The 112853-nt window shown below is 53.6% G+C and carries 130 protein-coding genes, 1 tRNA gene, 3 pseudogenes and 1 riboswitch (1 of these 135 cut by a window edge); of the genes and pseudogenes, 26 read left to right on the top strand and 108 right to left on the bottom strand.

From position 1 onward, the window contains the following. Positions 1 to 114: 114 nt before the first annotated feature. A complete protein-coding gene (locus KW808_RS09695) occupies positions 115 to 1329 on the bottom strand; it encodes a M50 family metallopeptidase (protein WP_003861729.1) in 1215 nt (404 codons plus the stop codon). A gap of 19 nt (positions 1330 to 1348) precedes the next feature. Beyond that, on the bottom strand, positions 1349 to 2527 hold the full coding sequence (gene dxr, locus KW808_RS09700) for a 1-deoxy-D-xylulose-5-phosphate reductoisomerase (RefSeq protein ID WP_034983794.1): 1179 nt from the start codon (positions 2525 to 2527) through the stop codon (positions 1349 to 1351). Between the two features lie 243 nt (positions 2528 to 2770). Here dxr and KW808_RS09705 point away from each other — a divergent pair, with 243 nt between their 5' ends. Beyond that, positions 2771 to 3214, top strand: a complete 444-nt coding sequence (locus KW808_RS09705; RefSeq protein ID WP_003857542.1) for a DUF2631 domain-containing protein — start codon at positions 2771 to 2773, stop codon at positions 3212 to 3214. Between the two features lie 56 nt (positions 3215 to 3270). Here the strand turns inward: KW808_RS09705 and KW808_RS09710 are convergent, their stop codons facing one another. From KW808_RS09710 to rlmN, 3 genes are all read right to left on the bottom strand, one after another. Continuing rightward, on the bottom strand, positions 3271 to 4851 hold the full coding sequence (locus KW808_RS09710; RefSeq protein ID WP_034983796.1) for a hypothetical protein: 1581 nt from the start codon (positions 4849 to 4851) through the stop codon (positions 3271 to 3273). Beyond that, a complete protein-coding gene (locus KW808_RS09715) occupies positions 4852 to 5709 on the bottom strand; it encodes an ABC transporter ATP-binding protein (protein WP_003861735.1) in 858 nt (285 codons plus the stop codon). Between the two features lie 190 nt (positions 5710 to 5899). After that, positions 5900 to 7000 (bottom strand): dual-specificity RNA methyltransferase RlmN, encoded by a 1101-nt coding sequence (rlmN, locus tag KW808_RS09720; RefSeq protein ID WP_003861738.1) that lies wholly within the window; start codon positions 6998 to 7000, stop codon positions 5900 to 5902. Between the two features lie 92 nt (positions 7001 to 7092). On the opposite strand from rlmN, the gene KW808_RS09725 reads away from it, so the two are divergent. Next, positions 7093 to 7593: a LapA family protein gene (locus KW808_RS09725; RefSeq protein ID WP_003861739.1), complete on the top strand. Its 501-nt coding sequence runs from the start codon at positions 7093 to 7095 to the stop codon at positions 7591 to 7593. Between the two features lie 87 nt (positions 7594 to 7680). Here KW808_RS09725 and KW808_RS09730 read toward each other — a convergent pair whose 3' ends face one another. From KW808_RS09730 to rpsB, 5 genes are all read right to left on the bottom strand, one after another. Then, a complete protein-coding gene (locus tag KW808_RS09730) occupies positions 7681 to 8574 on the bottom strand; it encodes a phosphatidate cytidylyltransferase (protein ID WP_003857552.1) in 894 nt (297 codons plus the stop codon). Positions 8575 to 8731: 157 nt separating this feature from the next. Beyond that, complete coding sequence (gene frr, locus KW808_RS09735; protein WP_040072797.1) at positions 8732 to 9289, bottom strand: ribosome recycling factor; 558 nt, start codon at positions 9287 to 9289, stop codon at positions 8732 to 8734. Between the two features lie 92 nt (positions 9290 to 9381). Further along, a complete protein-coding gene (pyrH, locus tag KW808_RS09740; RefSeq protein ID WP_006284182.1) occupies positions 9382 to 10113 on the bottom strand; it encodes a UMP kinase in 732 nt (243 codons plus the stop codon). A gap of 335 nt (positions 10114 to 10448) precedes the next feature. After that, positions 10449 to 11276, bottom strand: a complete 828-nt coding sequence (tsf, locus tag KW808_RS09745; protein ID WP_003861743.1) for a translation elongation factor Ts — start codon at positions 11274 to 11276, stop codon at positions 10449 to 10451. Between the two features lie 240 nt (positions 11277 to 11516). Next, positions 11517 to 12311 (bottom strand): 30S ribosomal protein S2, encoded by a 795-nt coding sequence (rpsB, locus tag KW808_RS09750; RefSeq protein WP_003861745.1) that lies wholly within the window; start codon positions 12309 to 12311, stop codon positions 11517 to 11519. Between the two features lie 382 nt (positions 12312 to 12693). On the opposite strand from rpsB, the gene KW808_RS09755 reads away from it, so the two are divergent. Then, positions 12694 to 13188 (top strand): M23 family metallopeptidase, encoded by a 495-nt coding sequence (locus KW808_RS09755; protein ID WP_499652011.1) that lies wholly within the window; start codon positions 12694 to 12696, stop codon positions 13186 to 13188. On the opposite strand, the gene KW808_RS09760 is transcribed toward KW808_RS09755, so the two are convergent. The 4 genes from KW808_RS09760 to KW808_RS09775 form a co-directional block, all read right to left on the bottom strand. Continuing rightward, positions 13185 to 14132: a tyrosine recombinase XerC gene (locus KW808_RS09760; protein WP_003861750.1), complete on the bottom strand. Its 948-nt coding sequence runs from the start codon at positions 14130 to 14132 to the stop codon at positions 13185 to 13187. The two genes, KW808_RS09755 and KW808_RS09760, sit on opposite strands and share 4 nt — an antisense overlap. A gap of 172 nt (positions 14133 to 14304) precedes the next feature. Further along, the gene (dprA, locus tag KW808_RS09765) at positions 14305 to 15489 is read right to left on the bottom strand and encodes a DNA-processing protein DprA (protein WP_003861752.1); all 1185 of its coding nucleotides are present in this window, start codon (positions 15487 to 15489) and stop codon (positions 14305 to 14307) included. After that, positions 15486 to 17009 (bottom strand): YifB family Mg chelatase-like AAA ATPase, encoded by a 1524-nt coding sequence (locus tag KW808_RS09770; protein ID WP_003861753.1) that lies wholly within the window; start codon positions 17007 to 17009, stop codon positions 15486 to 15488. The genes dprA and KW808_RS09770 overlap by 4 nt, the downstream gene beginning before the upstream one ends. Beyond that, positions 16996 to 17364, bottom strand: coding sequence for a YraN family protein (locus KW808_RS09775; protein WP_003861755.1), 369 nt, complete (start codon positions 17362 to 17364; stop codon positions 16996 to 16998). Before KW808_RS09775 ends, KW808_RS09770 begins: the two co-directional genes overlap by 14 nt. 517 nt (positions 17365 to 17881) lie before the next feature. On the opposite strand from KW808_RS09775, the gene KW808_RS09780 reads away from it, so the two are divergent. After that, complete coding sequence (locus KW808_RS09780) at positions 17882 to 18055, top strand: hypothetical protein (protein ID WP_003861757.1); 174 nt, start codon at positions 17882 to 17884, stop codon at positions 18053 to 18055. A 437-nt stretch (positions 18056 to 18492) separates the two neighbouring features. Here the strand turns inward: KW808_RS09780 and KW808_RS09785 are convergent, their stop codons facing one another. Further along, positions 18493 to 18696 (bottom strand): hypothetical protein, encoded by a 204-nt coding sequence (locus KW808_RS09785; protein WP_231640526.1) that lies wholly within the window; start codon positions 18694 to 18696, stop codon positions 18493 to 18495. Here KW808_RS09785 and KW808_RS09790 point away from each other — a divergent pair. The 3 genes and pseudogenes from KW808_RS09790 to KW808_RS09800 all read left to right on the top strand — a co-directional run. Beyond that, positions 18613 to 18951 (top strand): annotated as a pseudogene (locus KW808_RS09790) (hypothetical protein); the annotation flags it as partial. The gene KW808_RS09785 and the pseudogene KW808_RS09790 overlap by 84 nt on opposite strands. Before the next feature lie 42 nt (positions 18952 to 18993). Then, positions 18994 to 19188, top strand: coding sequence for a hypothetical protein (locus tag KW808_RS09795; protein WP_230622952.1), 195 nt, complete (start codon positions 18994 to 18996; stop codon positions 19186 to 19188). Between the two features lie 151 nt (positions 19189 to 19339). After that, a complete protein-coding gene (locus tag KW808_RS09800; RefSeq protein WP_144290590.1) occupies positions 19340 to 19576 on the top strand; it encodes a hypothetical protein in 237 nt (78 codons plus the stop codon). A 216-nt stretch (positions 19577 to 19792) separates the two neighbouring features. On the opposite strand, the gene KW808_RS09805 is transcribed toward KW808_RS09800, so the two are convergent. Genes KW808_RS09805 through KW808_RS09820 form a run of 4 tightly spaced genes read right to left on the bottom strand, consistent with a single transcriptional unit; the run spans position 19793 to position 21969 of the window. Beyond that, positions 19793 to 20197, bottom strand: a complete 405-nt coding sequence (locus KW808_RS09805) for a hypothetical protein (protein WP_230622953.1) — start codon at positions 20195 to 20197, stop codon at positions 19793 to 19795. After that, positions 20181 to 20627, bottom strand: coding sequence for a hypothetical protein (locus KW808_RS09810; protein ID WP_003861761.1), 447 nt, complete (start codon positions 20625 to 20627; stop codon positions 20181 to 20183). Before KW808_RS09810 ends, KW808_RS09805 begins: the two co-directional genes overlap by 17 nt. A gap of 5 nt (positions 20628 to 20632) precedes the next feature. Continuing rightward, entirely contained in the window at positions 20633 to 21163 is a 531-nt protein-coding gene (locus tag KW808_RS09815) for a hypothetical protein (RefSeq protein WP_003861763.1), read from the bottom strand. Positions 21164 to 21168: 5 nt separating this feature from the next. Continuing rightward, positions 21169 to 21969 carry a peptidoglycan recognition protein family protein gene (locus KW808_RS09820; RefSeq protein WP_003861765.1) on the bottom strand — a complete coding sequence of 267 codons (801 nt, stop codon included), beginning with the start codon at positions 21967 to 21969 and terminating at the stop codon, positions 21169 to 21171. Positions 21970 to 22131: 162 nt separating this feature from the next. Here KW808_RS09820 and KW808_RS09825 point away from each other — a divergent pair, with 162 nt between their 5' ends. Next, positions 22132 to 22962, top strand: a complete 831-nt coding sequence (locus tag KW808_RS09825) for a Rib/alpha-like domain-containing protein (protein WP_003861767.1) — start codon at positions 22132 to 22134, stop codon at positions 22960 to 22962. Here the strand turns inward: KW808_RS09825 and KW808_RS09830 are convergent. The 29 genes from KW808_RS09830 to KW808_RS09970 form a co-directional block, all read right to left on the bottom strand. Further along, positions 22959 to 23357: a hypothetical protein gene (locus tag KW808_RS09830; RefSeq protein WP_003861770.1), complete on the bottom strand. Its 399-nt coding sequence runs from the start codon at positions 23355 to 23357 to the stop codon at positions 22959 to 22961. The two genes, KW808_RS09825 and KW808_RS09830, sit on opposite strands and share 4 nt — an antisense overlap. Positions 23358 to 23379: 22 nt before the next feature. Beyond that, positions 23380 to 23745 (bottom strand): hypothetical protein, encoded by a 366-nt coding sequence (locus KW808_RS09835; protein WP_144290591.1) that lies wholly within the window; start codon positions 23743 to 23745, stop codon positions 23380 to 23382. A 440-nt stretch (positions 23746 to 24185) separates the two neighbouring features. Then, complete coding sequence (locus KW808_RS09840; protein ID WP_144290592.1) at positions 24186 to 24551, bottom strand: hypothetical protein; 366 nt, start codon at positions 24549 to 24551, stop codon at positions 24186 to 24188. A gap of 408 nt (positions 24552 to 24959) precedes the next feature. Next, on the bottom strand, positions 24960 to 25124 hold the full coding sequence (locus KW808_RS09845) for a hypothetical protein (protein WP_003861781.1): 165 nt from the start codon (positions 25122 to 25124) through the stop codon (positions 24960 to 24962). Next, complete coding sequence (locus tag KW808_RS09850; protein WP_040072804.1) at positions 25117 to 25476, bottom strand: hypothetical protein; 360 nt, start codon at positions 25474 to 25476, stop codon at positions 25117 to 25119. The genes KW808_RS09845 and KW808_RS09850 overlap by 8 nt, the downstream gene beginning before the upstream one ends. A gap of 11 nt (positions 25477 to 25487) precedes the next feature. Further along, positions 25488 to 27485: a hypothetical protein gene (locus KW808_RS09855; protein ID WP_003861784.1), complete on the bottom strand. Its 1998-nt coding sequence runs from the start codon at positions 27483 to 27485 to the stop codon at positions 25488 to 25490. Next, a complete protein-coding gene (locus tag KW808_RS09860) occupies positions 27475 to 27894 on the bottom strand; it encodes a phage gene 29 protein family protein (RefSeq protein WP_003861785.1) in 420 nt (139 codons plus the stop codon). The genes KW808_RS09855 and KW808_RS09860 overlap by 11 nt, the downstream gene beginning before the upstream one ends. Next, positions 27895 to 29577: a Gp37-like protein gene (locus tag KW808_RS09865; protein ID WP_003861787.1), complete on the bottom strand. Its 1683-nt coding sequence runs from the start codon at positions 29575 to 29577 to the stop codon at positions 27895 to 27897. Positions 29578 to 29589: 12 nt separating this feature from the next. Then, positions 29590 to 30447 carry a hypothetical protein gene (locus tag KW808_RS09870; protein WP_003861788.1) on the bottom strand — a complete coding sequence of 286 codons (858 nt, stop codon included), beginning with the start codon at positions 30445 to 30447 and terminating at the stop codon, positions 29590 to 29592. Position 30448: 1 nt separating this feature from the next. Then, complete coding sequence (locus KW808_RS09875; RefSeq protein ID WP_003861790.1) at positions 30449 to 35305, bottom strand: tape measure protein; 4857 nt, start codon at positions 35303 to 35305, stop codon at positions 30449 to 30451. A gap of 73 nt (positions 35306 to 35378) precedes the next feature. Then, on the bottom strand, positions 35379 to 35735 hold the full coding sequence (locus tag KW808_RS09880; RefSeq protein ID WP_003861792.1) for a hypothetical protein: 357 nt from the start codon (positions 35733 to 35735) through the stop codon (positions 35379 to 35381). Between the two features lie 23 nt (positions 35736 to 35758). Further along, positions 35759 to 36244: a hypothetical protein gene (locus tag KW808_RS09885; protein WP_499652019.1), complete on the bottom strand. Its 486-nt coding sequence runs from the start codon at positions 36242 to 36244 to the stop codon at positions 35759 to 35761. Between the two features lie 205 nt (positions 36245 to 36449). Next, entirely contained in the window at positions 36450 to 37058 is a 609-nt protein-coding gene (locus KW808_RS09890) for a hypothetical protein (RefSeq protein WP_003861795.1), read from the bottom strand. A 48-nt stretch (positions 37059 to 37106) separates the two neighbouring features. Further along, the gene (locus KW808_RS09895) at positions 37107 to 37475 is read right to left on the bottom strand and encodes a hypothetical protein (protein WP_230622954.1); all 369 of its coding nucleotides are present in this window, start codon (positions 37473 to 37475) and stop codon (positions 37107 to 37109) included. Next, a complete protein-coding gene (locus tag KW808_RS09900; RefSeq protein WP_144290593.1) occupies positions 37472 to 37702 on the bottom strand; it encodes a hypothetical protein in 231 nt (76 codons plus the stop codon). Before KW808_RS09900 ends, KW808_RS09895 begins: the two co-directional genes overlap by 4 nt. Further along, entirely contained in the window at positions 37683 to 37898 is a 216-nt protein-coding gene (locus tag KW808_RS09905; protein ID WP_003861802.1) for a hypothetical protein, read from the bottom strand. The genes KW808_RS09900 and KW808_RS09905 overlap by 20 nt, the downstream gene beginning before the upstream one ends. Continuing rightward, positions 37895 to 38272, bottom strand: a complete 378-nt coding sequence (locus KW808_RS09910) for a hypothetical protein (protein ID WP_003861805.1) — start codon at positions 38270 to 38272, stop codon at positions 37895 to 37897. The genes KW808_RS09905 and KW808_RS09910 overlap by 4 nt, the downstream gene beginning before the upstream one ends. A 311-nt stretch (positions 38273 to 38583) precedes the next feature. After that, complete coding sequence (locus KW808_RS09915) at positions 38584 to 38793, bottom strand: hypothetical protein (RefSeq protein ID WP_003861808.1); 210 nt, start codon at positions 38791 to 38793, stop codon at positions 38584 to 38586. Beyond that, complete coding sequence (locus tag KW808_RS09920) at positions 38793 to 39815, bottom strand: major capsid protein (protein ID WP_003861809.1); 1023 nt, start codon at positions 39813 to 39815, stop codon at positions 38793 to 38795. Before KW808_RS09920 ends, KW808_RS09915 begins: the two co-directional genes overlap by 1 nt. A 2-nt stretch (positions 39816 to 39817) precedes the next feature. Further along, positions 39818 to 40189 carry a hypothetical protein gene (locus KW808_RS09925; RefSeq protein WP_003861811.1) on the bottom strand — a complete coding sequence of 124 codons (372 nt, stop codon included), beginning with the start codon at positions 40187 to 40189 and terminating at the stop codon, positions 39818 to 39820. Positions 40190 to 40206: 17 nt separating this feature from the next. Continuing rightward, a complete protein-coding gene (locus KW808_RS09930; protein WP_144290594.1) occupies positions 40207 to 40785 on the bottom strand; it encodes a hypothetical protein in 579 nt (192 codons plus the stop codon). 105 nt (positions 40786 to 40890) lie between these two features. Continuing rightward, positions 40891 to 41685: a VG15 protein gene (locus KW808_RS09935; protein ID WP_003861816.1), complete on the bottom strand. Its 795-nt coding sequence runs from the start codon at positions 41683 to 41685 to the stop codon at positions 40891 to 40893. Beyond that, a complete protein-coding gene (locus KW808_RS09940) occupies positions 41686 to 43263 on the bottom strand; it encodes a phage portal protein (protein ID WP_003861818.1) in 1578 nt (525 codons plus the stop codon). Continuing rightward, complete coding sequence (locus KW808_RS09945) at positions 43260 to 44825, bottom strand: terminase large subunit domain-containing protein (protein WP_231640527.1); 1566 nt, start codon at positions 44823 to 44825, stop codon at positions 43260 to 43262. Before KW808_RS09945 ends, KW808_RS09940 begins: the two co-directional genes overlap by 4 nt. Positions 44826 to 44894: 69 nt before the next feature. Further along, positions 44895 to 45380, bottom strand: coding sequence for a phage terminase small subunit (locus tag KW808_RS09950; protein WP_034983800.1), 486 nt, complete (start codon positions 45378 to 45380; stop codon positions 44895 to 44897). 249 nt (positions 45381 to 45629) lie between these two features. Beyond that, a complete protein-coding gene (locus KW808_RS09955; RefSeq protein WP_003861824.1) occupies positions 45630 to 45920 on the bottom strand; it encodes an HNH endonuclease in 291 nt (96 codons plus the stop codon). Positions 45921 to 45922: 2 nt separating this feature from the next. Further along, positions 45923 to 46168, bottom strand: coding sequence for a hypothetical protein (locus tag KW808_RS09960; protein WP_003861825.1), 246 nt, complete (start codon positions 46166 to 46168; stop codon positions 45923 to 45925). A 1183-nt stretch (positions 46169 to 47351) separates the two neighbouring features. Beyond that, positions 47352 to 47831: a hypothetical protein gene (locus KW808_RS09965; RefSeq protein WP_051665814.1), complete on the bottom strand. Its 480-nt coding sequence runs from the start codon at positions 47829 to 47831 to the stop codon at positions 47352 to 47354. Positions 47832 to 47861: 30 nt separating this feature from the next. Continuing rightward, positions 47862 to 48839, bottom strand: coding sequence for a hypothetical protein (locus KW808_RS09970; RefSeq protein ID WP_003861828.1), 978 nt, complete (start codon positions 48837 to 48839; stop codon positions 47862 to 47864). 216 nt (positions 48840 to 49055) lie between these two features. On the opposite strand from KW808_RS09970, the gene KW808_RS09975 reads away from it, so the two are divergent. Beyond that, positions 49056 to 49436 carry a hypothetical protein gene (locus KW808_RS09975; protein WP_003861829.1) on the top strand — a complete coding sequence of 127 codons (381 nt, stop codon included), beginning with the start codon at positions 49056 to 49058 and terminating at the stop codon, positions 49434 to 49436. 68 nt (positions 49437 to 49504) lie between these two features. Here the strand turns inward: KW808_RS09975 and KW808_RS09980 are convergent, their stop codons facing one another. The 27 genes and pseudogenes from KW808_RS09980 to KW808_RS10110 all read right to left on the bottom strand — a co-directional run bounded on the left by KW808_RS09980 (position 49505) and on the right by KW808_RS10110 (position 60450). Continuing rightward, positions 49505 to 50107: a hypothetical protein gene (locus tag KW808_RS09980; RefSeq protein WP_003861830.1), complete on the bottom strand. Its 603-nt coding sequence runs from the start codon at positions 50105 to 50107 to the stop codon at positions 49505 to 49507. 190 nt (positions 50108 to 50297) lie between these two features. Next, positions 50298 to 50696, bottom strand: a complete 399-nt coding sequence (locus KW808_RS09985; RefSeq protein WP_003861834.1) for a putative PDDEXK endonuclease — start codon at positions 50694 to 50696, stop codon at positions 50298 to 50300. Next, positions 50689 to 50985 (bottom strand): hypothetical protein, encoded by a 297-nt coding sequence (locus KW808_RS09990; RefSeq protein WP_040072814.1) that lies wholly within the window; start codon positions 50983 to 50985, stop codon positions 50689 to 50691. Before KW808_RS09990 ends, KW808_RS09985 begins: the two co-directional genes overlap by 8 nt. After that, the gene (locus KW808_RS09995; protein WP_003861838.1) at positions 50982 to 51293 is read right to left on the bottom strand and encodes a hypothetical protein; all 312 of its coding nucleotides are present in this window, start codon (positions 51291 to 51293) and stop codon (positions 50982 to 50984) included. The genes KW808_RS09990 and KW808_RS09995 overlap by 4 nt, the downstream gene beginning before the upstream one ends. A gap of 2 nt (positions 51294 to 51295) precedes the next feature. Further along, a complete protein-coding gene (locus KW808_RS10000; RefSeq protein WP_003861839.1) occupies positions 51296 to 51628 on the bottom strand; it encodes a hypothetical protein in 333 nt (110 codons plus the stop codon). Beyond that, positions 51621 to 52070 (bottom strand): hypothetical protein, encoded by a 450-nt coding sequence (locus KW808_RS10005; protein WP_003861841.1) that lies wholly within the window; start codon positions 52068 to 52070, stop codon positions 51621 to 51623. Before KW808_RS10005 ends, KW808_RS10000 begins: the two co-directional genes overlap by 8 nt. Next, positions 52067 to 52306 carry a hypothetical protein gene (locus tag KW808_RS10010; protein WP_003861842.1) on the bottom strand — a complete coding sequence of 80 codons (240 nt, stop codon included), beginning with the start codon at positions 52304 to 52306 and terminating at the stop codon, positions 52067 to 52069. The genes KW808_RS10005 and KW808_RS10010 overlap by 4 nt, the downstream gene beginning before the upstream one ends. Beyond that, positions 52303 to 52962, bottom strand: coding sequence for an exonuclease domain-containing protein (locus tag KW808_RS10015; protein ID WP_003861844.1), 660 nt, complete (start codon positions 52960 to 52962; stop codon positions 52303 to 52305). The genes KW808_RS10010 and KW808_RS10015 overlap by 4 nt, the downstream gene beginning before the upstream one ends. Continuing rightward, entirely contained in the window at positions 52959 to 53210 is a 252-nt protein-coding gene (locus tag KW808_RS10020) for a hypothetical protein (RefSeq protein ID WP_003861846.1), read from the bottom strand. Before KW808_RS10020 ends, KW808_RS10015 begins: the two co-directional genes overlap by 4 nt. Positions 53211 to 53466: 256 nt before the next feature. Then, entirely contained in the window at positions 53467 to 53688 is a 222-nt protein-coding gene (locus tag KW808_RS10025; protein ID WP_044394284.1) for a thioredoxin domain-containing protein, read from the bottom strand. Positions 53689 to 53786: 98 nt separating this feature from the next. After that, complete coding sequence (locus tag KW808_RS10030) at positions 53787 to 54305, bottom strand: single-stranded DNA-binding protein (RefSeq protein ID WP_003861851.1); 519 nt, start codon at positions 54303 to 54305, stop codon at positions 53787 to 53789. After that, a complete protein-coding gene (locus tag KW808_RS10035; RefSeq protein ID WP_003861854.1) occupies positions 54292 to 54789 on the bottom strand; it encodes a hypothetical protein in 498 nt (165 codons plus the stop codon). Before KW808_RS10035 ends, KW808_RS10030 begins: the two co-directional genes overlap by 14 nt. Further along, positions 54786 to 55073 (bottom strand): hypothetical protein, encoded by a 288-nt coding sequence (locus KW808_RS10040; protein ID WP_230622956.1) that lies wholly within the window; start codon positions 55071 to 55073, stop codon positions 54786 to 54788. The genes KW808_RS10035 and KW808_RS10040 overlap by 4 nt, the downstream gene beginning before the upstream one ends. A 393-nt stretch (positions 55074 to 55466) precedes the next feature. Further along, positions 55467 to 55613: pseudogene (locus KW808_RS10045) on the bottom strand (hypothetical protein); the annotation flags it as partial. Beyond that, positions 55610 to 55750, bottom strand: a complete 141-nt coding sequence (locus KW808_RS10050) for a hypothetical protein (RefSeq protein WP_003861857.1) — start codon at positions 55748 to 55750, stop codon at positions 55610 to 55612. The gene KW808_RS10050 and the pseudogene KW808_RS10045, both read right to left, overlap by 4 nt. 430 nt (positions 55751 to 56180) lie before the next feature. After that, on the bottom strand, positions 56181 to 56516 hold the full coding sequence (locus tag KW808_RS10055; RefSeq protein ID WP_003861861.1) for a hypothetical protein: 336 nt from the start codon (positions 56514 to 56516) through the stop codon (positions 56181 to 56183). After that, positions 56513 to 56905, bottom strand: a complete 393-nt coding sequence (locus KW808_RS10060) for a hypothetical protein (protein ID WP_003861863.1) — start codon at positions 56903 to 56905, stop codon at positions 56513 to 56515. The genes KW808_RS10055 and KW808_RS10060 overlap by 4 nt, the downstream gene beginning before the upstream one ends. 6 nt (positions 56906 to 56911) lie before the next feature. Further along, complete coding sequence (locus KW808_RS10065; protein ID WP_003861865.1) at positions 56912 to 57121, bottom strand: hypothetical protein; 210 nt, start codon at positions 57119 to 57121, stop codon at positions 56912 to 56914. Further along, positions 57118 to 57258: a hypothetical protein gene (locus tag KW808_RS10070; RefSeq protein ID WP_003861867.1), complete on the bottom strand. Its 141-nt coding sequence runs from the start codon at positions 57256 to 57258 to the stop codon at positions 57118 to 57120. Before KW808_RS10070 ends, KW808_RS10065 begins: the two co-directional genes overlap by 4 nt. Further along, positions 57255 to 57473 (bottom strand): hypothetical protein, encoded by a 219-nt coding sequence (locus KW808_RS10075; protein WP_034983802.1) that lies wholly within the window; start codon positions 57471 to 57473, stop codon positions 57255 to 57257. Before KW808_RS10075 ends, KW808_RS10070 begins: the two co-directional genes overlap by 4 nt. 85 nt (positions 57474 to 57558) lie before the next feature. After that, positions 57559 to 57759, bottom strand: a complete 201-nt coding sequence (locus KW808_RS10080) for a hypothetical protein (protein WP_003861871.1) — start codon at positions 57757 to 57759, stop codon at positions 57559 to 57561. 306 nt (positions 57760 to 58065) lie between these two features. Then, positions 58066 to 58233: a hypothetical protein gene (locus KW808_RS10085; RefSeq protein ID WP_003861873.1), complete on the bottom strand. Its 168-nt coding sequence runs from the start codon at positions 58231 to 58233 to the stop codon at positions 58066 to 58068. Between the two features lie 183 nt (positions 58234 to 58416). Beyond that, complete coding sequence (locus tag KW808_RS10090; RefSeq protein ID WP_003861875.1) at positions 58417 to 58635, bottom strand: hypothetical protein; 219 nt, start codon at positions 58633 to 58635, stop codon at positions 58417 to 58419. Between the two features lie 204 nt (positions 58636 to 58839). Next, positions 58840 to 58913: transfer RNA gene (locus KW808_RS10095), tRNA-Leu, on the bottom strand. A 245-nt stretch (positions 58914 to 59158) separates the two neighbouring features. Next, on the bottom strand, positions 59159 to 59956 hold the full coding sequence (locus KW808_RS10100; RefSeq protein ID WP_034983804.1) for a phage antirepressor: 798 nt from the start codon (positions 59954 to 59956) through the stop codon (positions 59159 to 59161). Beyond that, positions 59953 to 60186 (bottom strand): hypothetical protein, encoded by a 234-nt coding sequence (locus tag KW808_RS10105; protein WP_003861878.1) that lies wholly within the window; start codon positions 60184 to 60186, stop codon positions 59953 to 59955. Before KW808_RS10105 ends, KW808_RS10100 begins: the two co-directional genes overlap by 4 nt. Before the next feature lie 27 nt (positions 60187 to 60213). After that, a complete protein-coding gene (locus KW808_RS10110; RefSeq protein WP_003861879.1) occupies positions 60214 to 60450 on the bottom strand; it encodes a hypothetical protein in 237 nt (78 codons plus the stop codon). A gap of 151 nt (positions 60451 to 60601) precedes the next feature. Between KW808_RS10110 and KW808_RS10115 the strand changes: the two genes are divergently transcribed. The 4 genes from KW808_RS10115 to KW808_RS10130 all read left to right on the top strand — a co-directional run bounded on the left by KW808_RS10115 (position 60602) and on the right by KW808_RS10130 (position 63468). After that, positions 60602 to 61072, top strand: coding sequence for a hypothetical protein (locus KW808_RS10115; RefSeq protein ID WP_003861880.1), 471 nt, complete (start codon positions 60602 to 60604; stop codon positions 61070 to 61072). 8 nt (positions 61073 to 61080) lie between these two features. Then, entirely contained in the window at positions 61081 to 61458 is a 378-nt protein-coding gene (locus tag KW808_RS10120; RefSeq protein WP_003861883.1) for an ImmA/IrrE family metallo-endopeptidase, read from the top strand. A 201-nt stretch (positions 61459 to 61659) separates the two neighbouring features. Further along, positions 61660 to 62163: a hypothetical protein gene (locus KW808_RS10125; protein ID WP_034983805.1), complete on the top strand. Its 504-nt coding sequence runs from the start codon at positions 61660 to 61662 to the stop codon at positions 62161 to 62163. A 117-nt stretch (positions 62164 to 62280) separates the two neighbouring features. Next, positions 62281 to 63468: a tyrosine-type recombinase/integrase gene (locus tag KW808_RS10130; protein ID WP_003861888.1), complete on the top strand. Its 1188-nt coding sequence runs from the start codon at positions 62281 to 62283 to the stop codon at positions 63466 to 63468. Positions 63469 to 63490: 22 nt separating this feature from the next. Here KW808_RS10130 and KW808_RS10135 read toward each other — a convergent pair whose 3' ends face one another. Genes KW808_RS10135 through lepB form a run of 3 tightly spaced genes read right to left on the bottom strand, consistent with a single transcriptional unit; the run spans position 63491 to position 65276 of the window. After that, positions 63491 to 63796 (bottom strand): DUF2469 domain-containing protein, encoded by a 306-nt coding sequence (locus KW808_RS10135; RefSeq protein WP_003857573.1) that lies wholly within the window; start codon positions 63794 to 63796, stop codon positions 63491 to 63493. Next, a complete protein-coding gene (locus tag KW808_RS10140; protein ID WP_003861890.1) occupies positions 63793 to 64461 on the bottom strand; it encodes a ribonuclease HII in 669 nt (222 codons plus the stop codon). Before KW808_RS10140 ends, KW808_RS10135 begins: the two co-directional genes overlap by 4 nt. 26 nt (positions 64462 to 64487) lie before the next feature. Then, positions 64488 to 65276 (bottom strand): signal peptidase I, encoded by a 789-nt coding sequence (gene lepB, locus KW808_RS10145; RefSeq protein WP_003861891.1) that lies wholly within the window; start codon positions 65274 to 65276, stop codon positions 64488 to 64490. A 178-nt stretch (positions 65277 to 65454) separates the two neighbouring features. Here lepB and KW808_RS10150 point away from each other — a divergent pair, with 178 nt between their 5' ends. After that, positions 65455 to 66384, top strand: a complete 930-nt coding sequence (locus tag KW808_RS10150) for an iron-siderophore ABC transporter substrate-binding protein (protein ID WP_170844373.1) — start codon at positions 65455 to 65457, stop codon at positions 66382 to 66384. Between the two features lie 450 nt (positions 66385 to 66834). Here the strand turns inward: KW808_RS10150 and rplS are convergent, their stop codons facing one another. Next, entirely contained in the window at positions 66835 to 67176 is a 342-nt protein-coding gene (gene rplS, locus KW808_RS10155) for a 50S ribosomal protein L19 (RefSeq protein ID WP_003857579.1), read from the bottom strand. A gap of 248 nt (positions 67177 to 67424) precedes the next feature. Beyond that, a riboswitch (TPP riboswitch) is annotated at positions 67425 to 67537 on the top strand. Position 67538: 1 nt separating this feature from the next. Here rplS and KW808_RS10160 point away from each other — a divergent pair. The 5 genes from KW808_RS10160 to KW808_RS10180 are packed head-to-tail and all read left to right on the top strand — an operon-like array spanning position 67539 to position 71398. After that, complete coding sequence (locus KW808_RS10160; RefSeq protein WP_003861893.1) at positions 67539 to 68204, top strand: thiamine phosphate synthase; 666 nt, start codon at positions 67539 to 67541, stop codon at positions 68202 to 68204. After that, positions 68201 to 69325: a glycine oxidase ThiO gene (gene thiO, locus KW808_RS10165; RefSeq protein ID WP_003861894.1), complete on the top strand. Its 1125-nt coding sequence runs from the start codon at positions 68201 to 68203 to the stop codon at positions 69323 to 69325. Before KW808_RS10160 ends, thiO begins: the two co-directional genes overlap by 4 nt. Before the next feature lie 13 nt (positions 69326 to 69338). Then, on the top strand, positions 69339 to 69536 hold the full coding sequence (thiS, locus tag KW808_RS10170) for a sulfur carrier protein ThiS (RefSeq protein WP_003857586.1): 198 nt from the start codon (positions 69339 to 69341) through the stop codon (positions 69534 to 69536). Between the two features lies 1 nt (position 69537). Next, positions 69538 to 70320 carry a thiazole synthase gene (locus tag KW808_RS10175; RefSeq protein WP_003861895.1) on the top strand — a complete coding sequence of 261 codons (783 nt, stop codon included), beginning with the start codon at positions 69538 to 69540 and terminating at the stop codon, positions 70318 to 70320. Between the two features lies 1 nt (position 70321). Further along, on the top strand, positions 70322 to 71398 hold the full coding sequence (locus tag KW808_RS10180) for a ThiF family adenylyltransferase (RefSeq protein WP_003861896.1): 1077 nt from the start codon (positions 70322 to 70324) through the stop codon (positions 71396 to 71398). 262 nt (positions 71399 to 71660) lie between these two features. On the opposite strand, the gene KW808_RS10185 is transcribed toward KW808_RS10180, so the two are convergent. From KW808_RS10185 to trmD, 7 genes and pseudogenes are all read right to left on the bottom strand, one after another. Then, positions 71661 to 73937 (bottom strand): Tex family protein, encoded by a 2277-nt coding sequence (locus KW808_RS10185; protein ID WP_003861897.1) that lies wholly within the window; start codon positions 73935 to 73937, stop codon positions 71661 to 71663. Between the two features lie 10 nt (positions 73938 to 73947). Beyond that, positions 73948 to 74925: a LacI family DNA-binding transcriptional regulator gene (locus KW808_RS10190; protein WP_034983811.1), complete on the bottom strand. Its 978-nt coding sequence runs from the start codon at positions 74923 to 74925 to the stop codon at positions 73948 to 73950. Between the two features lie 35 nt (positions 74926 to 74960). After that, positions 74961 to 76448 (bottom strand): annotated as a pseudogene (locus tag KW808_RS10195) (anion permease). Positions 76449 to 76494: 46 nt separating this feature from the next. Then, the gene (locus KW808_RS10200; protein WP_003861900.1) at positions 76495 to 77748 is read right to left on the bottom strand and encodes a class-II fumarase/aspartase family protein; all 1254 of its coding nucleotides are present in this window, start codon (positions 77746 to 77748) and stop codon (positions 76495 to 76497) included. A 593-nt stretch (positions 77749 to 78341) separates the two neighbouring features. Further along, the gene (locus tag KW808_RS10205) at positions 78342 to 78722 is read right to left on the bottom strand and encodes a hypothetical protein (protein ID WP_034983812.1); all 381 of its coding nucleotides are present in this window, start codon (positions 78720 to 78722) and stop codon (positions 78342 to 78344) included. Positions 78723 to 78737: 15 nt separating this feature from the next. Continuing rightward, complete coding sequence (locus KW808_RS10210) at positions 78738 to 79430, bottom strand: SNARE-associated domain-containing protein (RefSeq protein WP_003861903.1); 693 nt, start codon at positions 79428 to 79430, stop codon at positions 78738 to 78740. Continuing rightward, entirely contained in the window at positions 79427 to 80305 is an 879-nt protein-coding gene (gene trmD / locus KW808_RS10215) for a tRNA (guanosine(37)-N1)-methyltransferase TrmD (RefSeq protein WP_044394231.1), read from the bottom strand. The genes KW808_RS10210 and trmD overlap by 4 nt, the downstream gene beginning before the upstream one ends. 26 nt (positions 80306 to 80331) lie before the next feature. Here trmD and KW808_RS10220 point away from each other — a divergent pair, with 26 nt between their 5' ends. Next, entirely contained in the window at positions 80332 to 80982 is a 651-nt protein-coding gene (locus KW808_RS10220) for a DUF4232 domain-containing protein (protein WP_003861907.1), read from the top strand. Here the strand turns inward: KW808_RS10220 and rimM are convergent. Further along, positions 80979 to 81494, bottom strand: a complete 516-nt coding sequence (rimM, locus tag KW808_RS10225) for a ribosome maturation factor RimM (RefSeq protein ID WP_003861909.1) — start codon at positions 81492 to 81494, stop codon at positions 80979 to 80981. The two genes, KW808_RS10220 and rimM, sit on opposite strands and share 4 nt — an antisense overlap. Before the next feature lie 129 nt (positions 81495 to 81623). Here rimM and KW808_RS10230 point away from each other — a divergent pair, with 129 nt between their 5' ends. Then, a complete protein-coding gene (locus KW808_RS10230; RefSeq protein ID WP_003861911.1) occupies positions 81624 to 81974 on the top strand; it encodes a cupin domain-containing protein in 351 nt (116 codons plus the stop codon). 71 nt (positions 81975 to 82045) lie between these two features. On the opposite strand, the gene rpsP is transcribed toward KW808_RS10230, so the two are convergent. Further along, positions 82046 to 82555 (bottom strand): 30S ribosomal protein S16, encoded by a 510-nt coding sequence (gene rpsP / locus KW808_RS10235; RefSeq protein WP_003856343.1) that lies wholly within the window; start codon positions 82553 to 82555, stop codon positions 82046 to 82048. A gap of 315 nt (positions 82556 to 82870) precedes the next feature. Between rpsP and KW808_RS10240 the strand changes: the two genes are divergently transcribed. Continuing rightward, positions 82871 to 83347 (top strand): ankyrin repeat domain-containing protein, encoded by a 477-nt coding sequence (locus tag KW808_RS10240; protein WP_003856346.1) that lies wholly within the window; start codon positions 82871 to 82873, stop codon positions 83345 to 83347. Positions 83348 to 83366: 19 nt separating this feature from the next. Here the strand turns inward: KW808_RS10240 and KW808_RS10245 are convergent, their stop codons facing one another. The 8 genes from KW808_RS10245 to KW808_RS10280 form a co-directional block, all read right to left on the bottom strand. Further along, positions 83367 to 84236, bottom strand: a complete 870-nt coding sequence (locus KW808_RS10245; RefSeq protein ID WP_003861914.1) for an ABC transporter permease — start codon at positions 84234 to 84236, stop codon at positions 83367 to 83369. Continuing rightward, entirely contained in the window at positions 84233 to 85111 is an 879-nt protein-coding gene (locus KW808_RS10250) for an ABC transporter ATP-binding protein (RefSeq protein ID WP_003861916.1), read from the bottom strand. Before KW808_RS10250 ends, KW808_RS10245 begins: the two co-directional genes overlap by 4 nt. A gap of 75 nt (positions 85112 to 85186) precedes the next feature. Further along, entirely contained in the window at positions 85187 to 86830 is a 1644-nt protein-coding gene (gene ffh / locus KW808_RS10255) for a signal recognition particle protein (RefSeq protein ID WP_003861918.1), read from the bottom strand. A gap of 110 nt (positions 86831 to 86940) precedes the next feature. Then, a complete protein-coding gene (locus KW808_RS10260; protein WP_003861920.1) occupies positions 86941 to 89019 on the bottom strand; it encodes a [protein-PII] uridylyltransferase in 2079 nt (692 codons plus the stop codon). 21 nt (positions 89020 to 89040) lie between these two features. Continuing rightward, positions 89041 to 89379 carry a P-II family nitrogen regulator GlnK gene (gene glnK, locus KW808_RS10265; RefSeq protein WP_003856355.1) on the bottom strand — a complete coding sequence of 113 codons (339 nt, stop codon included), beginning with the start codon at positions 89377 to 89379 and terminating at the stop codon, positions 89041 to 89043. A gap of 55 nt (positions 89380 to 89434) precedes the next feature. Beyond that, entirely contained in the window at positions 89435 to 90751 is a 1317-nt protein-coding gene (locus tag KW808_RS10270; protein ID WP_003856357.1) for an ammonium transporter, read from the bottom strand. Positions 90752 to 91083: 332 nt separating this feature from the next. Further along, positions 91084 to 91749 (bottom strand): choice-of-anchor L domain-containing protein, encoded by a 666-nt coding sequence (locus tag KW808_RS10275; protein WP_231107826.1) that lies wholly within the window; start codon positions 91747 to 91749, stop codon positions 91084 to 91086. 99 nt (positions 91750 to 91848) lie between these two features. Continuing rightward, positions 91849 to 92811, bottom strand: a complete 963-nt coding sequence (locus KW808_RS10280) for a hypothetical protein (protein ID WP_034983814.1) — start codon at positions 92809 to 92811, stop codon at positions 91849 to 91851. Here KW808_RS10280 and KW808_RS10285 point away from each other — a divergent pair. Further along, complete coding sequence (locus KW808_RS10285; RefSeq protein ID WP_170844374.1) at positions 92806 to 93096, top strand: hypothetical protein; 291 nt, start codon at positions 92806 to 92808, stop codon at positions 93094 to 93096. The two genes, KW808_RS10280 and KW808_RS10285, sit on opposite strands and share 6 nt — an antisense overlap. Positions 93097 to 93315: 219 nt before the next feature. Here the strand turns inward: KW808_RS10285 and ftsY are convergent, their stop codons facing one another. The 6 genes from ftsY to KW808_RS10315 all read right to left on the bottom strand — a co-directional run bounded on the left by ftsY (position 93316) and on the right by KW808_RS10315 (position 105347). After that, complete coding sequence (gene ftsY, locus KW808_RS10290) at positions 93316 to 95076, bottom strand: signal recognition particle-docking protein FtsY (protein WP_003861921.1); 1761 nt, start codon at positions 95074 to 95076, stop codon at positions 93316 to 93318. 169 nt (positions 95077 to 95245) lie between these two features. Continuing rightward, positions 95246 to 98620, bottom strand: a complete 3375-nt coding sequence (locus tag KW808_RS10295; RefSeq protein WP_003861922.1) for a hypothetical protein — start codon at positions 98618 to 98620, stop codon at positions 95246 to 95248. Between the two features lie 143 nt (positions 98621 to 98763). Further along, a complete protein-coding gene (smc, locus tag KW808_RS10300) occupies positions 98764 to 102231 on the bottom strand; it encodes a chromosome segregation protein SMC (protein ID WP_003861924.1) in 3468 nt (1155 codons plus the stop codon). 14 nt (positions 102232 to 102245) lie between these two features. After that, complete coding sequence (locus KW808_RS10305) at positions 102246 to 102530, bottom strand: acylphosphatase (RefSeq protein ID WP_003856367.1); 285 nt, start codon at positions 102528 to 102530, stop codon at positions 102246 to 102248. 10 nt (positions 102531 to 102540) lie between these two features. Beyond that, the gene (locus tag KW808_RS10310; protein WP_034984000.1) at positions 102541 to 104049 is read right to left on the bottom strand and encodes a lipase family protein; all 1509 of its coding nucleotides are present in this window, start codon (positions 104047 to 104049) and stop codon (positions 102541 to 102543) included. Between the two features lie 437 nt (positions 104050 to 104486). Next, positions 104487 to 105347: a LysR family transcriptional regulator gene (locus KW808_RS10315; RefSeq protein WP_003861928.1), complete on the bottom strand. Its 861-nt coding sequence runs from the start codon at positions 105345 to 105347 to the stop codon at positions 104487 to 104489. A gap of 114 nt (positions 105348 to 105461) precedes the next feature. On the opposite strand from KW808_RS10315, the gene KW808_RS10320 reads away from it, so the two are divergent. Continuing rightward, positions 105462 to 106271 (top strand): sulfite exporter TauE/SafE family protein, encoded by an 810-nt coding sequence (locus KW808_RS10320; protein WP_003861930.1) that lies wholly within the window; start codon positions 105462 to 105464, stop codon positions 106269 to 106271. A gap of 97 nt (positions 106272 to 106368) precedes the next feature. On the opposite strand, the gene KW808_RS10325 is transcribed toward KW808_RS10320, so the two are convergent. The 6 genes from KW808_RS10325 to KW808_RS10350 form a co-directional block, all read right to left on the bottom strand. Beyond that, complete coding sequence (locus KW808_RS10325) at positions 106369 to 106818, bottom strand: MepB family protein (RefSeq protein WP_003861933.1); 450 nt, start codon at positions 106816 to 106818, stop codon at positions 106369 to 106371. Positions 106819 to 106827: 9 nt separating this feature from the next. Next, positions 106828 to 107445, bottom strand: a complete 618-nt coding sequence (locus KW808_RS10330; protein ID WP_003861935.1) for a cation efflux transmembrane domain-containing protein — start codon at positions 107443 to 107445, stop codon at positions 106828 to 106830. Between the two features lie 3 nt (positions 107446 to 107448). Further along, the gene (gene mutM, locus KW808_RS10335) at positions 107449 to 108309 is read right to left on the bottom strand and encodes a bifunctional DNA-formamidopyrimidine glycosylase/DNA-(apurinic or apyrimidinic site) lyase (protein ID WP_003861937.1); all 861 of its coding nucleotides are present in this window, start codon (positions 108307 to 108309) and stop codon (positions 107449 to 107451) included. Beyond that, complete coding sequence (gene rnc / locus KW808_RS10340; RefSeq protein WP_003861938.1) at positions 108302 to 109045, bottom strand: ribonuclease III; 744 nt, start codon at positions 109043 to 109045, stop codon at positions 108302 to 108304. Before rnc ends, mutM begins: the two co-directional genes overlap by 8 nt. Next, complete coding sequence (locus tag KW808_RS10345) at positions 109042 to 109578, bottom strand: YceD family protein (protein ID WP_003861940.1); 537 nt, start codon at positions 109576 to 109578, stop codon at positions 109042 to 109044. Before KW808_RS10345 ends, rnc begins: the two co-directional genes overlap by 4 nt. A gap of 97 nt (positions 109579 to 109675) precedes the next feature. Next, positions 109676 to 110467: an ATP synthase subunit B family protein gene (locus KW808_RS10350; RefSeq protein ID WP_003861943.1), complete on the bottom strand. Its 792-nt coding sequence runs from the start codon at positions 110465 to 110467 to the stop codon at positions 109676 to 109678. A 214-nt stretch (positions 110468 to 110681) separates the two neighbouring features. Here KW808_RS10350 and KW808_RS10355 point away from each other — a divergent pair, with 214 nt between their 5' ends. Then, entirely contained in the window at positions 110682 to 112307 is a 1626-nt protein-coding gene (locus KW808_RS10355; protein WP_003861945.1) for an ATP-binding cassette domain-containing protein, read from the top strand. Next, positions 112304 to 112853: the beginning of an amino acid ABC transporter ATP-binding/permease protein gene (locus KW808_RS10360; protein ID WP_003861946.1), read on the top strand. It continues 983 nt past the right edge of the window; only the first 550 of its 1533 coding nucleotides appear in the window; its start codon is at positions 112304 to 112306; its stop codon lies beyond the right edge, outside the window. The genes KW808_RS10355 and KW808_RS10360 overlap by 4 nt, the downstream gene beginning before the upstream one ends.

Here is a 112853-nt window from a genome sequence, read left to right on the forward strand (position 1 = left end):
GCCTCACAAAGGTCTGTGTGCTTCCGGACAACGTTCTGGGTTAAGTCAGTTATGGCAAAATTGTATCACCGTCACCTCTTTTAACATCGGCGCCGGCAGTTCAATTCCGTATCGTTAGCCAAAGAGTCTGACAGGGTTGACCACATCGGCCACAATGACCAGGCCTCCCACTGTCATCAGCAAGGCTGCGACAGCTACGGTGACGGGCATTAGTTTGGTGTAATCCGCTGGGCCGCCCGCTGGTTTTCCGCGCAGTTTGCGGAAGAAGTCGCGGATTTTTTCATAGATCACCACGGCAATGTGTCCGCCATCAAGTGGTGGCAGCGGCACGAGGTTAAATAGCGCGAGGAAGAAGTTCAGGCTGGCCAGCATCATCATGAACATGTCCCACATGGAACGTTCGACAAACTCGCCGCCGATGCGTGACGCGCCCACCACACTCATGGGGCTTTCTACATCTCGTTCTGCACCGAAGATGGATGCGACGACTCCTGGGATTTTCGCCGGGAAGGCTTTGAGTCCGTCCCACGTGGCGCTGATCATGTCGCCGGTGAAACGTGCAGTTGCTCCCACACCTTCGATTGGGCCGTATTTTTTGTACACATCGGTCGGTGGAAGGCTCGACATGCCCACCGCGCCGACGGTAATTTCTGAACCGTCAGAGGCGAGACGGGTGACAGAGGCAACCTGGAGGTCGACGTCGAAAAGCGTTCCCTCCCGCTCAATCGTCAGCGTTGCCGTTTCGCCTGGGAGCTCGAGGATCGCATCGCGGATGGCGGTGAAGTTTGCCATCTCTTGGCCGTTGACGGCCAAAATCTTATCGCCGTGCTCAATGCCGGCGTCGCCCGCCGGGCCTGAACCTACGCAGCTAGACAGTTCTGTTGCGGAAATTTGGGTTTCCGGCACGCACTGAACGGTGTCAACTGTCGCGGTGGTATCCACATCTGGATTAGGGATGCCGGAGCTCACCGCCACGCCGTAAAGCACCAAAAAGCCGACGATCAGATTCATGATCACGCCGCCGGAAAGCACAATTATGCGCTGCCACCAGGGCTTTAGGTACATGGCGCGCGGGAGGTCTGCCGGATCAAGTTCATCTTGAGCGGTCATTCCCGCGATGTCACAAAAGCCTCCAACCGGAATCGCTTTAAGGCCGTACACGGTTTCGCCGCGTCTTTTGGCAAACACGGTCGGGCCGAAACCGATGAAGAAACGCCGCACTTTCATTCCGAAAATGCGCGCTGTGATGAAGTGCCCCCACTCGTGAAGCGCGATGGTTACAGCGATGCCGAGGAAAAATAATACGACACCAAGAAGATAGGCTGCCACGAGGCGGAAGCTCCTTAGCTTACAAGTTGGTTGCCAACCGGTTGATCAAAGCATTCGCACGCGCGCGTGCCTCAGATTCGGTTGCCAAAATATCGTCGACGTGTGATGCTACACCAGCAAACTGAGAAGCTCCTTGGAGGACCTCGTCCACCACGTCCACGATCTGCGGAAACTTGATTCGCCCGCGCAAAAACGCCTCAGCCGCCTCCTCGTTGGCGGCGTTATACACCGCGGGGTACGTGCCTTTTTGCTTTGCGACGTGCCTAGCCAGCTGCACCGCAGGGAATGCGGCATCATCCACCGGCTCAAAAGTCCAGGTATGGGCAGCGGTGAAATCCAGCGCCGGCTGAGCCTTCGGCACCCGATGTGGCCAATCAAGCGCCAACGCGATCGGCAGTTTCATCGATGGTGGCGACGCCTGCGCGATGGTCGCACCATCCGTAAACGTGATCATGGAGTGGATGATCGACTGCGGATGCACCGTCACATCAATTAGATCCGCATCCGTTTCAAACAGCAGGGTCGCCTCGATGAGTTCGAGGCCTTTATTAATAAGGGTGGCGGAGTTCAACGTGTTCATCTGCCCCATCGCCCACGTTGGGTGCGCTGCTGCCTGCTCGGGAGTCACCTCCCACATCTTCTCCCTGGTCCAGCCCCTGAAAGGTCCGCCCGAAGCTGTCAGCACAATCCGCGCAACCTCATCACGAGTACCCGAACGCAAACACTGCGCCATGGCAGAGTGCTCCGAATCGACCGGAATGATCTGCCCCAGCTTCGCCTTTGAGGTAACAAACTCACCACCGGCAACCAGCGATTCTTTGTTAGCCAAGGCAAGATGCGCACCAGATTCCAGAGTGGCCAGCGTTGCCGCAAGCCCCAAAGAACCAACCAGAGCATTAAGCACAGTGTCGGCCTTTGTGGTTTCCACCAGAATCTTCGCAGCATCGGTTCCAGAGATGATCTCGCCGCCGAGAGCCTTCGAAATTACTGCGGCAGCCTGTGCATCAGCAACCGCAACCTTGTCTGCAGCCAGCCCCAACTGCTGCGCCTGCGAAATAACGAGGTCTGGCTGAGAACCGCCCGCAGCGATACCCACCACTTCAAACTTGTCTGAATTATCAGCAATAACGTCCAGCGCCTGAGTTCCAATCGAACCAGTGCTTCCCAAAATAAGGATCTTTTTAGTCACGACTCCCATTCTTGCACTTGTTGGGTAAACGCACCCACTACACCCATTTGGGGCAATCCAAACGGATGGGTTTCAGGTTATGCCTGCATGATGACTGCGAAAGCGCAGTTGGAAACCTCACAACACCACTGGTTTTTTCGCTTGACCGCGCAAAATATGAGAACATAGTGAGAGTTAAACCAAGTTCTGTAGGTGCTTGTTGCAGCGGGCGCGAAGGCGTACCACTGCAACTTGCGAATAAAGGAGTAAAACGTGGCTGGTTCCTCCCACACGATTGAGCCTGAGATCTACCGCGGTGTATCCACCCTTGATGAGCCTTCGGCTGCATGGGGATGGCACGGTCTCAAGCGCAACACCATCCAACTCGCCGGCTGGATTTCCGTTCTGTTCATGCTTGGATACAACTTCGGTAACCACAAGGGCCACGTTGAAACCATCTGGCTTCTCGTCATCACCGCCCTTCTGGTCATCGGCCTGCTGATCCACCTGTTCGAGCCAAAGCTCTCCCAGGTTCGCACCATCACTTCCCGCAACAAGCCTGTCGGCCACGTCGAGCCAGACTGGACCTACGATCAGGCAACCCTCACCGGCACCTGGGGTAACCTCACTGACTCCCAGCTTCGCTCCGTCAACATCGAGCCAAGCCGTGTCGCTCACCTGCGTGCTGCAGATTCTGCGAAAGAACTAGACAACTAGTTTTTCAAAAAGAAAATGCGGGTTCTTCGAGATTTTCTCGAAGCACCCGCATTTTTCTATTTCACGTGAGTTTTCACCTTGTCGAAGATCTCCGGAAGATCCTTCTCCACCTTGCGAATACACACCTTAGCAACGCCGATGTACACAGCTACTGGGAGAATAATGGCCAGCACCTCCGAGAGGATGATCATCCACATCTGATCGGTAACCAGACCAAAGATACCCAATGCGATAGTAGGAATCGTTGGGATCCATCCCAGTAACAGTGCGGCAAATGCTCCCACAAACGCAGCACCGGAATAGCCACTTCGATCGCCCCAAGGACTCGTGCCTGGCTTAGAAGTCGGATACGGATTAAATGTGGTGACCAACAACGCTACAGCCGCACTGGAGATAAAGATCCCCAGGCCAATAAAACAGATCAGCACAGCGGTGGTCTTATTCTCCGCGAGCACAATGGTGATGATCATAAACACCACAATTGACACACTTCCCGGCAGCATTGATGCCCAGTGCCTGGGCATCAACAACGTTCGGGCTTTGACACCAGCAACGATATTTAGCCACAACGAAGGGCCGTCATAGCCAAAATCATTGGTAGCAACGGATCCTGCGAACACTGCCATCATGATCAACCCAACATAGATCATGAAAAACTCAACGGTGAAGCTCTGGAAAATAAACAGCACGCCAAGAAGCGGGAACACAATCATTGATCCCAACAACCTGGAGTCCCTGAACATATAACGCAGCGACCTCGAGAAAATGGCACCTCCAACTGACCAAGGAATACCTGGCAGAAAGAGAACCTTCTTGCCTTCACCGGCGCTGTCTTTAGCGCTTTGCCCTTGCCCACCTTGGTCCAGCGGCGCAGTGAGCGCGCGATTAATCAGCTGTGACCATAACCAGAAACCAGCAGCAACATAAACAAAAGCCAGCAATGTTAACAGGCCTGCCTCACCCCACAAACCAACAGCAAAAGCCTCAATAGCACCTGCACCCGCCCCAAATGGTGTCCACTTTGTATAAGCCCCAATGGCATCGATTCGACTCATTCCATCCGCGCCAATCAGCATGTTATAGCCAACAACAAACACCATGAAGACAACGGAAGTAAGAACTGTACGGCGATCATTACTCACCCTAGAAGAAGAACCCGAGGTCAACGCCCCAAGCAACTCACCCAAAAGCAACGTAGTAACCAGCGATACCGCCATCATGAACACGATCATCGGCCACGAACCAACAGGTAAAAACACCGCAGCGATAATGGATGTCGCCACCGTACAAATCACCGCAATAATCCCCCGTGACTGCAGGAGCGTACTGATAGCGAATCCAGGCAATAATTGCTTCGCCGATAGCGGCATGGTGGAAAATGCAGTCGGATCCAGCTGCCCCTCACCTGACGGCCACATAAACGCAGCAATGCAATAAGCCACCATGCCGACCGAGACAACACCAGCAAGGATGCCCATGTGGTCTTGCCCAAGCCCAAGAGCCAAAAAGATGCCGAAACCAAACAAACCCATCAAGGCGTAAAAAGATAGCAGCGACATCATCACTATTGCCGCTTTATTTCCTTTAATAGTTCTTCCCCACAACGTCAGCTGTAGTTTCAGAAGTGTTTTAGTCATTTACTCAGCCCGATCCTCGTTCTGATTTTGGCCTTCGCTATGGCCTTCGGACGCACCCAACCAAGATAGTGACCCCTCTTGAAGAGCAGCGCCTCCAACCGCATCAACGAAGACATCCGTCAAAGATCTGCCCCGACGAACCTCATCCACATGTCCGGCAATCTCCACCACTCCCCTGTTGATGATGGCAACGTGATCGCACAACCCCTCAACCAATTCCATGACATGCGAACTCAAAACGACGGTTCCACCCGTTTGCGCAAAGTTCTTCAAAATCTGCTGAATCAAACGACCAGACACCGGATCAACCGCTTCCAAAGGTTCATCAAGGATGAGCACTTTCGGATTGTGAATGAGGGCCTGGGCCAAAAGAATCTTCTTCGTCATGCCGGCGGAATAGTCGACGACTCTCTTGCCCGCTGCTTCTTTAAGCCCGAGGGCCTCCAGCAATTCCTCACTACGTTGATCAACAATGCCTTCATCCAACTCACGCAATGCCCCGACATATGTGAGCAGTTCTTTGCCAGTCAAGCGATCAAAGATGGGCAAGCCATCTGCCAACAATCCCATGCTTCGTTTTGCATCGTTTGGCTCTTCCCACACATTGAAACCCGAAATCCACGCGGTGCCTTTATTCGGCCTCAGTAAACCCGTTGCCATGGACAGCATGGTGGTTTTACCTGCACCATTAGGTCCAACGATGCCGTAAATGGCTCCTTTGGGGATGTCCAGATTGATATTGTTCACTACTGTTGCATCACCATAGGACTTGGTTAAGCCCCGAACTGCTAATGCTTGCGTAGTCGGATCAGTCGGACAAATCTGTGGGGTTCCTTGCGAGTTTTCAGGATCAGTCATCGGAGATGAACTTCTTTCGATTCACGTGTCGGCGGCTATGTGCGTTAGTGCATTGCTATTAGTGAAAAGCACCAATAATACATGCGACGCTACCAGCTGAAGCACAGATGTTCAGGAGCACCTCACCAACGACAAAAGCCCGTTGTTTTCGCATTTTTGCAAAAACAACGGGCTTTTGAGCTTTGAGGGCTTAAGCAGATTCCTCCGCAGCAAGCTGTCCACAAGCCGCAGCGATTTCTTGTCCCTTGGTATCACGCACAGTGCATGGAACACCCTTGGCGATCACACGACGTACAAACTCATCCTGACGAGCCTTAGGTGCAGCATCCCACTTAGAACCAGGAGTTGGGTTCAATGGAATCAAGTTGACGTGCACACGGGAGCCCAAAGCCTTATGCAGCTTCTCGCCCAGCATATCTGCGCGCCAATCCTGGTCATTCACATCGCGAATGAGCGCATACTCGATGGAGACGCGACGGCCAGACTTATCTGCGTAGTAACGAGCAGCGTCCAGTACCTCAGCGACAGGCCAACGATTGTTGACTGGCACGAGAGTGTCACGCAACTCATCGTCTGGAGTGTGCAAGGAAACTGCCAAAGTTACGGACATCTCTTCGTCGGCAAGCTTCCTGATAGCTGGAGCGAGGCCCACGGTGGAGACAGTCACACTGCGCTGGGAAATGCCGAAGCCCGCAGGGCTTGGCTGCGTGATCTGACGAACAGCCGACACCACGCGCTTGTAGTTAGCGAGCGGCTCGCCCATTCCCATGAACACAATGTTGGACAGACGACCGCCCTCTGACTGCATCGTTGCAGCAGCATTACGAACCTGATCCACGATCTCACCGATTGAAAGGTTACGGTCTAAACCGCCCTGACCAGTTGCACAGAATGGGCACGCCATGCCGCAACCAGCCTGCGAAGAAATACACAGCGTGGAGCGATCTGAATAGCGCATGAGAACAGACTCAAGCAAAGTGCCATCATGGAGCTTCCATAACGTCTTCTGAGTTGTATCGTCATCGGTTTCGACGACGCGCAGAGGAGACATCAACGTTGGAAAAAGAGCATCCTTGACTTCTTGACGAGCACCTTCAGGCAGGTCCGTCATAGTGAGTGGGTCAGCCTCGAGGCGACCATAGTAGTGTCGAGCGATCTGATTGAGTCGGAATTTGGGCAAGCCGAGCTCTTTAAGAGCCTCAATGCGAGCCTCATCATTAAGATCCGCAAAGTGGGTTGGGGGCATGCCACGCTTAGGTGCGTTAAAAACCAGTGGTACAGGTGTAGCCATAATGTCCCTATTCTTTCAGATGTTATGTAATTGTTGAACTTATTGGGCTGATTTGGGTGGCGGAACGGTGATTCTACGAGTTCAATGGCTGTATGAGCAACAAACCTGTGGATCCATTTGAGACCAACCCAAACGACCTTCCCACCGGTTTAGACCCAGCATACGAAGGTAACAGTGAGTTAAACCCGCTTGGAGGAAAAAATATTCCCGACGAGCCTGAGGTGACTGCAAACACACCTGCAGTTCAAGAAGAACCTGCTTACTCGGAGCCAGAAACTGCCGTTGAGTCGAAGCGTCAGGCGAAGCAGAACACAAAGAAGTCCGAACCTGTTGTGGCTCCAAAACAAACACTTGCCGGTGGCACGTGGGTAGCTCTCATCGTAGGCGCACTTTTGCTAATCCTACTGTTGGTCTTCATCATGCAGAACCAAACCACCGTAGAGCTTAACCTTTTTGCGTGGACCTTCCAATTCCCAGCCGGAATCGGTTTCCTACTAGCAGCCATTACCGGTGCATTGATTATGGCGCTTGTTGGTGGCGTGCGCATGTTTGAGTACCGTCGCCAGTTAAGAAAAATCCGTAAAGCCCTTTAAACTTTGACAGCCAAAAAGGCGCTGAGGTGCACACGTTATGCACCTCAGCGCCTTTCAAGTTTTTTGAACTTAAAGCTGGCCCAAGCTTTACGACGGATACGAGCTGCTGATCACACTCAGGATCAACCACGTCACCATCGCGGCCGGGAGCATGCCATCCAAACGGTCCATCAATCCGCCGTGGCCTGGAAGAAGGTTCGACATATCCTTGATGCCCAAATCGCGTTTGAACTGCGACTCAACCAAGTCACCCAACGTGGCGCACACAACTAGGGCACAACCCAAGATCACACCCATCCACCAGTGGTGATCGAGCAGGAAGTGAACACTGAGTGCACCAGTGACCGATCCTAAGACAATGGAGCCGGCAAAGCCTTCCCAAGACTTCTTCGGACTCACCAACGGCGCCATTGGGTGCGATCCAAAGAACACACCCGCGATATACCCGCCCACATCCGATGCGATCACACACAGCATGAACGTCAAAATGAAGTATGTACCCGGGATGGAATTGTTTTGCATCAGCGACAGCATCGCAGCGAAGCTTCCGAACAATGGAATCCAGGTGAGCACGAAGATGCCCACAGAGGTGTCCCTCAAATAGTTGCGGGCTTCTTTTTCCGTGCCATTGTAGAAAATTCGGAAATACATCAGCACCAACACAGTGGCCACAAAAGACGCCAAAATGCCCATCGTGCCAAATGGCCATGACAGCCAGATGATTGCCTGACCGCCGATGATCATAATCGGCAGTGGCAAATGATAGCCGCCTTCTTTAAGTCTGCTACCAACTTCCCATGTTGCTGCAGCCATAAAACCTGCAACGAGGATGTACCAACCCCATGGGCTTAGGACAATCCCCAAAAGAACCAGGACCCCCAGTCCGATACCCACAGCAATGGCAGCTTTGAGATCTCGACCCGCATTATTTTTGGGTTTGGGCATCCTCATGGACCGGTGATGTTGCTCCGGTTCATTCATGGGTTCTCCTTGAAGTTTCTAACAATGTCACTGTTGATGGTGCCAGCATTCTCGAAAAAATTCTTCCAAACACTCTTGCAAGCAAAAGAAAGCGTCGTTTCCCCGCCCAATCGACGTTGAAACGACGTAATTCTTAAGCCATTGCGATAAAGGTCTTCTAGACCTCCATCAGTTCCTTTTCCTTGCGAGCAACGACTTCATCGACCTGCGCAACAAAACCAGCGGTGACTTTATCTAGTTCTTTTTCTGCTGCCTGTACTTCATCTTCGCCAGCGTCGCCATCTTTTTGCAGCTTCTTTAGCTGGTCCATGCCCTTGCGGCGGATGTTACGAATGGCAATCTTGCCGTCTTCGCCCTTACCCTTAGCAAGCTTGACCATGTCCTTACGACGCTCTTCAGTGAGCTGTGGGATGGTCACACGCAGCACCTGGCCATCGTTGGTGGGGTTAACACCAAGGTCAGAGTTACGGATAGCATTCTCAATGACCTGCATAGAAGACATCTCATAAGGCTTGATCAGCAGCATGCGAGGCTCTGGAACAGAGATGCCTGACATCTGAGTAATAGGAGTAGGCACGCCGTAGTATTCAGCCATGACACCGTTGAACATAGCCGGGTTTGCGCGACCGGTACGAATGGTGGTCAAATCTTCGCGGGTGTGCTCGACCGTTGCTGTCATGCGCTCTTCTGCTTCGAACAGAATTTCATCAATCATTTATTCACTCCTGTGTTTTTCTAACAGCGTGGATTCTGATGGATCCTAGAATCGAACCTAGATAAGCCACGCTGTTTATAAGACTAAATGTATCAGGACTCGACCAGAGTACCGATACGTTCACCGCTGATGGCGCGAGCAATGTTGCCTTCAGTAAGCAGGTTAAACACCAAGATAGGCATCTTGTTGTCCATGCAGAGGCTGAATGCAGTTGCATCGGCAACCTTCAGGCCCTTCTCAATTACTTCCTTTGGAGTAATTTCGGTGAAGAGCTCAGCATCTGGGTTGGTACGAGGATCATCGCTGTACACACCGTCAACAGCCTTAGCCATCAGCAGGACGTCACAGCCGATTTCCAACGCACGCTGTGCAGCAGTGGTGTCTGTGGAAAAGTACGGCATACCCATGCCAGCACCGAAGATGACAACGCGGCCCTTTTCCAGGTGGCGTTCTGCGCGCAGTGGCAGATATGGTTCTGCGACCTGTGCCATGTTGATGGCGGTCTGGACACGGCATTCAACGCCATGCTGACCGAGGAAGTCCTGCAAGGCGAGGCAGTTCATGACTGTGCCGAGCATACCCATGTAATCGGACCGTGCGCGGTCCATGCCACGCTGCTGAAGCTCAGCTCCGCGGAAGAAGTTTCCGCCACCGATAACAACGGCAATCTCTGCTCCAGTTTTAGCAACTTCAGCGATCTGACGTGCAACATTGTCTACTACATCAGGATCGACGCCGACTTTGCCACCACCAAACATTTCACCTCCGAGCTTTAACATCACTCGTTTGTATCCTGTACGGGGTTGTTCACTCGAGGTGGTCACAGTGGTGTTCTCCTTCAGTAGGGGTTGTGCCAACCGCTTTTAACATCGGCCACGGGGTACGCCTTGAAAAAATCACAGCAACCAAGAAGCCACTGAGACCCAAATTCAGGGCACCCCTATTCCTGGGATTCGATCTTACATCGACCCTTGTATTCAATGCGGAAAGACTAGGGGTTTAGGTTAAGAAGTTATAGAAAAATAACTCCACGCAGAATGAAGCCCCACGCACCTGAATCGATGCGCGGGGCAACCTTCTAAAGTGTTTAAGTCTTTTTCAAAACTTAAAAAGGCGAGGTGGGGATCAACAGACACCCACCCACAACCTTCAAGTGGCCTTAAGCCTGGCCGACCTCGAAGCGAGCGAAGGAGGTGACGGTAACGCCAGCCTCGTCCAGAAGAGACTTAACGGTCTTCTTGCTGTCAGCTACCGAGGACTGCTCAAGAAGTACGTTCTCCTTGTAGAAGCCATTCAGACGACCCTCAACGATCTTAGGGATAGCCTGCTCTGGCTTGCCCTCTTCGCGAGTGATCTGCTCAGCGATGGAGCGCTCCTTCTCGATGATCTCTGCAGGAACGTCCTCACGGGTGAGGTAAGAAGCCTTCAGAGCAGCAATCTGCATTGCAGCCTGACGTGCAGCTGCCTCAGCTGCTTCACCTTCACCGGTGAAAGCAACCAAAACGCCAACTGCTGGTGGCAGATCAGCGGAACGCTGGTGGAGGTAAACAGCGGTCTTGTCGCCCTCGAGGGTTACTGCGCGACGAAGCTCAAGCTTCTCGCCGATCTTTGCGGAGAACTCCTGCAGAGCTGCGTCTGCGGTCTGTCCGTCCACGTCAACTGCTGCGAGCTCTTCCTGGGAGTTAGCCTTTGCAGCTGCTGCTGCGTCTGCAACCTTTGCAGCGAATTCCTTGAAGTCAGAGTTCTTTGCAACGAAGTCGGTCTCAGAGTTGACCTCGACCATGGTGTTGCCAGAAACTGCAACGAGACCTTCGGTAGCGTTACGCTCTGCACGCTTTCCGACGTCCTTTGCGCCCTTGACGCGCAGGATCTCAACAGCCTTGTCGAAGTCGCCAGCGGACTCCTCCAGAGCCTTCTTGCAATCGAGCATGCCGGAACCGGTGAGTTCGCGGAGCTTCTTAACATCCGCAGCGGTGTAGTTCGCCATTACGGGGCGATCCTCCTTATGTATGGATAATTAATGCTTTACAAGCTTAGGTTAGGGCACAGTAGCCCTACCCGCCCGTCTAAAAAGTGATCGTACAGGTATTCAGTCGATTACGTTGCGACACGGCGGGCTGGCTGCCCAAAAAGCCCCCACGGCGATGAAATTTTAAAAGTCAAAGTTCCATTGTCGTGGGGGCTTTAAATTGGTCAGCTAACTGCAGAAACTGCAGTTAAGAGCAGCTTACTCAGCTGCAGGTGCCTCTTCAGCCTCAGCTGCTGCTGGTGCTTCCTCTGCCTCAGGCTTTGCGTCGCCTGCTGCATCCTTAGCAGCTGCCAGCTGACGCTCCTCGCGTGCCTTCTTACCCTCTTCCACAGCGGTGGAGATAACGCGGGAAAGCAGTGCGGTGGAGCGGATTGCGTCGTCGTTACCAGGAACTGGGAAGTCAACAACGTCTGGGTCACAGTTGGTGTCCAGGATGGCAACAACTGGGATGTTCAGCTTGTGAGCCTCAGCGACAGCGATGTGCTCCTTGTTGGTGTCAATGATCCACAGTGCGGAAGGCACGCGGGTCATCTCTGCGATACCACCGAGGACGCGCTCCAGCTTGGTGCGCTCACGGGTCAGCATGAGAACTTCGCGCTTGGTGCGACCCTCGTAGCCGTTTTCTGCAGCATCCATTGCCTGCAGTTCCTTCATGCGGTTCAGACGCTTGGAAACGGTCTGGAAGTTGGTCAGCATGCCGCCGAGCCAACGGTGGTTCACGTAAGGCATACCAACGCGGTCTGCCTCAACCTGAACAGCTTCCTGAGCCTGCTTCTTGGTACCAACGAAAAGAACGGTGCCACCGTGAGCAACGGTTTCCTTGACGAACTCGAAAGCCTGATCGATGTAGGTCAGGGTCTGCTGAAGGTCAATGATGTAGATGCCGTTACGCTCGGTGAAGATGAAACGACGCATCTTTGGGTTCCAGCGGCGGGTCTGGTGGCCAAAGTGCACACCAGCATCGAGAAGCTCTCGCATGGTTACGACTGCCATGTTAAGCCCCTTTCTAAGTCTTAGGGTTTCGGTTTTGAAAATTTGTGCAGGTTTTTATCCTGCACCCTAGCGATGGTTTCCCAGGTCAACACCCTAAAACTCGAATGAGCTGTTTGGGACCTCGTTGCTCCGGAGTTGAATGTGTATTCAACGCCACCGCGCGTAGTCAGTAGTTAAAATTATCCCTCACCATGCTTTCAGGCATGATGAAACACAATTCGGACACACTGCTGCCGACAAGTTTACATACTTTGACCTGCAATCCCAAACCCTCCCGCAGGTGCTGTGGATTGTTTCAGGACATGTCTTTTACTACTACCCCAATTGCCCCACTTTCCACAGGGGTCAGATTGTTTGGTGGACGGAGCGCTTGAGTCCAGCAATGCTGAATTTCATGCCCTTTCGACTGATGTGGATTCTGGCCCTTACGTTCATCCTCACCCTGCTCACATCCCCAGCGTTGGCCCACGCTTACGTAAATCCTGCGACAGACAGTGACCGTGCAGGCCCTGTTCTTCGGGGCTTTGATAAGCCCGAGAAGAATTGGCTTCCAGGTCACCGCGGCGTGGATCTACCCCTAAACATTGGAGAGACAGTGTTGGCCAGTGGCTCGGGCACTGTCGCTTTTGCCGGCATCGTTGTTGGAACTCCGACCATTTCCATTGATCACGCCGATGGCGTTCGAACCACATACCAACCAGTTCACGCCCACGTGTCAGTTGGCGAACACGTGGAAGAAGGCGATGCCATAGGCACCCTTGGCCATCCAACCACTAAGTTCCCTGGACTTCAGTGGGGCGCAAAAATAGGTGAAGAGTATATCAATCCCCTATCGCTACTTCCCCGGCCAACCATTCGCCTTAAACCTCTTAACTAGGCACGTGGATGCGCTTTATTAAACGCTTCAAGCAGTCTCTTATTACTGACGTGGGTATAGATCTGCGTCGTTTGCATTGACGAGTGCCCTAATAGTTCTTGAACCTGGCGAAGGTCCGCCCCACCGTCCAGCAAGTGAGTTGCCGCAGTATGCCGCAGCGAGTGTGGTGACAAATGGTCAACGCCAGTGACTTTTGCCGCTCGATCAACAATCCTTCGAACTTGGCGCGCATTAATTCGCTGACCCCGCACCCCAACAAAGAGCGCTTTGGGATCTTCCGTCATCTCATCGCGCACATCTAGCCAATTTCTTAACGCCTTGTGTGCCGATTCCCCGAATGGGACAACGCGCTCTTTATTTCCTTTACCCAGCACTCGTACCATTTTGCGGTCGTAGTCAATGTCTGGAAGATCGATTCCACAGAGTTCAGCAACACGCATTCCCGTGGCATAAAGAAGCTCCAGAATCGCGGAATCACGCAGGAACTCTTCTTCATTTGTGGAAGCTGCATTTTCTACAAAGTCTCCTGCCTGCTGTTCCCCGAGAACCTTAGGAAGATCCCTCGTGATCTTCGGTGAAATGAGTCGGGCTGCTTCATCAGCTTTGAGGTGGCCGTTTTTCTGAGCCCATGAAGAAAACGCCTTGACAGATGCAGTTCTTCTGGCGAGTGTTGCCCTGGACCTTCCCTCATCTACCGCTATACCAAGCCATTGGCGCAGAGTCGGCAGGGAGAAATTGTCGATATCTTCGATTGTGTCGGCCATGGCATAAAGGTCTGATCGATATCCTCGAATTGTTGCAGCTGAACGACCCACCACAAGGTCTAGATGCTCACAGAAATCGTCGATAAGCGTATGCAGCTTGGACGGCGCGTCGGCGCCGGAAATACTAGAAGGTGGCGCGTTCCGCCCGGAACGCGCCACCTTCTTTTTTGACTCACCCATAGTGCTAACCCTAGCGCGATGTCCCCCACAGTTGTGGAGCCACATTGCGGAACCGTCTTCAAGGAACCAGCCCGAACCTTGAAGAAGTTTACTTAGGCTTGCCTCACACACACTATCTTTCGGTTGATGCGGATGCAACTTTTTGTGAAGTTTTTTATATAACCCCCAGGTTTTATGGCATTTCCGCATTTCTCGACCAAGCAGTTCCGTCGCGTTTCACGATTCCGCGCTTGTTCAATGCAATGAGAAGGAAAATTGTTAACTGCAAGGTCAACCCGGCTTCGGTAGCGATACTCGCCGCTTCCCTCCCCTCTCCTCGGTCGTCTAACGCATCAAAAACTCGCAGCTCATTTCTGGTTAAACCCTGTACTGGAGTGGCCGCGAAGTTTAATTCATACTGAGTTTGGCTATCCATTGCACCCACTGCACCCAGAAGTGACCGAACGTCATCTGCACTGGTGACCATTTGTGCGCTGCCGTTTCGAATCCTTTCGTGGCACCCAAGTGATCCAGCAGTATTTACCGGCCCAGGGACCGCCATAGCAATCCTACCTAAACCAGCACACCAGCTCAAAGTGTTTAGCGCGCCTGACCTCCAGGCTGCCTCCACCACGACAGTTCCTTGAGATAGAGCAGCAACGAGACGATTGCGAGTGAGAAAGCGGTGGCGTTGAGGTGGAGTTCCCGGTGGATATTCACTCACCAACGCCCCCTTTCCGGATTTGGCAATCTGGTTGAACAGATCTCGATTGTGGCTGGGGTACGAGCGATCCAATCCGCATGCTGCGATCGCGATGGTGGAGCCTTGTGCACGTACGGCTTCACTATGGGCGACGCTATCAACTCCCAAGGCACCACCTGAGATGATTGTCCACTGATGTGACACAAGGTTTTGGGTGAATTCCCGAGTTACTTCCGTGCCATATTGGCTTATTGCCCTGGTGCCCACGAGTGTGACGGACTGTGCACTGAGTGTTCTGAGATTTCCTCCCCTAATCCACAACGCATGCGGTGGCAGCGCATCATCTTGATAGGTACGCACATGATCACTCATGCCAGAAGCGGCAAATCCAAAGGCATGGTCTAATTCTTCCATCGGCCATTCGTCGTCTTCAGGTGTGATGAGCCGCCCACCGAGTTTGGCGATAGTTTCCAGATCAGTTTGCGCGGTATCAATCGAGTACCGGGAATCGGTGTTTTTCAGCAGACCTTCGCCAATCCACTCTTCGCGGTGTTTAATACCAAATGCGATCCGCTCTACATCATGACCTTCTTTCAGGAGCTTTTGCAGGTGTGCATTGGGCCCCTCCACCACTTTTGAGAGATACGCCCATGCCAGCAAGCGGGAGTCAATCATGCTGCTACCTCACTGTATGTAGTGCCCCGAAGCTCCATGGCTCGCGCAATATGGTCAAGATTGGGCTGCTGTTCCCCATCCAAATCGCACAAGGTCCAACCCAGTTTTATGGCCCGATCGCAGCCACGTTGGGAGATTGCTCCTTCCGCCAGGAACGCGCCGAGGTACACCATGGCGTCTTCTGTTGCGGCAAAATTCCTCCGCAAGAAGTGTGGATCTACGTGTGCATTAACAAGATTTCCCAGTCCAGAACGGCGCCATCGGAAAGCTGCCCTCTCACGAGCTTGTGCCACCCGATCAGCAATGGGAGCAGACGCCTCAACGTCATCACTACGCAGCACTGCACCTTTAGAGTGGGTGGCAACAACCATGTCCAAGCGATCCCTCAACGGACCCGAAAGATTATTAAGGTACGTCGCGCGAGCTGAGCCAGAACAGACACATTCTTGAGGCTGTTCTGCACCGCATCTACACGGATTGGCCGCGAGGATGAGCTGGAACTGTGCGGGGAAGGTGACATCATGGCGGGATCTGATGATGCGGATCGAGCCGTATTCCAATGGAGTCCTCAAAGAATCAAGGATTGACGCTGGAATCTCACTAACCTCATCCAGGAACAACACACCATGATGCGCCAGGCTGATAGCACCCGGAAGAGGAGATCCCGAGCCACCTCCGAGCAGAGCAGCCTTGCTGACATTGTGGTGTGGGGAAATAAACGGAGCCCTCGACACCGGCCCTGAAAAGGTTCGCCCCACAACGGAATGCACTGCCGTCGCCTCGATCATTTGTTGGGGCGACAGTTCGGGAAGCAAGCTGGGAATCCGCTCGGCGATCATGGATTTTCCAGAACCGGGAGGGCCAATCATCAGCATGTGGTGACCACCGGCAGCAGCTACTTCTGCAGCAAACCTAGCTTCTGGTTGTCCCACCACATCACGCATATCAGGCAGTTTGAGGCTATTTTCATCATTGAATAGTCCAGGCTGAGGCAACGCCTCTTCCCCATCAAGCCATCGCATGACCTGGTCGATGGAATGTGCCAAAAAGACTGAAGGATCCTCAACCAGTCCTGCTTCTTGGGCATTTCCCTCCGGGATCACAATCTTGCCAATACCTTCCTCCTTCGCGGCCAACAGCGCTGGAAGAACTCCAGTAACAGGGAGCAAGGTTCCATCAAGCGCCACCTCACCCAGAAATAACGTGTTCTGCGCATGAAACATCGCTTTGGGGTTAGAGCCATGGGCAATGAGAACTGCAACGGTCATCGCGAGATCACACTGCGAACCTTGTTTACGCATGGAAGCCGGCGAGAGGTTAATGATCACTTTGGTCTTTGGCCACATCAAGCCACTGTTTTGCACCGCAGTTTTAATACGATCCCGAGATTCTGAAATGGCAGTATCTGCTAATCCAACAATGTAGGTACCAGGCAATCCTGGGCCAACATTAGCCTCCACACGAACGATTTTTGCCTGCACACCTAATTGCGCAGTGGATATAGTTCTACCGAGCGCCATGTTCCACATCCTCATAAACAGTGATCTCTGGGCGCCCCGTGTGCGGATCCAAAACGATTGCCACCACATCAAAACGAATCGGAGTATAAGGTTTACCCTCCAGCCACAGTGCAGCTGCACGCCTCATCCGCAACATTTTCTGATTGTTCACAGCCGCTGCTGAATCAAAAGCCGACCCCCGCCGAGTCTTCACTTCTACAAAAACAACAACTCCGCTTGCCAAGCGAACAATGAGGTCAAGTTCGCCACATGAATAGCGAACATTTCGATCTAGCAGCGTTGCTTGATCATCTAAATATTGTTGTAGCGCAACATCTTCCCCGAACGCGCCCAGATATTGTTTTTGTGTTTTCATCTGTCCCCCACGATTGTTTAAAAGTCTGATTAAGCTGTGCTTTCAGATTCAACGTGGTTTTATCGCGGGCTTCAAACATCTCCAGTCCTCACCTGTGGATAACCAGTCCCCATCCAGGGTTGTCCACAGGCTGAGCCCACTAAGGGTTGACAAAAGACGCATTCGATCAATCTCGAATACGTCTTTTCAATAAGCAATCCCGCCCAATCAAAGCAAGATCAAAGCAAGATCAAAGCAAGATTGAGACGGGATTAATGTGGGATTCCCTAGTGCATAAGCTCGAGCCAAACAATTGAATATCCCATTGTCCAGCGATTTTAAACCTAAGAACTACTCAGGCATGATGATGTCTGGCGTCTTCGTGCCGGGTTTTTACACGCTGGGAAAAGGCAAACATGCAGGTCACAGGCGTTCACTACGTTCGCCATGTTCGCCATATATGGCGAGTTTTGAAACTCCTGCGGGATTATTGCGGGATCGCGGGAACCTTTTCCGGCGTCCCGCAGTCTAACCATTCATGACCATTTTTCTAGACGCTGACGACCGACACTGGATCGTCGCCCGCACACGAGCGGAGCTGGCCGAGACGCTGCTCTCTATGCTCAACATCGACAATGACGCACACTTACTCCGGCTTGCTGCCGCCTGTCTGGATTGCGAAGAAGAAGCGGTCATGTGGGTAGAGACATAAAAAATTGCCCCAGCAGGCAACTGGGGCAATTTTTACTTAGATTTCGACTGAGTGGTCGGCTTTCGAGTTTATCTAAAGCCAAACTCTGGTTTTGGATATTCCCGAAAGTACCGGTCTGGGTCGGTACGCAGCAGCCTAATTCGATCGGAATAAAGAGCATTCGTTGACTTTCGCCTAGCGTTCATGGAATCTCCTCTCTTGACATTGATGACTATCTAACTTCATTATTTCACTAATAAGGCAATTTAGGTTCTCAAAATATAAAGGGGGTTTGTCAACCGCAATCCCCCCTCTTCGAGATTGTTGTTCGCTCTTCCAAGAGATCACAATACAATTATGTTCATCGCCTGACGATAGCTTTTTATCCATCGCAAATTTCCCCCTGCCCGCCTATGAAGGAACCCCCAATGGAAAATACATACCAGCAGTTTCACCAATCAGACGCTATAAGAGACCACGTATTCCCTATCGTCGACACGAGTCGAGGCAAAGTAGAATTCCTGGGAACCGGCTTCATAATCGGGCAGCGAAACTTCGCCCTTACCGCGGGACATGTAATCGAACACGCGCTCGAACCAGCCGCCCTCTTCATCGTCGAAGGCGGATGGTTGCTCTTTAGTATTTGCGCACAGGAATCCCACCCCCATGAAGACCTAGCCCTGATTGAGCTCACTCCTCCAACCGCGGAAACCAACTGGACAACGTTTTTCTCCTTTAATCACAGAGACACCAGATCGTCCCTCACATATCACTTATGGGGTTACCCAGAAGACGCAGCGATAGAGTTACTGAGCCTTGGGCAAGGGATACGCCCAGATTTGGTTTATAGCACAGGGCATGTACGGCGCAGATTAAGCGGGGTTCCACTTCCTGCCATACGAGGCTCACAATTCATAGAAGTTAGTGAAGTTGCCGGGGCTGGATGCTCCGGTAGTCCCTTGTTCAACTCTTTCGGAAACAGCAACTGGGATTTGTGCGCCGTCTACGTAGGAGAACGCATCAATGATCGATCCACAAGTGTGGGGTACGCCATCGTGTTGGATCAGATCGCAGAATGGGTTCCCGAACTCCTGGGCCACCCATTGGAGAAAGAACTCAACAATCCGCATCCTCGATGGTCAACACCCCTGTAGGAAAGTCCCCAACACGTAAATGTGAGAGGCGCTAATCGTCATGAAAAACAGGTTAATCTTTGGGTTTGACCTGTGGTTCAATGCTGTTTTCCAAGCGTAAATAGACTGAGAACCACTCCAATGAATTTAAGCTCCCACTACTATCGAGGTAATGGAAGCAATCATTAATCGTCTAGCGCTTCTAAATCAGTGCGATGTTGCTGAGTCCATTCAACATCAATCAAGTGTGGCGGTGGATCAGAAACCCACGGGGTTAATGTCCTATCAGGATCATGCATATCCCTCCCAACAATCCGAACTTGCAAATAGCTCACGTGATCATCAACCCGGTCAAGCGCTTTATGGGCAATCCTCTCAGCTCAATCACCACGATGATCAGCACGCGTGACTTTCTCCTCCATCTCGGAAAGTCTGGTCTGGATCGCTGCTTGCTGCTCCATTAGAGTTTTTACCTGTGTGACCAACGTCGAGATCTGATTTCGATATGCAGTCGCAATCGACGTGACATGGTTACTCTGGTTGCGTACCTATTTCTGGATCACAGCCACTTCCACCAAAACGAGAAGAAGTCCCCACCCGGCGCATGGCCAAGTGGGGACAGATTTCAATCATCTACAACAGGGGGTGGACGACGAGGCCGTGGGGACTCCAACAGCTTGTGGAACTTCCCCCAATCAAGATCCTGAGGAGCCTGATTCGAGAGGTCACCACGCTTCCACTCAGAGACCGACTCCCCCCAATCGACAACCTGGACCAGAGCATGCCGCAACTCCGTGTTGACACCACGCTCGGCCCACAGCTCATCTTCCAACCAATCAATGCGCCGGCGGTCATGCAACTGCGCTTGTTCAAGCCGGTCCAGGTGCTCACCAAGCCGTTTCACGTGAGCATCATCAGAGGTGGCATCGACCTCCATTTTCCTACCTGAACGGTTTAGAAGGTTTTGGAGGATCCCGAGTAGCCCCGCTGCCAAAGCAAGTAGCAGAGCATTTTCAGTCCATGGGGGCATAAGCATCACCACCCTGGACCGCACGAACGCTCGCCACCTCACGGCTCATGATCCACCCAGATAGCACAGCAAACGCTGTCAACATGAAATAATTCACGGCACTTACCCAACCACGAGAAGCATCAGCCAGAAGAAAAGCCACCGCCCAGATCCCCAATGTCATCGTCGAGATCACCGACCCCCACTGCCTCATCCCACGAGCAAGAGCCTTTGATCGAAGCCCGGCGCGCGGTGGCACTAGACCACCAAGAACGAGAAGTGTGGCCACCACAGTCCAGGGGATCCACAGTGGCAGAATCTCATGGACCTGTTGAAGCTGAGGAGGTGACGTGGAAGCATAGGCCGCCACTCTCGTGACCGCGTAAGCCGCCCACGTCAATGCTGCAACGCGTGGCGCAGCCCGCGATAGTGCCGATTGCCAGCCAGCCATGACGATTACTCCGCAACCCGGTGATCGCCTACATACTCATCTGCGTAGGCATGATCCAAGCCCTGTCCAGTCAGGCCGGCAGTCGCAGCGGCTGCCTCCACCCGTGCCTGCTCCACGATGTCTGACCCGTCCAAATCAACCGACACGCCAGTCGCCCCTTGGATCCACTGCTCAACACGAGAAGTCGACTCCGAACGCACCTGCTCAACACGATCCTGGACAGTCTCAGGAAGCTGCTCCAAAAGCTCCTGCACCTTATTCAACACCTTGGAAGAGTTCGTAGGCGTCACACTGTTCGGAGTCTTACTGATCTTCAACGCCGTCAACACATAGCCAATAAAGGCAACAGCACTAACCACATAGCCTGAGTAATCAGACGGGATGAGCAAGTGATCCAACCCGTAAGTAAGACCAGCAGCCACAACAGTCAGCACACCACCGACAATCACCACCCACGTGTTCGCCTTCGTCTCACGAGGAGTCTGCTCAGCCTGGATCTCCTCCAGGGCTCGGCTCACAATGCTTCGAGTATCCATGGTCTTTACTTCCCCTCCCGATCAGCCTTGATCGCTTCATCCCGGATCTCATCTGGATCCTTACCCTGCGAACGCAGAAGCTCACGCAGATACACCCGGTTCTCCCACGACGTTGCATCAATGAACCGCACAAGGTCGGTGAGTAAAAACGAGCGCGCAGGATTAATGACCGATTGCAGAGGCGTCACTAAAGTCGTGACACCTCGCCGGACAATGTCCAATGCGGTTGCGGATACTCCAGTAAGTTCAGCCATGATTGTTCCCTCCTCGGCGGGTGCAGTTGCAGTGCCGCCATTGATTTCTTCATTGACATACCGCAGGAAAACGTCCCACGGGAAGTTAGGGCCAGGGTCAGTGTGATCCGTTGATCCCCAAGCTCTAGTGGCGTCGTGCGTCGTGATTCCAGGAAGCCCAGCGACACCGACATGTCGAACAGGCCACCCAAATTTCTTGCACCACTGCGCAACCTCCCACGCACCATTGCGAAGCATGGCGTCCTCTGCCAACCACTGCGCACGAGTCATCGACGCACGTGCCACAAAAGACAAGTGCATGAGTAGAGTGTTGCCCTTATTTCCGGTCGACCACGTGATCCAGTCAGCGGTGTTCTCTCGGAGGATTCCCTTTCGGTCAGCCAAGGTGTTGTAGCTACCTGACTGAGTATTCAGCTGGTAGTTTGCGACGTTCTCAGCGGGCGTACTCGGGTCATTTTCGGTGGTGTGAATACACACACCAATGAGATTTGCTGTGCTTCGTGGGCCACCGAAGAGGAACTTCGATGTCCAGTCTCTGATCGTAGGTGCCATCGTGGCACCTCCTTCCTTATTGTTTGTTGCATGAGAAAACCCCGCACCAAGTGGGTACGGGGTTGATGTATTGGGGTAGCAGACACAAAACTTACTACCCGAGGAAACTAATCTGATTAAATAGTCACAGCTTTATACCTCATTCCTGAAAGGAACCTCGTCATGAAAAAGACGACCCGGGCACTCACCCTCCTCGCCGCAGTGAGCCTTACCTTCGGCAGCGCTATGACAATCGCTCCGTCAATGGCAATTGCTGTTGAAGCCCAAACGATGGCCGATCAATACGAGCCCTACGCACAAGACTTAACCTTTAATCGGACAGATGAAAGTTATGGACACACTTACTTCTACAATGACGACGAAATGCCTGAAGGAACGACATTTCATCTCCTCGATGCCAATATCAAAGACAACTTAAGAGATCATAACGGAGTCCTATTCTCATTACACTATTCTCAAAGCTGGAATACAAATACGAGCAAGTGGGAATACCATCACAATTTGGCAGCGCAACAATCTAACTCAGTCAGCTACAAGGATGGTGGAAACACCACAACTGCTCGAGTCCTCGTACAGTACCCTGACGGCTCACAAGACATTGCCGAAGTCCAAATCACCATTTTCCCGACCCTGGCTCAAGTCAAAGCATCTACTTACAGCGATACCCAGCTGATCCTTGGAGAAACCAAAACTATCTCACCAACGATCAACAGCACCCGCGCAAAGGGAACTACATACACGTTCATCCAGTCAGAAAACCTCACGAACTTACGTGAACAGGGATGGGAATTCTCCATTGATAATTCAACTGGACAGATCACCACTACAGCGCCAGATGATTGGGCATACGCTGCACTCGAAGTCCTGGCCCTTTACCCAGACGGCACTTCACAAGCAGTGACAGCAAAATTCAACGCCGCACCATACGAAGAGCCATATGTCCCAGAAGAACCAGCTCCTTCTGACCGTTCCTTCGGTTCCTCTTCCTCCTAACCTCCTGCGGTTTTGCTTGGTGTAGGGATGCACATCACCGAGCCAGTGACATGCGGCTCGGTGATATTTCCTACCCTCCATAGGCGGATTACGAGATCATCGCCAGGGCTAACAGAGATACGTCCCATCGTTTGCTTCGTTTCCCCATCAGGTGGTGTGCCTTGAGGAATGTTTTTGATCGGAATCGACTGCCACCCTGTCGACGAAAGGTAATGGCCGGCGAGAGTGACGCCCTCAAATCCTGGCCAATCCACAATGATTTGCCAAAGGCCAGGACTTAATTGGACTCCGTATCGCGGGTATCTGCCTGAGCGTTGCTCCTCTGGGATAGTGAACGTCGACCCTTCACCATCGTTGAAGAACTGGACTGCGAATGGATCCACAAACTCACTCACGACGCCACCGCCACTCTTGGAGCTACTCCTGGAAGTCGAACGGCACCACTATGAAGCTCGCATACAGTCCTGCGTCTATTTCCGCTTGGGTGAATCCATAACCCGTGACCTGTAGCGCTGCTCCTTCGTGAGCAAGCATTAGTTTCGGCATGGCTAGGTTGTCTGTGCTTGAGTCCCACAGCACAGTTGAGGTTGCGCCTTCTTGGTGGATAGCTGCCACTAGAATGCGTTTTTGGCTGGGCCATTCCCCGCTGATCATCAGCCTTCCTTGGGGTAGTGCTGCCCGGTTCCATTGGCCTTGGGTGGGGCTTCTGAACGGGGTGAGGAAAGCTACTGATGATGTTGAATTGGCTTTGAACGCGACCACGATAGGCTCTGACAAGGTCATGCTGCCACCACCCAAATGAGGTGAAGCTGTGAAGGCTTACCCCCCCCCCCGCTCCTACGGGTGGGCCAGGAATCACAGTGACAGCAAGATGATACTGATTGTCAGATTCCTCAGAATTGCCAGAAGCCCATATCACATAACCTTCTGCTCTCGTTGGGACAGTCATAAATGCGGACTCCCCAGCATTCAAAATACGTATAATATTTGAATTCACAGAATCTGGGGCACGTAGTCGAATGTATATGGTCTTTACACCTTGCCATTCAAACATCACACGATTAACCCCTTCTGGCAGAAGGAACTCTCGGCTGTAATTGCCCGTTGTCATATTCCTCTGATTCGGCGGGATAACGAGGGCATTATCAGACCGTGATGAATCAGGGTGCATGGTGAAGTTCATTGGCTCAAAAACACTCATGCTGCCACCACCTTTGCGGTGTTTACTCGCTGAATGGTGTGGGCACTACTGTGATGACCAGCTCGGCTTCCTCGCCAGCTCCGATTGTCGATGGTAGTGCGCGGATTACCTCGCCTTGCTGCGGGACAATATTCATCACGGTGGCTTGGCCGGATTTCGTGGCTAAAATAGATAGCACCTGACGGCGAACGCCGTGTAGATCTTCCAGGCTGATCATAATAGTTTTTTCCACTGAGCATCGCCACGTAATCATAAGAGTCAATGATGCCTCTGGCACCCACGCTCTTGTGCCTGATCCGCGACCATTGGTGAGCAAAAGCCAATGCTGCGAGGCATTGGCCGAATTGTTTGTCATGCGGATAGCGAACGGCTCTAGAAACTCGCTCACAACGCCCACCACCAAACAATGAGGGAAGGCTGTAGAGGCTTACCCCCCCCCCGCTCATTGGTATGACGGTTACGGTTATGCGGGTGTTGGCCTGGTCGTTCGTGTTTGGTATGCCAGAAAGATTAATCCACATTTCCGCTCCACCTTCTGAACCGATAGTGAAAAGCAGCTGCCCGGACGGGGGAAGGGTGCCAACAATTTTGTCCGCTGATGCCCACGTGCGCCGAAACACTACCTCACCAGAAAAGCGGGATTCAGAAGTGAGTCGAACCATCATGACCCCTGGGTTTAGCCACACGCGGTGCACTGGGTCGGATACGCCTGTTACTTGCCAGTCTGGAAGAACCATGGCTACCGTATCGTTCCACTGGGGGCGCATAACCACCGAATAGGGTTCCACAAAGTCAGTCACGGTGTCCTCCCCTCAAGCACTGCGATACGTTCACTGAGTGCGCTGACAGCTTCTGCCAGGATTTTGTTCTGGCGCGCCACTTCCCCCACCGCTTCGCAGGTCTTGGTCACCGCTTGAGAAAGCGCGGGAATATCGCCGGTGCGGATTATCGGCTCACTCACTTGGCACCTCCTCCGGCTCGATCTCCTGCCAAGCTTCATCGACGCCTGGCTCACCCGTGGCCACATCCTGAGAGATGTTCGCCCACCGCTTGCCCAGGTGCGTGACCTCAAAACCCGTAGGGTATGCCGCAAAGTCTGCGATAGGGTCCACCCACACGATCACGCCATCGTGTTCCTCATGCGGTGCAGCACTGTGATAGATCTTCGCGGCTTCATTGCGTTGCGCGAACACTTGCGGTTCCAAGTCGATCGCCTTCTTGCGGTCGACCACCGCGTTCAAAGCCGCAGCGATATATTCCCTCGGAATCTTCTTGGTGGCCTCAGCCCACGCATCAAAATCAAAAACAGCCATTATTTCCCCTTTTATGTAATGTCGGAAGTGTCACTAGGAGCGTCAACCCAACCAACGGAAATTTCAGAATTGCGCATACGTCGCTGATCAGCACCTGACGCGCCAGCCCACGCCTGGAAAGTAACTTTCTCATCAACCGCCAAAGTGAGATTTACGCGGATTGACTGCGTACGATACCCGTCCTGACCTGAGAAAAGCGGGCCAATACCGACCTGCTTAATTTCCTGCACAGTTTGAACCGTGCCACCAACCTTCTGCCGGATAATCTTCACACCATAAGAGTCATTACGTGTCGTCGCATCCCAACCAGCGCGGAAGTAAATTTCATGCTCACCAGCGGTCTTAGCGGTAAACACGCCGCTAGTAAGATTGTCGGGCGTGTCAGATACTGGCATATTGATCCACGTATCCCGAGTAGACGGCACCCACCCAGACACTGACGGCGGATTGGCGAGACGTGGGACGCCCGGCCTAATCGTGTATTGCAGCGTAGCTGAGGATGTAGCCGTATCCAGCAGGAACTCTCGGGACGCAGCACTCACAGTGCCACCCTCGATAACCGGCCCGAAATCACCAGAACGGTGAACGGCGGAATGGTAAATCCATTCACCCACCCAGCCTGGCTTAGCTTTCAGTTTTCGCTTACCAGATTCAAAGGTGACTAGCCAGTGAGGATTATTCACCGACGCGACTTTCGTAGAGTCAGCTAAAAACATCACGCGAGTAACATACTGTTGCAAGCTTTTCAGCGCGTCCGTATTCGCACGAGTCGCAGCGTCCTGAGCTTCGTTACGCGCCGCTTCGGCAGCTACAGCTTCGGCGTTAGCCTGCTGTGCTTTCTCATTCGCAGTTGTCGCAGCAGCCAACGCACTAGCATTCTCACTAGCTGCATCCAGCGCTTTCTGAGTCGCAAGCGAAACCTGTTCAATCGCCTGGCTATTCATCATCGTGGCAACACTGGCCTGCGCAGCAGCACTACCAGCAGCACGCACACCACGAGACAAGCTGGCATTAATGTCAACCTGAATAGCTTGCGCAGCAGCCAGCTCAGCAGCAGCATCAAGCGCCGACTGAGCAGCACCAGAAGCAGCTGTAATCGCCTGCCCCTGGGCAGTCAGCACTTCACCGTGGTAGCCCACGATCTGGACAAGCTTGGTTTGTACTTCTTGTGCATCGGCTTCAACGTCGATCTGCACACCCTGCGCAGCAGCCAAAGCAGCAGCAGCATCAGAAGCATGCCCCTGCGCTTTCGTGACCTCCGCTTGCCCATCAACCACAGCTTGATCAACAAGAAGCTTCGCGGCCTGCACATCTTGATTGAGCTGGTCAGCCTGATCAGCAGCAGCCAGCGCGTCAGCGGCGTGCCCTAGCGCGCTCGACGCATACCCCTGAGCGGACTCAGCATAGTCCCTAGCCTGGTCAACATACTGCTGACCCTCAAGAACAATCCCCTGAATCGCCTCATTCGCTGCTTGCGCGTCCTGAGCAGCAGCCTCCGCAATCGAAAGAGCATTCTGAGAATGCGACAGGGCGGTCTCACCCAAAGCCTGCGAATTCGCCAAAGCGGTGTCCACAATGTCGAAACCCGGTTGCATGGCCGCTTCAAGATCAGCTTCAATCGGTGACCAAATATCCGGCAATGGTTCCGGCGGTGGAGGAGACTCCTTACCCCAAAACTTGTTCCAAACGTTGCTCACAATGTTGACCGCACCCGTGATCAACCCAGTCACACCATTGATAGCCGTCTCAATAATCGTCGAGCCGATCTCAATGACCCCACCGATGATGACGGAACCTAATTCGACGGCGCCCTCAAGAATCTTGCCAACAAGATTAACCGCCCCACCAAGCAGCCCACCGAGCAGATCAAGAAAGTTAATCTTCAATCCGCCAAAAGAATTATCAATACCGCCCCGCATCGCGAGCTTCGCAGACTCCTCAGTCATAGACTGCAAAGAGGAAATGCTTGCCACATCCTCCGGAGTCGACTTACCCGGATCAATCGCCATGACTACTCACCTCCGCAACATCCTGCTCAGGGCCAGTCACCGCCGCCGGAATGTAGCCTTCCTCCTGAAGCTGCTTAACAACCTCACGCTTCTCAGCAATCGAAAGCCCAGAGATAGACGGTGCAGTTTCCTCCGGAGTAGGAGACTCACCCATCTTCACCCACCGACCAGACCCCGCGTAAAGAGCACTCGACTTCTGTGGCGGTGGAATATATTTGACGGTCTGCTCCTCCGGATGAAAACGAGCACCCGCATCATACAGACGCTTCGACCACTTCCTCGCCCACGCAGGAGGAACCAACATCGGTGCTTGCTCTTCCATGCCGGGCAGCGCGGTCAACATCCAGAGGAACATCTCCTCCGGATCTTCAAGGTTGCATTCATGTTGTAGCGGAATTCCACCTGCCATTTATGTCAGTCCTAACGCAGTTGTCGCTGAAGTCAGCTTTGTAATTTCACGAATAATCCGATCCAAACCAGACTCACCAGAGCGTGGATCACCGAGCTCAATATCCCAGCCCATAGAGTCCCGATCCCAAGCAAAAGTCAGACTAGAGACCTGCTCAACCACCATCTCCCCTTCAGGTAAACCGATGATGGTTGAAGCGATTCGGTCACCTAAGAAGAAGTGGCCCTCGCCGTTGTCCCCGATGAACCACGGCGCACCATCACGCACACTGAGCTGATGAGATACCCGCTCACGTGTATCCCAAAAACCCGCGCGCATCGCAATGATCGACGACAGCGTATAGGCACGATCAGATCCACGAGCAAAATACTCGTCATAATGCGACCAACCAGATTCCATCGACCTGCTCGTCGATTTAATCGACATGAACGCCGCGATCGTATCCTCATAAATTGGCCTAAGCAGAGTGTCTGCGATTGTGCCGGCAGATGGTACGAAGGCGAACGTTCCGATGATGTTGCCGACCAGCTGCACCGCCGCCGAGATACCTTCATTGACACCTGGTGCTGAGTGTCCGCCTCCCACAACCTGTACGGCCTGGGAGGGTTCCCACACAAACTCGGCGGCTTCAACACCTGTAATAGAACCATCACGGTAGGTGACATACGGGCGTTGTGGGACGGTTCCTAGCCAGCCTGCGATGCCGTACTCAGGCACTGTCTCAGGGACAGCGATCATGGAGTCAACGTTGTCGACGCCATTTCCTGCGATCGTGGTAATCGTGTTCCAGATACCAGAGAAGATATTTCCTCCAGCTCCGTGACCGTCTTCTGACCAGCGTCCGGATTTATCGACGATGTCAATCACTAGCGTGCCGTTACGGAGATTCGCAGTTGGATATGGTGGCGGGTCACCGGTCAGCCAGCGCCGAGTCGTGACCATAAGCTCTGCATCTGACAGTGTGTCTTCGGCCATATCATGCCACGTTTTAAATCGCGATGAAGCGATCGTCCACGGCGTTGAATCCAGCAAAAGCGACGACGGCTTGATAACTTTCGACCACGAATTCATATCCCATGAACCAAACCACTGGCTAATGTCCAACGGATCATCCGGCAACGCCCACAAAGAGTTTTCCGTACGGATAAGGTTCATCATCAGCATTGCTTTGAGAACCCACCTTGATGGTCCGGCAAGCATCGACACGCGAGGAAACTGCACAATTGCTGGTAGGAAAGGATTCGACCACATGAGGATACGTTTAACTTCCTCGTAATCCTCCAAGAACGGCATCACCAAAAGGCGCTTACCGTCTTTATCCTTGGTTAGGCGTGCGCGACGAAGGCGACCACCCCACCGCGCACCATCTTTATCCACCGTGACGTGCACATTTTTCTTCCGGCTCTTGTAGTCAAGAACCCACCGAGAAATATGATGATCGGCCGGCAGTACAAGTTCCCCAGCACCGGTGTCGTTCATCTTCCATGAGAAGCTACCGGAAATCTCGCCATGCACTGTGCCAATGAATTTCCAGTCGCCATCCCAGATACGGACTTTAGGTTTTTCCCTGCGCTTCGCAATCCGTTGATCACGTTGGCCTTGAGCTTCCTGCCAAATCTCCTCAAGCCGTTGGTGTGTCTCAGCGTCCAGGCCAAGCGTTGGATCATCAATGAGTACAGACAATTTTATACCTCCCTAGCTTGAATCTCCGCCACGTGGTCGACGCCAATTCCTCGTCATACGAACCATCACTGAGGCACCTGCCTGCCCACCGGACACTTTCACCGGAACTTGAGTTGGCGGGGTATGCGGCGGAATTGGGAAAAGGAATTCGACGCCACCGAAACGGCCAGCAATATTTGAGCCATTCGCAGACACATAGGACTCATTCGCCGGGTAAGTATCAATAGTGAGTGCTTCCCCACTGCCCAAAGTCGGCGTGGTGATAACGCGGTCGTGCCACTGATCATCCCGCCACGAAAAATCAGGCAAAGACCACTTTCCCGGCGCGTCACACACCCAAAGTGGGTATAGCCAAGTATCAGTCGGATTCGTCACTGTGACAAAACCAGAGCTATTACCGTTCGTGGATGTGAAGCCTGATGCTTCCGCTTCACCAACCCAGCGTGGCCACCCAGCACGAGCCTGCACAACCAAACGTGTGTAGTGATCCTCACCGGGGTCAGTAGTGCGAACATTCACCGGAGTGTCAGTCAACCTGAGCTTCAGCTCGCGCTGACCAGACTCACTGATTGCCACGAGTGAAAACTCACTATCAGGATCACCTAGATCATTTCTGAAAAGGGAATCTGCGTGCGCCCACTCTGCATAGGTTTCACCACGAATACCGATCGGCAGGATCACATCCAGCGGCTCAGTGCGGAACCCCACATAGGTGGCACCCTCCTGGAAAGCCCCTTGCATCCATACGGATTTGATTGGCGCTTCCCATAAACCATCGGCACCTTCTAACAGGGCTACGCCTTCAGCCCCGGCGCTTGCACCGTGGATGTGCCACACCCTGCCGGTGGAAGAATGCAACTGCAAATCCACGCTATCCTCCCATCATTTGTAGGGTTTTCACCATCATGTCAGCCTTAATTCGGCGACTTACTTCACCAGCATCGACACCATGAATGTTGAACGTCGTACCACCATCAACAGCACGTGCAACCTGCTGGCCTGCGTTGATGCGCTCAAGGAGCCCACGGTTGCGTTGAGCGGCTTCCGCGTTGACCACGAACTCCTGATCAGAAACACGAATCAAGCCAAGGTCATCACGAGGGCCACCAGGGGCAGACACCGAGCCACCGTCTTTAAACGCTGGAATGTTTTTCAGCATCTCAGTCACCGCAGCGGGTAACACTGAAGGTGCTGGTCGGTTTCCTACTACCGCCAGCAGGATGTCATCGAGTGCGCCCTGCATACCCGCCACTGTTGAAGCGCGCTTCGGGCCGTCAGCGACTACCTTTTCCTTAACTTCAGAACCTAAGGTTCCATCTTCTCGGACTTCATAGCGCTTGCCCTCCTTCACCTCAGCTAGATCCTTTTCAAGATCCGTGATCTTGCGTTCAGCTTTTTGGACGGCAAGGTTTGCGGACTCCCGAGATGACGCCGACGCGGTGGATTTCAGCTCCGACACTTTCATCTTTTTGATCCTCAGGTCGTCTTCTGCGTCCTTGAGGTCTTGTTCGAGTTTCGCAACTTTTTCTTCGTCCACCTTGGTGATGGTGCGCTCTTCCTCCAAGGTTGTCGCATCGACCCACTCACCAAAGGCGTTTAGGAACCCTGGGGAGTCGGATAGTCCAAATACTCCGAGTGCGTCAGAAACCTGTCCGGAGACCGCTTCTTGAGCAGTCAGACCAGCCAGCTCCGACCACGTCTTAGGTGATTTAGCTGCAGACCCACCGGAGGATGAAGAATACCCACTACTACCTGACCACTGGGCGCCTGGATCGTATTCTAAAGATTCATAATCAGAATCAGAATCAGCCCCGCCAGATAACTTTAAGTGGGCGTGATCTGTGTACTGCGGGTGATCAGCAGGGGCTGCACCGCCACCAATCTGACCATTACCACGACCACCACCCATCTCAACGTTTACTCCATCGATGGTGCCAGATGTGTGTCCACCCCATGGCCCACCATTGAACCAGCCCAGATTAAAATCACCTGGGCCGCCCAGGCCTGGCGAAAAGCCCATAGAAGCCAGAGCTTCACGCTGATTTCCAGTAGCAAAACGAGCAGCAAATGGAGCTAGCCCAACCGCAAAACGAGCCAGCGCAGCCATAGCGCCAGAACAGTCTCCCCAGTTAATCCCAGCCCACTGGTACAGCGCCCCTTCAAGGGAACGGGAGGCAACGTAACCATCGACGGTCTCGCCACGAGCAAACCGCAGGATAGAATTAGCCGGTTTGCCTAACTGTCCACCGTCTTCCAACTTCTGCAGATGATGAACACTCGGATCGTTGCGGTTAATTAGCTGCAATGCACGGTCGTATTTGGCAGACGATCGACCGTTAATAACCCACTCGTTTCTATCCAGTCGGGCGATTGGTGCCCCACCGGAATCCACTGCGAGAAAACCGTCGGTGATTTCAGTACCGGGACCAGACGACGGCAGACGATAACCTTGATGTCGAGCGCCACCGGCATAGGCTGGAATCCTGCCACCGGTATGCCATGAACTGCCGCCACCCCGGCCAGAAAAACCAGAAGTGAACACAGTGGTGGCCGTGATCGTGACCGTCTTATCTTTCAGCTCATTCATCTTTAGTTTGGACTGGTCAACAGCGTTAAACAGTGGTTGACCGTTTGCGTCCAAAGTAGGTTTACCTGACGTATCAGCCCCAAGAGCTGCAAGCATTCCATGTGAAGTGCTGATGCCAGCATTGAAAAGATCACGCTGCAGATCGGCAGTAGGCACCGCAGATAGCCCAGTCAGATAATCCAACTGTCCCTGCGACAAATCCACACCAGCTAGCAGGTCATCAATAATTAGCTTGGCCTGCGGTGTTGGCTCCTGAATGTTCAAAGCGTCAAGAATCGCCTGTGCATTAGCAGCCGATCCCTCAAGCACATCAGTGTTGAGCAACACCTCAGGAGATACCTCAAGGCCATCAAGATCAGACATCATCAGAATAAGATCAGCGAGCTTACCCTGAGCATCCTCAGCCTCCGCAGAAACTAGAACGTTCTTAGACCCTGGGATGTTTTCAACCTCAAAGCCAGCATCCTGCAGCGCAGCCTTGGCATCGTCTGTCAGAGCGGATAGCTTCACTTCCTGCCCCGGAGGAATCCCCTCCATAGCAGCCCATACTTCACCAAGCTCTGTAACAGCTTCGTCCGCACCGCTCAGTGCAAGCGCCACCTCCATCTCGCGAGGCAGCAGGCCATAAGTGCGAACAAGCTCCTGCATCTTCTCATCGGTCAAGCCGAACTCAGACTGCAGAGCAGACAGGGCAGGTGCCATGTCATTAAACGCCTGCTGAGTGTCACCACCGTTGACTGCAACATTCTGCAGCTCACCACGCAGATTAGTCAGCGTGCTAGAAAGATCACGCGCCCCCTCATTAGTGGGGTCGAGCTTGCCCTCCATATTAAAGAGAGCGTCACCCATCTGCTCAAAAGGACGCTCCGCACCAGTAGCAGCTTTCACGATTTCATCGACCGCTTCGGCTGCATCCATCATGGCCTGCTCGGCATCCTTTGGAGCCAGTCCCATAGCTTGCATGAGGGATTCAAGCGCACCGAGTTTATCGTTCGCGTTGCTTGAAGAATCTGCCAAAACATCAATCGCAGACGCAGCCTGCGCCACAGCGGGATCTAGCTCACGAGCGTCCTTGGTGGTCTGCTCAATAACTGAGCGCGCACCCTCAAGCTGGTCTGCTGCAATATCACTCGAACCGCCAGTCTCCCGAAGATGGCTAATCAATGCGTTATATTCGGGGCCACCTTCAGCAACTACCTTATTGAGATCATCGACAGGAATGCCTAAATCTTTCATGGCAGTCTCAAGCTCGCTAGATGCCGATTTCACATCCGCCATTTGCTGGCGATGATCCTGCCACGCGCTGGTATTAAACAGGCGGTCATACCATGCGGTATCGCCTGTGCCGATCTGTCCAATCCAGTTGTCTAGCGCTTTGCCTTGCTCGGTGAAAGCCGCAAGCTCATTTCCTGCGACACGAGCAGCAGCAGCTAAAGCCTGCTCATTCAATACGCCAGTAGTGCCAGCTACTGCAGACCGCAACTCAGCTTGTGCGGAAGCGGAATCACGAGCAGCTGCAGCCATAGCCTCTTGAGCTACCTCAGCTTTTTGGTTCGCCTGAACAATGCCAGTAACCACCACGCCAGCAGCAGCCAGCCCAGCGCCCCACGGGCCACCAAACAGGTTAAGAACGCCACTAGCAGCACCTTTTAGTCCACTGAACCCAGCAGAAAGGAACGACGTAGTGCGGTTGAGCTTCCCGCCCTCCACAGAAGCATTATTAAGCGCTGTTCCCATCTCGGAGAATGTCTTATTGCTCGACATTCCCATCGCCTGAGTGACAGCTTCAAATGTGGAAATCTCACGACCTGTCGACGCGTAGTACGCCTTCAAGTCTTTCACTGTGGCACCCCATTCAGAGGTGGTTTTCTGCATTGGCGATGTTAGACCGGAAATCTTTTCCAACACATTAGGGATAGTTTTAAAGCCTGCGTATGCAGCGACCGCAGCCATCACAATCGACGGATGATCATTCATCAGGCCCGTGATCATCTCAAGCGGTGGTGTAGCCAGCTTCGCAGCCGCACCAATCCCCTCAAGACCTACCAAAGCGAGCTGCCACGACCCGACACCCAGCGCAGCAGATGCCTTCGCAATAGCACTACCGGCAGACATCATGACCGGGGCAAGCTCACGTCCCGCACCCACAACGTCTTTGATGACAACGCCAGTCTGAGCAAGTAATGATTGCACCTGATCAGAGCCACGGAACGCATTAAACGCTTCAACCGAAGAGTTCTTGAAAGCAATCAGGCCAGGAACCGCTGTGCCCTGCAACCACTCAGAGGTAGATGCAGCCAAAGGCTTCAGACGAGCATTTACATCGTCCAATAGCCCGGTGACACTACCAAACCCCTGCTTAGACAGATCAAAGAAAGGTTCAAGGGCAGTCGCACCAACACGTCCAAGCGCAGCACCCATATTGGCAAGCGCACCTTGGAAGGTGTTACCTGCTTCCAGCGCTGCACCACCAACCCCCTTTTCAAGGGCGTTTTGGAAAGTCTCAAAGCTGATCTTGCCTTCAGATGCCATTTTGGATGCTTCTTCAGCGGTGACGCCCATCTCCGAAGCAACCATCTGCAAAATAGGGATACCAGCGTCCATCAACTGGTTCGCAACATCCATTTGCATTTTGTTTGACGTAGCAACTTTATTGATAATGGAACCCATATCGGACATCTCCATGCCCGCAATGGTGGCAGCGTCACCCGTCAGCTTCAGTGTGCGCTCAAGTTCCTGACCAGGCTTAATACCAGCGGCCACGGCAGAAGCCGCAACACCCGCTGCAGCGTCCAAACCAAACGCAGTACCAGACACTGAAGCAAGCGCGTTGTCCATAATGGACTGGACCGACTGTGCATCATGCCCCAAGCCTTTAAGACTTGCCTGGGCATTCTCGATGCCCGTCAAGCGTCCCATGCCCTTACCAATGGCAGTGGCGATCACGCCACCAGCAGCAAGACCAGCACCAGCAACCGTGGCCTTAAGCGTTGTCCCTAAAGCGGAAGAAAGTTTTCCGCCCATAGATTTGCCAGAGCGTTCAGCAACCGGATCAAGACCATCCAACGCCTTAGACACGCCAGGGGTAATCTTGCTCACTTCTGGCAAAATGCTGATATATCCCACGCCTAATTCAGCCACGGCAACCCCCTTTTAAACACGGAAAACCCCGACTGGATTCCTCTCCAATCGGGGCACTACAACCTCTTGAGACCTACTGGTCTCCCCTCTCACGCCTCATCGACGCAGCAACATCACGCGATTCAGCCTCACTAACACGCCTCGGACTATCCCCACCACCTGCGCCATCAATAAGCGTCGACAGTAAACGAGGCAGACGATCCTCAGACCCAGCCTGTGCATACGCGATATCCCACAAAGCATCATGCAGAGACATTAGAAGCTGATTCTCAACTCGCATCAGCTCTTTCTTACGGGTAGCTTTCTCCGCAGCTTCCGGCGCAACCTTCCGCCAAAAATTCGACTCCGAACCCAACGACCCCATAAAAGCCCGCAGGTCAGTCCACATCAACGAACGCCCAACCTCAGACAGCGACCTCCCCACCGCCATAAGGTCAGCCCTGAGAGCGTCAGCTACTCCTGGGTCTCCGAAGACGACGTGGTGGAGCCTTCGGATTCCCCCGGCTTCACCCCAGACAGCTTCTCCCACTCCTTAACGATCTCACTGATATAGCGAGGCAACAGCTTGTCAATCGCATCAGTCTTCGCCTTGGTGTCATTGAAAAACTTCAGAAAGTAGCGATTCAGCTCAACCGGATTGTTATTCGGGCTGACATTGATCAGGTGACTAAACTTATTGATCCGTGCCAGTGCCTCATCCACAGCACCTTCATCTAGGGCACCCTGCTTCTGAAGCTCTGCAAGCTCACGCTCAGCAACCTGAAGAGACGCCGCGTTCAGCACGTCAGTCGTGCGCAGCTTCGCCAAACCCTCATTCATCGCCTGCACCTGATTAGGCGACCAGCAATCCATAGGAGGCAAAGAAATTGTCACAAACTTATCTTTCCCAGTAGGGATTTCAAACTCAATATCTTCAAACGCATCAATGCGAATAGCCATGTGGACCAGGCCCCTTTCAAAAAATTTATTGTGCAGACCGGGCAAACGTTTATGGCCCTCCCGGCAAAAGCGGGCGGCCCGGTCCAATGGAAAACAAAAATCCCGAAATCTTGCCGGGAGAGAAATGGTGGCAGCATTTATATCCCCCGCTGCCAGGCCCCGGGGTTTAGTACTCAGGCCACCACGTAGGCAGACCAGAGGCTTTTCAGCCTTCACCGCCAGAAACCAGTGGGGCACCGTCGTCGCGGTACTCCACAACGTTTCCACCGCGTAGCTCCGTCGAAACTGGAGGGAAGGTTTTAATAGTCACTGTGCGCTTAGTGGTCGCACCGTGCGCATCAGGCGTAGTAGTCACGCTGGTTACACGACCACGCTCAACCACATAAGTTTTCTTCTTCGACCCATACGCAGTACGCGCAACGAAAGAAGAAATAGGAAGCTGCTCATCAGTGTGATAAATAACGCGCTTAGTGCCATCAGAGCTGGTTGCTTCAGTTTTTACAACATTCGCGTCACCAAATGACGTCTTCAGTACTGCGTCATTGTCATCCTCAAGCAGAGTGATTTCGATCGTCTCGTCATACTCAGTCTGAAGGTCGATGAAGGTGCCACCACCGAACATCTTCTCGTCAGTAGACGTACGATTTTGAGTGATGTTCACGCCATCAGGTCCGACCGCACCATGGTCCTCAAACTCAGATCCTGGAAGAGCAGTGGCATCAGTAGGGAGTGTGGCACCAATTGGGCCACGATAGAAAACGCCACCATCAATAGGTGGACGACCAACAAAAGCATTCATGACATTAACGGCCATGGGTTTTTCCTTTCAGAATTTCGTGGACCGAGCCTGAAAGAACGCGGACTACAAGAAGATCTGTAGACCGCCAGTAAATTGGAACCGAACATGATTCGGGTCAGGGGAATCAAACGGCTGAAGATTCCAATCCGACGCCGTTAAATTAATTCCATGACTCACAAGGCTCAGCCAAGCGGAATGCACCTGCTCAGCCAACCTCTCCCCCGCTACCTCAGACCCCGCATAAACCTCCACGAGGAAACGCGGCATCGAGGTTCCGAATTCTGGGCGAGCAGAACCAATCCGTGACACAACGACATGCTCAAGGGGGCGCGGGTCAGGAATCTTCGTAGACACCCGCACCCCAGGAAGTGCCTCAGATAATGCTTGAACTGCAATGACTTGGGATGCAGGAGCCGCTGGAAACATCGTCATCCCAACACCCGAATCAGCGTGTTATCGCGACGATTCCGGCCAATTGCAGACCACGTATCCGGATACACAATCCCGCGATAGCGAGACCTGCCCTGCTGATAGGACGCGACAAACCCATCACCCGCTGCAGCAGCAAGGTGTTCGGTATGACGATTCACCAAGTCCTGAGCAATGGGTCCTCGGGCAACTTCTTCCAACCCAGGACGATTAGGTACATACTTCGCCATTCGTGTCCCACCTCGCCCTCAACCAGCCACCGGGGCTAAATGCGGCTTTCACTCGCGTCATGGCCTCATCCTCGAAGCAAATCAACGAGCCACCATCAAACGACAGCGCCGAGCATTCAACTGCGTCCTCAATATTGGAAATGTTCCCAAGGCCGTCATCTTCAATATGGGGACGCTCCACCAAGAGCCAGCTCATGGTTTCACCTCCGACAAATTGACGACCTCAAGTCCTGGATCCCAGCCGAAAGGGTTGAAAGAGTAATTTTCAGGCTTACCGACAACCTCCATGAGGCTGTCACGATCCGGTAACCGCACCGCGTCACGAGCAGAGAAAGCGCCAACCGGGGCTAGGAGTTCGACATCAACCGTGAGACGATCATGGCCAGCGAGCTTCGGCTCATCCGACGAAGGTGATGACCAACCAGCAACCTTTACCGGCGCACTGACCTCAACATCCACCCACACGTCGTTATTAAGCTCGTCGACTTCATGCTGACGCTCACGCCGCACATGCTCCACCTCAAAGCGAAGCAGTCCCTCTCTACCGGATAGGAACAGAGAACGCGCCATGTCGCCACCTCCGCAAAAGCTTCCGGTCAGCACGCGTCAACCACGTCCCCCCATCAGTCGAACCAGACGTCAATTGCACAGTCTGAGAGAAGGGGCCAGCAGAGTTTTGCACACTGTCTAACCCCGTAGGAACATCCCCAGCATTCAGCGCACGAAGCACCATCCGGCGACATACCAACTTCACTCGATCAGGAACCGGATCCGGGATGCCCTTAGTGCAAAACGCCTCAATATGGGCTGTTGCATCCTCGATCAAGTCTTCAGCTTCCAAGGCTTGCACCTCACCAAGCCCCCCGACTCGTTCCTCAATGTCACTTAGAGGAATCAACTGCCTCATCAGTACCTGCCTCCTTACTAGAGTCTGGCACCTCCTTGGACGGTGCAATGGCAGACTCCTCAGCAGTGAGGTGCTTCCCCACCTTCACCCCACGAGGAATAACATCACCCGCTTGAAGCGCTACAGTGCCGGACTTTCCATGCACATGCACCACACCGAAAAGATCACCACGAATCTTCGCCATTAGAGAACCTTCGCAACCATAGAAGCATCAGGGTTCTCAAGGATCGGAAGGACGACCGCGTTAGCACGACCCCAAATGCCGTAAGGGTCATCCTGCTTCAACGTAGCTGCCAAAATTCCCGGAGCCTCAGAAATCGCATATTCCGGTGCAGTCGCCTCGGCGGTACGACCCCACACAGTACGACCAAGCTCAGAAGTACCCGCAGCAGGCAACAGCAACACACTGTCCTGATCGACAAAGTGGCGAGTGGTGCCACCAACATTCAGACGACGATCATAAGTCTGAATGTTACGAAGACCAGCCTCCTGCAAAATGCTGATCACCATCGAATCAGTAACGATCGACGGAGTGGCGAGAGTGCCGACGAGAGCGCTTCGTACCTCTTCAGAACGCTTCAACGCTGCCATTGCAGTACGAGAAATGATCGCATTCTCAGGTGGGACACCGTTGACTGCAATGTAGTCAGTAACCCATGCCTCAATATCCTGCAGAGGAGTAGCTGCTGCAGCATCGGACCACAGGTTAGCGACAGTCTTAGAGTTTCCTGCACGACGCCCCATATCGGCGTTGACCTTGAACCCAAGGTCATTGATCTGAATTCGCCCAGTCTGAATAAGGCTCGCACGAGCCAGCTCCACGCGATCAGAGACCGCACGAGTGACACGCTCAATCACCTTCAGGATGCTCTTCTTCTGAGCAAGCTCGCCGGAGTTAGAGGCAGCCAGAATTGAATCAAGCTCACCGATACGTTCCTTACGGGAAACCGGCGGAAGATCAATAGTGACACGCTCTACATTGTCAGAACCTCCAATTGAAGATTCAGCATCCCACGCACGGTAAGTCGCTGCCTCAGGCAGACCATTATCAGTGCGGTAGAAGCGTACTGAGGTGTCATCCACAGTCTCGTCCGGGAGGAACGCCGCGAGGCTTCCCTTCGCTTCTTGGGATTCCTTTTCCATAAGGGACTTACGCGCAAACGCGGACAGCTCCTCCGGATCAAAAATTTCAGTCCACAGCTGCATTCTTACTCATCACCTTTCACAAGATTAAAAAGACCATTGACGCCAGCAGTCAAAGTTGGCGCCTGATCAGGGAGACGATCCACCAGCACACGACCGTGATCCAGCATCGCTGCCACCACATCTTCACCAGTGTTTGGCTGGTCGGTGAGCAAGAACCCAGCAAGGGTGTCACTCGCCGGGTCAGTCAAAGGCTCATACAGCCCCGCAGTTCCCGCTTTCAGTGGTAGACCTGCCTGCAAGAAACCATCAAACTTCTCAGCAGTGATGGACGTTGCAGCAATAGTGACGGTGCGGGCATTCCCCACACCATGTCGAGACCCAAGCCACGCTTGATCTCCCGATCCAAAAGTTTCAACACGACGGTTGAGATTCATTTCCTTGTTCCTAACTTTTATTCGTTCGGTTTGCCATGCAACAGCTGGTAGAGCTCACTACCCCGATCCGCTGAATGGCTTTGATTGAAGGTCTCGACGGTGGGCTGGAAATTCTTCAGCACCTGCACCGACGCCGCTTTCAGCGCATCTCGGAATCCCTCATCTTCAGGATCAAGTTCCGACACGCTCTGCTCAAACGACTTCGAGTCCAGGAGAGCACCGATCTCTCGGGCATCAGCGTCAAGACCAATCAGTCCACGAAATACCGCGTTCTCCTTACGCTCCGCCGCGGCTTCAGCTTTGGCCTGCGCAACATCATCGCTGGTTGGGCGTGCAGCAAGCTCAGACTGCACAGCTTCAAGGTCTTTCAGGTTCTTCCGTGCGCGGTCTTCCCACTTACGAGCATGAGACTTCCACGCATCTTCGCCCTTCGGAGAATCGCCAGAACCGGACTCTTCCTCTTCTGACCCCTTGCCAGCGTCATCTGACTTTCCGCCATCAGAATCACCAGAATCGGAGCTACCGACCCCACCTGCCTGACCACCATCAGCACCTTCAATGAAGCGGAGCCATGGACGATGATTTTTCGTAAACATAAATTGCACTTCTTCCTCATGCATTTCCGCATGGACTCTTCGCCCACACTTTGCAGCGCGGGCATGAAAAAACCACCCAAGAACCCCCTGGGTGGATAACCGTTTCTACTTCTTTAACTGCCTCATCGCGGCAGTAACCTTCGCCATCGTGATCGGCCCCTCAATAAGCCGAACCGCAGCATCGTATTCCTCCTGGTACTGCGATGTCCGGTCAGGCAAACTCAACGACAAGCCACCACCAGAGGGAGCGACAACGCACCTGCAATGGTCGTGATATTTCTCAGCATGTTTTTGCTCACCACGGATACGCCCAGCTTTCAATCGACGTCCACGGAACTTACCCGTCGTGCCCACATAATGATTCTCCCGCCCTGACATACCGACACCGCTTGCGCGGGCTGCACTGCCATAAACCGCGCCACGGGAGGCCAGCACCTTACAGAATTCACACACGTCACCATCACCGCGTGTCACACGAGCCCACCGCATGCTATTCGCCTCAGCGAACGCTTTCACAGTGTCACGTTCAGCACCAAACACGTGCTGTTGGACAACGCTTGACAACCGCAACAACGTATTCCCAGTGCCAGTAAAAAGTGGTGCTGTACCCCAACTAACCTGCTTGGTGAGCTGTTCAATGGACGGTGTGCCACTGGCAACCTGTGGGACACGCTCCGGCATTAGTTCATCGAGCCAACCTTCAGTCAACAGTGCAGCATCACCGCCGAACGTGGCGACAATATCGGCAACAGCTTCCTCAAGATAGCGTTGCGCCATCCGAGGATCCATCTCCAACGACCGTTGAAACACCGCCGACAAATCCCGCATCGCAAGATCATTGACCCAGTTAAGTTGATTCCTCAGCGTTCCCCAATCCACCGTCCGAATCGCCGTCGTCATTTAAGCCTCCTCCAACGAAGAAGCCCTACTCTCAACAGGAACCGCACCAGTGAACTCAATACCCGACAAGCCCACACGATCAGCAGCACCTTCAGGATCGACACCAGCACGAATCAACGCACCAAGCGCATCGGCCTGCGCCTTCACCTGACTGTAATCCGTCTCAGGCGCCCCCGAGGAGATCTCTGCAGGTTGCCCAGCGGCAGCTTGCGCCACCATTGTCCGATACGATGCCCTACGCTCGTCAGCCTCCAAGCGCCGGATCTCAGAAGGCGACAACCCAGCACGCTCACGGGCCACACGAGATGACCCCGGCAACACACCAGCACCAATCATCTTCGTCGACGCATCAGCATCAGCCGCCTTCGTTGGCGACGACGCATCCCGCCACTGAGGATCCACCCCTAGGAACGCACGCCGGTCAATCTCAGACGACAGACCCCCACCTGATTCAAACATTGAATACAAAAGCATCCCAATGTTCGTCAAATCCGGGTTGGCAAGCTCCTGCATATTCTCCACCGAACGCACCAACCGCTCCTGCCACGCACGCAACGAATCACCAGACGGCAAGTTAGCAGTCTCGAAACCCAAATACGCAGCAGGAATACCCGTAGCCCCAGACAACTTCTGCGAATAAACCTTCAGCTGCTCCATAAACGGAGTAGGAGGCGCAGTCGCAAACTCCCCCACCTTAACCTCAGGGTCCCCCGGCTCCGGAGGTGGGAACATCAACATCTGATCCGCAGCAGCTCTCATCCGAGCTTCTTTTTTCTCTTCAGCTGTGGAATCCTCATCCAGACCGAAAAGCTCCATGTCCGCGTTCAACGCCCACCGCTTCGGCATAATGTAATACTCGCGGTTGATTTCCATCCCCAACATCGTACGAACCGCAGCATGAGTGTAATAAGTAACCGCAGGAGTAATCTCCGAACGCCCCTGCCACTTATTAGGCGACAAACGGTTACGCATCCTAGACATCGCAATCATATGACCAGGAATCTTCAACCGGCCAATAACCCGAGACCTACTCCAACGATGCTCATACACCACAGTCTCACCAGGAAGATACAAAAACTCCCAGTAAGTACCCTCATTCCAAGACGTTTCAGTACGCCGATAACCGGCAACCGGACGACCCCGCAAAGGATCCCACAACACAGTCGCATTCGACGGATGAGCCGCAGACATAACCGGCGACTCATCCCTATCAAGCTGATCAACAGACAGAAACGCAACTCCGCAAGTCATCGCATCTAACGTTGATTCAGAAACCGCCAATGCCGCTTTCGATTCCGTGAAAACATCATCCATCCCCAGACGACCGTCATCAGCCCAACCCTGAAACTGCAGGCGCTCATGACGGATATCCACGACCGTCTTAGGCCAATCCGAAACGACACCAATATTCGCCAAGCTAGGAGGAACCGCAATCTCCAAATTCCGCACTTTAGCGGTGCCGTCATACAACGCTGATTTCAGCCTATTCCGATACCGATTTCTCGAAACCTGAGCACGAGCCGCCTCAAGCAAGCTTTTCTCAGCAAGCAAATTCTGTGCCGAATTAACCAAACTCAAAAGAACGACCCCCTCTTCCTCTTCGCTCGACGCGAACCAATACCAGCCGCAATCGCATCCAAACACGCCTTATACGCCAACATCGACGCATACGTCGCATCAATCTTGTCCGGAGACTTCGGAAACTCCTTGTACAACAAATACCCAGACCTAGTGGCACGACGACGAGCATTCATGAAATGCCGAAGCAACGCCGACGACTGAGACATCGAAATCTCCCCCGCCACAATCGCCTGCCTCAACAACTCCACCATCTCCGACACCCGTGAATCCTTGCCACGAGGCCATGCAGCAATAGGCTCAGAACGAGAAGCTCTTACACGCAAACGCCTGTGATACTTCGCTTCCCAATTGGCGACCTGGCCAGACCATCCAGACGGATCCGCATAAAACCCGACCACGTTAAAACGTTGAAAACAGTCCTCCACACGACTATCAACGTCGAGAACGTTCGGCTGCCAATCCTGACTGTCATTCGGGCCGGCCTCCCACACCCCAACCTCAAAAAGGTGCTTATCCGATACCCTCATCCCCACAAGGGCAGTCGCATCAGCTTTACCACGCACACGACCACGCGAACCATCAAAACCAAGCACAATCGTGTCACCATCATCAATCCGCTTAGCAGGGTCAATGATGGCGCGCATCTCAGGCTGAGAAACATAAGCATCAGCAGCCTGCGTAATCTGATTCAAAAAATACTGACGGGCATGCTGGGGGTTCATCCGAGGATTCAAAATGTCATCGATGATTGGCTCCAAATCACGCCAACCACCATTCTCCATCGCAGAATCCCCATAGGTATAAAGCAAGCCCTCACGCAAAGACTGCCGATCAGCCAGATCAGTTTCCGCCGGGGCTTCACGATGATCCACAAGAATATTAGACACTTTCGTCTTGCCCTCCGCCATCATCTCCGCAATCTTGAACGACTCTTCAGCCACAGAGTTCGACCCAGGAACATAACTATTCGGCGTCTCCAACGAACGTCCACCAGTACCTGAAAGGTTCCTGCGTACAACCTCAGCCAAATGCCGAGACTGTGCATTATCCCAGGATTCAGTCTGATCCAACGCCACAAACACAGGACGCTGCCCCTCTTTAGATCGACCAGCGGAAGTAATGTACTCCATCCGACCGCGAGGCAAAGCCACGAAACTATCCAAAGGATCAACATCGTAATAATCCATCACTGGACCCAAACGAATCATTTCCAGCATCGGGTTAAAAGCATTCAAAGCCTGGTTCTCTTCGGTCGCCGCGAACTGCACGAGCGGTGTCATCACCTCAAGCCACGGCTTCCCCACTGGGCGCCCGTTAGCATCCCAACCATCGAACAACGCAGGCCCAAGACCCTCCCCGATACCAATCGCACCAGTGATCGGCGACTTACCCCATTTCTTCGCCCTCGATAAAATCGCCGAGCGATAAACAAACCTGCCAGTACGAGGATCCAGGCGGTAAAAGTCCAAGATGAACTGTGCTTGCTCATTCGTGAGCACCAGGGGCTCATACTCGCCACGATCAGGTCGAGCCAGCATCTCCGAGTACCACGAAAGCATTTCCCAACCCAAGGTCGGAAATTCTCCGGGATACTCAGGCTTCCAAGGCAACCAAAATCACCCCTTCAACTAATCCACGGCCTTCAACCCCTCATACGGGCCACGCCTATCCGCGCCAGCCGTAGACGACCTACGACGAGTCTCAGCTTCATCAGCCTGAGCAAACACAATCTTCAGGCGGGCACGATCCTCCGGAGTCGCACCAAACTTCGCAGCACGAATCCGCAACTCAGCCGCAGCCTTCGTATCTCCGCTCCAATGACGCGCATGCACCAGGGCCGTATCTAAAAGCTCTGACCAATCATTGTCCGTAAAATCACGAGCCAACGGCGACTGCGCCCACATCTCCCACCAACGCTTAGTAGCAGCCGGCCACACGAATCTGCGTTTTTTCTGATTACCTTCCTCATCAGTTTCAGTGACGTAAAAGGTTGGCAACGCAGGCTGGTCAGTGGGATTGATTTGAATAACCTTCTGGCTATCCTGACGCTTCTTACGGTTACTTGCCCTGCTTAATCGTGCGGGGTCTTTAGGAGGTGGGCCTACTCCTGCCATGTAAATCCCCCCTTCCCTCATGTTCCACTTTCAAGATTGAAAAGGGGATACCAATAATACTATTGAGCTGGGCTGTTAATGATTCGGAATTTATAGTTCTCAAAATCGCCAGACTATTGCAGACATTTAGCGCCATTGCCTTCCGCGAAATCTTTTGCCTGGTCGGAGGGGTCTCCCCCTGGGTCTATAAGTAAAGCCCGATCAATTGGAGAACTTTCACACACCTTTACCTATTGATTGGGTTTTGGTTCAAACGAGTCCCGGATGACGCTCCACAGGGAACAGTCCTCGTGCTTTGCGGACTGCTCGTGCTTCTGCGGCTTCGCGTTGTGTTTCTGCCTTGTGACATGCTGAGCACACTGCGCGTTTGTTTGCGTCCCGCCAGTAGTTCGAATTCCTTGAGTTGTCAATATGGTCCACTTCGGTGGCGACACCTGTGCATCGTGGGCCACTGATCTGGCATCGGTAATCATCACGGCTGAGGATTCGTTCGCGTTCTTTGCTGGTTGTGTGTGGCTTATTGCCGTTCTCCCACGCCATGACTATTCACCACCAAGATTGTCTAACACGGACTGCACGACCAGGCCTTGCTGCGCGAACGCAAGGTCAGCAACTTTATCCCATGCGCTGATCGGATTGTCAGGGTCATTGAGGTTGATCCACACCTCACTGAACACCTGATCGCCTTCATCATTCAACCCTGAAACCATGCAGAACATTCGGTCAGGTGCATGTACTCCCGAGTGCTGCACTGCCGCATCGACCAGTGATTGCGTCTGATTATCCATCAAGTACCTCCCCTCTTTCCCCAATGAAAAACTCCCAGCATCCAAAGAGTGCTGGGAGTTTAAATATTTTATTGTCACTACCCATAAAGATGGTATTCAAAAGTGGTTACGTTTGCCGGATTTACATATACAGTGATTCGGTCATCTCCGAACCTGAACCAATTTCCGGAAACTAGTGCCTCTGTCACACCTTTAATGCCAGCCCCACTAACCTGTTGACTAATGGAACGCCCGTCAACTAAGTGAACTGTTGCTGCATACACTTCAGCCATTATTGGAACTCCGTTTCTACCCAAGGGCGCACTGTTGTGAACCTATAGGAAGTATAAGTGAAGCCCTACATGGAGGGTGCCTCAATTGGTTTCCTTTGTGCGAGGAGTGCTTTTCGACGTCGCTGGTGCGCGTACCCGTATCCACGTTTGGTGGAGCTTGCCTTTTGGCCCATCGGCTTCGCCTCCCCGATTATTCAGTTTTTAAAGTTTGAGCAACGTTAGCTTCAGAAAACTGCACCCAATGTATAACAATCAGATAACGAAATGAACTTAACCAGCTCCATAAATTATGTAGATTGCGCAGATTATGTCGGTTACAGATTTAATTTAACTCCACATGCATCAATATCACTACATGTAGTCAATCAAACTTCTTTACATGCAGTTATTTAAATTAACCCACTACATATAGTGGGTTACCGCCGATGTCCGGGGTGTTCGCTAAAGTATTACTCGCAGCACTTAGTTGTTGTATCCGCTAAGGTCCCCAGGCCTAATTAACGGGCCGCCTTGTCGGGGCCACATAGTGGAGAAAGGCTAGCCTTTGTATAAGGAAAAAGAACACGATCCCCATCAGAACACCAAGATAACCAAAGTGATTCTAATAGGGACCGTAACAACGCTTCTAGGCTTGTTAACTGAAAAGGGTTTTGATTATGTGTGGCAGCACGTAATCACCTTGCTTCACTAACCGCTAGAGGTCTGATGCAGGGATCTTGATTTACAGTCGGGGTCCCTGCATCTTTTTGCTTTATCAGCTGATAAACACAGTATCGCGAAATGTTGCATGACAGCAACCCCATAGAAATGGATCAAACCGTATGGGACTGCATCAAACTGTATAGGACTGTTTCTTCGAATTTAGTTTTTAAAGTTTGAGCGCCGTTGGATCAGGTGGCGCAGAACCTGAGCTATTTTTGTCCACCTTGTTGCAAGAACTCTGGGTCTATTCCTGGATCTGTAGGTTCCGGTAATGATTCCCACTCATATGCCGAGAATACGATTCTAAATGTTAAAAAGAAGCACTCCAGTATTACGAAAACTGCAATCGCAAAAGTAATGCGAACCCATTGATGCTCAACCCAAATAACTGCAATCGCACACCAAAGAGCTGCAACCATCACTGAATACAGCAAGTAAAAGAGCATGTTTCTTGCTATATGCCCATATTCTTTAAGTACCATTTCTTTGTACTTTCCGTTGAGTGAAAGCACAGAAAGACCAGCAAATGACAATCCGCTGGCTACCCCACCTACTGCAGCCACATTCGTCAGCGCCGTACTAATTAGCGTCGATTTTGCATCCCAAGAAAAGAAACCTATAGCGACAGAGAGGCTGAAGAATACGATTACCGATAAAGTTATCTGTGTAACAAATTTTTGCATTTTCACTCCGGCGTCTTGCTAAGTTAGGTTAACCACTCACCTAAGTGTGTACAGTTCCTGCATATCCTGGTTTGCTGCAGCCACCAAAGCAAGAAAAGCGTTATTTTCTTCAATGACTTTCACATTATCCGATGTTTGCTCTAAGGGGAGCGTTCTCTTTCGGGTCATTCTGTGCTTTATAAGATCAACCTCAGTAGTTGCTCCAGCTCCATCTACCATTTTAACTTTGGCAGTAGTCGGTTGTCCGTCTGTCGGTGCAGCAAGTTGACCAAATACAGTATCAAACCACTGCAATAGCTCACCTTCATCGGCAACACTACCCTTGTTAGAAACCACTTTGGCCTCAATTTTGATCCTAATCGCATCATAGTTCTTAGGCCCCGCAACTACAGAATCAATTCCAGTGGCATTTGCGACGTTTTTCCCAAAGTCACCACCAAAGGTGAATGCCTTTAGTCCCTTAGCGTTTTTCAACTTCTTCGCTCGCGCAGAATCAATTACAGGAGCTGCAATGAAATGAAAGTCTGGATTCTTTATAACGCCATTGCTTTTTAAGAACGCGGTAATCCATGATGCATATCGCCCTGCGCGACTCGAAGATTGGGACTCTGCAAGAACCGCGATCATATCGCCAAATGGCAAGTGCCAAACAAAGAGATTATCAACAGGGGCCCATCCCTTAGCTACCCCGACAGGCTGTTGCGCCCCAGAGGATTGATTGTGCTGGTTTGGGATGTAGTCTTTATCGGCTGCCAAGACGACTCCATATGAGGCACTTCCTGGAGCTGGAATTTGTGTAAGTGGAAAATTTTGCTGAAGCTCATCAATTACAGGTTGGCTTAGGAGTCGAACTGTTCCTGTGTGAGCGCGCCCTTCAATTGTCAACGGGAATGGTTTAAAACTATTCGCGTTGAAAACTGCATGCCAATTAATTGTTTGGCTTGCTGGCAGCCCAGTTTGCGAATCCACCAAGCGCCAGAACTGAACCGTCCTGGTGATTTTTTTCTTTGCCATGCGTTCTCCATTCTGTGTTTGATACAGAATATGAGAATTAGCTGGCATTTTTCGCAGTATCGGCAGTAACGCTACTCACGTTCATTACGTGAGCCTCGAAACCGACATGATTTTGAGGGGACAATCGATAAAACCCTGTTTACCGCTGGATTACCAGTTAGGATCAAGCCACTCAATGGATTTCGTTGAGTACTCATACACAGAAGGAAAATCGTAATGACTCGCTATTCAGGCACTGCAGATCAGCTATCCAGCTTAAGATCTAGCTTTTGGGGAAGAAATGAAGTTGAAATTCCTAAACAGGTGCCAAACAACACAGTCCAATGGGGCATTCTCACCAAAAGAGCAGTTGAAGGTTTCATCTCACTCCGCCAATTAACAATCAAGGAGGATGGAACAATCTTTCTCCGAAGGGACTCTCAGATCTATTCTGCGGCAGAAGAACTTACTGAATACCAATCTGAATACTCGTTCAACCCCGAACAAGGAATTTCTTTATCCATCAGTCTTAAGGAGATCGGTCGCATCCCCCTTCAGCAGCGAACTCCTCGAAGCGAAGAAGTTGTGGCCGTCGATGAAATAGTTCTAGTGGATTAGAGTGAAAAACCGCACGTTTCCATCTTTCGATGAGCGTGCGGTGTCGTCGCGTCGATCATAACAAATCATCACGCGGACTGTCGAGCAATGAGGTATTCCAGCACCTCAGTGAGTAGATAGCCGTTGGTTCCGTCGTGTCGTGGGTAGGCGCGGATGTTGCCTCGTGCTGTCCAGTCGTGGAGTTGTCGTGGTGAGATTCCGGTGAAGCCGCGGGTGTTGAGTTTCGCGATGATTGCTTTGCTGGATTGTTGGACTTCTGGTCGTGCTGCGATGTCTTTGATCTCGGGGCCTTGTCCGACGATCTTCTCAATGGTTTTGATCCATCGTCGGATTTCTTCATGGAATGAGTCGGCGTCGATCTGCTCTGCGATGTAGAAAGCATGGGTTGCTACCCACCTCGCGAGAGGCCGGCCTCCTTCCTCTTTGCCTGGAAGTGGGGATGCGGTTGTTCGGAGAACGTCACGATAAGCGCGGCACCAGGAGCGCAGCTCTACCGTGATCTCCGCATCAACGCTAATAGCTTTCACATTGGCTGGATCACGTGGTCCTGCTTGTGACCTGATCTTGCTTTCAGTGTTCCCTCCCCCACTAGGTACCTTCGCCTGATCCAACTCGAGGAAGAGGTAGCTGAGGTGGTAGGCGTCTTTCCGAAGTGCGAACTCATCAATCATGTGTCTCTTTCATTATCGACATAGACGGGTGTGCGCCCTGATGCAGCTTGGTGTGCGTAGGTAATCGCTGCTGAATGGTTTGTGAAGCCACGTGATCTCATTGGGTAGTCAATTGGGTTAGCAACCCAGAGCAAGCCATCAGGTCCCCAGAACACGTTGTCTGGGTCTTTCTTCTTTACTTCCCACCGATTCATTGTTTTCCTGCTTCCCGGCGCGGTGGTGCCTTTTGGTTTGGTGTGGTGAGTAGCTTGATGAGGTCGTCGACGGTCATGGTGACCCATTGACTGCCCGGCGCGGTTGTGCCGTGTCTTTTGTGGATGGTGATGCCGGTGTGGGCTTGGTAGTTGGTGGCTTCTGTGTGGGCTTGAGTGGTCCAGGCTGGGAGGCTCATTTTGGTGGTGTTTTTGCATTCGATGGCGATGAGACGGCCGTGGCTGTCTCTGACGTTGGATACGTCGCCTTTGTCGAGAGCGCCGGTTTTTGGCATGCGGTCGATCTCCTGAATGCCCAGTTCCCGTTTCAGGTGGTCCGAAATAAGACGCTCAAACGCAGTGCCAGCCTTCTTAGCGCTTGCCCGTGACCTAGCCATCAACAACCACCGGACTCACACGACGCTTCACCACACGCGCCGGGGTATCCGGCTCCCACAAGCTGGCAAAGTACTCAGCCCTCTCTTTCGTTGGAAACCACTTCGCGGCCTCCTCCAATGAGTTACCCGTATTCAGAGTGACCATGAAAATCCACCTACCGCTCATGAACACCTGGACGCTCCACACGTACTTCTCTTCCGAAATGGCGTGTACTGACTTCCAGGCGAGGCCACTGTCCCAGTCCGGACCTTTCAATATCTGCTTAGCCTGGGCGATAACGTCAGTCATCGTGTTTCTCCTTCGTCGTAGACAGCTTCACTCGGTGGGCCAGAGACTTGGATGACCGTGCCATAGCTAGGTGGCATTGGTGGCTTAGTCTCCATCCACTCAGTCACCCCATTGATTGATCCATCACTGGGTGATCGGAAAACAATTCGGTAAAGGGTGATTTCTTCCTTCTTGGCTTCCTGCACAATGTTTTCAAGGTGCTTGATCGTTTCTCGGTGCCCTACCGCGGCAACGTGTTGGCAGCTCTTTTGGCATCTGTCAGCACGATCTTGAAGAAACTCAATGAGCTCTTCAATGGATTCACGCATGGCTACTCACCCTTCTCGTACATGCGGTTTCGTGCTGTCATCAGGGAGGCGATCATGTGGTCAATTTGGTCGGCGCGGATAGCCACAAGGTCGTCGCTGTCTGACGCTGCTTGGGCGTGTGGTGTGATCTGGGGGTTGCCGAAAATCACGACATGAGGGATTGAATGCACGGTTTTTGGGAATCGTGCCCCAACCCCTCCCCCTTCCACTATGGATCCGTTACTCTCTACATCAGGTAGGTCTGGCATGAGTAAACCAGCTTCAGCGAGGGCCTGGGCAGCGTCTGTGGCAGTGCGCCCCAGAATGATCTCCGCTGCGCGTTCTTGATTAGTCATTGGTTTCCTCCAGGATTTTGATGATGGCACTAGCCGTTTCACGAAAAGCGACCGCAGAGCTGAAAGCACCATTCGTTTGCGCGTTGGTTGCTCTCACCCCAACTTTCGATGCCAGAAGTGCCATTTCTTCTCGCAGTTTTTGTAGCTCCGCTTCCCTAGTGATCAGCTGGTCAAGTAACGCAGGAGCGGATGCAACCAGCTCCATATCCGCACGGTTGTCCGTGAGTGGTTTGTAATCAGGCTCCGGGTTGGATAGGACAAACTCATTGTCTGATGCCATGTAAGCAATTTCTTCCTCCCATTCATCCTCTGCGTACCAGGGGCACTCTTCAAGTAAGCGACCTCTCCACCCTGCCCTGAGAATGTCATGCTTAGTTGCTTCCCACGGGCCTGGGGTGGTGCCCTCTTTCAGGGCTTCTAACTGCTCAATGGTGAATGTCATTGCTGGTTTCCTTCTTCGTCGTATAGAGGTAGGCCGTCTAGTTCGTCTCCCCAACTCTCGGTAGCGTCCATGCCTGCGCCTTCGGGGTAGTCCCAGAAGGTTCCGCATATATCGCACGTCCAGCCATCACCGTCGTGCTCAAGGCGTTGCATGTCGCACTTGGGTCCGTCACACCACACATCGACGTGGTAGGTCATTGATGGTGGTTTGGTGTATCTGAGCTTTGGGGTGGTCATCTGCTTTCACTTTCTGGGGTTTTGAGGATCCCTCCGGGTGCAGGGAATCTTTCAGGGAGAGGTGTAAGTGGTGGTCTTGCGACTGCGTTGAGGGTTGCTTTTACGAGTGCCGCTGATTGGCATAGGTCGTAGAGTGCTCTGTGGGGTTTGAGGTCCCAGCGTCCTAGGTACTCGAGCATGTCCAAGACCAAAAGTGTTTGCTGGTCGTTGATGTTGGTGAAGTCGTACAGGCTGGTGGATGCCAGCAACACTGAGGTGGCGTCGAGGCTGCGGTAGTGGAACAATCTGTGCAAATTCGGCATGTGGTGGTCTAACCACATGCGATCAAACGTGATTGATGATCCCAGCATTGGGAGCTTGTTTGCTCCTGCTTCGAGGATCCACGCAGACGCCTCAGCTTCTACTTGCCTAAGCGGTTGAGTGTGACCTGTCTTCAAGTTTTCCCAGAGGCCTGATTCTTCATGCATCACCTCCACCACAGGAGCTGACACAATCGCTTCCTTTTCGACCAGCTCATTGGTGAGCCACGACCGTGCTTTTATCGGCATGAGGTCTGCGTCGAAAATGATGATGCCCACTTCAAGGATCACTCCTGAGTGGGCATCAAGTCCGGTGGTCTCTAAATCGAGGCCAATGAATGCGGGTTTAGGTTTCATGGTGTTCTCCTTCGGTACATGCGTTTGCCGTGTGGCGGTTTACTTGATGTGTGGGTGACGTGGGCGTGGGTGTGATCAACGGGTCTTGTGACGAGCCTGCGATCTGTTCGCGATGATTCGGGGGCTTCTGTCTCCTCCAGGAGCTCTTCGATCTTCGCCAGCGCCTCGGCCGCTTCACGCATGGACTTGCGCAATGCCGGCATGATTTCCTCGTTGAACCACTTAGCCAACAGAGCCGAGAGACTCATCGGTCTTCACTTCCTTGAAAAACGTCAAAGCCCGGCGCGCTGGTTTGTTGTCGCGCCGGGCATTGGTGAGTGGTGTGGAGCGGTATTCGGTCGATGTGGGCGAGTTCTAGGCGCACTCCGACCAGGTATGCGAAATGTCTGCGTTGTCGCTTCCAGCGCCCTTCTGGGCGGGGTTTAGGATCCACTGGGATCCACTTGCTCCTTCGTTTGCCCCACTTGATTGGTTGCCCGCAATGAATACAGGTGCTCTCTTTCCTCATGAGCGCTCAGACACGAGGTACTTCAGAGCGTTGAGGTTCTCGGTAGCCATACCAGCCCACCTAACAACACCATCAGGAGTCGACACCTCCACAAGCGGCAACTCCAACCACCCCTCGCTACGCATCAACTCGACCTTCTCCGGGTGCTCATCAATCTGAGGAGACATGACCTCAACACCCATCTTGGTCAACGCTTTACATGTCGCCCGGCACTTCATACACCCAGGCCTCGAATACACAACAGCCGAAAAAGACACTTCAAACTCCTCTCAAAAGCCCGGCGCGCACAACGATCGGCGCGCCGGGAACGTTGTTTTTAAAACGGTGGCTCATCATCGCCTGCTCCGAACCCACCTGAGCCTGCTGGTGGGGCGGAATTCCACGGATCATTCGCAGGTGCAGCCTGACCAAACCCACCGTGAGACTGAACAGGCTCTTGCGCTGGTGGACGCTGACTCGACTGCTTGCCGGTCTGCCGATGCACATTCGCATACGCAAACGTCAACGACGGCCCCACCTCATCAGCTTCAACCTCGAAGACACTCCGCTTCTCACCCTCCCGGGTCTCATAAGAGCGCTGCTTAAGTCGACCAGTGACGATCACTCGCATGCCCTTAGACAACGACTCAGCTACGTTCTCCGCAGCCTGACGCCACACATTCACTGTCAGGAACAGCGCTTCACCGTCCTCCCACTGATTCGTCTGACGATTAAACGAACGAGGCGTCGACGCCATCCTGAAATTGCACACCGCCGCTCCCGAAGGCGTAAACCGCAACTCCGGGTCCGCAACCATATTCCCCACAACCGTGATGTTCGTATCACCTATCGCCATTGAGCTTCTCTCTTCCCGCCTGGATCTTCTCCAAAGCTAATTTCCTTAAATCCGCAATTGCTTCCACATTGGGCTTCGCCTCAATCTCACGAGGCTGAAAACCCCGAAGCTGAGCAAAAGTCCCATCCTTAAGCTGTTGATCACGCAGGTCTTCCATCCGGCGTCGATAAGCCCTCAACTGAGCGCGACCTTGAGGCGTGTTCTCCCACGCCTTGCGCTCCTCCCTCAACGCATCACGAATGTCCTTTGGCGACACCATGCGATTAGTAACGCCGCTGTTCGACCACCGAGCCAACGCAGCCATGACATTGTGCTGAGAAATCGATGACAGTTCCGGCAACGCACGACACCACGCTTCAACGTTCTCTTGCGAGATCACAGGGAACCGATCACCCACCAACGCCTTACCCTGCTGAAAAAACTCGGTCATGAACTTCAACTGCTCAGCAGGCACAGGAGGCAAATCCCACTTTGAGCCACTCATAGAAGCTCACCGTCAATCACTTCACCCTCAAGCCAATCCTGCGAATCATCCTCAATTCCCCACTCAGCTAGATAATCCTCAGCAGACTTAGCCACCGGATCAGCACTCGGCATTTGCGCATCCTCCCACCCATCACGATTAAGCCACGTAGTCGGATGAGGAATGAACTGCTCCTGAGGAAGATTCGGATCCTTTGCTAGTGCCTGAGCACCAACCAGAATCTCTTCCTCCCCGGCGCGTTTGATTGCCCTCTCCCACGCTTTGAATGCTGTGCGCTTCCCCACCCGGCGCGGGTAGGTCTTCCAAAACTCCTCGAATGAAGCGGGATAAGTTGCTCGTCCCCCGTGGGGGACTATAGGGGGATGGTTTAAGGACGGTTTAGGGATGGTTAAGGACGGTTTGGGTGACAGAGCTGTGTCACCCCGTTCTGCACTGGGTGTCACCCCGTTGGCGTCATTTTGACACCCCGTTGCGTCACCAGTGTCACCCCGTTCATCGTTTGGCGGGGTGTCAGGTTGGCACCCCGTGTTCTCTTGGGTCAGTGATAAATCCAAGTCCCAAACAGTTGGTCGGCGATCAGATCTAAAGTGCCCAACAATGCGTTGGTCCCCTTTTCGGATCAGCCCTTTTCGCTCAAGGTTCTTCAAGTGCCGCTGTACTGTTCTCGTTGAGCAGCGTGCCCGCTCAGCGATCCAGGAAACAGCGGGATAGGCTGCCTGCCCATTATCAGAAGCTCGATCAGCTAGTGCGTACAGCACAACTAATTCCGCATGATTATCAACAGGTGCTTCTTCCATCACCCAGATCATTGCTTTGAGGCTCATTGTTCCTCCTCTCGTGTTAGTGAAATAAAAAGTGCAAGAAGGGCATCAAGAAACGCCGTTGAGACGTTCGTGATGCCCTGTTGTGGTTCAGCCAGCCACTCCTGTAAATCGGTGCGCTGCTGATGAGAAAAGCCCACTTGGACGCTCCTTTAAATGGGCAACAAAAATTGGTCGCCAGTCTCTGTCCTGACTGTCGAAAACTCAGTCGAACCCGAATGTTTCTTCAAGCTCACATGAGGCTCTGGATGCCACCGCCAATGAGACATGTACGGGCCACACGGGAAATAGCGAACTGACCTCCATTCCTCCGAAGTCACCTGAACCAAGACCGATGCGACTGTGCTTAGTTGCCTGCGCTGCTCCTGGCCCCCACCGTCCTCATCACAGAAGACGACCTCCACCATTTCGCCGTCGTATCCGTTAGGATTCACAGTCTTAATGAGATAAGCGTCAAGTAGCGTTGACCAGTGAACTTCCGAATGCATAGGCATGTAATTAAAGAACACTCGACGCCCTATAAGGCCCGCCAGCTGACTAGCGCCAACCTCAGCGGCCATATACGGACGATCAACTATCGACAATCTGAACACCTCCATCCTCAGTCAGCGTGACCTCTTGCCCTTGCCGAATGACAGTGACCTCACCCGGTGAATAATTCATCTTCACGAGCCAGCCCATCGCATACGACAACGCAGGATGAGCGTGAATATGCGCGTGGCATACGTGACACACATCAAGAAGGTTTTCGATGGTGTGTTCGCGACCCGAAATCTTCCTGTGATGACGATGCTCACCACGACCAGTACAACCAATCGCCGTGCTCATCACCTCGCAATGACCACCAGAACGCTCAACAACCAGATCAAGAACCTTCTTCGGGATCTGCTTCGTCTTTTGCTTCACAGTCCCCTCCCCGCCATCGGATAAGCAGCACGGAGACCAGCAGCCTGAGTCTGCAACGCACTCAACTTGTTTTGCAGCTGAACAAGAAGATCACGGGCATACCAATACGCAACCTCAGCATCATCCCTCTCAGCACGAGCCGGATCCGTATCAACTACCGTCTGAGCGTCAGAGTCCTTAATCGACATGCCGGCCGAACGATGCTGAATGTAAACCAACGCCTTCTCCCTCTTGAGAAGACGCTCAGCCTCTTTCAACATCCGATTCCGATTACGGACGACCTCCACGCCCTGCTCCAGGCGCTCAGTCGTCTCCCTGATCTGACGCTCCACCTCCACAGGTGTCAGCGGCTGATCACCGAGAATCACCTCACCAAATTCATGCGCCATCAGCCATCACTCTTCAAGCACGTTCGCCAGAGCAATGTCAGTCAGCGCTATAGCCGTCGTTGAGTCATGCCCAAGATCAGTGAAGAAATCAAACGCCGCCTTCGTCTCAGACAACGACCGACGAAGAGCACTCCTCTGCTTCTCTTCCTGAGCATTCAACTCACTCTGGATCTTCTGATGCAGATCAAACACATCACCAGGCGTCTTTTTCTTCATGACAAAATCCATCCAATCGGAAAGCCCAACAACGCAATCGCAAATAGGATCACGCCAAACGGGAGAACAACATACAAAAACGCCTCGATGCTGTCATCGAGGCGTTCATCATCAGTGCGATTCTTAAATTCCTTCACATTCCACTCCTGACGTGGTTAAGGACTGCAGAACCAAAGTCACCAATCACTAGCGAGTCATACTTATCACGCTCCAAAATCCCCTGACGCTCAAAGGTTTCGAGCGATTCAGTGCTGACCTTCGGGACCTTCGTCTGTCGACGACCCGCTAAGCTCAGCAGCTCCTTGCGCTCAGTCGGTGACAAACTACTTGCTGCATCCTTTGAATCAATCATGAAATCCCCTGCCAATAGAAAAACCACATCAGTAAACCAACACCAGCCAGCTGCAGCACCAACCGGAGAAGAAACAACCCCGGCCTCATAAGAGACCAGCCACCGAACACCACACCAAGCCGGTGCCAACAACCAGACCAAAGGACAACGCCATCAATCTTTCACCCGCGCGGTTATATCGCTCACGAGCAGCTACAACGCTTGGATCTTCGGCAGGCTCCTGGGCTATCTCATCGGGAGCCATCACACCGACAAGCTGAGCAAGATCATCAAGTGGGAAACTCATCGTGGGTTCTTCCTTCCCCTATGAGTTGCAAGGCTTTTCACGGCACCCTCATCACATGATGAACACATGCCCCACTGAGAAGCCGGATCTTGGATTTTCTTACAAGGTCCATACATGCATCGTTTTGTCACAGTGCCCCGACGACTCACCCGAACAGAGGCGCGCTCGGAAATCCCCAAAGCTTTTCTCCGAAACCTGCGAATCACCGCCAGCGACTCCGCAGCCTCACGCCACGACGCATGCCACTGCCAGACCCCGCCAACATCACACGCCCACAATCCACCAACATTGCGAATCATCACCTGACTACCCACGGTCATTCACCACCGGCGAACGTACCTCATAGATACGAATCAGATCATCAATATTGCGAACAATCAGAACGATCTGCTGAACCTCACGGTCCTTCCAGCCTCTCCAAGAACGCGTCTTAAGAAGTGCTGTCTTAGCTGTTTTCAAAAGAGTGGAAATCATGCCGCCTCAATTCCTAAATGTTCATCAATATCTCTTGCTACGAAACGAACCGCTCCACCAACACCACCGACGCGATGCCATCGAAATGGGGGCACTAAGCTCCCTGCATACGCATGCTTCAACAGCGTCGACTTCGCAATTCCCAACAACTCCGCAGTCTCACCCGCGCTATACGTCAACTTCCTAGACACTGAGATTCACTCCCCTAATGTCTTCGATGGCCACCTGATCAATCACTTCACGACGAATCTCAGGACTCCACACCTTCACCAGCGCACACCCCTCAGACCGCGGCCCCACGCCTACGAGCTTTGCCATCTCCGACTGACCCCACAGCTCAAGATCCACAGATCCAACAGCCAGCAGATCCAACAGCAATCTCGGAGTAATAGTTTTCTTCATTTCCTGACCTCCTAAATTTGGAGAACTGATAACATTCACAATGATTTCCTTTCCTGGAATCACAAAGCCCGCCACCTGGACAAGAGGTGGCGGGCAACTTATTTCTTTGTTGGTTGGCGCAGCCGTACCGGCGGGCAAGCTGGAAACCAATCCCGCCTGATGGGTACAGCTTGGACAGCTATGCGAACTGTCTTTAACGCCTCGTGCCGGTGGCGAGATTCGAACTCACTCTGAACGGGTTTTAAATCCGTTGCCTCTGCCAATTGGGCTACACCGGCTCCTGTCGTAGACTCTCCGCATCAACGTCACAGTGACGTCATCCCTAAATGAAGGGTGCGATGCGGGGCTCCACTGCCGGGCTCGCCACCCGGTGGTCCTCCACTACGAAAAACGTTTCAATATCGAGTTCTCATACATCACGTACCCGGCGCGACCCCACACCCTGTGTTGGGTGGTCGCTAGTCCCAGGGACTGAGTGCCCGTGAGGAGGCTTGCACTCCTCTGCCTGCTAAGTCGGGCTGTTTTATGCGGCGGTGTTGATGTTGAATCGTCCGTCTAGGAATCGTTCAACGAAGTAGCGTTGGCCTTTTCCTGTGACTTTTGGGGTTTTGTTAATGGAGGTGTGGCCGTCGCTGTGGGTGATGACGGTTTCCTTCACGCGAAGCAGCTCCAGGTCCATAGACTTTTGGGTTGGCATGTTCCAGTCGGTGCCTTTTCGACGGATGAGGTAGCCGTTCTCACGCAGCCAGCCAAATAGTCGGTTGGCTCCAACGTTGATTCCGTTGCCTTTGAGTAGCTTTGCGAGGTCACCGACGAGGATTGCGGTGTTTGATACCGCTACTGCGTCAGCGAAGATCACCTTCGGGGCGTCGATCTTTTGCTGAGTCTCTAGTGCTGCCCGGCGCGCGCGTTCCTCTTTTAGTGAGGTTGCGAGTCGGATGATGGTGTCTGGGTCGTCGAGAGCTTCCGCGATCTTCTGCTCAGTGAGGTACCCACCGTGTTTCCGGATAGCTGGAAGAACCTCACCAGTAACCCACCGCTTGAACTCTTTTGCCTCAGGTTTACGGCTTCTCAGGATTGCTGAGTAAAGACCAGACTCGGTGATGACTGTCATTTCCCGCTGCTGCTCAACGCCGCTCTCAGACCTGACCCGCAAATTGTGCGGGGCAGATTCATCAACATCGAGATTCCGGGTCATGTCCCGTGTTTCTCGATACCCAAGAATTTTCGCTACATCAATAGCTATCCAAAGCGGTTGACCGTCTACCCCTTGGACCACGCGTACTTGATGCCCCTGGAAGTTAAATGGCTGAATGTTCATCGTTGGGTCGCTTCCTCAATAACTTCACGGATTTGGCGGGTAACGCGGCTAATGACTGCATTGATCTGCTTAAGCTGATCTTCTTCAACGTCAGTCAGTCGGTCATGCCACTTGCCCTGCTCATCAAGAGCAATGGAGTCAAAGCACTCACCTAGGCGTTTAGCTAGAGAAACCAGTTCATCGAGCTGTTGAGCAGTGGTAGACTTCTGTGTGTTGGCATCGAGGGACATTCTCGGTGCCTCCTTTCATTTGTGGGGTTAGGCTGCTGTGGGGAATTGAGTGTCAATCTCGACGCTGACCAGCAACTTTGATGGCCTTGCTCCTAGGTCATGGAGAGCTTCCATCACTGGAGTCGAGAGTTCTCGAGTGCGAAGTACCTTTGACCAGGTCTTACGAGTAATTCCGGTCTTGTCCTCTAGCGCGGTATAAGACTGGAGGCCATTAATTCGCCGAACGCGGTCCACCTCATCTAGGGAGAGTAGTAATTTACTCACTTTCCTATCCTTTCTCGGTGCGGTGTAACTATTATTACTCACACTTTCCTGGATTGCAACCTTATTTACCCAGTCTTAATTACTTTTAGTTACATCAGTGCATGTAGTTACCCACTTGACGGGTATTAAACTACCCACTACTGTTTTTCTCATGGATGTAAAAAGATGGTTTTCAGAGACCACCCGTAGTCAAATCACTGACGCAAGGATTGCCGAAATCCTGGGAGTCACCCGCAAGACTGCAAACAAGCGTGTCAATGAAGGGATTAGCGCTGATGACCTGATTGCTATTTCGAAAGCCCTCAAAATCAATCCGGTCATCGCACTAGTGGAGTTCGACTTCATTACTTATGACGACGTGTCCGACTACCTCGATAGCGACGGACAGCTCATTGCGACAGCAGAACCAGCCCACCTGGCAATAGAGTTGGCGAGAAAACTGAATCCCGCGACAGCAGCACCTGAGCTTGACGAACTTGCCGCGCGCCGTTCGAATAAGAACACCCCCGGTGTCCAACCCCTCAGCGATACTGAACTCGCAGACGCAATCCGCGAAGCAAACGAGCAGCCACAAGCCGCCCACCCCGCAACCGAAGAACTCACAGAACCCGACCATCCATAGGAGGAGGCTTGGACCTCGACAAAATCGCCGAACTATTCGGAGTGAGAGTCGCAGAAACAAAAGACCTCCACCCAGACCACCACGGCATGTACATCCACCACCGAAGGCTCATACTCCTCCGAGCAGGCCTCGATGGATGGAACTACCGCAGCATCTTCGCCCACGAGCTAGCCCACGCTTTCTACCGCGACGAAGTCCATGGGGACACCCGAGCGGAGAAGCGAGCCAATCAATGGGCAGCACAGCTACTGATCAGCAAAGATGAATACAGGGCTGCAGAATTACTGCACGGCCCTCACCCCGGCGCGATTGCGCACGAGCTCGGCGTCACCCCGGACGTCGTTAAAACTTGGTGCGATATTTTTATGCGTGCCACTATCCGATAGGACGAAATGAAGAAAAGAGCGTTAATTTTAAGCGCCTTAGTAGCTTTTACTGTGGCGGGGTGCTCATCAAGCAAATCGCCCGACGACTGGAAGACCCTAGATGATATAGGTGGCAGCATTCGCGAAGCTGGAGGGATTTGTGACCCTATAGAATCCACAGATGGAGCACAAGGAACCTGTGGTGATGACAATGGGTACTACATGCTTTCAATTAATAGCGATGAATACCCTGATGTGGCATATGCCCAACGCTACGCAGCAGAGACAAATGACACTGAAGTCCCAATCGTGACGCTCTGGGGCAAAGAATGGGCAATCACATGTGTGCATAACGCTGAAGCAAACTGCGCATCAATAAAGGCTCACATTGGCGATGTTGATGAGTACACTTCGCAGCCTGTCAACGACGACAGCAGTGATTTGCGGAGAAGGCTTGAAGCGCTCGCTCCGATAAACCAAGTAACTCCGGACAATCTCAAAGAAAAGTGCATCATGGCGATTCACGACGAGATTCCAGATGCAGGAGACTTTGATTTTCCTACTCCTGTAGATCTAGGTGCTCCGGATCAAGCTACCATCTACTCGGATGGTGGGGATTTCCGCTACGAAGTGAGCGAGGGTGAATGGAACGATGCTGCATACTTCTGCACCGTATATACCGAGGACGAGACCATAACGGAGGCAACTGCAATTGTCGTAGGTTAAGCAAAAATAAGTAAAGCCCCTCCCCACCTGGATCTGTTTGGCGACGTAACCAGGTGAAGAGGGGAAAGAGTATCCAAGAAAAATAAATTCCCTAGACACAGGAGAAGTGTATCAATAATGGCTCAAAAGAAACTGACAGCCAAAGGAACGGTTCGATGGGTTGGGAGATTCCGCCCACCAGGAGGAAAAGAATCCTCACGAAGCTTCGCCACCCGGAAAGAAGCAAAAGCATGGGAAACTGAACAATTCCGCAGCCATCGACGCGGCGTCTGGGTCGACCCCGTCATGGATAAGCTCACAGTCTACGAACTGTACTCCCGGTGGTCTGATCGCCCCGCGCGTGAAAACTCGCGCCTAGTATACGCACAAGTCCTAAAAAACCTCGGCCCCATTGGCGACATTTACGCACGACAACTTACCCGCACAGACGTAGACATGTGGTACCGAACGCTCATCACTGCACGTCCATGGTTCAACAATGAAGCGCTTTCGCCCCGAGTTGCCCGCTCAATGGTTGGGCACCTATCAGCGGCTATGACAATGGGAGTGGAAGAGGAATGGGTTGGCAGAAACCCCGTCAAGATCCCCCGCCTAGACTCTGCTGACATAGTCAGGGTAAAAGACATTCCTACCCCTGATGACATTCGTAGAATCGTTGATCTCCTCCGCACTGGCGGCGCAATCTATGAGCGTAAAGAAAACGGCAAGATCAAAACAAAGAAGGCCATGCCAGCCCCAATGATCGCAGACATGGTGCTCGTCGGTGTGGGAACTGGAGCACGTATTTCAGAGCTATGCGGATTTGATGTTTCAGACGTGTATCTATCCTCCCGAGACTTAGACATTAATGCGCAAGCCCATCACGTCACCGGTGAACGCATACCGCTAAAAACCATCGCCTCAGAACGAGTCACACCAATCGGAGACGACTTGGTTCCAATCCTCACAAGACTTGTAGATGGGCGTCCAGACTATGCCCCGCTATTCACTACACGTCAGGGAAATACCTACCGAGCAGAGACCGCCGGCAAGCTTCTTCGGCATGCCGCAGAGCATCTTGGCATGCCTTGGAGGTTCCACAGTTTCCGCCACTACTATGCATCTCGACTGATCGCAGGAGGGCTGCCCGTCAACCAGGTTCAGCAGCTTCTAGGGCACTCAGACCCCTCCATGACTTTGCGGGTTTACACCCACCTATGGCCGGACTATGAGGCCACTTCCCGGCGCGCTGTTGACGGGATTTTGTCGGGATGCGGGATTATTGCGGGATCAAAGACCGATTTAGATAACCCACCGGCCTTGTGAACTGGGGTTTTAGCCGAAAAACCTACTCAGGCATGATGATGTCTGGCTTATCTAATTCTTCGATGTTGACGTCCTTGTAGGTGATCACTCGGACGTAGCGAACGAAGCGTGCTGAGCGGTACATGTCCCATACCCAGGCGTCAGACATGCGGACTTCGTAGTAGACATCGTTTCCGCTGTTGTGTGGAATAAGCTGCACTGCATTTGCTAAGTAGAAGCGACGTTCAGTTTCTACAACATAGGAAAACTGGCTGACTACGTCGCGGTATTCGCGGTAAAGAGAGAGTTCAACCTCTGCTTCGTAGTTGTCGAGTTCTTCAGCGCTCATGCTCCACCTTCCGTCGTGTCATTATCTGCAGCGTGTAGCCATTCTTGGTGTGCCTTGGCCACATTTGCATAACTATATCTGTGCTCGGGACTTGCGCCGTGGTGGCGCACCGCATCCATGTGGATCTTCGTACTGTAGCCTTTGTGAATTTCGAGACCGTAGTGCGGGTAGTCGTTGGCCATGTCGGTCATGATGTCGTCGCGGGTTTGTTTGGCTAATACACTTGCGGCGGCGATGCATCGGGCGGAGGCGTCTCCGCCGATGATGGGTAGGTATGGGACTGTGAAGCCGGGAACTTTCATGGCGTCGGTAAGTACGTAGCCGGGTTGGGTGCCTAGGGCGGCTACGGCTCGTCGCATGCCGGAGATGTTTGCGTGTTGGATGCCAAATCGGTCGATGTCTTGGGCGGAGATCACGATGACTGACCAAGCGAGTGCGTGTTTTTTGATCAGTGGCATGAGTTTTTCGCGGGTGCTGGCACTGAGCTTTTTGGAGTCTGTCAGTGCGGCTAGCTCCTGGATGGGTTTGTCCGGGAGTATGCATGCGGCAATTGAAATGGGTCCGCAGCAGGCACCGCGTCCAGCTTCGTCTACTCCTGCAACGGGCCCTAGCCCGTTGCGTGACAAGGTGACCTCAAAGGTCCGTAGATGCTTTAAGCGTCGCATTGAGGGGGCCGTCGAAAAGCGAATTACTAGCCTTTGATGGCAGGGTCGTCGACGCCACCGATTCGGCTAAATGGCAGGATAATTGCTTGAACTTTGCCCTTGATGTTTTCCTCAGGGATGGTTCCTTGGTACTGATCGCCCAGGTGGTAGCGGGAATCCATGGAGTTGGTGCGGTTGTCACCCATCATGAAGTAGTTGCCGTCAGGCACGGTGATGGGGCCGAAATAGTTGCCGCCGCATTCGGTGGAACCGGAGGTCTCATCGATGGGGAATTGCGCAGGTTGCAGCGTGTAGCTGTCATCGACTTCCTTGCCGTCAACCATGATTCCAGGATCACCGGCTTGGCACGAAACAGTCTGACCGCCGGTGGCGATAATGCGCTTGACCAGGTCATTTTCATCAGGTGCGACAAGACCCACGTAAGAACCCAAGTTCTGCAGGCCGCGGATCACCGAATTATCGGAACGCTGCGTAGTGAATCCAACGTTCCAGGAATCAGTACCCTTGAACACCACAACATCGCCCGGCTCTGGATCCGTGAAGTAGTAAGAAACCTTCTCCACCAGGATGCGGTCACCCGTGCAGCCCTCACATCCGTGCAAAGTAGGTTCCATCGAACCACTCGGAATCATGTACATGCGTCCGACAAACGTCTGGAGCACGAAAATTAGCGCGAGGGTCAAAACCACAACCACTGGAATTTCGATGTACCACGGAGTTGGCTTCGATTCCTTCTTAGACTTTCCAGCACGTCGACCAGGACGACCGTCCTGCGTGGAATCGTCAGCATTTGAAGCACTAGAAAAATCAGTCACGGAAGTTCACTCTAGCAGCATTACATTAAGGCTGACCTGAATCACACGTGTGCCGAAAAATACTTCTTCGCCCAAAGCTGCACCTCGGCGCCGTGCGCCTTCCAAAAAGGCATTGCTTTTCGACGTCCCCCTACGCTTCGATTTTGCAAAATTATTTAGGCAAGGCTACCTTTTGCCTATGCATATGAAGATTAGCCGGCGCGCATTCCTCGGCACACTGCTCGGCGCCACCACCCTTGCTGTAACTGCCTGCGCGCAATCCTCTCAAAACCAAAACTCCTCCGCTTCCTCAGCGGAATCAAGCACCTCTTCATCCTCCTCCGATGAACAGCGCATCGTCGCCCTCAACACCGGCCAGTTGGACAACCTCCTCCTTCTCGGCATCACCCCAGTGGGCGTCGCCGCTGCAAAAAACTCTGACCTGATCCCACAGTTCCTCAAGGATCGCTTCAGTGCAGACATGGACTTGGACAGCATCGCCGACTGCGGTCTCCGCCAATCTCCAGACATCGAAGCCATCGCGAACCTCAACCCCACCCTGATCTGCGCAAACTCCCGCGCCGACGAAGAGCTCCTCAACAAACTCCGCACGATCGCCCCCGTGGTCACCGGCGAAGGTGGCGGTGAAAACTGGAAGCAAGACCTCCTCACCATCGCAGAGGCAGCAGGCCAGAAGGAAAAGGCTGAAACCCTCCTGAAATCATACGAGGACTCAGCAGCCAAAATCGCCGCAAACCAGCCTGCGAACCCACCAACCGTGTCCTTCCTGCGCACCAAAGATCAGGAATTCCAGATGTACGGCGCACAATCCATGGCCGGAACGGTTGCTGCCGATTGCGGTTACGCCCGCCCAGAAAACCAGCAGTTCACCGATACCGCAGGTCAGGATCTTTCCGCCGAGCTCATTGCCCAAGCTGATGCCGACTGGCTTTTCTACGGCATCAAAGAAGGCAACATCAACCCTGAAGACACCCCATTGTGGACTTCCCTCAAAGCTGTTCAGGCCAACCAAGCAATCCCAGTTGACGGCGATTCCTGGTACCTCAACGCATCCCTCGTGTCGGCTGAAATCATCCTCCAAGGCCTCAAAGACAACGTCACCGTCTAAGCCGATTTAAGGCCCCCAATTTCCCGAATGGGTGTTCCCCTCAACATGGCACCGAAAGGCCCTTAGAATCGATTCTATGAGGTCACTTTTTGTGGGCCCAAACTCAAATTTTAGTTTGCTCCAGAGGAAACCAGACAGGCGTGCCCATAGTTGTCGAAATCGACAAGTTTTGGCACGTGTATCCGGTTATCGGAGCCTCAAACCAAACAGGCGTGCCCAAATCCCCCAAATCACGGAAGTTTTGGCACCCCTGTTTGGTTTTTCCTTTTGGTCGCCCCGAAATGACCCCACCCAAGTCTTACCCGAGTTTCCTGCGGGATGAGCGCGGGATAAACCCCGCAAAACCCCACAAAACCCACCCCAAGAAACAAAGAAACCCCCAACCAATCACTTAAAGTGACTGGTCAGGGGTCTGTTAAGTACTAGAAGCACCTAACAAACGCTAAATAATTAGCGCTTCTCCTTAATACGTGCAGCCTTGCCGCGCAGTTCGCGCAGGTAGTACAGCTTCGCACGACGAACGTCACCACGACGAACGACCTCGATCTTCTCGATGTTTGGGGAGTGTACTGGGAAGGTACGCTCAACACCGATGCCGAAGGAAACCTTACGTACGGTGAAGGTCTCGCGGATTCCGCCGCCCTGACGGCGAATGACAACACCCTTGAACAGCTGGGTACGGGTGGTGGTGCCTTCGATGACCTTGACGTGTACGTCGAGGGTATCGCCGGCGCGGAATGCAGGAACGTCGTCGCGCAGGGATGCTGCGTCGATCTTATCCAGAATGTTCATATAAACAATCCTTTTACTAGTAGGGAAAGAGGACCCTGGCGGCACTTCCCCAGGCTTGGGGTGCTCGGCCGGTTCGTTTCCGTTTCAATTTTCGAGGCTGTCACGTTTGCCCAACGTGAGTTGGGGTTTGCACAGTCAACTGAAGTATTCTTTCACATGTGTGCCTTGGTTTTCAAACTGGGGTCTGCTCCCCTCACTTGGGTGCACTAACCGTTGACAAATCTTGGTTGTCGGGCTTGACTGGTGGCGACTTACCCCACGGGTGCCCAATGCATTGGGCTGAGATTGCGCGCTGTTGCTGCGCGGGACCGTTCGAACCTGTCTGGTTAACACCGGCGAAGGAAGCGAGGATTGATTGTCCCGTGTTTGAAAATCGTTTTGACCTGCGTTGTTATGTTGTGACTGGTGCGGGCTCGGTGGATGAGGTTGTGCACACTGCGTCTGCTGCGGCTCGTGGTGGCGCGGGTGTGGTGCAGGTGCGTTCAAAGCCTATTTCGCCAGAAGCGATGAGGGAGTTGGCATCAAAGGTTGCGCTTGAGGTTGCGCGGTACAGCCCAACAACGAGGGTGCTTATCGACGACCACCTCCACGTTGCTTCTTCCTTAATGCGCGAAGGACTCCCGATTCACGGTGTGCATCTTGGGCAGGATGATGTGTCGGTGCTTGAGGCTCGTGAGTTGTTGGGACCTGAGGCGATCATTGGGTTGACCACTGGAACCCTAGAACTTGTGGCGGCGGCGAATGAGCTGTCCGATGTGTTGGATTACATCGGTGCTGGGCCGTTTCGGAAGACTCCCACCAAGGATTCAGGTCGGCCACCGATTGGCCTTGCGGGTTATCCCCCTTTGGTGGAATTGTCCAAGGTGCCGATCGTTGCGATTGGTGATGTCACCCCTGCCGATGTGCGCGCTCTCAGCGCAACCGGTGTGGCTGGCGTTGCCATGGTGCGGGCTTTTTCTGAATCTGATGATCCACAGCAGGTCGCTGAAAATGTGGTGGCTAACTTTGAATTAGGAAGGCTCTCATGAAAAAGCATGCGATTATTATCGGCGGCGGAATCATTGGGTTGACCACCTGCTTTGAATTCCAGGAGGCTGGTTACCAAGTCACGTTGATTGATCCTGACCCAATTTCCGGTGCGACTCATCATGCTGGCGGAATGTTGGCCCCCACCGCGGAGGTGCAGTATCAGCAACATGATCTGATTTTGTTGATGAAGGAATCCGCTCGCCTGTACCCAGACCTCCTCCAAAGAGTGTCTAAATACACGGACTTGCCCACTGGGTATCGCACTGATGGAACCCTTCTTATCGGTGCGGACCGCGCGGATGGCATGCATGTTGCGGAGTTGATTAAGTACATGCATTTGAAGGATTTGCCTGTCGATGTGTTGACTACTCGTCAGGCAAGGGCTGCGGAGCCAGCGTTGTCGCCGAGGATTTCCAAGGTGGTCAGCATTGATGGGGATCATCAGCTGTCGCCGCGTCTGTATGCCCGGGCGTTATTGGATGCCATTTTGCAACGCGGTGCGGAGCATATTGCCGACGCTGTGATCTCTATTGATGGCCACGATCCGTGTTTGACCGTGACGATGAATTCGGGGGTGAGGGTTGCGTCGAAAAGCGTTGTTGTTTTGGCGGCGGGCCTGGGCGCCGCAAGCATTCCCGGCTGGTTTGAGGGCGCGAACCCATTGCAGTTGAGGCCGGTGTACGGCGATATTGTGCGCGTGCGCGTGCCGGAGCGACTGCAGCCGATGGTCACCAAGGTGGTGCGCGGGTTTGTGGAAGATCGTCAGATTTATATCATTCCGCGTACCGATGGCACCCTCGCGATCGGCGCGACAAGCCGTGAGGATCACCCGCAACCTCGAACGGGCGCAGTGCATGATTTGCTACGCGATGCTATCCGTTTGATTCCGGGCATTGAAGAAACCGAATTTATCGAAGTCACCTGCGGCGCCCGCCCCGGCACCCCGGACGACCTGCCGTACCTGGGATGGGTTGGATCCAATGTGATTGCGTCCACAGGATATTTCCGCCACGGAATTTTGCTGTCAGCCCTTGGTGCGCGCGCTGCCGTTGATATGGCAACCAACCAGCCACTGTTCCCCACTCTTGATGTGTGCGATCCGTTTCGCCACCAAATTTAAGGATTTTTCACAAGTGATTACCTACACCTTCAATGGCACATCTATGCGCTCTTCCGAATTGACCGTGGAGCAATTGGTCCACCAAGAAATCGGCCACGACACTGGAGTCGCCGTGGCAATCAACGCCGCGGTCGTACCCAGATCCCAGTGGTCACGCGCCATTTGTGACAACGATTCCGTAGAAGTTCTCACCGCAATTCAGGGAGGTTAAAATGCTGCATATTGCTGATAAAACTTTCGATTCCCACCTCATCATGGGCACCGGCGGAGCCACCTCTCAGGCGTTGCTGGAGGAATCCCTTGTCGCCAGTGGAACTCAATTGACCACCGTGGCGATGCGTCGACACCAAGCAACCACCTCTAGCGGAGAATCCATCTTTGCCATGCTGCGCCGCCTCGAGATCGCCCTTCTCCCCAATACCGCAGGCTGCCGCACTGCCCGCGACGCCGTCCTCACTGCACAATTGGCTCGGGAAGCCCTCGATACCAACTGGGTGAAAGTGGAGGTCATCGCCGATGAACACACTTTGCTGCCCGACACCGTTGAGCTTCTTGATGCCTGCGAACTCCTCGTCCACGACGGCTTCACCGTTCTGGCTTACACCTCTGACGATCCCATCACTGCCAGCCGACTAGAAGACTGTGGCGTTGCAGCTGTCATGCCATTGGGCTCCCCGATCGGAACCGGCCTGGGCATTCTCAACCCGCACAACATTGAACTGATTTGCAGCCGCGCGAGCGTACCCGTGATCCTCGACGCCGGTGTAGGCACTGCCTCTGATGCCACACTCGCAATGGAACTCGGCTGCGACGGCGTCCTTCTGGCCTCCGCTATCAACCGCGCCCAAAATCCCGTCGCGATGGCCAAATCCATGTTCCACGCCGTTGAAGCCGGAAGATTAGCCGCCCAAGCAGGCCGGATCCCGCAACGCCAACATGCGGTGGCCTCATCAAGTTTTGAAGGTTTGGCATCCTGGGCGGAGCAGGTACTTTAACATGGCACAGCTTCCCACATCTGAGCTTCACCGCACGGCCCGCCAACTCGCGCTCCCCGGATATGGCATTGAGCAGCAGGAACGACTTTTCAACGCCCACGTTCTAGTCATCGGCGCAGGCGGTCTCGGCTGCCCAGTCATGCAGTCGCTGGCTTCCGCAGGCGTTGGAACCATCACGGTCATCGATGACGACACCGTCGACATTTCCAACATTCACCGCCAAATCCTCTTCGGCGCAAGCGATGTCGGTCGACCCAAGGTCGAGGTTGCCGCCGAGCGCCTCAAAGAACTCCAACCAGACATCACCGTCAACGCGTTGCACGAACGGATCACTCCAGAAAACGGCTGCGAGCTGCTCAATTCCGTGGACCTCGTCTTAGACGGCTCCGATTCTTTCTCCACAAAATACTTAGTGTCTGATGCCGCCGAAATCACCGGAACTCCCCTCATCTGGGCAACGGTACTGCGCTTTCACGGCGAACTGGCACTCTTCAACTCTGGCCCCGTCCACCGCGGAGTCGGCCTGCGCGATGTCTTCCCCGAACAACCCTCCGCCGATTTCGTCCCCGACTGCGCCACCGCTGGTGTTCTTGGCGCCACCACAGCCACCATCGGCGCACTCATGGCCACTCACGCCATCGGATTTCTCACAGAAATCGGCGACGTCCAACCAGGCACAATCCTCTCCTACGACGCATTCCCCGCCGCCACGCGCAGCTTCCGCGTCTCCGCCGACCCGGCGCGCCCACTGGTCACCCGCCTCCGCGCCTCCTACGAGGCAGCGCGCACCGATACAACTTCGCTTATCGACGCCACCCTCAACGGCTCCCTCACCGCCCTCGATATCCGAGAGCCACATGAAGTTCTGCTCAAAGACCTCCCCGAGGGCGCAACGTCACTGAAGCTCCCCTTAAGCCAGATCACCTCGGACAGCGACATTTTAGAGGCACTGTCTGGAATCGACGGCGACATTTTGGTCTACTGCGCTTCGGGAATCCGCAGTTCCGACTTCATCGACAACTACTCCCACCTCGGCCACAAATTTGTGAATCTTCCCGGTGGGGTCAACGCGCTGTAGCTGTCAATTTAAGAGGCCAGAATTCTGGGATGAGTCAAAGCATGGCCTGCGCACTTTGAGGCGCTCAGAGGCGATTCTGTGAGGTCACTTTCTCGTGCCCCCAACTCATTTTTTGCGGTACTTCACGGCGGGCTGCCTGATTAGACCAAGACGCCCCCTGGCGAATCAGTCCTTGGCCTAATACTGCACTAATCCGCTCTCGAAATGTGAGATTCAGACCAAGGGGAGCTTGAGAACACTCCCGCTTGGTTTGAAAGTTGCCTTAACCACCGAGGCCGGCGCGTCGTAAAGCATCTGCCATGGAACCTGCGGCGGGCTTAGCGGACTGTTTTTGCGGAGCTCGCTGCTGTTTGGCTGGTCGGTTTCCGCGCTTTTGCGGAGCTGGGGCACCGGGTTCATCGGTCAAGCGGAGGGAAAGGCCGATGCGTTTGCGGTCGACGTCAACTTCCATGACCTTTACCTTCACGACCTCACCAGAGCGAACAACTTCGTGGGGGTTGGAGATGAATTTGTCGCTCATCGCGGAAACGTGAACGAGGCCATCTTGGTGCACTCCCACGTCAACGAATGCGCCGAACGCCGCAACGTTGGTGACAGTTCCTTCCAGGATCATGCCGGGTGTGAGGTCGGAGATTTTCTCCACGCCTTCTTTGAAGCTGGCGGTTTTGAATTCTGGGCGGGGGTCACGTCCGGGTTTATCCAGCTCGGCGATGATGTCGGTGACGGTGGGGATGCCGAATCGTTCATCAGCGAAATCAGCGGGCTTCAATTTGGTGAGCACCGCAGAGTTTCCGATCAGTCCCGAGACATCCAATCCTGTGGCTTTCGCAATGTTGCGAACAACTGGGTACGCCTCGGGGTGAACAGCGGAGGCGTCGAGAGGGTCGGTGGATCCAGAAATGCGGAGGAAACCAGCACACTGTTCAAAGGCTTTGGGTCCCAGGCGAGGAACTTTGTTCAGTTCTTTTCGGGAGGAGAATCCACCGTTTTCGTTGCGGTACGCCACGATGTTGTTTGCCAAGGTGGCGGTCACTCCGGCAACTCGGGTAAGAAGTGGTGCGGATGCGGTGTTGAGGTTAACTCCGACTGCGTTTACTGCGTCTTCGACGACACCATCAAGGGTTTTGGCAAGTGCAACCTGGTTGACATCGTGTTGGTACTGGCCGACTCCGATGGCTTTGGGCTCAATCTTGACGAGCTCCGCCAGTGGATCCTGGAGTCGCCTCGCGATAGAAACTGCACCGCGGAGGGAGACGTCCATGTCGGGGAATTCTTCGGCTGCGATCGGTGATGCCGAGTACACGGATGCGCCCGATTCGGAGACCACCACGGGGGTTGGTCGCGTGCCACCTGCGGCTTTGATCATGTCAGCTACTTCGGCGGCAAGTTTTTCCGTTTCCCTCGAGGCAGTGCCGTTGCCGATCGCCATGAGTTCCACACCGTGGGTCGCGCACAGATTAGCCAGTTCAGATACGGCTTCCTTCCAGCGGTTTTGGGGCTGGTGTGGGTAGACGATCGTGGTGGCAACATCCTTACCGGTGGAATCCACGACAGCTACTTTCACACCGTTGCGGAATCCCGGGTCAAGACCAATTGTGGAGCGCTGACCAGCGGGAGCTGCAAGGAGAACGTCGCGGAGGTTGGTGGCAAACACATCGAGTGCGCCTTCCTCTGCTTTTTCTTTCAGACGCATGCGCACATCCAATCCGGAGGACACATACAGTTTGGTGCGCCAACCCCAGCGCACAGCCTCAGCCAGCCAGCTAGAAGTGTGGGTGTCCAGGGAGAATCGGTCGGCGATCAAACCTTCGTAGATTGTGTCGTCGCCCGCATCGAGGTTGAGGCTCAGCACACCTTCGTTTTCACCGCGCAGCAGCGCCAAAATTCGGTGAGATGGAAGCTTGTCAAAAGGTTCGGAAAACTCAAAGTAGTCCTTGAACTTTGCGCCTTCCTGCTCCTTGCCCGCCACCACGGATGCTGCCATGGAACCCGCGCGATACATTTGCTCACGCACCTCGCCCACCAAATCGGCATCGAGCGCGAAGCGGTCAATCAAAATGGCGCGAGCGCCATCCAAAACTTTTTTGGAATCCTCAAAGCCTTCGGTCGTAAATGCAGCTGCCTGCGCTGCGGCGTCGAGGGACGGGGCGTCGATAAGCTTATCGACGAGCCCCTCCAGGCCCGCCTCCCTAGCGATATCGGCCTTCGTCTTGCGCCGTTTTTTGAACGGCAGGTACAGATCCTCCAGGCGAGCCTTGGTGTCGCATCCCAAAATCAGCGAGCGTAAATCGTCGGTGAGTTTGCCTTGTTCCTCAATCGCGGCGAGGATGCTTTGTTTACGATCCTCCAGCTCACGGAGGTAACTGAGGCGTTCTTCCAGGTCACGCAGTTGGGTATCATCGAGTCCCCCAGTGATTTCCTTGCGGTACCTGGCGATGAACGGAACGGTGTTTCCTTCATCCAAGAGCTTGATGGCGGCCTCGACTTGTTCATCTTTGACGCCGAGTTCGAGAGCAATCGTTCGAGAAATTGATGACATTTGGGCAATTCTACCCGGAATGTGTGCTCGACCCCCGAAGGATCACCTGCCCCTGCAAAACCACATCGCCGGTGGGAAGTTCAGGATTTTCAATCAGATCTACCAACAAGCGCACGGCCTCTTTCCCCATCTCCTCATGCGGTGGAACAAACGTGGTGATCCCCGCGCCGACAAAGCTGTACCACTCAGGATCGTCATAACCACCAATCACCACATCGTGGGGAACGCGGACATTCAGGCGAGTAAAAGCACGCATCACCCCAGCCATCAGCCGAGGAGACGCCACAATCAAAGCATCGGGAAGGCCGTTGTTAAACACCACCTGAGCTATCTCTTCGCCAGATTCGACAGAATAGTGGCCAAAATGGAACGTCACCTCAGCCCCATATATCGACGCCGCATGACTAATACCGCGCATTCGTTCCTGCGTGGTGGAAAGTGATTCTTCACCAACCAAAGCAGCAATGTTCATTCCGCTGCCGCCCAGCACCGACTCGGTCAGCTGAAAAAACCCAGCCTCATCATCACACAACACCCGAGGGAAACCAGGACCCAATTCACCACGAGTCAACTGCACCATGGGGATTCCTTCAGGAGCAATTGAGCCGACCACTGGAACGTGGATAATTCCTGCAGCTTGAATCGAAATCAACGATTCCATCACCACGTCCTGCGCCTGCACACTGTTGGCCTCCGCAACCAGCATTTGATAGCCAGCAGCTTTCAGATCCTGCTGAATAGTCTGCAGCGATTCCGAATAATACTCATTGGACAAATCCGGAACAATGACCCCCACCAAGGCACTGCGATGTTCCCGCAACGCCTTGGCCAGCTGATTTGGTACATAGTTCAGCTCTTTAGCCGCCGCCTGAACTTTCTCCCGCGTCTGCGGGGACACATACCCCTTGCCAGATAGGGCCCTCGAGGCTGTGGCGTAACCGACGCCAGCTAACTCAGCCACTTCCTTGAGGCTCGATTTTGCTGACATCTTCACACACCCTTACCTTTTGCCTTTGACTTCGATTACCAGAGTCCGATGACATTCATCCACAAACCACCGATAACCAACCAGATTGTAATCGATACCGCGCCAGCAATTGCCGAGGTCCGCCACCACTCACCCACCGTGATGTAGTTCAAACCGAACAATGTTGGCGAAGGAGCACCAGAATACTGAGTGAGTGAAGAGAACAAATTAGACGTGTACGCCAGAACCAGGGCCGCCATCAACGGGGGTGCGCCAATCGCAATCGCAGCACCCAGGAAGGCCAAGTACATCGCAGAAATATGCGCTGTTGCCGAGGCAAAGAAATAGTGACTGAAGAAGTAAATCAGCACCAACACAACCAAAGCAACGACCCGGTTCATGCCACCCAAACTGGAAGCAATTACCTCAGAGATCCATGCGATGAATCCGTACTGCGATAACGCTGTTGCCATCATGTATAGCACCGCGAACCACACCATGGTGTCCCACGCAGTCTTTTCTTGAATGATGTCCTCCCACGTCAATACGTGAGCCAGCAGCAAGATGATGACACCAACAAATGCGGTGGTGGTTGCAGAGATTCCCAAAACCAAGTCGCCAACCGTCCAGAGCAGCAGCAACACGACAAAGGTTCCCGACAGCACCTTCTCACCATAAGCGAACCCACCCAATTACTTGAGTTCATCAGAAGCCATCGTCTTGACCTCAGGGGTGTCCTTCAACTCTGGTGGACAAATCTTATACACCACCCACGGCACCACAATAAGCGCCACTAAACCAGGCACAATCGCACCCACAGCCCAGTTGGTCCACGTGATATTGACATCCATCTGCGACGCCAACGATGCGATCAAGGGGTTTCCTGCCATTGCAGTTAGAAACATCGCGCACGTAATCGCATTGACTTGTCCCACATTCAGTGCAAGAAACGCACCAGCCCTGCGACGAGTCGGGCCAGGAGTGGAATCATAAGTCAAGGCCACCGACTTCATAATCGGCGTCATAATGCCGCCACCTCGGGCAGTTGCTGATGGAATCGCAGGAGCCAACACCAAATCAGCGAGTGCCAAACCATAGGTCACACCCAGCATTTTTCCGCCGACTTTAGACACAAAGAACAACGCTATTCGACGTCCAAGCCCCGTCTTGATGAATCCACGCGAAATCAGGAACGCCATCACAATCAGCCAAATGGTGCCGTTACTGAAACCAATAAGGCCATACACCGCGCCGGGATCATCAGAAGACGCCGTCAACGGCACCAAACCAGTTAGTACCGCGGTAATCATGCCGATAATTGCCACGGCACCCATTGGCATTGGCTTGAGAATAATCGCCACAATCGTTGCGATGAACAGGCCAAACATTCGCCACGCTCGATCCGTGAGTGCTTCAGGGTGCGGGGCAAACCACATGGCAACCACAATCAACGCTGAAATTCCCAACTTGATTAAAAGATTGCTCCAATGGGACCTGGCAGGTGCATTAACACCTTGGGATTGGTTCTTGATCGGTGTACTCATCGTGCGTAAACTCCTGAACGATTCGAGTTGTTAAAGTTTTGGGTTGTTAAAGTTGGGCATTCCAGGCGGCGACAGCTGCATTCACCATGGATTGTGCTTCGCCGACGTAGTCTGCAGGCTGCGCAAAACTCTTAGGCAACAGGTCTTCGACCCCATGTTGAACTGCAATTATCGGCAGTTCTTCTGCCAGCGTGGTGTGCTCTTCACGAGTCTTTGTGGATGCTTCATAAACCAAGTCATGAGCTTTCTCACGCCCCAGAGCTGGAGCTAGTTGAATCATCTGAGCTTCCGCCATGATCAATCCACCATCAAAAGCCAAGTTCGAGGACATACGATCTGTATCCACTCGCATTCCTTCAGCCACCACAATGGCTTCATCGAGTGCAGCGCCAGCTAGATTGGCCAACGTTGGAATGACAAGCCATTCTCCCTGCCACTCTCCTGCTGCTCGTTCATGTCCCGATTCCTGAAGCCGTGGCAAAGTCGAGGTCAAGGCACCCGCCACCACTGAAATACCAATCATGAGCTCGGAAGAAATCGGGTTGACTTTCTGAGGCATCGTGGAAGATGCACCCCGATGGGAGTTGTAAGGCTCAAAAACTTCTCCGATTTCAGTTCGGGAAAGATCAACGATGTTTCGGCCAAATTTTGCCATCGATCCACACAGCGTTGAGCACACCCATCCGAAGTCCCCAAGCACATCGCGTTCCACATGCCATGACACCACCGGGTCCTTCAGATCCAACAGGCGAGCCATCTCTGCACGAACCGTTGCCGCTTGTTCGCCTTGTGCTGCGTTGTTTCCACCAGCACCAAACAGCGAAATGACTCGCACGCGCTCGAGTGCTTCCTCAAGTCGTTCCCTCTGCCTGCGGATTTGATCCAAAAAGGTAGCGAGGGTTGCTCCAAATGTAGTGGGAATTGCCTGCTGAGCATGGGTGCGTCCCGGCATCACGGTGTCTTTGTGTTCTTCAGCCCGTGCTGCCAGTGCATTCCCCAGACGCACGATCTGTTTATCAAGGGCGTTCAAAGAGGCAGTCATTTGCAACACCAGTCCAGTGTCCATGATGTCTTGGGTCGTGGCGCCGTAGTGGACTCGCCCGTTGGGGCCTTCTGGAAGGTGACTTGCGATTTGTCTTACCAAGCCAAGGATGGGGTAGCCGACATTTTTGGCATCTTTCCACAGCTTCTCGCGGTCAATGTTGGAAAGGACTGCCGCCTGCTTGATCTGTGCAGCATCGTCTTCAGTAATCACGCCATGGCGGGCTAGAGCAGTTGCGAGTGCTCTCTCCGAAGCCAACCAGCTTTCGATTGTGGCATCTGAAGAAAAGATTTCTAGTTGAGTGTCATTTCCTGCGTACTGCCAAAGTTAGGAGAACGGGGCTTTGTCAGTGGGATACATTGTGCGCGCTCCTAGCACCTATGGGCTTGTGTGGAATCGTTTCCATCTTCCATGTGAAATCGTATCCACAAAGGTATGATGATCATTATTCCTGGAGCCGAAAAGTAGGAAAACTCACACTTGCCCCACGCGGCGTTTTAAGCGCTCAGATTTGAGAAACGCACCCGAGGGTCAATCTAGTCGAGCTCCCCCCTTAAACGGTCATATAAAACATCATCATTTCCGCATGTAATGGGCGATTTTGGCACCTGTGAGATCCCTGATCAAGAATCCGACCAGCTAGCATACCTGAAGCTCTAAATCGAACGAATTTTTGCATGGAACCTCGGTTTTCGTGCAAATTTTCGACTGATTTCGGGTCCCCACCACCCAAATCGGTCGGATTTTTGCATCTCACCATCCACCGCGGTGCGGATCCAGCATTTTCCGCAGTGCCCCTCCCGAAAAGCATTTCCGCCAGAACGGCGGGCTAACTGACTAAACGCGGAAAACTAGCCCCGATACTGCCACGCGCATGATGCGTTAACGCCAGGTTCGGTCGCACCTTCAAGGGAAGTTCCATACCAGTAGATCCCCTGAGGCAACGCCCCCACCACCTTTTTGGTGAGGTCTTTAAGCTCCAGGTCGGAGGAGCCGTTAATTACTAGGCGGTGGAGCACTTCCACAATTGGTGGGTGGCCTTCGAGCTGGGAGAACTGGGTGACAAGCATGTTGTCGGGTTCGCAGGTGAGGTCGACGATCTGGGAGTGGATTTCAGAGGCTGCGAATCCGGACTCACTCAATGTCGCTGGTAGGTTTTCTAGTACTTTTTCCCATTCGCTGGGGACGATGAGGATGTTGAGGTCGGTTGAAACTTCTCGCATAGTGGTCATATTCCTTTCAACCATTTACTTGGCAAATTGCTTCCGTGCGCGGAAAAACATCAGCGCCAGCAATCCTAAGGTTATCCAAAGCATGTAGCGGTTGACCACGTTGACGATGTCGAGGACTTGTTCGCCGAAGGTGTAGCCCAGCCAGATGAACAGTCCGTTGACCGCCAAGACGCAGATGGCGTTCCAGGCCATGATGATCCAGAAGCGGATTTTCACCAGGCCGGCCACCGCGTTGAGGATGGTTCCCGGCACGGGTCCTGGGAGGTATGCGAGTGGAATGAGGCCGATGATCCAGGCGTAGAGGCGGGTGGATTCGGAGTCGATAGATTTTTTGAACATGCGGTGGAAGCGGGGCATGTATTGGAGGGACATGTCGATAAACTCCATGCCCCAGCGCTTACCCATCAGCCAATAGACGGGCATGAACTTCAGTGCGCCGATCAGGGTGCAGAGCCAGTAGACCCACCAGATGCCGTTTTCTACCGAAGCGTTCGCGCCGCCCACGACTGCACTGGTGTAACCGCCGACGATGAGGGTATAGGCCAGCGGTTGGGTGAGCATCCAGGCGCGCAGTGGGATCATGCAGAGGGAGAAAATGCCCATCACAATGAGTGCGATGAACAAAATGATGTCGGCGCGTTCTGGGTTGCTGAGAAATTTCGGGAGTTCGGGCTCTGGCTTTGGGGGTTGAGGTGTGGTCTCTGTCATTTGTCCAGTCCCAATACTTTGAGGTCGGTGGAATCGAGGAGGGATGCGTCGATAAGCTCAGGCCTAATTGCCTGGGTGCGTAGGAGCGCCTGATCGCGTCGCCAGCGATCGACCTTGGCGTGGTTGCCCGAGAATAGTACTTCGGGGACGTCAAGTCCGCGCCAGGTGCGCGGCTTTGTGTACGACGGGCCTTCGAGCAGGCCATCGGAGAAGCTGTCTTCTTCGTGGCTACGACGGTTTCCGAGCACGCCAGGGATCAGGCGCACGACGGCTTCCGCGATGACCAGGACTGCCACTTCCCCGCCGATCAGCACATAATCGCCGATCGATACCTCGCGCACGCGGTAGCGGTTGGCGGCATCATCAATAACGCGCTGGTCAATGCCCTCGTAGCGCCCGCACGCGAACACAATGTGCTCCTCGTTGGACCACGCCTGCGCATCCGCCTGCGTGAACGGCTTGCCAGCCGGGGTGGGCACCAGCAGCAGCGGCAGGTCGCGGTCTTCTTCCACGACATAAGCATGCTTTTCGACGCCACCCAGCTCATCATGGCGCGCATTTTTCAGGTGCAGCGAGGCCGAATCGAGTTCCGCACCACTCACCCGGCCTGCGGCGACATCATCAAGCGCTGGCCCCCAGACCTCTGGCTTCATCACCATGCCCGGGCCACCGCCATACGGGGTATCGTCGACGGCCTTGTGTCCGCCGGTCGCCCAATTCCGAAGATCATGAACACCGACTTCCAAAATGCCATCCTCAATCGCCTTACCCAGCAGGGCATGGCGCAGAGGATCCAGGTATTCGGGGAAAATGGTCACGACATCAAGCCGCAGACGGTGGGAATCAAGATTTTCGGAGCTAGTCACGGACTTCAATCTACCAAGAGGTCTACGCTGGAGGCATGAAGCCTCACACACTTTTGCGACAAGCTTTAGCAATCGGCAGCGTGGGTGGGCTCTTGGTGCTCAGTGCCTGTGGCAATTCTGATTCAACTTCTCCTACTGTTTCGGAAACTGTCACAGAAATTGTCACTGAAACTTCGGCCCCTGATTCCACGGCAGCCCCGATAGAATCTTCGCCTGCTACCTCTTCAGATGCTGTGCCTTCAGAAGTTGTGCCTTCAGAAGTCGTGCCCAAGCAATGCACAACCTCGGAACTCAACATCTCAACCGGTACGCAACAAGGCGCTGCAGGAAGCGTGCTGATTGACCTGAACTTCACCAATGCTGGCTCCACAGACTGCACACTCCATGGCTTTCCGGGCGTGAGCTTTGTGGGAATGGATAACGGCACGCAGATTGGCGCGCCAGCGGTTCGGGAAGGAGACGCCTTCCCTGCGGTCACGCTTGGACCCGGTGAGAACACAATCGCCGCTCTGAAAATTTCCAGGGCAGAAAACTACGACTCGGACGCATGCTCACTGCAACCAGTTGATGGGCTACGCGTCTACCCGCCAGGTGAAACCGCATCCGAATATCTTCCGCTGGAAGGATTCAATGGATGCGACAATGATGGTCTTAAGCTGCTGACTATTAAATCTGTCGGAGCCTAAAGATCTAACAAGCCCTCTGGAGGGGTGATCGTTGCGGTTCCTTCTTCCAGATCCACCTCAGGAACAATGGCGTGCACAAAAGGAATCAGTGTTTCCTTGCCTGAGGTCAGGCGGACTTCCAGGATCTCACCGGCTGGGCCATGCATCACGCCGGTGACTTCACCGATATCCTCGCCCTCGTGAATGACGCGCAGACCTTCCAACTCATGGTCGTAGAAGCCATCCTCATCGTCTTCACCCTCAAGAGGTGCCGCAAAGAATCGAGTTCCACGCAAAGAATCAGCAGCGGTACGATCTGGAACCTCTGCGAACTTCACCAAGAGTCGACCTTGGTGCATGCGCGCTGCATCGATGGTCAGTGAATGCTCCTTGCCTGCCTGCTTGCCGTTGAGAACTTCCCCAATGGCGAAGCGAATGTCTGGATCATCGGTGCTCAATTCCACCACGACTTCACCCCGAATGCCGTGGGATTTTACAACTTTTCCGATTTGCAGTTCCTGCTCTGTGCTCATGTATAGAAAGTTTATGTCACGAGCCCACATCCGCCCTATTTCAGCAATGTTTAATACCGGTGGAATCGTTTTTATTAGGATGGGTGGATACCTATCTTTAGTGAGCCGTACTAGCGAGAAAGCTGCCCCATGACTGTTTTCAATGTTCTCCATGACGCACCCGCACCACAGCCGGATAAAAACCGCCCCGGTGTCAAACGTCTCCTCCAAGGTGATGGCGCAAACCTCATCGCCTTCACTTTCAGCCCTGGACAGTCACTTCCCGACCACCGCGCCGCACATCCCATCACCGTGACCGCATTTTCTGGTCAGCTCACCTTCAGCTATGGCGAGGAAACCTTTGAGCTCTCCCCCGGTGTGACAGTGCACTTGGAAGCAGGAGTTACCCACCGCGTGGACTGCCCGCCAGAAGCACCAGGCGATGCAGTAATGCTGTTAACTATGCTCACTGGTGAAAAACACTCAGTCAACCAGGCCTAACAACTAAAAAACCACCCGCCCACGATCACTCGTGTGCGGGTGGGTTTTAAAGAAGTACAAACAAAAGTGGCTTATGCCTCTTCTGCAGCAGCTTCCTCAGCTGGAGCCTCTTCGGACTCTGCAGCAGCTTCTGCAGCGGCAGCCTTTTCAGCAGCAGCCTTCTCAGCTGCTTCCTTAGCTTCCTTGTCCTCGCGAGCCTTCTTCTTCTTTTCAGTGATGGCTTCAGCGGTTGGGCCGTTGTTAGCCTCAGAAAGAGCCTGGTTGAACAGCTCAAGCTTGGATGGCTTAGGCTCTGCAACACGGAGGGTGCCTTCTGCGCCCTCGATGCCCTTGAACTTCTGCCAGTCGCCGGTCACCTTGAGCAGTGCTGCAACAGCCTCGGTTGGCTGAGCGCCAACGGAGAGCCAGTGCTGCGCACGCTCGGAGTTGATCTTGATTACGGAAGGCTCAGCCTTTGGCTCGTAGATACCGATGTTCTCGATAACCTTGCCGTCGCGCTTGGTGCGTGCATCAGCGATGACAACGCGGTAGTGCGGGGTACGGATCTTGCCGAGGCGCTGGAGCTTAATCTTTACAGCCATGTGAATTTTCCTCACTAGGTCACTGGGCAGTACAGTCACTCACCGTGTGCTGGTGAGCCGGTTCAGCCCTTCTTGTTTAACCTGCGCGTGACTCCTCCGGACGACCGGGGTCGTTGGCGGCAATACGCAGGAAAGTCTGTTAGACGTTGCCACGCCCATTCGAGCGCAGACAACCTGAACAATCTTAGCGGTAACTGACCAAGAAATAAAATTGTGGTGTCTTCTTGTCAAATAACCACTGTTTATAGGGCAATTCTTTGGCAATGTACCCAACTCATTACCCACCTGCTGATTCAAAGAGTAGATTTATATAGTGTGCTTCCGATTGCCTCCGGTAACGATGACCGGAATTTAATCCGTTATGTCGACGGTGGTCGATTTGATGAAATCATGCTCACCGGAGACCTCACTGGCCTGAGCAGTTTTCTTACCAACGCTGGCCCGAACGCCCGGGATGATTTTGATCTCACGGTGCTCATGCGCGCTGCCGAGGCAGGCAACCTCATGGTTGTTGCCCGCTTGTTAGATTTAGGTGCCAATCCCCGACTCACCAATCCTCGTGGTGTCACGGCCCTACATATCGCAGCGATCGCCGGGGACGATGGCATTGTGGAATGCCTCATTGATGCAGGCGCTGAAGTCGATGCTGTAGATGATCAAGGTCGCACTCCCCTATGGAACGCAGCGGCTCATCATCTGCCTGATTCTGCGGTGGTGGATGTGCTGCTTCGCGCAGGTGCGAATGTGAATCTGCGCGATTGCAATGGAGTCAGCCCAGAAGACATGCTGTAGAAGCATTCTTTAGCAGGATTTATCGCACCACGCTTTTCATTTTGGACGCGGCAATGAGTCCAAACACCGCTCCCCATGCGGCAACAATTCCTACTGCCACCCATGTAGAAACGGGTTCCCCAAACATTTCCAGTTTGAGTCCGTATCCGAATTGGAAGATATCGAAGGCTTCGGGTGGAAGTGAAATCGCGTCCAATGCTGGGGCCACCACAATTTGTCTGATCAACATTCCAGCTGGGGTAAACGGGAGGAAGTTCAACACGTTTGTCACTGCTTCAGGCAATGCGATGGGTGGAATATAAGCAGCAGATAAAAAGCCCGCCAGGGTGCCTACCAGGCTTGAAAGCGCAGACATTCCGGCTTGAGATTTCACCAAGGTGATCAGAAATGCTGCAATTGCGGAAAACACCAGGGTGAGCAGAAGCAAGGCGACTACCAATTCGAGCACGCGAGCAATGCTCATGCTGAAGTGCCCCAAAATAGCTAAACCAATACTTCCCACCACGATTTCAAAGATCAAAATCGTCATGGCGACAATGACTGCTGCGAAGATATAGGACACCGTCAGCGTCGTTCTGGATACGGGTGCCACGAGGAAATCTTTGATGCCTCCGCGGGTGCGATCTTCAACCAGCACTCCAAGTGCTGCTTGCGGAACAGTGATTGCGGACGTGATGAGAATTCCGGAAAACACCCAATTGAAGACGAATCCTTCAACATCGTCTCGGGCTGAGTCAGGTAGATCCACCATGAGACCGTCAATTTGCAGTTTTCCTAAAAACAGCACGTACAGGCCCAAAAGGATGAGCGCACCCATGATGGAAAACAGCACTGCCATGCGGTCGCGGAAAAAGCAACGCAAGTGTCTGCGTGTCAGAACTGTAATCATGATCGTTTCCGTTCAGCTGTAACTGCTAGAAATACATCGTCCATGGAACCGTGGCGGATCTCTACGTCGAGAACCCCATCTAGTTCTGTTGCCAGGCGCGCAGCTTCGAGCCCATTTTCCAACTTGATCCGCAGGCGGTCACCGTCGATTTCTGGGCTCAAGTGGGCCAACTCTTTACCCAAATGAGTAGGGTCATTTGTTCTAAGAGTCAATTCTGTTGTGGTGTAACGGGCGCGCAGTTCCATCGGGGTTCCTGATGCGACCTCTTTGCCACGGTCAATGATTAGAACTGAATCAGCCAGTTCTGTTTCTTCCATGTAGTGAGTGGTCAAAAAGACAGTGAGGCCCACATCGTTACGCAGGGAATTGATGGTGTCCCAAACTTGGCGTCGTGATCTGGGGTCGAGGCCTGCTGTGGGTTCATCAAGAAAAAGAATGTCTGGGCTGTGCAGTAAAGCTCGTGCGATGTCGGTGCGACGTTTTTCACCGCCCGACAACACTCCGTATCGGCGGTCCGCGAACCCTTCCATCCCGATTTGCTCAATGAGCTGTGCAACCCGCTGCTTCCCCACCCCTGGGTACAGCTGTCCGCGTGTTTCCAAGTTTTCTTTGGCACTCAGCAAAGGGTCTAAGACGGATTGTTGAAACACCACTCCAAGTTTTTCGGAATCTACTTGGCCACCCTGCAGTTCGATCTCCCCAGAGGTGGCTTGATCAATGCCAATCAGGCATGAAATCGTGGTTGTTTTTCCTGCGCCGTTTTCACCTAGAAAGGCGAAGATTTCTCCTTGCGATACGTCAAAGCTTAATTGGTCAACCGCAATGGTGTCGCCGTAGCGTTTGACGAGGTCCCGCACTTTTAGGATGGGTGACATAGTTAAATTTGTAGCAAAAACAAGTAATCGGCGCATCACTTAGGGAAAGTGATGCGCCGACCAACTAAAGCAAAGTTACTTCTTACCGAAGTCTAGGTTGTTGAGATCGATATTCTCCATGCCTTTAGGCAGCTTTGGCATGCCCGGGAGTCCGCCACCAAGGCCTCCCATACCGCCACCTGCTCCACCAAGCTGCTTCTGTAGTTCAGCAAGGTCAGGCATTCCGGCTCCACCCATACCCGGCATCCCAGGCATTCCTGGCATACCGCCCATTGGCATCTTTGGCTGGGTTGGGCCCTTCTTGGTTGGTTTACGCTTGCCGTTCTTACCCTTGCGGCCCTTGGCTTGCTTCTTGGTTGCACTGCGGGATCCAGGACCCATGCCGAACTGGCCAGCCATTTGACCCATCATCTTGCGAGCCTCAAAGAAGCGTTCAACAAGTTTGTTCACTTCGGACACGGTCACACCGGAACCGTTGGCGATGCGCTTGCGCCTGGAAGCGTTGAGGATCTTTGGATTATCGCGCTCGGCCGGGGTCATACCGCGGATAATCGCCTGGATGCGGTCGAGTTGCTTCTCATCAACCATGTCCGCCATTTGGGACATCTGCTTGCCACCAGGCAGCATCTTGAGGATGTTGCCGATTGGTCCCATGCGGCGGATCATCAGCATTTGGTCAAGGAAGTCTTCCAGGGTGAGCTCGCCGGAGCCCAACTTCTGGGCAGCGACCTCTGCCTTTTCCTGATCCATGACTGCTTCGGCCTGCTCGATGAGTGACAGTACGTCACCCATGCCCAGGATTCGGCTGGCCATGCGCTCTGGGTGGAAGACGTCGAAGTCGTCGAGTTTTTCACCAGTGGAGGCAAACATGATGGGCTTGCCGGTGACTTCACGGATGGATAGAGCTGCACCACCGCGGGCGTCGCCATCAAGCTTGGTCAGGACAACACCGGTGAAGTCGACGCCGTCGCGGAATGCTTCGGCGGTGTCTACGGCGTCTTGACCAATCATGGAGTCAATGACAAAGAGCACTTCATCAGGGTTGATGGCTTCGCGGATGTTGCGCGCCTGAGTCATCAGGGTTTCGTCGATGCCGAGGCGACCTGCGGTATCCACGATCACGATGTCGTGCTGGGTGCGCTTGGCTTCCTCGATACCTGCGCGCGCTACCTCGACTGGATCACCGTGGGAGGTGCCCATTTCGTGCTCGAGGGAGTCGATGCTGGTGCCTGGATCCGGTGCGAAAGTGGTAACGCCTGCGCGTTCACCCACAATTTGCAGCTGCTGAACTGCGCCTGGACGCTGAAGGTCACAGGCAACAAGCATAGGAGTGTGACCCTGCTTGACCAGGTGCTTGGACAGTTTACCTGCGAGGGTGGTCTTACCTGCACCCTGCAGACCTGCCAGCATGATGACGGTCGGTGGGTTTTTGGCCAGTGACAGTCGGCGGGTTTCGCCACCGAGGATCTGAACCAGTTCCTCGTTGACGATCTTGATGACTTGCTGCGCGGGGTTGAGTGCCTGAGAAACTTCTGCACCAACGGCGCGTTCCTTGATTCGGTTAATGAAGGCACGAACAACCGTTAATGAAACGTCAGCTTCCAGCAGCGCAAGACGGATCTCACGTGCGGTTGCATTGATGTCTGCCTCGGTGAGCTTTCCTTTGCCGCGCAGGCCGGAAAGCGCGCTATTCAACCGATCGGACAGTGACTCAAACACGAATGAACTCCCAGTAGGTTCTAGGGTGCGGGGTTGCTAATCCTTAAATACTAGCCGGTCGGCCCTCCCAGGTCACGTTAGACCTGGGAGGACGATCGATATGATCAATTTCAGCTTGCGGCTAAGACCTTCATCACGTCTCGCTCGACGGCTACGCGATCAAATCCTGGGGCAAGGGCCGCTTGAACAATTAAGGTGGCGCCACGTGTGATGGCGTTGATCCAGAGGGCGGATGGCAGCGTCCTAAGCAACGCATAGATCGCACCAATGCGCAGTTCGGTGCGTACTTCCAAAATGTTGCCGTACCAAAATGTCGCGGTCAGACCCGGGGCCGGTGCCGGAACATCTGAATAGATTCCAGATTGATAAGACTGGAGGAATAACTGCGGATCAAAATCCTGCGGCCCGTTGGCGCGGACATCAAATTCGCCTGTCCACTCCCCATTCGCGACCATGCGCGCCGCGTTGACTGTCCAACCTTTAGCAGCCATGACACTAAAGATTTTGCGCAGGTCATCGCCATGCCATCGCACCGTGTTGGTGCCGTCTTTTTCCACCAACGCGATGTCGCCTCGATGCACAAGCATGGGTGCAACAGGCCGAATATCGATAAGCCTCGAACGGGCGCACTGACACACAATCCGCAATGCCTGCTCAAGTCGCGTTGACCACACGCCTGGGCCAGTTGCCTCTGCGTCTGCCTCTGTCAACACTTCGAGAAGATTGAGCGTGACCAAGTCATAGTGCACAGCATCTAAGAGCTTTTCGACGGCCTCCTCCGAGCGCGGATCAAGGCGGCTGGCAATTTTGGCCAGCGTTGTGTGTTCCGCGACCAGCGTTTGCACGCTGGCGCGGTCACGCAGATTTAGTCCCATCCGACTTGCGGCTTTTGCCACCATCTCCGCACCGACTTGCTCATGCGGACGATCAGTTCCTTTACCAATGTCGTGGTACAACGCGCCCAGCACCAATAGGTCAGGGCGAGCCACGGTGACGGTTTCTAATGCGCAGCCTGCCACAGTGTTCAGACTGTGCTCATCGATGGTGGACACGTGGCTGGGTTCACGCGGCATGAGTCCTCTGATGCGATCCCACTCTGGAACGTAGCGTTCCCACAGGTGGTGACGATCCATTTGTTTGACTACACGCCTGGTATTTTCTGGGCTGGAGAGAATCCGGAAAAAGTCGGCTGAAGCTGCAGGTGGCCAAGGTTCTGGTAGCTCAGGGCACTCAGCAAGACGTGCCCATGTGCTGTCAGAGACAGGCAAACCAGTTTTCGCAGCAGCCGCAGCTACACGCAACGGCAGTGCGGGATCGGTGAGATCTGGTTTTTTCGACAACGCGATAGTGCCGTTGGCATCCACCACGTCAACATCGAGTGGTCGCCTCACGGTATTGCGGAAGGCAAAGCCACCGCGGCGAGGCAACAGTCCACGGGCTGTCGCAAGTGCCGCAGTAAGCGCGTCATCAATGGCTCGGGCGGCGTCGGCGATTTCGCGACCTAAGTGATAGCGGTCAACGAAACCAAGGTCAAGAGCGATGTCGACAGCAAACTCTGGGTCCAGCACGTCGCGTGAGCGTCGGGCGTGAACGTGAAGCAGCGTGCGAACGTCGACAAGCAATCTGTGTTGCGAATCAAGCTTGGGCACATCGCAGAGGTGGCCCAACGCTAGCGCGTTGATAAGTTCAAAATCGCGGAGCCCTCCCCTGCCATGTTTAAGGTCGGGGCGGGTCATAGCGACGACAGGGCCGGAGCGTCGCCAGCGCGCAATCGCGGTTTGGACAACCGCATCAAAGTTTTTATTAAGTTCTTGGCGCCACTTGTCCAAAATCTTGCGGCGCGTGGTGGCAAAGAGATCTTCGTCTCCAGCAATAAATCGAATATCGAGCATTGCAAGCGCTGCCGTGGAGTCTGCGGAAATCATTTCCACGCATTCCGCGGGTGTCCGAACCGAATAGTCGAGGCGTTTCTTAGCGTCCCAAATGGGGTACCAAAGATCTTCGACGCCCTCGGGGGTCTGCCCGGGTGGGTGGATCAAAATTAGATCAAGATCCGAGTAGGGCGTTAGTTCTGAGCGAGCTAGTGAACCGGTGGCAGCAAGGGTTGTTCCTGCTGGAAGCGCCAAAGAGCCCAGCAACGCCAGGGCATCTTGTTCGGCGCCATGGCGGAGCTGGGCTGGGTCATTCATTGATGTAAGCGCGAATCTTTCTTAGAGGGCAGCTTCGCCGCGCTCACCGGTACGCACGCGTACGAGCTCGTCAACAGTGGTCATCCACACCTTGCCGTCGCCTACCTTGCCGGTACGGGCGGTATCGACGATTGCGGTGATAACTTCTTCTGCCTGAGCGTCAGCAACGATGACTTCGATCTTGACCTTTGGAACAAAATCAACTGCGTATTCTGCACCGCGGTAAACCTCAGTGTGGCCCTTTTGCTGACCAAATCCCTGGGTTTCGGTGACTGTCATTCCCTGAACACCGGCCTGCTCGAGTGCATCCTTAATGTCAGTGAGGGTAAACGGCTTGACGATAGCGGTGATGAGTTTCATGGGGACGTCTCCTTCAAAAGGACGGTCGGAGTTATGTAGCTATTTTTAAACAAACTTAACGAATTTCCGGCCCTGTGGTGTCATAAGCCGATTCTCCGTGTTCGTTGAAATCAATGCCTTGCTGTTCCACTTCATCATCAACGCGCCATCCCATGGTTGCTTTGAGGATGTATGCAATGACTGCAGTAACAATTCCAGCGAAGACCATGGCAACAAGTGCGATGACAATCTGAACAATAAAGAGTTTAAATCCATCGGATCCGCCACCGGTAAACCAGCCTGCGTCAGTTGCGAGGAGGCCGACACCGATGGTGCCCCAGAGACCGGCGACCAGGTGGACACCGACTACGTCGAGGGAGTCGTCAAAACCGAAGCGGTACTTCAGGCCAACGCCGAGGCACGCAAGGCCACCGCCGATGACACCGAGGATAAGGGAGGTTACTGGGGTGAGAGATCCCGCAGCTGGGGTGATGGCAACGAGGCCGGCGACAACACCGGAGGCAGCACCGAGGGAGGTTGCCTTACCGTCGCGAATCTTTTCTACGGCCAACCAGCCGAGCATTGCTGCTGCGGTAGCAGCGGTGGTGTTTACCCATGCCAAGCCAGCCATGCCGTCGGCGGCGAATGCGGAACCGCCGTTGAAGCCAAACCAACCGAACCACAGCAGTGCTGCGCCGAGCATGACGAAGGGGAGGTTGTGAGGTCGAGCGATCGACTTACCAAAAGTCTTACGCTTGCCGACGATCAATGCCAGCACCAATGCTGCCGTACCAGCGGAGATGTGGACGACGGTACCGCCAGCGAAGTCGATTGGTGCGATGTTGGCTTCACCGTCGGTGACACCGAACATCCAGGCTGCGAAGCCGGGCTCGAAGTGGCTGAGCAATCCGCCACCCCAGACCATGTGTGCCAGTGGGAAGTAAGCGAAGGTAGCCCACGCTCCGGAGAAGACGAGCCAGGTGGAGAACTTTACGCGTTCTGCCAGTGCACCGGAGATAAGAGCAGTCGAGATAACTGCGAAGGTGAGCTGGAATCCAACATCGATGATGTTGGGGTATCCGGCTGCGCCTTCGATGTAGTTGCCTTCTGCATCAACGATGGAATCTTTAAGGCCGAAGAGCTCAAATGGGTTTGCAAAGATACCTGCGATGGACTGGGTTCCATAGGACATCGACCATCCCCACAGGATATAGATGACGCTGACGACACCCAAGGTTCCGAATGACATCATCATCATGTTGAGCACGGACTTTTGACGGGACATACCGCCGTAGAAGAAAGCCAGTGCTGGTGTCATCAAGAGCACCAACGATGCGGACATGAGCATCCATGCTGAGTTTCCAGAGACTGCTGCGATTTGATCTGCGCTCATAGCGTGGACGACCTCCTTTTGCCTTAAGTTTTATTCAAGCTATTTTTGTGGATTCGAGGAGCGCCTGATGGGGTTGACGACCCTCGAACCGAAATTAACTATAGCCCTACAGAAACCAATTTCGATAGCTCTATAGAATATTGAAGGGAGGATAGTGCGTATTTTCTATAGTTCAACAGGCAGTTTGGGGTGATGTTAAGTGCATCACAGTGACTGTCAAAACCGTGTGGAACAGCAATGAATCCCCTGGCCAATTCAAGGGATTGGACACAAAAAAGCGAGTGCGCCGCACCCGAAAATTCAGAGACGGCACACTCATCTAAAACCATGCCCTACTCGGAGTAAATTCCTCCCTCAACCAGTGCAATTGCACTGTCATAGATAGCGTCTCCCGTATCCGCGATGGCAATATGCACATCTACCGGAACCCCTGGGGCCACCGGTACAGCACTTCGAAGATTCGTTGTAAGCCCATTAAACGCAGTGTTGTATCCCCAGGCTCCAGTTTGATTGTCAACGTAGTACTGCGAATTGACCAAGTGATTGACAGTATTCACCGAGATTGTCTCATTCGTCGCAGGCACAACCGCACAGTTTTGACCATTAAGAGAAATCGCCATGACATCGTTGTACGAAGAATTGACGTACTCTGGATACTCTTCAGATGCAAAGGCGTACTCGATATACAGGGTATTACCTGCTGGAATCACGGTCACCTGATACGAAGCGGCATCCCACGTCTCGCCTCCCGACAACTCGGAGAGAACATTCGATCCCGGGTTTCCCGGGTTAGTTGAAGCAAAATCCCAAGGAGCTCCCGCAGCATCTTCAATCTTTCCGGTACCTAATACCCACGTAGGCTTATCTTCAAAAAGCCATTGAGGAAGCCCCCACTGCTCCGGAGAACCAGTAGCGTTGCCATTCTGCAATTCCACACCATGACCCACTAGGTCAGGAGTTGGGTCGGCACCGGGATCTGGCAACTCCAAAGCGCACAAGTCGCCTTTCTTGAAGAACTCAAAATCCTCTTTTAGGAATGAATGCTCCCAGCCAACCCCTAGCTTGAGCAGGTAAACTGACGCCTCCCAACTTACGTCTCAGGTTACGCCAGCGCTTGCAGTACAGGTCGCCTCCGTCGGGGTAAACGTTGCGTCAAGCTTTACCCACCCAGCAACCTCGGCATAAATACTAACCAAGTCATACAGCTTGGTGTTCAAACTGGGGACAATTTGCACCTTGGCCTCAGCACTTGCTTCAAGCGTAATGTCGCCTAGGCCATCGACTTTCATGTCAGGCTCATTAATTCCACTGAATGATCCATCCGAGTATTTCAACCCAGCCTCATGACTCACCTTAAGGTTGGGATTATAAGAGAACTCGCCACCAACCCCAACCAAAAGCTCCAACTCCAGGGCTCCCTCCGTGGTCATGTACACCGGGACTGGACCGACAGTAAAGGCATGTACGAACTGCACTTGAGCTAAGGTTTTGTTCCAGTCGGTAGATACTTCCACACCAGCACCAATGCGAACATCTGATTCAATAAATGGCGTAACAGTAGCACCGAAGCCTTTCAGTTTCGACCAGCTAATCTCATAGCCCAATTCGGCGTTGACTCCGATATTGCCTGCTACCTTGACAACAACTCCGTCTACATTGTCTTCAAGCTCGAAGGCCTCTTCATAGATGCCCTTCACTACCCCATCATTAAAATAGGTCGCCGTTGGCTCAGTAATTGTCACTCCTGGCTCTGGAATCAGATCGAAGCTGACCAGCTCTGGCGTGGGCAACTGATAGCCGTCCGAATCCTCGACAATGTCCGTCAACGTCGCAGGCTCGGTAACGATCACGGTGGTGCCATTGTCCTCGTCATTGATGGAAATAGTCTTGAGCAATGCCCCCTCAGGTAGGAACTCCGTTGGCACTACCGAAAGCACGGATCCTTCCACCAATGAGCTGTCCTCAACGTGTTGATCGGAAATCTCAAGCGTGCCATACGGGTTAGAGCTGCCATCTACATTGGCATTTTCAAAAAGCTCTTGAGCCTCGTCTTCATGCACCGCACTGCTAGTGGATTAACCACCATTCCCTCTGGAATTGGGGATGACGTAGCTGAAGAAGAACTTCCTGAAAGACCTACGGCTGCCAGCAGCTCCATAAAACAGCCCCATCAGTCCCAACAGGGAAATTATGCCCTGGATGATATTCATTTTTTCTCCCCCTACGTTTTGTGGGAAGAAACGGTAGCCATAGACGCGCACGCTTACTCTTCTTCCCTTCAAGAATTGTTATTTACTGTGATACTCTCTTCGAGACTGTGGGCTAAGACCATTGATTTAGAATAAATTAATATGTTAAATCTATGGTTTTCGCTGAATGCTTTTGATGGCTAAGTATCAGCAAATCTACTTTGTTATTTCTTCGTTATCTTGAAGTTGTAAGACAAATTCATGTCCTCGTCAGTTTTTTTAACCTGACCAGGTTGAGCACAAAAACATGGGGTGGTGTTGCTGAATTTTCAGCGACACCACCCCATGTGTGCGAGCGTCTAAAGAATCCGTTCCTTAGCCAAGCAAAGCGTCAACAAAGCCCTCGACCTCAAATGGTGCGAGATCATCAGCCCCCTCACCAAGGCCAACAAGCTTGACGGGAACACCCAGCTCTTCCTGAACTTGGAAGACAATGCCACCCTTGGCCGTGCCATCCAACTTGGTGAGCACGACACCCGTGATTTCTACAACCTCACGGAAAATGCGGGCCTGCTGCATGCCATTTTGGCCAACAGTGGAATCCAGCACCAAGAGAACCTCATCCACCACAGCCTTCTTCTCTACCACGCGCTTGACCTTGCCCAACTGGTCCATCAGGCCAGTGGAGGTGTGAAGGCGACCGGCGGTGTCAATGAGCACGACGTCCGCCTGGCGCTCGACCCCCTTGGCAACAGCATCGAAAGCAATCGATGCTGGATCCGCACCCTCTGCGCCACGAACAGTCTCTGCACCAACGCGACGACCCCAGGTTTCAAGCTGATCAGCCGCTGCTGCACGGAAGGTATCCGCAGCTCCCAAAACAACCTTGTGCCCCATCGAGACCAACACGCGGGCCAGCTTGCCGGTGGTTGTGGTCTTACCTGTGCCATTAACACCAACGACCAAAACCACTGCAGGCTTGCCCTCATTAGGCATGGCCTTAATGGAGCGGTCAAGATCGGGGCGACAGGCGTCGATAAGCGTCTCGCGCAACATGGCACGGGCCTCGGCCTCGCTGCCGACGCCGCGCTCTGCAATCTTGTCGCGCAATTTATCGACCACGCGCGCGGTGACCTTGGAGCCAAGATCCGCCTTGATCAGCATCGCTTCAATATCTTCCCAGGCATCCTCATCGAGGTCGCCGGCGGATAAAATGCCCAACACGGACTTGCCGAAGACATTCTGGGAACGCGACAAACGGGTGCGCAGTTTGCCGATTCGACCAGATGCAGGCGCAATGTCGTCAATTGGTGCCGGTGCTGGCTCAGGCGCAGTGTCTGGAACTGGGGTCTGCTCGCGGGCAGCCTCTGCGAACTCGGCGGTAACCGATGCGGCTTCGGCAGCTTCGGTTGCTTCTTCCTCAACGGATTCCAGCGCCTGGACTTCAGCGTTTTCGGCCGCCTCGATCCCAGCGACTCCAACGGGCTCGTCGAGTTCTTCGACGGTCTCCTCAAATACAGGAGCCTCTTCTGCAGCAGGAACTACCTCCGCTTCTGGCTCTTCTTCAAGCTCAGCTGGTGTTTCTTCGGGTGCGGCATTGAGTGTTTCAGCCACGTCGAGGGAAATCGCCTCAGGCACCTCAGAAGTTGGCTCAGGAACTGGCTCTGCAGAAGCTGCATCAACCGCATGCTCACCGCCCGATGGTTCCTCTGGTGCTTTTTCAGGTTTAACCGGGGCAATTGGTTCAGCCTGTGCAGCAAACTCATCGGTTGCAGGCTTCTCTGCAGCTGCTCCTGGCTCTGCCGTGTCAACCGGTGGCTCAGTGACTGGATCAGCAGCGGGTGGAACTACTGGCGGAACTACTGGTGGTACAACCGGGGTGGCCGGTGGTTGGGTGGAAAGCTTCTGGTCATCGCGGAGAACTGGCTCTTCGTTCTTGGCTGGCGCAAAGTTAAAACCACCCTGAGCTTGGTAGTTTCCGGATTTCTCTTGCTGGGTGAGTTGCTTCTTTTCTTCTTCAGGCTTTTCAAAACTAACGGTTTTTGATTTCCCTCGTTGATTGCCCACGATCAGCACGATGATGATCGCAAGAATAACGAGGAGGACTAGTCCAATAATCCAAAAGGTTGCATCCATGCCCACCACCTTAACAGTTCAGCATCTGTCCGGCCTTACTACCTGCACAAATGGCAGAAAATTCGATGGTGGCCAAGACGCTAGAACGTGATTGTTTGGAGCAAAAAGTAAAGGGGGCTTTGACGATCCGAGAGATTCGGATTGTAAAAGCCCCCTTTGCGGTGTGGTTTTAGTCAACCAATCCTGGGTTGCGCGCGCCCAACACCATTGCTTCAGCGGAGATCAAGTCACCGGTGACCAGGTCTGGCACCAGATCAGCGATTCGACCCCAACCGGCAGATGCACGATCGAGAGTTCGGGTCTTGCCGATCAATTCGTGTGCATGCAAACGGGATGACAACGCGAATACCAACGACACCACTGGGGTGAGTGCCCACATGTTTTCTGGGTTGTCAGTGTTGACACCATCGAGCTTGTCGAATCGAATACGTGCGGAGGAATACAGCTGACGCTGGGTTCCACGCATGGCACGAAGAAGTTCTACAGCGGTCTTAATCAAGCCTTCAGTCTGGAGAACCTCACGGAGTGCATCGCGCTTCTTGAAGGTTTCGAACACTGCCATGAGGCGGGTGTTGTCTTCCATCAGTGGTCCAGGAACGATGTCGGCGTTGCTGAAGAACATGTCCAGCAGTGCTTTTTGCTGGGTTTCGTTCATGCCGGCAATCGCAACGGTGGATTGGTCGATGCATGCGGTGTCCAAAGTGGAGTCACGGCCAGTTGCAAGGGTGGACAGGATGTTCTTGCCGGCGACTTCCTCAAGTTGTCCGAGGATTGGCAGCAGTGGTGTGCGGTTGCCTATCTCTTCGGCTTCCTTGAATGCGCTTGGCAGTGCACCCAGGAGTTGCAGGGTTCCGATCCATGCGGTGCGGTGCACTTCTGTTGCTGGTGATTCCGTGGTGAACGGTGAGGCTGCCAGTCCGGAGGAAATGACTTTTCCAGGTAGTGCCTGTGCCGGAACCAGCGAAGCGGACAGACCCTTTAGTGCTGCGGCTGGTGAGGAGCGCAGGGCGGCATGGACTACTGGAAGATGCTCGGTGTTTCCCTGTTCGGTCCAGATATGGGAAACATCCCAAAGTGCGGGGACCACAGCGTCACTGATTGGTGGTTCTTCTACTTCCCCACCGAAGAATGCTGAAAGCTGTGCATATTCTTCGGTTTGTGCTGAGTAGTAGCCTTCTTGTTCCACCGTGACTGCAGCTTTACCTGGCGACAATGGGGTCACGGAGGTAGTGAATGGGTCAGCGGTGTGGAGTTGAACAATCAGGTTGCCTGCGCCGACGAGAACTTCAGGGAGTTCCAGTTCTGGTCCGGTGACAGCAAGTTCCACTGCGCTTACCCACGGTGCGGTTTGTGGCCACACCCATGCAGCGAGTTGGCGACCGGCTGCGAGATCTTCGAAAACGAGCTTTCCATCTTCGATGGTGATGCCAGTAAAGTTCTCAGTTTTGTCAATGACAGCAATCGTCACGGAAACGCGACGGTCAACCTTGCGGTCGGTCCATTCAAATTCGATGGATCCGCGTGGCATCACAAAGGTACTGGCTGCGATTTCCTTCATGTTGGCAATCCAGGTACGGCCATTGTCAGGGGTGACCATTTTCACGGTTCGCAGTGGTGAACCGTGGTGGTTGCGCACACTGACCTTTGGATCGCCGACATCGACACCGGTGCGGATGCGGAGTTCGCCTGCGCCGTCGAGGTCGCGTGGTCCGCAGACAGTACGGGTGACGCGCCAGGTTGGCGGCTCGGTGGTCAGTGGAAGTTCGATGGCGATTTGTGGTGGCACAAATCGCAATGGCATTTGATCGCCTTCATCGGTGGTGACCACGAATGATGCGTTGGGGTCGGTTGCTTCAACGGTGACCAGGCGTGGCTCTGCGGTGAAGTGCTTTTCACCGGAACGCACGCGTAGGCTGGCTTCGCTGAGACCAGTGGTGGTTGGGATTCGAAATGATGCACCTGAGGCGACTTCGAATTCGGTGGTCATGCCTTCGACGATGGCGAATTCGTGTCGGAAGGATTCATTGCGTGGGCCGCGGAGTCGGACCAGGTATTCGCCCACCCATGGGGCGTCGTAGATTTCTGGGTCGAAGATGGCGAAAAGGCCACCGTCGGCAGGGACTTCCAAAGGCTCTGGCTCGGCGATTTCTTCACCAGCAGCGCCTACACCTGCGAAAGCCGAGATGGAGAGCATCCAGGTTTCGTCTTGTCCGCTCAGGGTTGGTGGGAACTCGGCGATCAGGGACTGCGCGTGTACGGGGAGTCCGGAAATGGATCGTACGTGAGGGACCAGTTCGGCTGGGTGGTGGAAGGCAACGCGTCGACGTGGGTCAATGCATCGGACTTCTTTGTTGACCTTCAGAGAGGACAGGCCACGGGCGTCCACGCGGGAGCACACCCATGAGTTCCAGCCCTCTACGAGGAATTGCTCAATAACTGGTACTGGCTGGCCAGTGACCATGTCTTCGAGTTTTGCTTCCGCTGGCGCGAGAACGTAAATCTCTTGATGGTGCAGGGAGACCTTGTCGGTGAGGTTTTCACCGCGCGCGGAAAACACCAGCACTGGGTCGTTGAAGTCCACGACTGGGACAACCCAGGTGATTTGGTTTGAGGTGTCGGTGACGGTGGTTTCGCGGATTTGACGCTCGACAGTGATGTCGAGGGCTTCGGAGTATCCAGAAGTATCGCCCCATGCTCGGCGGGTGGAGAAAATCCGGGTGGTGCCTTCTAGGCTGACTCGCCAGTTGATTTCATCGTCGCTGACGCGCTGTTCAGGTAGACGCAGGCAGACTTTGCGGCGTTCTGCATCCAGGATGAGGCGTGGGCGAAGCTCACGAAGTGCCACACCAACGGAGTTTTCACGGTCGGCAGTACCAACTGGGCGTTCCCGAAGTTCCGCCACAACGATCTCATCGATCATGGCTGGCAGTGAGGATTCGCGCTGGCGGTCTGACCAAGAAGTTCGGTGGGTGGTGGCAAATTCAATGAGTTCTTGAACTCCGCCGATAAGGGTCTGTGCCCACTCAGGGGTTAGGCGCAGGACAGCGTCGAACATGAATGGATATTCGGTGGTGCCGTTTTCCACTTCGGTCAGCACTGCAGCCACTTCGTGGTTACTAATGCCTGCGTGGATGGATAACAACTCCAATGGAGATGCAATTCCCTCAGGAACGAGCAGGCCAGCCTGTGCGAAGAGCTTTTCGGTCAACCCTTCAACAACTGCTGCGTGTTCTGCGCTAAGTCCCAGTCCTCCGATGTATTCACCGAAGAAATCTGCTGGATCGCTGATCCGTGACGCCCGAGACACCAAGGTGGTGACTGTCAGGCATGGGGTCATTTCAAAAAGACCCTCAAGGCTTGCGCCCGCGCCTACCTGGCGGGACAAAAAGGTGCCGTAAAAACGATGAATGCGCTCGAGCTCATCGTGTCGCAGCTGAATTTGTGGAAAGTACTCTACCCCTGCAAGACGCTGGTTCAGATCCAGCTCAGTTTGTGATGCCCATCCGAGCAATGAATCTGTCATGTCTGCGATGCCAGCCGGCATGTATACACTCTCCCCGCGCAAAAAATGCGTTTTCCTCTAGAACTAATTGTGATGTTTAAACACACTACCCCACTGCAAGCGCTGAAACATCTGTAGCCAACCTGCGCTGTGAGCTGGAACATCATCCGTGCTCAGCGCAGGTTTTACCCCGCCACAGTTTCCATTGCAGAAGCAGGTTCCATGCGTTGGGAGATCACGCGGGTAACGCCATCGCCACGCATGGTGACGCCGTAGAGTACGTTAGCCACATCCATGGTGGGTTTTTGGTGGGTGATCACAATGAGCTGGGAGTCGCGGCGCAACTCTTCAAACAGTGCGATAAGTCGGCGAAGGTTGACATCATCGAGTGCTGCTTCCACCTCATCCATCACGTAGAAGGGGCTGGGTCGGGCGCGGAAAATCGCGACGAGCATGGCTAGTGCGGTGAGAGATTTTTCGCCACCGGATAGCAGCGATAGGCGCTTGACGCGTTTTCCTGGTGGGCGGGCTTCCACTTCGATGCCGGTTGCCAGCAAATCATCGGGCTCGGTGAGGATCAGTTTGCCTTCGCCACCTGGGAACAAGGTGTTGAACACGCGTGGGAATTCTGCTTCCACGTCGTTCCAGGCATCGGTGAAAAGCTGCAGAATTTTCGCATCGACTTCTTCAATCACGCCGCTCAGATCGGCGCGGGCTTGTTCCACATCGGCCAATTGGGTGGAGAGGAACTCGTAGCGCTCTTCCAAGGCTTTGAATTCTTCCAAGGCCAGGGGGTTGACTTTGCCCAGTGCGGCGAGGTCTTTTTCGGCTTGTTTGAGGCGTGCCCGTTGGAACTTTTCATCAAAGTTTTCATCTGGGGTGTAATCGCGCAGCAATTCTGCGACCGGAATGCCAAGTTGCTCGGTGATTTTGGCAACGGCTTCCTCCATGCGCACTTGAGCTTGGCTGCGCGCAAGTTCCATGGAGTGGGCGTTGTCGCTGAGTCGATTGAGGTGCTGGCGTGCAGCACTCACAGCATCTTTGGCGCGCGCTAAGTGTGAGGTCAGCAGCGCTTTATCGCGGTTGTGCTGATCTCTTTCGATGGCTGCTTGGGCAAGGGCAGCTGAGACACGCTCGGCCACATCGCGTGCGCCATTGTGCACGGCTACAGCCAATTGGGTGCGCCTGCGACGGGCTTCCATGGCTTGTTCATGCCGGATTTTGGCTTGGCGCTCATGCTCGGCCTGGCGTCGCAGACTATCGCCCTTGCCCCGCTGCTGCCCGGCGCGCTCTTCGGCGGTACGTTGGGCAAGGCGTGCTTCCATTTCCATGGCGCGGATTTGTTGCAGCTCGGCATTTGCTTGGTCGCGGGCGGTGGTTGAGGGTTCGTCAGCGTCTTCTTCGTCTTCCACGCGGGAGAGTCGATCGACGATGTCTTCTAACTGTTCGCGCAGCTCTTCCCGGCGTGTTTCCGCAGCATGAAGGCGTCCAACATGGCGGACGCGCTCGGATTCGGCGGCCTCATGTTGTTTGTCCAAGCGCGCGAGATCGCGGGTGATGGAATCCCTGGTCATGTCGAGTTCGCGCAGGGCTGCGGTGCGGGCAGCCACCTCGACGCGAGTGTTGTCGGCAGCGTGGAGGGCGCCATCAAAAGTGCCGGCAATGTCGTCCAAGGCGGCAGAGGCCGCAGCAAGTTGAGCTTCTGCTTCCTCAATTTGAGCTGTGATTTCCACAGTTGAGGTTTCCGTGCCGACCTGAATCCATCCAGCGCCGATGAGCACACCATTGCGGTCAACGGCACGCAGGCGAGGATCATCCTCGATTGCTTGGCGGCCGAGGGAGGGGTCGTCGACAAGCACAACGTCGGCAAGCAGCCGGTTTACCGGGCCGGCAATCGCCGGATCCAGATCAACATGGTCGAGCAGCCAGCTCGCCCCGGCCGGAATGTTCGCGTCCAGGCGCCATGCGTCGCCAGCCTGCGTGCCATCAACAATGATGGTGCGTGCAACGCCGGCGTCGATAAGCTTCTCGACGAGCCCTTCCACAGCCTCGCCAGCCAGCGCCTCGGCATGCGCACCCAGGGCGGCAGCGAGAGCCTTATCGACGTTTCGTTGCGGTCGAATCAACGTGGCCAGCTGCGGGTAATCCACCACATCAGCAGCATCGGAACGTGGCCTATTTTGGTTAAGCGTCTCAATGCGCGACTGCAACCTGGATACTTCTTTTTCCAGATCGCTGCGCTTAGTACGAAGCTCCTCAAGGCGAGTCTCTGCTGCTTCGGCTTCATGTTTTGCCTGTTTGAGGGCTTCTTCCAAGGGCGCACGATCCGTGTCAACGCCCTGTTTACGCTCATCGGTGAGGCGACGTTCACGTTCCACATCCAAAATGCGGCCGATGAACTCCTCAAGCTGCTCACTGAGTCGCTCAGCTTCCTCCTCTGCTGACGTGTGCTGGGTGCGCAAAGATTCCTCAGATGCAAGCAGGCGCACAACACCTTCACGACGATCAGAAATCGCCCTGACCTGCGCCAAGTGTTCACGCTCAGCCTCACGAGCCTGCGCGGCCTTATCCTCGGCTTCCTCTTGAATGGAGGTCAAACGCTCGGTGGCCATTTCCACGGCCATCTCGAGTTCTTCTAATTCTTTGTCAGCAGTTTCGGCCCGACCAAGCAACTCATCAGGATCCTGGCCCGCATACGGCACATCCGTGGCACCTGAACTCGCACGGTCTGCAGCAATACGCATCGTTGCCGACACCCGCTCAGCCAGCGAAGACAAATCAAACCACAACTGTTGCGCAGCTTCAGCCTGCGGAGTGATCTCCGCCAACTCCATCTCCACTTCCATCTGAGTTGTGGTGGCTTCTTCCAGCTGCTCTTGTGCTGCTTCCGCCTGCTCACGAATCATTTTCTCGCGCTCAGTAGAGGTTTCCAGCTTCTCCGAGAGCTTCACGATCTCAAAGCCAGCAATCTGGAAACGCGCATCACGCAAATCAGCCTGCACCGTCGCCGCACGCTGCGCTGCTTCCGCCTGCCTAGCCAACGGCTTGAGCTGCTTGGCCAACTCATGGGTCAGATCCTGCAAACGATCAAGATTGACCTGCATGCCCTGAAGTTTGCGCTGCGCCTTTTCTTTCCTGCGCCGGTGCTTGAGCACACCCGCAGCTTCTTCGATATACGCTCGCCGATCTTCGGGGCGGGACTCCAAAATCTCTGCGAGCTTTCCCTGCCCCACCATGATGTGCATTTCACGGCCAATACCGGTATCCGACAACAGCTCCTGGATATCCATCAATCGAGCTTTCGCCCCATTGATCTCATATTCACTTGCACCATCACGGAACATCCGCCTGGTCACCGACACTTCGGTGTACTCAATGGGCAGTGCGCCATCAGAGTTATCAATGGTCAGCGTGACTTCTGCGCGACCCAACGGTTTACGATCGCCCGCGCCAGCAAAAATGACATCTTCCATTTTGCCGCCACGCAAGGTCTTCGCAGAACCTTCACCCATCACCCAGGCCAGCGCATCAACCACATTGGATTTGCCTGAACCATTCGGACCCACCACGGCACAAATGCCTGGCTCAAATTTCAGGGTCGTCGCAGACGCGAAAGACTTAAACCCCTTGAGCGTCAACGATTTCAAATACATAACGGGGTTAAAGTCTAGCGCTCCACAAAGCCTTCAACGTCACGCGGCTCGCCCCATTGCTCAATAACTGTGTCCACATGACCTGGTCTGCGATACGAGCTGGGGTTTTCCTTCAACCTTCTCAGCAGTTCTTCGCACTGTGTTTGCGGCCCTTCAGCAACCACGCACACCCGGCCGTCACTCAAATTGCTGGCAGACCCTGCAAGTTTCAATTCCCGTGCCTGCGAGGTAGTCCACCACCGAAAACCCACGCCCTGGACATGACCATGAACAAAAGCAGTCAGACGAACTTTCTCCATTGTGTTTCTCCTAATCAGTTTTCTTAGCCCGCAGTTTTAGAAACGGTGTTGGGGCTGGTGGTTCGAGTTCTTCAAACCAACCAGGTTCCATCCCATGATCGCTCAAATACTTCAACGCCCGCTCAATAGTCGAACGCTGCTGCTCGAAAGCTTTCAAAATGGGCGAAGAACTATCCGACACGTTTTTCACACGCGTGTGCTCCCGCACAATCAGACGTTCTGCCTCCGCGAATTCTTCCCACACCTCATGAGTTCTATCTATCTCATGGCGCTGCCACAAAATAGCCAAACTTAGCTTCTGTACAACGAGCGCTTCGATCTCTTCCGTGGTGTTCACCGAGCTCAACACCCCAGCGGTTAAACTGCCGCCACCAACTGTGAGCAGTGTTCCTGCAGTGACCAAACCACCCATCATCCCACCTGGACCAAATGCTGCGAGTGTCGAGGCAACAGTGGCTACTCCAGCAACAGTCGGCACAGCCGCCAAAGCCAAACCACCCGTTGCAGCGGTCAAAGCTGCAGCCCCCACACCAAACGCTCCCCATTTGCGCCAATTGCTCTTCGCGCTTCCCGACACCACCCCAACAGCCGTTTGCAATGCATCAAAAATATCAGCGCCCACGGTGGAACCCAATTGAGTTTCCGCCGTGAAATCCCTCAGTGCTTCCCGCTGAATTTTCTCCGGCACCTCGATCTCAAAAGGCAGCAGCAGGTTCTGTCCAATGATCTCTAAAAGCCGCTCAATTGCCTGCTCTTTGGGCATAAATGGGCTCAAACCTGGAACAGGAGCTGCTGCGTTTGGATCACCGTTATCAAAATCCAGGCGTGCGATTTCCTTCGGAATCGGCCGGCCCTCTTCGGCGTTTCTGGATTTAATCTCCTCAATCAGGCGATCCTGAGTCTCCCGAAGTGCGTACTCATACCTTAAGACTTCATCGCCTTTGAGCCGTTGCAAAATGAGGTAACAATAACGCAGCGCCTGCAGCACAAAAATCTCCGCGTCATTGAGCGGAATCTGCAGATTTTTCTCCGCAAGGACGATTTCTTTGCTGCGCGATCCGAACAGCCCAAACCCAATTGCTTCCGCCACTGCATCATTGGCACAGTATTCCCGCGAAGAATGCCCAGGGCCTGGGACCAGTGAGGTTTTCACACGAAAATCCAATACCCACGGAACAGCCACCGACACTCCGCGTTTTGCTGCAACAGGATCAGATCCACTCCAAAAATTCACCCACCACGACACATTGCTCAACGGCGTGCGCAGCAACTTAAACAAATCATCCACATTGAATTGACCATTTGCCAACGGACTACCGATGGTGACAAATCCCTTCACCGTAAGCTCTGGCGGCAATCGCCTCAAAAGGTCTGCAGCAATTACCGACCCCAAACTGTGCCCCAACAGCACAATCTCTCCCTCGGTTGGAAGCTGCTCCAAAATACGGCGATGCACTTGAGCTCTGATCTGCTGATTGTTGAGGAAATTCCGGGCCTGTACAAAAAGTGGCAACTCCACGCTTCGAGACACCACCGCCTCAGGAAATGCGCCACCCGCTCCCCGATTATGCCGACCAAGCCTGGTTTCCATCGCAGCTGTTCGACGCTCGAACTCTAAAAGCTCCAAGCCACTTAACGTCATATATTTTTGTACGGGTGGCACCGCATAACTGTGCTGAGCTTCCGGATCTTCCCACAAATCATCTGCGTATACCGGATTTAAAACAGTGACATCATCCAGGCTCGGAAACCCAATCCTGGCCAACCCCTGCGAAAGCTGGTCTTTCCACTCTTGTTTGAGATCTCCCCGACCCACCCCATGCAAATAGACAAGAGTTGGTGTTGTCACAATTGCCCCACTTTCCACCGTTTTCCGCCGTTGGAGTTAATGATTAATCAACGCTCGACCGGTCCAATTAGTTCCACTGATGTTGGTTTATGCCTTTAGGGTTCTACTTAGGATTCCTCGTCCCGAAAGCTCAACAGGGCGTCTATAAAAGATTTTTCTACGTCAGCTAATGTGCGTCCTTCCTTCACCAACATCCATGCATCGCGTTGTGCCCAAGGTTCCTCGATGGGAAGTACATTCTTTGTCCGGACCCCTAATCTCCTCGTAGTTCCAAGCGGAAGAATTGCCGATCCCCCTCCAGTACTAGCAACCGCATAAACCGCACTTAACGTGGGCAAACGGACTCGGTAGTTGGGAGTGATTCCATCTCTCCTAAGGTGCGCATCAATATAGGTCTGAAGTGGGATCCCAGCAGATAAACCAATCATTGGACCCTTTAATGCTTCCACTGATGTCTTAGCTGACGTGCTGACAATCATCAAAGGATCCTCCCATAATAAGTGTGCTTCTAAACCTGTTCGAGACTCCAGCACTGACACCACCCCTAAATCAGCAGTGCCTTCTCGAACCCGTCGTGCAACCTCACTGCTTGACTCTTCTTCCAAATCAACGTTGAGCTCTGGGTACTTATTAAGCGTTGCTGCCAGAAACTCTGTCAGTGAATCCACCGCGGAGGTATTACTCACCAATTTGATGTGCGTTTTTTGGTGCTGTTGGAAAGCACTAGTGAGCAGGTCGGCTTGCTCAAGAAGTCTCCGGCTTTGAATTAGGACTACTTCGCCAGCTTCAGTGGGAACCACTCCGCTACGTAGTCTCTGCAATAGGGACACACCATGTTTCTTCTCCAGAGCCGTGATCCTGGAGCTAGCTGCCGACAGTGAAAGCCCCACTGCCTGGGCACCTTCTGTAATCGACCTACAATCCACGGCAGCTACCAAAAGCTTAATGTCTCGCAGATCGATGCTCACCTAATGTTGCCTTTCGTAAATTCGAAGCGAGCTTCTAATTCTAGCAAGCTTGGTAATGGAGGATCCTGCCAAAATTTGTCCTGTTGCTTATTGTGCAGGAATTCGGAGGCGGACATGTCAATCGAGTGGTTACAAATTGTTGAATTAGGAGCGACCTTTGGTGCAGGTTTCCTCGAAGGAAGCATCAATGTAATTGTCGGAGCAGGAACATTAGTGTCGTTTCCTATTCTCGTGTTCCTGGGCCTTCCACCGTTGACTGCCACCATCGCCAACACCATCGGCATCGTTCCTGGAAGTATTTCGGGTGTGGTTGCTTATAGACGTGAACTACGCGCCCATGTAAAAACCATCAGATTTCTGCTGCCAGCATCAATTCTCGGAGGGATCACCGGCGCCTCGCTCTTGCTGCATTTCTCCGCAGATGTTTTTACAGCAGTAATTCCCTGGCTGATTGGATTCGGCACGCTGTTGGTTATCGCAGGTCCATCAGTTAAGAAGCATGTTGGCGCTCATACTTCAGGTGGCATCTCTGCTGGGTTTAGGCAATTGCCTTTCCCGAGCCGAACCACCTTCATCGTCTCAGTATGTGGTGCCCTGTTGCTGGGCATGTATGGAGGGTACTTCAGCGCAGCTCAAGGCATTCTTCTCATCGCATTGCTTGGCATCACATCAACGCTGCAGATGCAGGAACTCAACGCCATCAAAAACCTCACGGTGGCGGCAGTTAATCTCATCGCAGCCAGTGTTTTTATAATCGTCTCCCCTGAGTTGATCTCCTGGCCGACCGTTGCCTTAATCGCGCTTGGCTCAGCTTTAGGTGGATACATCGGCGGACGGTACGCCCGCCGACTTCGCCCAAGTGTTTTTAGAGCATTTGTGGTCATCGTCGGAATCACCACGGTCATCGTTATGACGATCGGTTAATGCAGCAGACTAGTAACCCCTCTAGTTGTGAAGGGAACTACCTCGATGCTGGCGGTTCCAACAAGCGTGATCAACGCAAGAACAACATCTAGAGCAATTACTGCAGCAGCTCAAAAGAGGGCGTCTGAATCGCTTGAGTTTTCTTCGCCTGAGCATTCAAATTGCTACTCCAACTTGGATATACCCGAAATCCCCGTTTACCGGGACGCTTAGTGGAACGAGTAATTCCCTGCTGCTCAAGCTGCTCTCGCGTGAATCGAAATACTCCGAAATTACTCTCATCTTGGACAAAAATCAGAAGGCCTGCGCAGGCCTCAGAGGAATCAAACGGGCAAGTTTCGCCCTGTTTATTGCGCGTCCAAAATGCAACGAAGGCGCCAGGTTTCGTCGGGGTGACTCGAGCGGTTCTGATATGCCAGGTTTCTGAACCTAAGAGAACAGTCCCCGCTTCATAATCGCTGTGTTGTTCTTCGCTGTGCGGTGTACCTGGCTTGCCATAGCGACCTGCAACGAGCCCAATAAACAGCTCAAATCCAGAAAAACTCAAGCTCCTTCCCTAATCGATGGCTTCCCCAGCAAGGGCTTTGGAGGCGAGGCGTTCTTCCTCACTGACTTCCCACACCTCGTGAGCGGCGTGCAGTGCGAGCAGAATGATGAAACAACCTAGGATCAAATCTGGCCATCCAGACGTCGTCCATGCGGTAATTAAGGCCATCATGATGATGGCAATGTTGATCAGGACGTCATTTCGGGCGGATAGGAAGGCAGCTTGGCCAAGCGAGCCACCATGTTGTCGCACTCGAGAAATAATGATGGCACTCGCGCCGTTGATCACGACGGCGCCCAGAGAAGCGAGGATGATCGGAACAACCTCGGGCGCTTGCGGTGCGGAAAACCGTTGAATCGCTGCCCACGCAGCAAAAGCAGCAGGTGCAAGAATCACAATCGCCATAAGTTTGCCCATCACTGCGCGCCTCGCCAACGGCCATCCTAGGGCAATGAAAATGAGCAGGTTGATGGAGGTGTCTTCAAGAAAATCGACACTGTCAGCCAGTAGAGAAACGGAGCCTGCGCTTAATGCAATAAAGAATTCTACAAAGAAATAAGCGAAGTTAAGCAGCGCGACGGTGAGCACAGCTTTGCGCACTTTGGTTGCATCAAAAGCTTTGCTCATCAGCTAGCGCCGCTTCTGGCAGTTTGGGCAGTAGTGGGAGCCGCGGTTCATGAAACTCTCCCGGATGATTAATGTTCCGCAGCGTCCGCACGGCTCCCCGGTTTGCGCATAAGCATTCAATGACAGCGCAAAGTAGCCGGAGTTGCCATTGACGTTGACATAGAGCGCGTCGAAAGAGGTGCCACCTTGAGCAAGTGCTTTGGTCATCACGTCTTTGCCAGCTTGAAGAAGTTCTTCCAAGCGGGCTAGGGACAGTCGATCGGCACGTTGCAATGGGTGAATTTTTGCTTGCCAGAGCATTTCATCGGCATAGATATTTCCGATGCCGGAGACGATCTCTTGGTTAAGCAGGAGGCGTTTGATCTCCGATTTCCGAGATTTCAAATTCCGCGCAATCGCAGAGAAATCAGCAGACTCATCCAATACATCTGTGGCAATGTGAGAGACGCGTTCGGGTACTCCATCAACTAGGTCGCCGAGCCACCAATAACCGAAGGTGCGTTGATCGACAAACCACACTTCATCGCCATTATCTAGCTCGACTTTGGCTCGAAGGTGTGGACTAATTGGTGCATCTGGTTCTTTGATGAGCATTTGTCCACTCATCCCAAGGTGAACCAGTAGCCCTAAATCGGGACGGGTTTCGCCGGAGGGTGCGTCGATAAGCTCAAGCCAGAGGAATTTGCCGCGTCGCTTGGCAGCGCTGACCCTAAGCCCTGCGATGTTGGCCTCGATTTCGGGGCCACCGCCGAGTTGATTGCGGGCTGCGCGCGGGTGAAGCACTGTGGCGGACACGATGGTGTGGCCGACCATATGATCTTCTAAACCGTGGCGCACCACCTCAACTTCAGGCAGTTCAGGCACGGGACTCCCGAAGCTTTCGGAATGCCTGGTGCGCTGCTTCCTGCTCGGCCAGCTTCTTGTTCGGGCCTTCTCCCCGACCCATTTCTTCACCTTCCAGCGTCACGATGGCGGTGAACACTAGATCGTGATCCGGACCGACTGAGGTGGCGGAATATTCAGCCATGGGGCGCTTGCGCTGGGCAAGTTCTTCCTGCAGCGTGGTCTTCCAGTCCTGGTGAATGCCCCTGGCCGATGCGTTATCGATCTTGTAGGCAAACAGGCGCAAAATTACGTCGCGGGCGGTTTCAAAACCGTGCTGGCGGAAAATCGCGCCGAATAACGCCTCTGTGGTGTCCGCAAGAATGGAATCCTTACTGCGACCTTCGGTGAGCAATTCGCCTTTGCCCAGCAATATGTGGTTGCCAAGATCAATTTCGCGAGCGATATCTGCCAGGCCGTAACGGCTGACAATTGAAGCGCGCATCTTGGAGACATCAGATTCAGGGCTGCTGGGGTACTGCTCATAGAGCTTGTTGGCCACGGAGAGACCCAAGACGGCGTCGCCGAGGAACTCCAAGCGCTCATTATTGGGCAGCATGCCGTTTTCGTTGGCGAAAGAGCGGTGAGTCAACGCAAGCACCAACAGATCGCGCTGGATGTCCACACCAAGGTGGTCAAGCAGCGGCTGATGATCTACTGCATCGAATGCTTCATTGAGTGCGTCTACCCCGGTGAGGCGATTCTTTTTCCTGCTCACAGGAACTTCTCCAAACCAGCCCAGCGAGGATCGACCTTTTCCTCGTCTTCTACTTCTTCAGAGACACCATCAGGAGCTGGCGTTTCATCATCCTGGCATGCGCCGTACCCAAGTTCTTCGCAGACAGGGTTAAACGGCAAGGTCAGACCAGCTTCATCAATGACAGACTGAAGCAGATCAATCTGGTCTTGGTTAACCATTGGCAGCTCATCTTCGTCATCTGCTGCATCTTCACCAGTAACAAAGTCTGGATCGGCAGCAAAAACCTCAGAGACGTGCAGCGTCTTGGTTGGGGTGAGTTCGCGGAGGCAGCGGGAGCACTGTCCCAGAAGCTGCGCTTCGATATCTGCTTCGACGGCCAGGCCTCCACCGAGTGGAATGATCTGGGCTTCTACGATAACTTTTCCGCCCTCGGGGATCGCGATCATTTCCGGACCAATGCGGGTCGGGCTTGGACCTGATTGGGTGAGGTGTTCCGGAAGGGCACTTCCACGAAGGAGTGCGGCGACATCAAAAATAAATGGAGATTTCATGACCAGGAAGATCCTACTCGTACCTCATCGTGACTACATACATCAGATGAGGATCGCTAGACGGAAAGGTGAAAAAGCCTAAATGGTTTCTTGGAAACTAGTAGTCTCGATCGTCGCGTTCGTAGCCTCGTTCATAATCACGCTCGTAGTCCCGCTCATATTCACCACGCGCTGCCGGTTGCTCATCGCGCAGCTCGCGGCCAGTAGCTCCAGCTCCTCGGCGTAGTGCGGAACGATCAGCAGTGACAGAACGCAACGTGGTGGACAGCGAGGTTTCAAACTCTGCCAACTTGGTATCCACGTAGTCATCGCATTCATTGCGCAGCTTGTTGGAGTCAGCGTGCGCTGCATCCACAATGCGGTGTGCTTCTTCCGTGGAGCGACGCACCACTTCTGCCTCGCTGACCAGGCGATCCTGCTCGGCCTGGCCTTCAGCAACCGCGCGGCGATACGCATCATTGCCGGAGTTGACCAGGCGCTCAGATTCAGCCTGGGCGCGCTCGGTGACGCTGTTTGCTTCTCGACGAGCGTCACTCACGATGCGATCCGCTGTGTCATTAGCCTTAGCAACGACAGAATGCGCATGCTTGGTGGCGTCTTCCACCATGGCATCTGATTCCTCAGTTGCGCGTGCAAGGAGGTTTCGGGCCTCGTTTTCTGCATCGTCGACCAAGGCAATGGCCTTTTCTTCAGCTTCACGGATCACACCATCACGGTGGTCCAGCACATCTTGTGCATCATCAAGTTCTACAGGAAGCGCATCACGTAAATCATCGAGAAGCGCAAGCACTTCCTGACGGGGAACCACGCAATTTCCGGTCATGGGAACGCCGTATGCGCGTTGAACGGCTTGAACTAAATCATCCAGTGCTTCGAAGACCTTGTACATGGGGTTAATCGTACTGAAATCCTGTGAACCATGCGTATGGCGCGCCTAGGTCTCGGTGCGTATTTTCCGCAAAGCTCCACGTAGACGGTATTCGAAAACTTTTCCGATCAGCCCCGGGGGAAGGCCGTGTCGCATGCTCGGGCTAGCCTTGGATCTCAAGAAGAATTCGACTGGTTTAAAGTCTGGGCTTTAAGTTCAGAAAGGTTGTGGATTGATGCGCTCCCTGCTTCGTGATATCCCTGCGGTGGGTTGGCTAATCACCGCGACGATTGTTGTGCGCACGCTCGTTGTTGCGCTGGTCATCGTTGGGATCGGCTTGCTTATCGACGTCCCCTCGCCCGCTCATTCAGCTATGTTGTGGTGGGTTCTGGCAGGTGCCACGGCAGCAGCTGCGCTGCTGTGCGCGGAAGTGGTCCTCCCCCAACGTATTCGTGCACGAGTTGAACGATCCTGGCGGCGGCAGTTGGCTGCTAAAAATCTGGAGCTGAATTCCAGTTCGTCAGATGATGCCCAGTTAATCACAGTGGCAACTGAAGCCACCTCAAAAGCATCCACTTACACAGTGATGTTTCTGGGGCCTTACTTTGCAGTATTTTTGGCCCCACTGACAGTTATTGCCGTTGTCGGCGCGGCTATTTCCTGGCCGATTGCGGGGATACTGTGCCTCGGGTTGTGCGTGATACCTTTCGTTATTTCTTGGGCACAGCGCATGTTGAAAGGCGCTGGCGCGGGATACGGGCGAGCATCTGGGCAGTTGGCAGGCGTGTTTTTGGAATCGGTGCGCACACTAGGCACCACGATGATGCTGAATGCCACTGAGCAGCGCAGGCAGATCATCACACAGCGCGCAGAGAATATGCGCTCCCAAGTGATGTCGTTGCTGTACCGAAATCAGTTGATGATTCTGGTGACCGACGGCGTGTTTGGAGTTGCCACCACAATGGTTGCTGCGGTGTTTGCCATTGGAGGATTCTTTTCAGGCTCTCTTACTCTCGGCCAAGCTGTAGCACTCGTATTGCTGGCCAGGCTGCTTATTGATCCCATCAACCGCATGGGTCGCACGTTTTACACCGGCATGGCAGGCAAACCCTCGCTGATCGCCATTGAAAAAGCCCTCGCGACAACCTCTACTGATCAGCCAACTCAACAGGGACAGCGCCACGATGGGGATCTGGTGGTCAACAACTTGAAGATCGCCCGCGATCACAAGGACATTGTGCACGGTATCTCTTTCAGCATTCCCCGCGGTTTCCACATCGCGGTGGTAGGTCCCAGTGGCGCTGGTAAATCCTCTGTGGCTCTAGCGTTGTCCGGACTTTTAGAGTTTGATGGTGAGATTTCCCTCGGTGGCCACAACTGTGAGATGTCAGATCTTCGCGCCTCAGTCAGTTTCGTGCCCCAATCCCCCACGCTGTTTAGCGGAAGCATCAAAAGCAATATCGATCTGGCGCGCACGGGTGTTGATTCTGATCACATCCACGCAGCACTTTTAGGCGAAGAACTCCCCGCGGACCTCAAAGTCGGTGAAACCGGCAAAGGTGTCTCCGGCGGCCAAGCAGCACGCATTTCCATTGCCCGAGGTTTAGTAAAGAATGCTGCCGTGATTGTTCTCGACGAGGCGACCGCACAACTCGACTACACCAACGCCCGCCAGGTTCGACATCTTGCCAAATCCCTTGAGTGCACGTTGGTTGAGATCACCCACCGCCCATCAGAAGCCCTCGATGCAGACTTCATCATTGTTTTAGAGGATGGCCAATTGACCATGATGGATACACCCAGCAACGTTTCCCAGCACAATGCGTTTTTCCGCACCGCTGTGATGGAGGAAGAACAATGATTTCCCGACTTCTCCAATTGGCTAAGAAAGTATGGCCGGAACTTGGAGCCTCCACGCTCCTGCGACTGCTCAATCAGCTACTCACCGCAGCACTCATTGTGTTCCCCGCCTGGGTGCTAAGCCGCAAACCAGACATCTCCCTCCTCGCCGTCGCCATCATCATGGCGCTCATCGCGCTGACAGCAGCTGTCTGTCGCTGGGGTGAGCAGGTATGCGGCCACCGCGCTGCCTTTGGGCTGCTTGCCCACATGCGCGTTATGCTTTACGACGCCCTCGTCCACAAAGGTTCCCCCTCGCCGATCCACGGCAGCGGTTCGATCATGTCTGTTGCCACCCGTGACATTAACTCCATCGAAGTATTCTTCGCGCACACCATTGGGCCTACAGTCACCGCAGTGCTGCTCAGTGCGGGAGGCGTGATCACGCTGGCAACGCTCGATCCCGTTGCTGGTCTAATTGGTTTACTCGGTGTCCTCATCGCGTGGTTGATCCCCTTGATTGGAAAACAATCCTCAAGCAGTGAAGCCACATCACGTGGACATATCG

Origin of the sequence: [Brevibacterium] flavum, from assembly GCF_019317305.1 — a bacterium.
Taxonomy (GTDB): domain Bacteria; phylum Actinomycetota; class Actinomycetes; order Mycobacteriales; family Mycobacteriaceae; genus Corynebacterium; species Corynebacterium glutamicum.

What these genes read in the sequence shown, in the direction of transcription:
- KW808_RS10085 (WP_003861873.1), bottom strand. Translation starts at nt 58,233, where the DNA reads ATGATTTCCACTCTTTTGAAAACAGCTAAGACAGCACTTCTTAAGACG.
- rpsP (WP_003856343.1), bottom strand. Translation starts at nt 82,555, where the DNA reads ATGGCTGTAAAGATTAAGCTCCAGCGCCTCGGCAAGATCCGTACCCCG.
- dxr (WP_034983794.1), bottom strand. Translation starts at nt 2,527, where the DNA reads ATGGGAGTCGTGACTAAAAAGATCCTTATTTTGGGAAGCACTGGTTCG.
- KW808_RS09880 (WP_003861792.1), bottom strand. Translation starts at nt 35,735, where the DNA reads ATGGCGGTGGGGAGGTCGCTGTCTGAGGTTGGGCGTTCGTTGATGTGG.
- KW808_RS10135 (WP_003857573.1), bottom strand. Translation starts at nt 63,796, where the DNA reads ATGAGCGCTGAAGAACTCGACAACTACGAAGCAGAGGTTGAACTCTCT.
- KW808_RS09910 (WP_003861805.1), bottom strand. Translation starts at nt 38,272, where the DNA reads ATGGCGCGTTCTCTGTTCCTATCCGGTAGAGAGGGACTGCTTCGCTTT.
- KW808_RS09900 (WP_144290593.1), bottom strand. Translation starts at nt 37,702, where the DNA reads ATGGCGAAGTATGTACCTAATCGTCCTGGGTTGGAAGAAGTTGCCCGA.
- KW808_RS09890 (WP_003861795.1), bottom strand. Translation starts at nt 37,058, where the DNA reads ATGGCCGTTAATGTCATGAATGCTTTTGTTGGTCGTCCACCTATTGAT.
- KW808_RS10205 (WP_034983812.1), bottom strand. Translation starts at nt 78,722, where the DNA reads ATGACCACTATGCGAGAAGTTTCAACCGACCTCAACATCCTCATCGTC.
- KW808_RS10010 (WP_003861842.1), bottom strand. Translation starts at nt 52,306, where the DNA reads ATGACCACCCCAAAGCTCAGATACACCAAACCACCATCAATGACCTAC.
- thiO (WP_003861894.1), top strand. Translation starts at nt 68,201, where the DNA reads ATGAAAAAGCATGCGATTATTATCGGCGGCGGAATCATTGGGTTGACC.
- KW808_RS10100 (WP_034983804.1), bottom strand. Translation starts at nt 59,956, where the DNA reads ATGAACATTCAGCCATTTAACTTCCAGGGGCATCAAGTACGCGTGGTC.
- tsf (WP_003861743.1), bottom strand. Translation starts at nt 11,276, where the DNA reads ATGGCGAACTACACCGCTGCGGATGTTAAGAAGCTCCGCGAACTCACC.
- KW808_RS10105 (WP_003861878.1), bottom strand. Translation starts at nt 60,186, where the DNA reads ATGTCCCTCGATGCCAACACACAGAAGTCTACCACTGCTCAACAGCTC.
- KW808_RS09905 (WP_003861802.1), bottom strand. Translation starts at nt 37,898, where the DNA reads ATGAGCTGGCTCTTGGTGGAGCGTCCCCATATTGAAGATGACGGCCTT.
- KW808_RS10355 (WP_003861945.1), top strand. Translation starts at nt 110,682, where the DNA reads ATGCGCTCCCTGCTTCGTGATATCCCTGCGGTGGGTTGGCTAATCACC.
- KW808_RS10185 (WP_003861897.1), bottom strand. Translation starts at nt 73,937, where the DNA reads ATGTCATCAATTTCTCGAACGATTGCTCTCGAACTCGGCGTCAAAGAT.
- KW808_RS09815 (WP_003861763.1), bottom strand. Translation starts at nt 21,163, where the DNA reads ATGGATACTCGAAGCATTGTGAGCCGAGCCCTGGAGGAGATCCAGGCT.
- KW808_RS10035 (WP_003861854.1), bottom strand. Translation starts at nt 54,789, where the DNA reads ATGAGTGGCTCAAAGTGGGATTTGCCTCCTGTGCCTGCTGAGCAGTTG.
- KW808_RS09710 (WP_034983796.1), bottom strand. Translation starts at nt 4,851, where the DNA reads ATGACTAAAACACTTCTGAAACTACAGCTGACGTTGTGGGGAAGAACT.
- KW808_RS09895 (WP_230622954.1), bottom strand. Translation starts at nt 37,475, where the DNA reads ATGACGATGTTTCCAGCGGCTCCTGCATCCCAAGTCATTGCAGTTCAA.
- KW808_RS10130 (WP_003861888.1), top strand. Translation starts at nt 62,281, where the DNA reads ATGGCTCAAAAGAAACTGACAGCCAAAGGAACGGTTCGATGGGTTGGG.
- KW808_RS10025 (WP_044394284.1), bottom strand. Translation starts at nt 53,688, where the DNA reads ATGAAGTGCCGGGCGACATGTAAAGCGTTGACCAAGATGGGTGTTGAG.
- KW808_RS09935 (WP_003861816.1), bottom strand. Translation starts at nt 41,685, where the DNA reads ATGACGACGGCGATTCGGACGGTGGATTGGGGAACGCTGAGGAATCAA.
- KW808_RS09725 (WP_003861739.1), top strand. Translation starts at nt 7,093, where the DNA reads ATGAGCAACAAACCTGTGGATCCATTTGAGACCAACCCAAACGACCTT.
- KW808_RS09810 (WP_003861761.1), bottom strand. Translation starts at nt 20,627, where the DNA reads ATGGCTGGCTGGCAATCGGCACTATCGCGGGCTGCGCCACGCGTTGCA.
- KW808_RS09850 (WP_040072804.1), bottom strand. Translation starts at nt 25,476, where the DNA reads ATGGCTGTTTTTGATTTTGATGCGTGGGCTGAGGCCACCAAGAAGATT.
- KW808_RS10020 (WP_003861846.1), bottom strand. Translation starts at nt 53,210, where the DNA reads ATGAGTCTCTCGGCTCTGTTGGCTAAGTGGTTCAACGAGGAAATCATG.
- KW808_RS10030 (WP_003861851.1), bottom strand. Translation starts at nt 54,305, where the DNA reads ATGGCGATAGGTGATACGAACATCACGGTTGTGGGGAATATGGTTGCG.
- KW808_RS10000 (WP_003861839.1), bottom strand. Translation starts at nt 51,628, where the DNA reads ATGACTAATCAAGAACGCGCAGCGGAGATCATTCTGGGGCGCACTGCC.
- KW808_RS09945 (WP_231640527.1), bottom strand. Translation starts at nt 44,825, where the DNA reads ATGCTTTCGTGGTACTCGGAGATGCTGGCTCGACCTGATCGTGGCGAG.
- dprA (WP_003861752.1), bottom strand. Translation starts at nt 15,489, where the DNA reads ATGATTGACTCCCGCTTGCTGGCATGGGCGTATCTCTCAAAAGTGGTG.
- KW808_RS09990 (WP_040072814.1), bottom strand. Translation starts at nt 50,985, where the DNA reads ATGACTGACGTTATCGCCCAGGCTAAGCAGATATTGAAAGGTCCGGAC.
- KW808_RS09800 (WP_144290590.1), top strand. Translation starts at nt 19,340, where the DNA reads ATGGAAGCAATCATTAATCGTCTAGCGCTTCTAAATCAGTGCGATGTT.
- KW808_RS10330 (WP_003861935.1), bottom strand. Translation starts at nt 107,445, where the DNA reads ATGAGCAAAGCTTTTGATGCAACCAAAGTGCGCAAAGCTGTGCTCACC.
- KW808_RS09885 (WP_499652019.1), bottom strand. Translation starts at nt 36,244, where the DNA reads ATGGCTATTCGCATTGATGCGTTTGAAGATATTGAGTTTGAAATCCCT.
- KW808_RS09775 (WP_003861755.1), bottom strand. Translation starts at nt 17,364, where the DNA reads ATGAAAACACAAAAACAATATCTGGGCGCGTTCGGGGAAGATGTTGCG.
- KW808_RS10260 (WP_003861920.1), bottom strand. Translation starts at nt 89,019, where the DNA reads ATGAATGACCCAGCCCAGCTCCGCCATGGCGCCGAACAAGATGCCCTG.
- KW808_RS09805 (WP_230622953.1), bottom strand. Translation starts at nt 20,197, where the DNA reads ATGCCCCCATGGACTGAAAATGCTCTGCTACTTGCTTTGGCAGCGGGG.
- KW808_RS09770 (WP_003861753.1), bottom strand. Translation starts at nt 17,009, where the DNA reads ATGGCGCTCGGTAGAACTATATCCACTGCGCAATTAGGTGTGCAGGCA.
- KW808_RS09980 (WP_003861830.1), bottom strand. Translation starts at nt 50,107, where the DNA reads ATGATTGATGAGTTCGCACTTCGGAAAGACGCCTACCACCTCAGCTAC.
- KW808_RS09930 (WP_144290594.1), bottom strand. Translation starts at nt 40,785, where the DNA reads ATGTTTACGAAAAATCATCGTCCATGGCTCCGCTTCATTGAAGGTGCT.
- KW808_RS10180 (WP_003861896.1), top strand. Translation starts at nt 70,322, where the DNA reads ATGGCACAGCTTCCCACATCTGAGCTTCACCGCACGGCCCGCCAACTC.
- KW808_RS10320 (WP_003861930.1), top strand. Translation starts at nt 105,462, where the DNA reads ATGTCAATCGAGTGGTTACAAATTGTTGAATTAGGAGCGACCTTTGGT.
- KW808_RS09855 (WP_003861784.1), bottom strand. Translation starts at nt 27,485, where the DNA reads ATGGCGATTGATCCGGGTAAGTCGACTCCGGAGGATGTGGCAAGCATT.
- KW808_RS10245 (WP_003861914.1), bottom strand. Translation starts at nt 84,236, where the DNA reads ATGATTACAGTTCTGACACGCAGACACTTGCGTTGCTTTTTCCGCGAC.
- KW808_RS09780 (WP_003861757.1), top strand. Translation starts at nt 17,882, where the DNA reads ATGACCATTTTTCTAGACGCTGACGACCGACACTGGATCGTCGCCCGC.
- ftsY (WP_003861921.1), bottom strand. Translation starts at nt 95,076, where the DNA reads ATGGATGCAACCTTTTGGATTATTGGACTAGTCCTCCTCGTTATTCTT.
- KW808_RS10080 (WP_003861871.1), bottom strand. Translation starts at nt 57,759, where the DNA reads ATGAGTTTCCCACTTGATGATCTTGCTCAGCTTGTCGGTGTGATGGCT.
- KW808_RS09820 (WP_003861765.1), bottom strand. Translation starts at nt 21,969, where the DNA reads ATGGCACCTACGATCAGAGACTGGACATCGAAGTTCCTCTTCGGTGGC.
- KW808_RS10140 (WP_003861890.1), bottom strand. Translation starts at nt 64,461, where the DNA reads ATGCGACGCTTAAAGCATCTACGGACCTTTGAGGTCACCTTGTCACGC.
- KW808_RS09860 (WP_003861785.1), bottom strand. Translation starts at nt 27,894, where the DNA reads ATGGCAGGTGGAATTCCGCTACAACATGAATGCAACCTTGAAGATCCG.
- KW808_RS09760 (WP_003861750.1), bottom strand. Translation starts at nt 14,132, where the DNA reads ATGGGTGAGTCAAAAAAGAAGGTGGCGCGTTCCGGGCGGAACGCGCCA.
- KW808_RS10090 (WP_003861875.1), bottom strand. Translation starts at nt 58,635, where the DNA reads ATGAAGAAAACTATTACTCCGAGATTGCTGTTGGATCTGCTGGCTGTT.
- KW808_RS09920 (WP_003861809.1), bottom strand. Translation starts at nt 39,815, where the DNA reads ATGCAGCTGTGGACTGAAATTTTTGATCCGGAGGAGCTGTCCGCGTTT.
- rplS (WP_003857579.1), bottom strand. Translation starts at nt 67,176, where the DNA reads ATGAACATTCTGGATAAGATCGACGCAGCATCCCTGCGCGACGACGTT.
- KW808_RS09995 (WP_003861838.1), bottom strand. Translation starts at nt 51,293, where the DNA reads ATGCGTGAATCCATTGAAGAGCTCATTGAGTTTCTTCAAGATCGTGCT.
- KW808_RS10125 (WP_034983805.1), top strand. Translation starts at nt 61,660, where the DNA reads ATGCTTTCAATTAATAGCGATGAATACCCTGATGTGGCATATGCCCAA.
- KW808_RS10305 (WP_003856367.1), bottom strand. Translation starts at nt 102,530, where the DNA reads ATGGAGAAAGTTCGTCTGACTGCTTTTGTTCATGGTCATGTCCAGGGC.
- KW808_RS09970 (WP_003861828.1), bottom strand. Translation starts at nt 48,839, where the DNA reads ATGGCAAAGAAAAAAATCACCAGGACGGTTCAGTTCTGGCGCTTGGTG.
- KW808_RS10150 (WP_170844373.1), top strand. Translation starts at nt 65,455, where the DNA reads ATGCATATGAAGATTAGCCGGCGCGCATTCCTCGGCACACTGCTCGGC.
- KW808_RS09915 (WP_003861808.1), bottom strand. Translation starts at nt 38,793, where the DNA reads ATGGCGAAGATTCGTGGTGATCTTTTCGGTGTGGTGCATGTGCATGGA.
- KW808_RS10005 (WP_003861841.1), bottom strand. Translation starts at nt 52,070, where the DNA reads ATGACATTCACCATTGAGCAGTTAGAAGCCCTGAAAGAGGGCACCACC.
- KW808_RS10230 (WP_003861911.1), top strand. Translation starts at nt 81,624, where the DNA reads ATGACTGTTTTCAATGTTCTCCATGACGCACCCGCACCACAGCCGGAT.
- KW808_RS10285 (WP_170844374.1), top strand. Translation starts at nt 92,806, where the DNA reads ATGCACCGCACTGCTAGTGGATTAACCACCATTCCCTCTGGAATTGGG.
- KW808_RS09985 (WP_003861834.1), bottom strand. Translation starts at nt 50,696, where the DNA reads ATGGCTAGGTCACGGGCAAGCGCTAAGAAGGCTGGCACTGCGTTTGAG.
- KW808_RS10350 (WP_003861943.1), bottom strand. Translation starts at nt 110,467, where the DNA reads ATGTACAAGGTCTTCGAAGCACTGGATGATTTAGTTCAAGCCGTTCAA.
- KW808_RS10075 (WP_034983802.1), bottom strand. Translation starts at nt 57,473, where the DNA reads ATGATTGATTCAAAGGATGCAGCAAGTAGTTTGTCACCGACTGAGCGC.
- KW808_RS10210 (WP_003861903.1), bottom strand. Translation starts at nt 79,430, where the DNA reads ATGACAGAGACCACACCTCAACCCCCAAAGCCAGAGCCCGAACTCCCG.
- KW808_RS09835 (WP_144290591.1), bottom strand. Translation starts at nt 23,745, where the DNA reads ATGACCTTGTCAGAGCCTATCGTGGTCGCGTTCAAAGCCAATTCAACA.
- KW808_RS09715 (WP_003861735.1), bottom strand. Translation starts at nt 5,709, where the DNA reads ATGACTGATCCTGAAAACTCGCAAGGAACCCCACAGATTTGTCCGACT.
- KW808_RS10115 (WP_003861880.1), top strand. Translation starts at nt 60,602, where the DNA reads ATGGATGTAAAAAGATGGTTTTCAGAGACCACCCGTAGTCAAATCACT.
- KW808_RS10015 (WP_003861844.1), bottom strand. Translation starts at nt 52,962, where the DNA reads ATGAAACCTAAACCCGCATTCATTGGCCTCGATTTAGAGACCACCGGA.
- KW808_RS09730 (WP_003857552.1), bottom strand. Translation starts at nt 8,574, where the DNA reads ATGAATGAACCGGAGCAACATCACCGGTCCATGAGGATGCCCAAACCC.
- KW808_RS09950 (WP_034983800.1), bottom strand. Translation starts at nt 45,380, where the DNA reads ATGGCAGGAGTAGGCCCACCTCCTAAAGACCCCGCACGATTAAGCAGG.
- KW808_RS10345 (WP_003861940.1), bottom strand. Translation starts at nt 109,578, where the DNA reads ATGAAATCTCCATTTATTTTTGATGTCGCCGCACTCCTTCGTGGAAGT.
- KW808_RS10220 (WP_003861907.1), top strand. Translation starts at nt 80,332, where the DNA reads ATGAAGCCTCACACACTTTTGCGACAAGCTTTAGCAATCGGCAGCGTG.
- rimM (WP_003861909.1), bottom strand. Translation starts at nt 81,494, where the DNA reads ATGAGCACAGAGCAGGAACTGCAAATCGGAAAAGTTGTAAAATCCCAC.
- smc (WP_003861924.1), bottom strand. Translation starts at nt 102,231, where the DNA reads ATGTATTTGAAATCGTTGACGCTCAAGGGGTTTAAGTCTTTCGCGTCT.
- KW808_RS10175 (WP_003861895.1), top strand. Translation starts at nt 69,538, where the DNA reads ATGCTGCATATTGCTGATAAAACTTTCGATTCCCACCTCATCATGGGC.
- KW808_RS10295 (WP_003861922.1), bottom strand. Translation starts at nt 98,620, where the DNA reads ATGCCGGCTGGCATCGCAGACATGACAGATTCATTGCTCGGATGGGCA.
- KW808_RS09960 (WP_003861825.1), bottom strand. Translation starts at nt 46,168, where the DNA reads ATGGATAATCAGACGCAATCACTGGTCGATGCGGCAGTGCAGCACTCG.
- frr (WP_040072797.1), bottom strand. Translation starts at nt 9,289, where the DNA reads ATGATTGATGAAATTCTGTTCGAAGCAGAAGAGCGCATGACAGCAACG.
- KW808_RS10270 (WP_003856357.1), bottom strand. Translation starts at nt 90,751, where the DNA reads ATGAGCGCAGATCAAATCGCAGCAGTCTCTGGAAACTCAGCATGGATG.
- rlmN (WP_003861738.1), bottom strand. Translation starts at nt 7,000, where the DNA reads ATGGCTACACCTGTACCACTGGTTTTTAACGCACCTAAGCGTGGCATG.
- KW808_RS09825 (WP_003861767.1), top strand. Translation starts at nt 22,132, where the DNA reads ATGAAAAAGACGACCCGGGCACTCACCCTCCTCGCCGCAGTGAGCCTT.
- rpsB (WP_003861745.1), bottom strand. Translation starts at nt 12,311, where the DNA reads ATGGCAGTCGTAACCATGCGAGAGCTTCTCGATGCTGGTGTGCACTTT.
- glnK (WP_003856355.1), bottom strand. Translation starts at nt 89,379, where the DNA reads ATGAAACTCATCACCGCTATCGTCAAGCCGTTTACCCTCACTGACATT.
- KW808_RS09755 (WP_499652011.1), top strand. Translation starts at nt 12,694, where the DNA reads ATGCTGAATTTCATGCCCTTTCGACTGATGTGGATTCTGGCCCTTACG.
- KW808_RS10060 (WP_003861863.1), bottom strand. Translation starts at nt 56,905, where the DNA reads ATGGCGCATGAATTTGGTGAGGTGATTCTCGGTGATCAGCCGCTGACA.
- KW808_RS09975 (WP_003861829.1), top strand. Translation starts at nt 49,056, where the DNA reads ATGACTCGCTATTCAGGCACTGCAGATCAGCTATCCAGCTTAAGATCT.
- KW808_RS10065 (WP_003861865.1), bottom strand. Translation starts at nt 57,121, where the DNA reads ATGAAGAAAAAGACGCCTGGTGATGTGTTTGATCTGCATCAGAAGATC.
- KW808_RS10250 (WP_003861916.1), bottom strand. Translation starts at nt 85,111, where the DNA reads ATGTCACCCATCCTAAAAGTGCGGGACCTCGTCAAACGCTACGGCGAC.
- KW808_RS09955 (WP_003861824.1), bottom strand. Translation starts at nt 45,920, where the DNA reads ATGGCGTGGGAGAACGGCAATAAGCCACACACAACCAGCAAAGAACGC.
- KW808_RS10190 (WP_034983811.1), bottom strand. Translation starts at nt 74,925, where the DNA reads ATGTCAGCAAAATCGAGCCTCAAGGAAGTGGCTGAGTTAGCTGGCGTC.
- KW808_RS09925 (WP_003861811.1), bottom strand. Translation starts at nt 40,189, where the DNA reads ATGAATCTCAACCGTCGTGTTGAAACTTTTGGATCGGGAGATCAAGCG.